The sequence below is a fragment of the Micromonospora sp. NPDC051196 genome (assembly GCF_040682415.1).
Taxonomy (GTDB): domain Bacteria; phylum Actinomycetota; class Actinomycetes; order Mycobacteriales; family Micromonosporaceae; genus Micromonospora.
The window spans coordinates 1-113,953 of the sequence record NZ_JBFBAY010000003.1 but is presented as its reverse complement, the minus strand read 5'-3'; the positions used below and the strand labels follow the sequence as shown (position 1 = coordinate 113,953).

The window sequence follows — 113,953 nt, the reverse complement described above, 5'->3', positions numbered from 1 at the left end:
CCGTCGACTTCGACGGCACCGAACTGCCGGTCTTCGCCAGCGTCGCCGACGCGATGAAGGAGACCGGCGCCGACGTCACCGTCATCTTCGTGCCGCCGCAGTTCACCAAGGGCGCGGTCATCGAGGCGATCGACGCCGAGATCCCGCTGGCCGTGGTGATCACCGAGGGCGTACCGGTGCACGACACCGCCGCGTTCTGGGCGTACAACGTCGCCAAGGGGGAGCGGACCCGGATCATCGGGCCGAACTGCCCCGGCATCGCCTCGCCGGGCGCCTCCAACGCCGGCATCATCCCGGCCGACATCACCGGCACCGGCCGGATCGGCCTGGTCAGCAAGAGCGGCACGCTGACCTACCAGATGATGTACGAGCTGCGTGACATCGGCTTCTCGACCTGTGTCGGCATCGGCGGTGACCCGATCATCGGGACCACGCACATCGACGCGCTGGCCGCGTTCGAGGCGGACCCCGACACCGACGCCATCGTGATGATCGGTGAGATCGGTGGTGACGCCGAGGAGCGGGCGGCCGAGTTCATCAAGGCCAACGTCACCAAGCCGGTGGTCGGCTACATCGCCGGCTTCACCGCACCGCCCGGCAAGACCATGGGGCACGCCGGTGCGATCATCTCCGGCTCGGCGGGCACCGCCGACGCGAAGAAGACCGCGCTGGAAGCGGTCGGCGTCAAGGTCGGCAAGACGCCGACCGAGACCGCCAAGCTGATGCGGGAGATCATGTCCGGCCGCTGACCGGACAGCTGACCCGCGCGCAGGGGCCGACCGGAAGGTCGGCCCCTCAGCGGTTCCAGTACGGGTAGTTCCCGGTCGCCTGCAGGATCAGGCTGAGCACGATGTTGAGCACACCGAGCACGATCGCCACATAGCCCAGCACCGGGGACTGGCGGTAGCGCCGCGCGTCGCGGATCGACAACCAGCCGAAGACGATGCCGAGAATGCCGCAGCAGAGCAGGCCCGTGACGATGCCCAGCACACCCCAGAGCGTGGTGCGGTCCCGGCCGGCCGGCGGCGAGGGCGGGGGTGGGGGCGGCGGATACGGAGTGGTCACAGCTTTCCTCCGGGCGCTAGCTGCCGCGACGTGGGTCACGGCTCCTTGCTGCCGAGGCTAGAGCAGGACCTGCGGCGTCACACGCAATCGGGGCAACTAGATACCCCTGCCGGTGTGGTGTCGGACAGCCGACCTCGGCGCGGCATGCCAGAGTAGAACCGATGTCATTTGTCACCCCTGACCAGCCCCGGCGGGCCACCGAAGCCCGAGAGGCCGGCGCCCGGCCGCCCGGTCGTGCCGGCCCGCCGCGCCGGGTACCGCCGCCCCGTGGCGAGCCCACCGGCCGCAACCACGCTCCGCTCGTGGTCGCGGCCCTGGTGGCAGCCGGTGGCGCTGCCCTCACCTCCTGGCTGCCGGTCGCGCTAGCGCTCTGGTTGTTCCAGGTCAGCGAGGGTGTCGCCAGCCTGCTCGGGGCCGTGCGCGCGGGGACGGCGGGCTGGCTGCTCGGGCACGGGGTTCCGCTGGACACCGCCAGCGGGCCGTTGGGTCTGGCACCGCTCGCGGTGACCGCCCTGGCGGTGTGGCGGTTGTCCCGGGCCGGGGTGCACGTCACCCGCGCGATCGGAGCCCGGGGCAGCCGCTCACCGAGCCGTACGCTCGTCGCCGCGGTGGCGGTGGGTATCGCGTACGCCCTGTTGGGGGTGCTTGCCGCGCTGCTGGTCGGGGCCGGCGGAGTCGGCGTGTCGGTGGTGCGGGCCGGGCTCACGCTCGGCGTGCTCGGCGTGCTCGCCGCCGGTGTCGGCGCGGCCCGCACCAGCCGGGTGTCCGAACTGCTCGCCGCCCGCACACCGAAACCGCTGCGTGACGGTGCGCAGGCCGGGCTGGTGGCCGGGCTGGTGCTGCTCGGCGCGGGTGCGGCCGTCGCAGGGCTGGCGGTGGCGACCGGCGGGGGTGACGCGGCCGACCTCATCGGCGCCTACCGCACCGGCGTGGCCGGTCAGGCCGGTATCACGCTGGTGAGCCTGGCCTACGCGCCCAACGCCACCGTCTGGTCGACCAGTTACCTGCTCGGGCCGGGCTTCGCCGTGGGGACCGACACGGCAGTTCGGACCAGCGAGGTCGCCGTCGGCGCGCTGCCGGCCCTGCCGTTGTTCGCCGGGCTGCCCGGTGGACCGGTGGACGGTTTCTGGTCGGTCACGATCCTGGCACTTCCGGCGCTGGTGGGAATGGCCGTCGGTGGGCTGCTCGCCCGCCGGTTGCTGCGCCCGGCCACCGCCGAACGGGCCCCGCTGAGCTGGGGGGCGCTGTTGTTCCCGGCCGTGCTGGCCGGGCCGGTGGCCGGTCTGCTGATGGGTGCGGTCGCGGAGGCGTCCGGTGGGCCGCTCGGCGCGGGCCGGCTGGCCGAACTCGGCCCGGTCGGATGGCAGGTAGCGCTCGCGTCGACCGTGGTCATCGGTGCGGGCGCACTGCTCGGCGCCGCCGCCACCCGCTGGCTCACCCGGTTCGGCGCCTGACGACCGCAGCACTGGACGACCGAGGGGCGTCCCGGTGATCCGGAACGCCCCTCGGTGCATGTGGCTCAGGGCTGCGGCAGGCTGACGTTCACCACCAGCAGCACGATCTGGAGCAGGCCGAACAGTGCGCCGACGCCACCGCAGATCAGGCCGGTGAGCGCCTGTCCCGAGTTGTTGGCCAGACCCTGGTCCGCCTTCTGCTTGCCCAGCCAGCCGGTGATCAGCGCGGCCGCGCCCAGCGGGATGCCGAGGTAACAGCAGGACAGCGGAATCGACGCGATGCCGAGGATCATCGACAGCAGGCCGAGGGTGTTCTGTTGGCCGCTGGGACCGGCGAAGCCGGCCTGCGGGTACATCGGTGCGCCACCGTACGGCTGCTGCGCTGCGTACGGGTCGGCGTAGGGCTGACCGTACGGCTGGCCCGACATCGGCGGCTGCCCGTAGGCCGGCTGCCCGTAGGCCGGCTGCCCGTAGGCCGGGGGCTGGCTGGCAGGCGGTGGCGCGTACGGGTCGTACGGTGCGGGGGAGACCGGCGGCGGGCCGTACGGATCCGCCGGCGGCATGCTCGTGTCGGCCGGCGGCGCGTACGGGTCCGACGGCGCAGAGTACGGGTTGGCCGGCGGCGGGGCGTACGGGTTGGCCGGCGGCGGCGCGTACGGGTTGGCGGGTGGTGACGAGGTCGGGTCCCCGTACGGCGGTTGCTGGCCGTACGGGTCCTGACCTGGGTTACCGGGCTGCATCCGAGATCAGTAGCTCATCGCGCTGTTGCCGCTGAGCGCGCCGAGCAAGCTACCGCCCACGCAGCACACCAGGACGATCGCGATCCAGGCGATGCCGACGATCAGGGCCCACTTGGACCACTTCTTCGACTCGGCCGCCGCAGCCTGTGCACCGGCGTAGTCACCCTGCTGGAGCAGCGGGTTGACCTTCGAAGCGTTGATGATCGCGGGGATGGCCAGCGGCCAGAAGAGGAAGATTGCGACGATCGACATCGTCATGTTGTTGTCGATCTGCTGGGGTGGCTGAGACGGGTATCCGGGCTGCATGTCGATGCGCTCCTCAGGTTTGGGTCGCTGATGGGTGCGGGCCGGACGTGCACCGGGCCCGAGCGACCGGCAGCGTACCTGGTCCGCGCGAATTCGGCAGTCGCCGAGCCGGTGCCGCCCAGCGTCCGGACGCCGGTCGGTGGCCGGATAGGGTGTGCCGGTGAACGAGCCCGCCCGCATCGTCGTCCTGATCTCCGGCTCCGGAAGCAACCTCCAGGCGCTGCTGGACGCGACCGCCGACCAGGCGTACGGGGCTCGGGTGGTCGCCGTGGGCGCGGACCGCGACGGCATCACCGGCTTGGACCGGGCGACCGCCGCAGGTGTACCGACCTTCGTGGAGCGGGTCAAGGACTACCCGACGCGAGAGCAGTGGGATGCCGCGCTCACCGCGCGGGTCGCCGAGCACCGCCCCGACCTGGTCATCTCGGCCGGGTTCCTGAAGCTGGTCGGCCCGGGTTTCCTCGCCGCGTTCGGCGACCGCTACCTCAACACGCACAACACGCTGCTGCCGGCGTTTCCCGGCATCCACGGCCCGCGTGACGCCCTCGCCTACGGGGTGAAGGTCACCGGGGCGACCCTCTTCTTCGTCGACGCCGGAATGGACACCGGCCCGATCGTCGCGCAGGTGGCGGTGCCGGTACGAGACGACGACGACGTCGACACGCTCACCGAGCGCATCAAGGAAGCCGAGCGGCAGCAACTCGTCGAGCAGGTGGGCCGACTGGTCCGCGAGGGCTGGACGATAACCGGAAGAAAGGTCACAGTTCCGTGAGTTCCACTGAGGATGGGCGTCGCCCGATCCGGCGGGCACTGGTCAGCGTCTACGACAAGTCCGGCCTGGTCGAGTTGGCCCAGGCGCTGCACGCCGCCGGTGTGGAGATCGTCTCCACCGGCAGCACCGCGTCGACGATCGCCGGTGCCGGCGTACCGGTGACTCCCGTGGAGCAGGTGACCGGCTTCCCGGAGATCCTCGACGGCCGGGTGAAGACCCTGCACCCGAAGATCCACGGCGGGCTCCTCGCCGACCTGCGCAAGGACGCCCACGCCGCCGCGCTCGACGAGCACGGCATCGCCGGGATCGACCTGCTGGTGTCGAACCTGTACCCGTTCCAGGCCACCGTCGCCTCCGGGGCGAGCCAGGACGAGTGCGTCGAACAGATCGACATCGGTGGCCCGGCGATGGTGCGGGCCGCCGCCAAGAACCACGCCTCGGTGGCGGTGGTGACGGACCCGGCCGCGTACCCACTGCTGCTGGCCGCGCTCGACGGCGGTGGCTTCACCCTGGCGCAGCGGCAGGCGCTCGCCGCCCGCGCCTTCGCCGACATCGCCGAGTACGACGTGGCCGTCGCCGACTGGTTCGCCACCACTCTCGCCCCGGCCGCCGACGGCTGGCCGCAGTTCGCCGGGCAGGCCCTGCGTCGGCAGGCGGTGCTGCGCTACGGCGAGAACCCGCACCAGGGGGCGGCCGTCTACGCCGACCCGGCGAGCCCGGCCGGGCTGGCCCAGGCCGAGCAGTTGCACGGCAAGGAGATGTCCTACAACAACTACGTCGACGCCGATGCCGCGTGGCGGGCCGCGAACGACTTCGCCGACCAGCCTGCGGTGGCCGTCATCAAGCACGCCAACCCGTGCGGGATCGCGGTCGGTGCGGACGTGGCCGATGCGCACCGCAAGGCACACGCCTGCGACCCGGTCTCCGCCTTCGGTGGTGTCATCGCGGTGAACCGGCCGGTCTCGGTCGAGTTGGCCGGGCAGATCGCCGAGATCTTCACCGAGGTCGTGGTGGCGCCCGGGTACGAGCCCGGCGCGGCCGAGGTGCTCCAGGCCAAGAAGAACATCCGGCTGCTGCGGGCGCCGGAGTTCCGGCCCCTGCCGGCCGAGTGGCGGCAGGTCACCGGCGGCGTACTGGTGCAGGCGCGCGACGCGATCGACGCGGCGGGCGACGACCCGGCGACCTGGCGGCTGGCCACCGGCGAGGCGGCCGACGAGGCGACCCTGGCCGATTTGGCCTTCGCCTGGCGGGCGGTGCGCGCGGTGAAGAGCAACGCGATCCTGCTGGCCCGCGACGGTGCGACCGTCGGCGTCGGCATGGGCCAGGTGAACCGGGTCGACTCGGCCCGCCTGGCGGTCAGCCGGGCCGGCGCCAACCGGGCCAGCGGTTCGGTCGCCGCCTCGGACGCCTTCTTCCCGTTCGCCGACGGCCCGCAGATTCTCATCGACGCCGGCATCCGGGCCATCGTGCAGCCCGGCGGCTCGATCCGTGACGAGGAGGTGATCGCTGCCTGCAAGCAGGCCGGCGTCACCATGTACCTCACCGGCACCCGGCACTTCTTCCACTGAGCGAGGCGTTGAGAGGGGCCCCTTCCTATACGCGAGGCGTTAAGAAGGGGCCCTTCCTTACGTCCGGAGTTCGGCGAAGTGGCAGGCGGACGGGTGCGGATCGGCAGCGCGCGGTACGGCCTGCGGATCTTCCAGGGCACAGATCTCCTGCGCCTTCCAGCAGCGGGTGCGGAAGTGGCAGCCGCTCGGCGGGTCGGCTGGGCTCGGCACGTCGCCGGTCAGCCGGATGACGTTGCGGCGGCCTCGGGCCTCCGGGTCGGGCAGTGGCGCGGCGGAGAGCAGGGCCTGGGTGTACGGGTGGGTGGCCCGCTCGTAGATCTGCTCCTCGGTGCCGATCTCCACGATCCGGCCGAGGTACATCACCGCGATCCGGTCCGAGATGTGCCGGACCACCGACAGGTCGTGGGCGATGAAGATGTACGACAGCCCGAACTCGTCCTGGAGTTCCTCCAGCAGGTTGATCACCTGAGCCTGGATGGAGACGTCCAGCGCGGAGACCGGTTCGTCGCAGACGATCACCTCGGGACGCAGTGCCAGGGCCCGGGCGATGCCGATGCGCTGCCGCTGACCGCCGGAGAACTGGTGCGGATACCGGTTGATGTGTTCCGGGTTCAGCCCGACCACGTCGAGTAGTTCCTGCACCCGCCGCTGACGGCTGCCCTTCGGCGCCGCCTCCGGATGGATCTCGAACGGTTCGCCGATGATGTCGCCGACGGTCATCCTCGGGTTCAGCGAGGTGTACGGGTCCTGCATGACCATCTGCATGTTGCGTCGGATCCGGCGCAATTCGTTCCCGGAGGCGGCGAAGAGGTCGCGTCCGGCCAGGGTGGCCTGCCCGGCGGTCGGGCGCTCCAGCCGCATCAACAACCGGGCCAGGGTGGACTTGCCGCAGCCGGACTCGCCGACGATGCCCAGCGTCTCGCCCCGGCGCAGTTCGAAGCTGACCCCGTCGACGGCCTTGACCGCGCCGACCTTCCGCTTGAACAGCACCCCCTCGGTGATGGGGAAGTGCTTGACCACGTTGTCGACGTCGAGGATCGTCTCGCCCCGGATCTTGGTGGGCCTAGCCGGTGCGGTCATCGTGTACCTCCTGCGCGAAGTGGCACGCGCTGGTCCGGCCGTCGCCGAGGACCAGGTCGTGCGGCACGACGTCCACACAGACCTGCTGCACGTACGGGCACCGGGGGTGGAAGGGGCAGCCGCTGGGGATGCGCATCAGGTTGGGCGGCAGGCCCCGGATGGTGGAGAGTTTGCCGCCGCGTTGGTCCAGGCGCGGGATCGATTCCAGCAACCCCTTGGTGTACGGGTGGGCGGGCGCCCGGTACAGCGGGCGGACGTCGGCGTGCTCGACGATCCGGCCCGCGTACATGACCGCGATCCGGTCCGCCACGTCGGCGACCACCCCGAGGTCATGGGTGATCAGGATCATCGCCATGTTCAGGTCACGCCGCAGGTCGGCGAGCAGGTCCATGATCTGGGCCTGCACGGTGACGTCGAGAGCGGTGGTCGGCTCGTCGGCGATGAGCACCTTCGGCTCCATGGCCAGCGCCATCGCGATCATCACGCGCTGGCGCATGCCGCCGGAGAACTGGTGGGGGTAGTCGCCGAGGCGGCTGGCCGCCCCCGGGATCTGCACCAGATCCATCAGCTGCACCGCGCGGCGGCGGGCGTCGGCCCGGGACATCCCGAGTCGCTGGCGCAGCGTCTCACCGACCTGCCAGCCCACCGGAAACACCGGGTTCAACGCGGACAGGGCGTCCTGGAAGATCATCGCGATCTCCTTGCCGCGTACCTGCCGGCGCTGCTCCTCGGGTAGGCCCAGCAGGTCCCGGCCCTGGTAGCGGATCTGACCGGAGCGGATGTGCGCGGGCGGGCTGTCCAGAATGCCCATGATCGCCTGGGCGGTGACGGACTTGCCGGAGCCGGATTCGCCCAGCACGGCGAGCGTCTCGCCAGCATCCAGGTGATAGCTGACCCCGTTGATCACCTTGGCCACCCCCTCGCCGGTGCGGAACTCGATGTGCAGGTCCTGCACCTCCAGCAGGTGCCCACCCGGCGGGGTGGGCGAGGCCGGCGTCGGTTCGACGACGTGCTGACTCATGCGCCTACCTTTCGCTCGCGACTGCGGGGCTCGCTGCGCTCACTCCTCGCGCTCGCATGGGCACGGTCACCGCAGTTTCGGGTCGAAGGCGTCGCGGATCGCGTCGCCGAGCATGATGAACGCCAGCACGGTGAGGGCGAGGAAGGTCGACGGGACCACCAGCGGGGTGGCCGACTCCCGCATGTGCACCCGGCCGTTGTTGATGTCGATGCCCCAGGAGATGGTGGGTTCCTTCAGCCCGATGCCGAGGAACGACAGGGTCGCCTCGGCGGCGATGAACGAGCCGAGGGCGATGGTCAGCACCACGATCGCCGGGGCGAGCGCGTTCGGCAGGATGTGCCGCCACATGATCCGACCGTTGCCGGCGCCGAGCATCCGGGCCGCGGCCACGTAGTCCTGCTGCCGGGCGGTGATCACCGAGGACCGGACGACCCGGGCGGCGGTGGTCCAGCCGAGCACCGCCAGCACGAAGATGACCGAGCCGAGCCGTACCGTGGCGCTGTCACTGGCCACCCGCTTGAGCAGGACGATCGCGGCCAGCAGCAGCGGGATGCCGAGCACGATGTCGATGACCCGGGAGAGCACCGCGTCGACCCAACCGCCGAAGTAGCCGGCGAGCATCCCCACGACCAGCGCGATCACCCCGGTGAGCAGCGCCGAGAGGGCGCCGACCAGCAGCGAGGCCCGGGCCCCGTAGACCGCCCGGGCGTACGTGTCGCAGCCCTGGAAGTCGTACCCGAAGATGGCCCCGCCGGACGGGGCGGCATGCTGCCGGGACAGCACACAGGTCGCCGGATCGTTGCGGGTGAACAGCCCCGGCGCGAGGGCCATCGCGGTCACCAGCAGCACCAGCACCAGGCTGATCCAGAAGATCGGCTTGCGGCGCAGGTCGCGCCAGGCGTCGCCGGCCAGGCTGCGGGGCTTGCTCGGTCGGCCGACCCGCCCCGGCGTACCGGGCTCGCCCGACACTCCCCGCCGCGCGGCCTGGTTCTCCGAGGACGCCACCGTCTCGAAGTCACTCATAGCGGATCCTCGGGTCGAGTACGGCGTACAGGACGTCCACCACCAGGTTGGAGACGAGGTAGACCACGACGAGCACGCTGACGATGCCCACCACCAGCGGACCGTCCTCGGTGCGGATGCCACGGAAGAGGTTGAAGCCGACGCCCGGGATGTTGAACACCCCCTCGGTGATGATCGCGCCGCTCATCAGGTTGCCCAGTTCGACGCCGAGGAAGGTGATCACCGGGATCAGCGAGTTGCGCAGCACGTGCACGGTGACCACCCGCCGTTTCGGCAGGCCCTTCGACCGGGCGGTACGCACGTAGTCGGCGCGCAGGTTCTCCGCCACCGAGGTACGGGTCAGCCGTAGCGCGGTGGCCAGGGAGAGCGAGCCGAGCACGATGCCGGGCAGCAGCAGCGCGTAGAAGTCCGGGTCGGCACCGGAGGTGGCCGGAAAGAGTTGCCACTTGACGCCCAGGAAGTACTGCGCGAGCGGGGCGAGCACGATGGACGGGATGCCGAGGACCAGCAGCGTCAGCAGCAGGGTGGCGTTGTCGAAGATGCTGCCGCGCCGGATGCCGGCCAGCACCCCTGCGGTGACCCCGAAAATGACGGCGACCGCGATGGCGATCAGCGCCAACTTGATGGTGACCGGCCAGGCGTTGGCCAGGATCTCTCCGATGGACCGGCCGGTGAGCGACTCGCCCAGATCGCCCCGGACCAGGTTCTTCAGATAGTCGAAGTAGCGGTAGAAGAAGCCGCCGAAGCCGGTCGCGTCGAGGTGGTACTTCTCGGTCAGGTATGCCCGCTGTGCGGCGGTGACCGGACGCTCGCCGGCCAGCGCCTGGATCGGATCGCCCTGGCCGGCGAACATCAGGGCGTAGACGATCAGCGTGGTGCCGAAGAAGGCCACGACCATCTGGAGCAGCCGCCGCACGATGAAGCGGAACATACTTGGCAGTCTCCCTGAAAAAGGGCGAATGACGTGGCGGGTCGGGCCATCGCGAGATGACCCGACCCGCCTACCGTGCGTGTGTTACTTGACTGCCTCGATCTTGAGCAGGTTGACCCGGTCGAAGAGGTCCACCTCGACGTTCTTCACCTTGGTCGAGTGCCCGAAGTTGTTCTGGCCGAACCGCAGCGGCACGACCGGCAGGTCCTGAGCCAGCAGGTCCTCGGCGGCTTGGTACTTCTTGATCGCCTCCTCCTCGCTCGACGCGCTGACGCCCTCGGCGAGCAGCTTGTCGAACTCGGGGTTGCTGTAGCCGTAGTAGTTCGACGAGCCGTTGGTGCTGAACAGCGGGCCCAGGTAGTTCTCCATGGACGGGTAGTCCATGACCCAGCCCATCCGGAACAGGCCCACGGGCTGCTTGGCCTTGACCTTGGTCAGCAGGTCGGCGAACTTCGGCTCGGCGTTGCCGACGCAGTCCACACCCAGGTTGGCCTTGAGCTGGTTGCAGGTGGCGTCGATCCAGTCCTTGTGACCACCGTCGCCGTTGTACGACAGGGTGATCTTCGACGGGCCACCGGCGGCCTGGTACAGCTCCTTGGCCTTGGCCGGGTCGAACTCGGCCGCGGCGCCGACGGTGTTGTCGCGGTAGCCGGCGACCACCGGCGAGACGAACGAACGGGCCGGCTGCTGCGAGTCCTTGAAGATCGACTTGGTGATCTCGTCCCGGTCGATCGCCATCGAGATGGCCTTGCGCACGTCCGGGTTGCTGAACTCCTCCTGGAAGGTGGGGAAGGCCAGGAAGTGCAGCGACGAGGCCGGGCTCTGCTGGAACCGGTCACCCAGGTCGACGGCGGCCGTGGACAGGTTCTCGGTCGGGATGGTCTTGATCACGTCGAGGTTGTCCGACAGCACGTCCGCGTACGCGGCGGTCAGCTGCTGGTAGATCCGGAACTCGACGCCGGCCACCTTGGGCTGCTCGCCGGGGAAGGCGTCGTAGCGCTCCACCTCGACCTTGGCGTCGTGTTGCCAGGTGCCCTTCATCTTGAACGGGCCCTGACCGATCGGGGCCTGCTCGTACCCCTCGGCCAGCACGCCGGGCGCGGAGAAGGCGGCCTTGGGCAGCGGGTAGAAGGCGGTGTAGCCGAGGATCGACTTGAATTCGCTGTACGGCTGGGACAGCGTGACGGTGAAGGTGTCGTCGTCGACCTTCTTCAGCCCGCTGAGCGTCTTGGCCTTCGGGTTCTCGCCCTGGAGGTCGTCGTAGCCGGCGATCTTCTCAAAGAAGTAGCTGGAGTTCTGGCCGTTGGGGGCGTACGCGCCGTAGTTCCAGGCGTCGATGTAGTTGTCGGCGGTGACGTCCTCGCCGTTGTGGAACGTGTAGCCGTCCTTCAGGTCCACCGTCCAGGTGGTGTTGTCCTCGGACGTGATCGACTCGGCCGCCACCTCGTACGGCTTGTTCGCCTCGTCGTAGTCGACCAACGGGCTGAACAGGGCCGAAAGCACCTGCGAGCCGCTCGTCTCGTTGGTGTTGGTCGGCACCAGGTGCTGCGGCTCGGCGATCTCGATCCGCACCGCCGCATTGGGGTCGCTCTCGCCGGATCCACCGTCGCCGCCCGAGCCGCAGGCCACCAGGCCCAGGGTCACCGCGAGCGGGAGGGCGGTCCAGGCCGCGAGCCTACGAACACGCATCAGGCCTCCTCATCTCCTTACGCAGCGCAGTCAGGCCCGGCGTGGGGTGACTCTGCGCAACGAGGGGCAACGGTAGGTCACGCGCTGTGCATCGACAACGTGTTGGTTGCGGACGGATAACGAAACCCGGCTCGGGGTGTGGCTGCGCGCCAATATCCGTGCTAGCGGAATCCCGGCTTTCACGGTATATCAGGCAAAGTTCTGCGAGGTTTGTCGGAACTGGGCGGTCCTGGTGTCGTGCTGCGCTGACTCGCCGTACTCGTCGGGCTGTGGGCGATCCGGCTTCCTCGTCCGGCTTCGCCGTGGCAACCTCCACTGATCGATCACACAAAGTGACTATGCGCACGTCACGGAAAGTGATCTCCTGGTTGGGTGTCAGGCGGCTGAAGTGGTCCACGCGAGCCGGCCGCACCGGTCGTGAGACGATCTGAGACGTGACGGCGACGCTTCTGGACGGCAAGGCGACCGCAGCCGAGATCAAGGACGAGCTGCGGGCACGGGTCAAGGCGCTGGCGGAGCGGGGCATCGTGCCGGGGCTCGGCACGGTACTGGTCGGCAGCGACCCCGGCTCCCAGGCGTACGTCAACGGCAAGCACCGGGACTGCGCCGAGGTCGGCATCGCCTCGATCCGGCGGGAGCTGCCCGCCGACGCCCCCCAGGCCCAGGTCGACGAGACGCTCGCCGAGCTGAACGCCGACCCGGCCTGCCACGGCTACATCGTCCAGCTGCCGCTGCCCGGGCACCTCGACACCCAGCGCGTGCTGGAGCTGATCGACCCGGACAAGGACGCCGACGGCCTGCACCCGGTCAACCTGGGTCGGCTGGTGCTCGGCTACGACGCACCGCTGCCGTGCACCCCGCGCGGCATCGTGGAACTGCTGCGCCGCCACGAGGTGCCGCTGCGCGGCGCCAACGTCGCGGTGGTGGGTCGGGGCAACACCGTCGGGCGCCCGCTGGGGCTGCTGCTCACCCGGCGCAGCGAGAACGCCACGGTGACCCTGTGCCACACCGGCACCCTCGACCTCGCCGCGCACACCCGCGCCGCCGACATCGTCATCGTCGCGGCCGGCGTACCCGGGCTGCTCACCACCGACATGATCACTCCGGGAGCGGTCGTGGTCGACGTGGGCATCACCCGGGTGATCGGCCCGGACGGCAAGGGCCGCTACACCGGCGACGTGGACCCGGAGGTCGCCGAGGTGGCGGGCAAGCTCGTGCCGATGCCCGGCGGCGTCGGCCCGATGACCCGCGCCATGCTGCTCAGCAACGTCGTGGAACGCGCCGAACGCGGCTGAGGTGTAAGGAAGGGCCCCTTCTTAACGCCTCCGGTAGAGCAGGGGTCCCCTATTAACACCGAAGACAGCGGAACGAAACCCCCGAGCTGCTCATAACCGTCCGCCCCTGGCCTGATCGGTGCCACGATGGCTGATACGGTCCGGAAAACCGACTGGTATCAGGGAGTGGGACGACCATGGGTAAGAAAGTCACTGTCGTCGGCGCCGGCTTCTACGGCTCCACCACCGCGCAGCGCCTGGCCGAGTACGACGTCTTCGACACCGTCGTGATCACCGACATCGTGGAGGGCAAGCCCGCGGGTCTCGCCCTGGACCTCAACCAGTCGCGGGCCATCGAGGGCTTCGAGACCAAGGTCGTCGGGGTCACCACCGGTCCGAACGGTGAGGGCTACGAGGCCATCGAGGGTTCCGACGTGGTGGTCATCACCGCCGGTCTGCCCCGCAAGCCGGGCATGAGCCGGATGGACCTGCTGGAGACCAACGCGAAGATCGTCCGGCAGGTCGCCGAGAATGTCGCCAAGTACGCCCCGAGCGCCGTGGTGATCGTGGTCTCCAACCCGCTGGACGAGATGACCGCGCTGGCCCAGCTCGCCACCCAGTTCCCGCACCAGCGGGTGCTCGGCCAGGCCGGCATGCTGGACACCGCCCGGTTCACCAACTTCGTGGCCGAGGCACTGGACGTACCGGTGAAGACCGTCAAGACGCTGACGCTCGGCTCGCACGGCGACACCATGGTGCCGGTGCCGTCCAAGAGCACCGTCGACGGCAAGCCGCTGCGCGAGGCGATGCCTGCCGAGCAGATCGAGGAGCTGGTCGTCAAGACCCGTAACGGTGGCGCCGAGGTGGTGGCGCTGCTCAAGACCGGCTCGGCGTACTACGCCCCGTCGGCCGCCGCAGCTCGGATGGCCAAGGCCGTCGCGGAGGACTCCGGCGAGGTCATGCCGGTCTGTGCCTGGGTCGACGGCGAGTACGGCATCTCCGGCGTCTACCTCGGTGTCGAGGCCGAGATCGGCGCCCAGGGCATCAAGCGGGTCGTCGAGACCGACCTGGACGCCGACGAACTGGCCGCGCTGAACGAGGCCGCCGAGGCCGTCCGCGCCAAGCAGGCCGACGTCGCCAACATGTGACCCACCCTGCCCCACCCCGAACTGAATTGATCAAGAGGTTTGCGTCTCGGAGAAGTCGATCCGAGACGCAAACCTCTTGATCGTCATGGCGGGGAAGGGGTGGGGGTGATCAGGGCGGTCAGTGCGTCCAGGACTCGGGCCAGGCCGAATGCGTACGCCTGGTCGGGGTGGTAGGCGGCGTTCTGGGCGGCGCCCGCTGCGGCGCCCACCCGGACGGCGGTCGGGTACCGCTGCTCGTCGAGCACTTCGGCCAGCAGAGGGGCGTTCGCCGCCCACCATTGTTCGTCGGTCCAGGCGCTGGCCTGCCGGATGGACCGCGCCTCGGTTGCGGAGCGGGCCGCGGCCCGGACGAAGTCGAGGACGTAGGTCAGCGCGGCGTCCCGGGTCACGTCGTCCAGGCCGGTGTCGTCGAACGCGCGTAGCTCGTACTCGTACTTGGCCATCAGGCCCGGCCCGAGCGGTGGCCGGCCGGTGGCGACCTCGGCGGCCCACGGATGGGCCGCGAAGAGTTCCCGGTTGTCCTGGGCGAGCGCCGCCACCCGGGTACGCCACGGCTCGCCGGACCGGTCCGGCCGTGGCATGTCCGCGTAGAGCGCGTCCAGCATCAGGTCGAGCAGTTCGGCCTTGCCCGGCACGTACGTGTAAAGGGTCATCGGTGCCACGCGGACGGCCTGGGCCAGCGCTCGCATGGTCACCGCGTCCAACCCTTCACCGTCGGCCAACTCGATCGCCGCACGGACGATGTCGTCCAGCGAGCGACCCTGGCGCGGGCCACGACGTGGGCCCTCCTCGACTCGACGCCAGAGCAGTCGCAGGGTGTGGGCGGGATCTCCGCCTCCGGTGCGGTGGTTGGACACTCTCCGATCTTCGCAGCTCCAATCTTCGTACGCAGTACGTTGTACAATGTACGAAGATAAAGTTTCCCGCGCTCAGGGAGGGCATGTGCAGATCACCGGATCGGCCATCTCGCTCAACGTTCAGGACGTGTCGGCCTCGGCCGAGTTCGTCAAGCAGCACTTCGGGTTCCGGGAGGAGATGGCGGCCGACGGGTTCGTCTCGCTGGCCCGCGACGGGGTCGGCTTCAACCTGGTCTTCCTGCGCACCGGGCTGGCCAGCCTCCAACCGCCGAGCCTGAAGAATCAGCGGGCCGAGGGCGTGCTCGTCGCCTTCGTGGTGGACGACATCGACGCCGAGTACGCGGGCATCCAGGCCGCCGGTGTGCCGATCACCACACCGATCCAGACCGAGCCCTGGGGGGAGCGGTTCTTCCAGGTGACCGATCCCAACGGGGTGATCCTCCAGTTGGTGCAGTGGGTGCACAGCCCGGAGCAGGCAGGTTAGCTGCGCTGGTGGCATGTTCCGGGCCCGGTGGGGTATTTCCGCGCCGGGCCCGGCGGCCGCTCGGCAGTGATCCGCGAGCCGCCAGGCGGTGAGTCGGCGGGCCGGTCAGCTGTGGGTGGTCGGCCAATCGGTGGCCGCGACGTTCCTGGTTCCAGCGGGTCCAGTACGCTCGTACTGCTTGAGCACGTGTCCCCCGAGAGGAGCGCCGGCCGATGGCGAAGATCAAGGTAAACAACCCGGTCGTGGAGCTCGACGGCGACGAGATGACCCGGATCATCTGGAAGCAGATCCGGGAGCAGCTGATCCTGCCCTACCTCGACGTCGACCTGCACTACTACGACCTGTCGATCCAGCACCGCGACGCTACCGACGACCAGGTGACCGTCGACGCCGCCAACGCCATCAAGGAGCACGGCGTCGGCGTCAAGTGCGCCACCATCACCCCGGACGAGGCCCGGGTGGAGGAGTTCGGCCTGAAGAAGATGTGGCGGTCGCCGAACGGCACCATCCGCAACATCCTCGGCGGTGTCGTCTTCCGCGAGCCGATCATCATGTCCAACGTGCCGCGGCTCGTCCCCGGCTGGACCAAGCCGATCATCATCGGCCGGCACGCCCACGGTGACCAGTACCGGGCCACCGACTTCGTCGTGCCCGGCCCGGGTAAGGTGACCATCACCTACACCCCGGCCGACGGCGCGCAGCCGATCGAGATGGAGATCGCCAACTTCCCCGGCAGCGGCATCGCGATGGGCATGTACAACTACGACGACTCGATCCGGGACTTCGCCCGGGCGTCGTTCCGGTACGGACTGGACCGCGGCTACCCGGTCTACATGTCCACCAAGAACACCATCCTCAAGGCGTACGACGGCCGGTTCAAGGACATCTTCGCCGAGGTGTTCGAGAACGAGTTCAAGGCGGAGTTCGACGCCGCCGGCCTCACCTACGAGCACCGGCTCATCGACGACATGGTCGCCGCCGCCCTCAAGTGGGAGGGTGGCTACGTCTGGGCCTGCAAGAACTACGACGGTGACGTGCAGTCCGACACCGTCGCGCAGGGCTTCGGCTCGCTCGGCCTGATGACCTCGGTCCTGCTCTCGCCCGACGGCCGTACCGTCGAGGCCGAGGCCGCCCACGGCACCGTCACCCGGCACTACCGGCAGTGGCAGAAGGGCGAGAAGACCTCGACCAACCCGATCGCCTCGATCTACGCCTGGACCCGGGGCCTGGCCCACCGGGGCAAGCTGGACGGCACCCCGGCGGTCACCGAGTTCGCCAACACGCTGGAGCAGGTCATCGTCGACACCGTCGAGGGTGGCCAGATGACCAAGGACCTCGCGCTGCTCATCTCGCGGGACGCCCCGTGGCTGACCACCGACGAGTTCATGAACGCGCTCGACGAGAACCTGGCGCGCCGTCTCGCCGCCTGATCCGTCGTACTCAGCCCGCCGGCCTCAGCGCCGGCGGGCTCGTTCATTTCACGGCCGGCCACCGACAGCCGACGTGCCCGGACAAGACGCGCCAATCGGCGTCACCTGCCTCGGCGCGCCTCGTTGACCTGGGTGGACGAGATGCCAGTCGCGTCCTGGAAGGTTGATCGTGGCCGCCGTGCGGCACGAGTGCCCAGCCAGCCTTCCCGGCTGTCGAAGCACAGCCAGCCGTCCCTTCCCTGCGGGGGGCCCTGTCCCGGGCCCCCCGCGCCCTGTCTCCGGGCCTTGTCGCTCGCCGGCTTCGCAGGACGCGACCAGCAGCCGCCCGACCGCTACGAGGTCAGGCGGCGCGAAGCAGGTCGGCGGCCCGCTCCGGGGCGATGTCGTTGATGAAGACGCCCATCGCTGACTCCGACCCGGCCAGGTATTTCAGTTTGTCCGCCGCCCGCCGGATGCTGAACAGCTGCAGGTGCAGGTGACCCAGCTCGCGGTCGACGCGTACCGGTGCCTGGTGCCAGGCGGCGATGTACGGCATCGGGGTGTCGAACAGCCCGTCGAATCGTCGCAGCAGGTCCAGGTAGAGCGGGCCGAAGGCGTCCCGTTCAGCATCGGTCAACGCTGGGATGTCCGGCACCGGCCGGTGCGGCGCGACATGTACCTCGAACGGCCACCTCGCCGCCGCCGGCACGTACGCCGTCCAATGCTCGTTGGCCGTCACCACCCGCTCGCCGGACGAGCGTTCGGCGGCGAGTACGTCGGCGTAGAGGTTGCCCCCGCCGGTGCGCTCGGCGTGCCGGCGGGCTGCGGCCAGCAGTGACCGGGTACGCGGCGGAAGGAACGGGTAGGCGTAGATCTGCCCGTGCGGGTGGTGCAGGGTCACCCCGATCTCCACACCCCGGTTCTCGAAGCAGAAGACCTGCTCGACCTCGGGCAGCTCACCGAGCACCGCCGTACGGTCGGCGAGCGCGTCGAGCACGGTGCGCACCCGGCGCGGCGACAGGCTGGCGAAACAGGCGTGGTGGTCGGCGGTGAAGCAGACCACCTCGCAGCGGCCCCGACCGGGCCGGACCGCGGTGAGCGGGGTGATCTCGGCCGGTTCGGCGACCACCCGCTCGCTGAACGCCGGGAACCGGTTCTCGAACACCGCGACGGCGTAGTCGGGTGCCGGGATCTCGCTGAGCCGCTGCGCGGTGGACGGGCAGAGCGGGCACTGGTCGGCCGGCGGGAGGAAGGTGCGCGTCTGCCGGTGTACGGCGAGCGCCACCCACTCGTCGGTGAGGGGGTCGTGCCGCAGCTGGGAGGCGGGCGGGGGTGGGGGCAGCTCGCGCCGGTCCGGCTGGTCCCGGACGACGTCGTCCCGCTCGTCGAAGTAGATCAGCTCGCGGCCGTCGGCAAGTCGGATCGGGGTACGCCTCATCGCGGTGACCCGCGACTGATCAGCAGGCGCCGCCGGACGCCGGGCTCCCTCATCAGAACGACTGGAGGCGCGGCTCGATCCAGCCGGTCTCGGTCAGGTGATGCAGGACGTGCTGGACCGCCTCGTCCACGTCGAGGTCACTGGTGTCGATCACCAGATCGGCGTCGGTGGGTTCCTCGTAGGGATCGTCGATGCCGGTCATCCCGGTCAGCAGGCCGGCCCGCGCCCGCGCGTAGAGCCCCTTGCGGTCGCGGCGCTCGCAGACCTCCAGCGGCGTGGCGACGTGCACCAGCACGAACCCGGCGCCCGCCGTCACCGCCATCTCCCGGGCGGTCGCCCGAGCCTGGGCGTACGGCGCGATCGGGCAGCAGATGCCGATGCCCCGGTGGCGGGCGATCTCGGCGGCGACCCAGCCGATCCGCCGTACGTTGGTGTCCCGGTCGGCCTTGCTGAAGCCCAGCCCTGCGGTCAGTTCGCGGCGCACCACGTCACCGTCGAGCAGGGTGATGGTCCGTTCGCCCTGCTCCCGCAGTGCGTCGGCGAGACCACGGGCGATGGTCGACTTGCCCGAACCGGACAGCCCGGTGAGGAACACCACCAGGCCCCGATGCCGCCGGGGTGGCCGGGCCCGGCTCAGCTCCTTCGCCACCGCCGGGGGAGTGTGCCACTCCGGCAGCGGGAAGCCCCGATCCAGCAGATCCTCGATCTCGTCGTGGGTGAGCGCGAGACGCCGGTTGCGCGGCGGGATGTCCTCACGCCAGCGCCACTGGCCGTCCCGGTTGTCGTAGGCCAGCTCGCGCGGCACCAGCACGCGCAGCCCGCCCCCGGAGAGCATCTCGCTGGTGGAGAGCAGATGGGTGACGCCGTACGCGGCGGAGACCCGGGCCCGCAGCAGGGCGTCGCCGATCTCGTCGCGGCGACGGGCCAGCGGCACCGCGACCACGGTCGCCGGCGGCATCCGGTCACGGGCGGCGAAGACGCTGCGCACCAGCGCCTCCGGCGGCAGCCCGCCGGTGCCGTCCTCGCCGACCGGAATCATGACCAGCAGGTGCGCGCTGAGCGTACGCACGGCGTGCGCGATCTGGGCCAGTTGCGGCCGGTGCAACGGCCGGTCGGCGACGACGCCGAGGACCCGTCCCGGTGGCAGCAGCGCGCGGATCTCCTCGGGTGTGCGCCGTAACCGCTGGAACGGCCCGTGCCCGCCGTCGCCGAGCCGGCGTACGCTGCCGCCCACCCCGGCCACGCCGTCGCGTACCTGCCAGGTGTCGGCGACCTCCAGGGCCGCCACCGGCGCGCCCTCGCCGTCGGTGAGCACCAGGGTGCGTCGGTTCGCGTCGGCCAGGTCGAACTCGCGCAGCAGGGCGGCGGGCACCTGGAGGGTCACCGCGACCGGCCACGGCGTGCCGTCGACGAGTCGGCCCCGGCGGCTGACCGAGACCAGGTCGGCCCGGGTCAGGAAGCCGGTCAACGGTGCGTACGCACCGGTCAGCAGCAACTCCAGATCCGCGAGCTCGCCGGGACGCGGCGTGTACGCCGGTGCATCGCGCAGCACCTCGTCGGGCAGCACCCACCCGTTGCTCATCAGACCCCCAACTCCGGCGACCGGCACACAGTTTCGCAGCCGGCCGCCAATCGGTCGAGAGCACCACTGCCACCGGCCCGATCGGGGCCACTGCTGCTGGCCGGATGCCCGCCTGAGCCGGTCTCGGCCGATGCTACGAGAGCCGTAGCGCCTACTGCCGGGCCAGGCCCAGCCGCCGCCGAACGGAACCCGCAAATCGCCGCGGCAGACCGGGTCGAGGCTCCGGCGGCTTGGCGGGGGCCTTCTTCCGCTTGTCGACCACCACCGGCCGGGCACCGTCCGCAGCGCAGGTGATCTCCAGCGGCAGCTTGGTGTCGAGGGTCCACCCGTAGCCGGCGACCCGGGCCTTGAGGATCCACTCGCCCTGGGTACGACCGCCGTTGAGGGTGCCGAAGTCGACCGTGACCGCGCCCCGGTAGCGCACCTGGACCTCGCCGGCACCGACGATCCGATCCACCTCGTAGTGCACCGGAAGGAAGAACTCCTCGTGCTCGGTGGCGTGCTGCGCGATGACGTCGAGGCGGGCCCCACTCAGGTCGTCGGTGCAGTCGAGCCATTCGTCGGGCACGTCGTCGATCGGCACCACCAGCCGATCCCGGCCGTCGGTGTGGGCGAACGAGACAGCTTCGTCGTCCCTGCGGAACTGGCTGTTGAGCAGGAGCGTCAGGGTCAGTCCGGTCAGCTCGTACGCCTTCAGGCGGGTGCGGGCGCGGACGCCCGCGTCCCACTCGGCCAACCGGAGCAGGTCCTCGACCCGGCCCTGCACGGTGAGGCCGGCGACGGTGCGCTCGACGGCCGGCAGCTTGCCCGCCACCGCCGGTGCGAACCGCTCCTGAATGGTCTTCTGCACCTCCGCGGCGACCTGGTCGACCCAGTCCCGGGGAGCCTTGCGGAGTCGGGCACCGCGCAGCCGGCGGATCATCTCGGTGCGTAGCCACCGTCGGTGCAGCTTGTCGCGCAACGGCCCCGGCTCGGTGTGCGCGTCGACGATGTCCAGCACCTCACGCAGGCTGCTGTAGTACCCCGCCGGCTCCATCCGGGTGCCGGTGAGGTTGCCGCCGTCCGGTCGCCGAGCATGGTGGTAGCAGGTGTAGTCGGACAGCACACTGGTGCGGCGGGAGAGCAGGTAGGCGCGGATGACCAGGTGATGGTCCTCCAGCCGCTTGCGGTGCTCCTCGGGAAAGCGCAGGTCGTGCTCCAGCAGGAACCCGCGGCGGAACATCTTGTGGCAGGTGAGGCTCCCGATCAGCGGCGAGTTGTCCAGCCTGGCGTCGGGGCGGTTGACCCGGAACAGTTCGCGGGGCACCGACCGGCGGTGCCCGGTCATCTTGCCGATGGCGATGTCGGCACCGTTGGCCACCGCGTAGCCGTACAACCGCTCCAGGGCCTCGTCGGCGAGCCAGTCGTCGTCGTCGACGAACTGGACGTACTCGCCGCGGGCCCGGGCCAGACCCAGATTGCGCGGGCGCGACGGCCAGCCGGAGTGCTCGCAGTGCAGCACCTCGACATTCGGATGGGCGGCGGTCAACTCCGTCAAACGAGCAGGTGTGTCATCGGTCGAGCCGTCGTCGACGAAGATCATCTCGAAGTCCGCCGCCGGCATCGACTGGCGCAGCAGCGAGTCGATCAGCTGATGGAGGTGCTCCCCCGAGTTGTACGTCGGGACCACCACACTTACCTTGAGCTCGCCAGTCGTCATGGCTTCCCACTACTCATCGTGCTGTCGAGAGAACGGATGGTGGGCTCCAGTGTGTACCAGACGTTCGATCTTCGTCGGCGGGGGGTACGTCCGCCCCGATCTATGGATCCGCAGGTCGTCGGCGGCCACCGCCGTTCCCTAGGGGGCCGCCGGAAGCAGGATCAGGGAAAACCGGGGCGCGTGCCGGACAGACCGCGTCGGCGTCCGTCTCTAGGCTGTCGACGTGACACTGATCGAAACCGAGTCGTTGACCAAGGTCTACGGCGGTGGGGTCACCGCGCTGTCCGAGCTGACGGTCACGGTCGAGCCGGGAATCGTCGGCCTGGTCGGGGCCAACGGCGCCGGCAAATCGACCCTGATCAAGCTCCTGCTCGGCCTGCTCACCCCGACCCGTGGCCGGGTCAGGGTGCTGGGCCTGGACCCGACCGCCGACCCCGCAGCCGTACGCGCCCGGGTCGGCTACATGCCGGAGCACGACTGCCTGCCACCCGACCTGTCCGCCGCCGAACTGGTCACCCATCTCGGGCAGATCAGCGGCCTGCCGCGTACCGCCGCCCGGGAACGGGCCTCCGAGGCGTTGCGGCACGTGGGGCTGCACGAGGAACGCCATCGTCCGGTGGGCGGCTACTCCACCGGCATGAAGCAGCGGGTCAAACTCGCCCAGGCCCTGGTGCACGATCCCGACCTGCTGCTGCTCGACGAACCCACCAACGGCCTCGACCCGGCCGGCCGGGACGCCATGCTGGCCCTGGTGCACCGGATCGGCACCGAGTTCGGCATCTCCGTACTGGTCTGCTCCCACCTGCTCGGCGAGGTCGAGCGGATCTGCGACACCCTGGTCGCCATCGACGGTGGGCGGCTGCTGCGCGCCGATCACATCGCCGCGATGACCTCGACCACCGACGTGCTCGCCGTCGAGGTCAGCGAGGGCACCGAGACGCTGGCCGCCCGGCTGGCCGCGCTCGACCTGCCGGTGAGCCGGGAGGGGCGGCTGCTGCTCGTCCCGCTCGCCGACCAGCAGACGTACGACCTCATCATCGGCGCGGTCGCCGACCTGGACCTGCCGCTGCACCGGCTGGACCAGCGTCGGCACCGGGTGGCCGAACTCTTCGCCCGCAGGGAGGGCAGTCATGTCTGAACCGACGGGTGTCATCCACGACATCGGCTACCAGCGCTACACCGGCCTGCGCCTGGGCCGCCGGCACGTCTTCGGCGCGCTGTACCTGCACGGCGTGCGAACCGCCTTCGGGCTGGGCCGCAGCGCCAAGGCCAAGATCTTCCCCTGGCTGGTGGTCGGCATCGTGCTGATGGTGGCCGGCGCGGTGACCGCGATCAGCAGCCAGTTCGGCGAATCACTCATGACGTACGCCCAGTTCGCCGACTCGATGAGCTGGCTGGTCATCTTCTTCGTCGCGGTGGCCGCGCCCGAACTGGTCTCCCGGGACCTACGTAGCGGCGTGCTTCCGCTGTACTTCTCCCGGCCGTTGCCCACCGCCGACTATCCGCTGGCCAAGCTGCTCGCGCTGGTCACCGCGCTCTGGATGCTGCTCGGCGCGCCGCAGTTGGTGATGTTCCTCGGTGCCGCGTTCACCGCCGACAACATGCGTGCGGTCTGGGACGAGTTGCTGGACCTGCTGCCCGGCCTGCTCTACGCCGGGTTGTGGGCAGTGGTCTTCGCCTCGGTCGGTCTGCTGATCGCCTCGCTGACCGGCAAGCGGGCCTTCGCCGCCGGCGGCATCGTCGCCGTCTTCCTGATGACCACGCCGATCGTCGGCGTCCTGTCGATTCTGCCCTCGCAGGCCGCCAACCAGCTGGCCGGTGTCGCCTCGCCGTCCACCCTGGTGCAGGGCGTCGGCGTCTGGACGATGCGCGACCAGTTGATCACCGAACCGGACGGCGGCGGTCTCGACCTCGGTGCCTTCGGCCCGGTGTACGCGCTGGTCGCCGTCGCACTGATCGCCGCCGGTGTCGCCCTGCTGCTGGCCCGCTACCGGAAGGTGGCCGCCCGATGACCACGACCAGTAATTCCGCCCCGACGATCACCACCAGCACCCTCGACCTCGCCGGGGTCTCCCGCTGGTACGGCAACGTGGTGGCGGTCAACGACGTGAGCATGAGCCTCGGACCGGGCGTCACCGGGCTCCTCGGCCCCAACGGCGCCGGCAAGACCACGCTGCTGCACATGATGGCCGGCTTCCTCGCCCCCTCGCGCGGGCAGGTCACCCTCGACGGTCGGCCCACCTGGCGTAACCCGGCCGTCTACCGCCGCTTGGGGCTGGTCAGCGAACGGGAGGCGGTACACAGCTTCCTCACCGCGCACGAGTACGTGCTGGCCACCGCGAAGCTGCACAAGCTGCCCGACCCGCAGGCGGCGGCCCGTCGGGCGATCGCCATGGTCGAGTTGGAGGGCGCGCAGGACCGGCGGATCGGCACCTACTCCAAGGGCATGCGGCAGCGGGCCCGGGTGGCGGCGTCGCTGGTGCACGACCCGCAGGTGCTGCTGCTGGACGAGCCGTTCAACGGCATGGACCCGCGCCAGCGCCTGCACATGATGGAGTTGCTGCACTCGCTCGGCGACGCCGGGCGCACCATCCTGTTCAGCTCGCACATCCTGGAGGAGGTCGAGCAGGTCTCCGGCACCGTACAGGTGATGGTCGCCGGTCGGCTCGCCGCCTCCGGCGACTTCCGGACCATCCGCCGGCTGATGACCAACCGGCCGCACGTGTTCGCCATCCGTTCCACCGACGATCGGGCGCTGGCCGTCGCGCTGATGGCCGAGCCTTCGGTGACCGGGGTCGAGTTGGGCCGCGAGGGGCTGACCGTACGGGCCGGTGACTACGGCGCCTTCACCCGGGTGCTGCCGAAGGTCGCCCTGGCTCGGGGCGTACGGGTGCGGCAACTGCTGCCCGAGGACGAATCCCTGGAGAGCGTCTTCTCCTACCTGGTGGAGGCCTGATGTCCACTGTTTCCTGGATCACCGCGCGTGGGCTGTTCGGGCGTCGCCGGTTCCTGTTGCTACTGCCCCTGCCCGTGCTGTTGGTGGTGCTGGCCGTGCTCTCCCGAGGGCTGGGAGTGGCACCCAGTTCGTGGGGACCGCCGGTGCTGGTCGGCCTCGGGCTGGCCGTGGTACTGCCGGTGGTCGCGTTGATCGTCGGCACCGGTGTGCTCGGTGCCGAGATCGACGACGGCACGGTGGTGCACGTACTCACCACGCCGTTGCCACGCTGGCAGATCGTGCTGCCGAAGCTGGCCGTGGCGGTCGCGGTCACCGCGGCCACCGTGGCGGTGCCGCTGTTCGCCGCGGGCCTGCTGGCCGACTCCGTACGCCTCGGGCTGGCGTTGGCCGTCGCCGCCTCGGTCGGTGCGTTGGCGTACTCGGCGCTGTTCGTGGCGGCCAGCCTGCTCACCCGGCGGCCGGTACTGCTCGGCCTGGTCTACGTGCTGATCTGGGAAGGGCTGCTCGGCAACGTGGTCACCGGCACCCGGGTGCTGTCCATCCAGCACTACGTGATCGCGTTGGCTGACCGTCTCGCCCCGACAGACCTGCTCAGCACGACGGTCTCCGTACCGGTCGCGGCGGTGATGATCGTACTGGTGAGCATCGGTTTCACGCTGCTGTCCATCAACCGCCTTCGCGTCTTCTCCGTCGCCGGCGAAACCAGCTGAGGTGTGCGGAAGGGCCCCCTTGCCAAAGCGGGCCCTTCCGCACCGCAGCACCTAGAAGGCGCAGGCGATGACGAGTTCGGGGGTGCGGTCGGCAAGAAGGTCGAGTTTGTCGATGTGCCCGGCCGCCCGCAGGTCGTCGATGATCAGGGTGAGCTGGCCGAGCAGGGCGGCCGGGCCGAGCGCCTCGGCCAGCGGCACCTCCGCCTTCATCGACAGCTTCCGCTCGGACTTGGCCCGGCGGACCTGCCCCAGCGCGTCGGAGGCCAGCCGCAGCAACGCCGGATCACCCTCGCCCTGGACCGTCCGGCCGATCTCGTACGTGGTGGGCCACGGCGCCCGGTGCACCGAGCCGTACCGCCACCAGGACCACACCTCCTCGGTCGCGTACGGCAGCACCGGGGCGAACAGCCGCAACTGCACCGACAGCGCGGTGGCCAACGCGGCGCGGGCCGAGTCCGCCCCGACGCCGATGCTGTAGGCGCGTTCCTTCACCAACTCGATGTAGTCGTCGCAGAACCGCCAGAAGAACGACTCGGTGGCCTGCAACGCCGCCGTGTGGTCGTACGCCTCGAATGCCGTCGTCGCGGTCGCCACCACCTCGGACAGCGCGGCGAGCATGGCCCGGTCGAGCGGCTCGGTCACCGGGGCGCGCAGCGCGTCGGCGGCACCCGGCCCGAGCGCGAACCTCGACGCGTTGAGCAGCTTCGTGGCCAACCGCCGCCCGATCTTGATCTGGGCCGGGTCGAAGGCCAGGTCGACACCGGGACGCCCGGTGGACGCCCAGTAGCGCACCGCGTCGGAGCCGTGCTGCTCCAGCAACGCCATCGGGGTGACCACGTTGCCCTTGGACTTGGACATCTTCTTGCGGTCCGGATCGAGGATCCAGCCGGACAGTTCGGCGGTCCGCCACGGCAGCGTGCCGTGCTCCAGGTGGGCCCGGACGACCGTGGCGAACAACCAGGTCCGGATGATCTCCTGCCCCTGCGGACGTAGGTCCATCGGGAAGACCCGGCGGAACAGATCCGGGTCGGTCTCCCAACCGCCGGCGATCTGCGGGGTCAGCGACGAGGTGGCCCAGGTGTCCAGCACGTCCGGGTCGCCGACGAACCCGCCCGGCACACCGCGCTGGGACTCGTCGTAGCCGGCCGGCGCCTCCTCGGACGGATCGATCGGCAGCGAGGCCTCGTCCGGCGTGAGCGGGTGCGCCCAGTCCGGTTCGCAGGTGTCGTCGAGCCTGTACCACACCGGCACCGGCACGCCGAAGAAGCGTTGCCGGCTGACCAGCCAGTCGCCGGTCAGGCCACCCACCCAGTGCTCGTAGCGATGCCGCATGTGCTCCGGCACCCAGCGCAGCTCCCGCCCCCGAGCCAGCAGCGCCTCCCGCAGGTCGGTGTCGCGGCCCCCGTTGCGCAGGTACCACTGCCGGGTCGAGACGATCTCCAACGGCCGGTCGCCCCGCTCGTAGAACTTGACCGGATGGGTGATCGGGCGGGGCTCACCGATCAGGTCACCCACATCGGTCAGCAGTTGCACCACGGCCCGCCGAGCGCCGTTGACGCTCTGCCCGGCCAACGTCGCGTACGGTCGCGCCGGCACCCCGGCCGGCGGCTCCGGCAGCAGTCGGCCGTCCCGACCGATCACCACCCGGGTCTCCAGGTCCAACTCCCGCCACCAGGTCACGTCGGTCAGGTCACCGAACGTGCAGACCATCGCGATGCCGGTGCCCTTGGCCGGGTCCGCCAGCGGGTGCGCGCGCACCGGCACCTCGACGTCGAAGACGGGGGTACGCACAACCGTGCCCACCAGGTCGGCGTACCGCTCGTCGTCGGGGTGGCAGACCAGCGCCACGCAGGCCGGCAGCAGCTCGGGGCGGGTGGTGTCGATCAGCACCTCCCGTCCGCCGGGGGCGTGGAACCGCAACCGGTGGTACGCGCCGGGCCGCTCCCGATCCTCCAGCTCGGCCTGGGCGACGGCGGTGGCGAAGCCGACGTCCCACAGCGTCGGTGCCTCCGCCTGGTACGCCTCACCCCGGGCCAGGTTGCGCAGGAACGCCCGCTGCGAGGCGGCCCGGGCCACCGGACCGATGGTGGTGTACATCAGCGACCAGTCCACGGACAGGCCGAGCCGGCGCCACAGCGCCTCGAAGATCTGCTCGTCGGCGAGGGTCAGCCGCTCGCACAGCTCGATGAAGTTGCGTCGGGAGATCGGGGTCGGGTCCTTGCGGGCGGCGTCGTCCACCGGGGCGTCCGGCGCCCGCCAGTCCGGGTCGTACGGCAGCGACGGGTCGCAGCGCACGCCGTAGACGTTCTGCACCCGGCGTTCGGTGGGCAGGCCGTTGTCGTCCCAGCCGATCGGGTAGAAGACCGTCCGCCCGCGCATCCGCTGGAACCGGGCGACCAGGTCGGTGTGGGTGTACGAGAAGACGTGCCCCATGTGCAGCTCGCCCGATACGGTCGGCGGCGGGGTGTCGATCGCGTATACGTCCGAGCGCTCCTTCGAGCGGTTGAACGCGTACGTGCCCTCCTCCTGCCAGCGGCGCGACCAGGTCTCCTCGAGCCCGTCCAAACTCGGACGCTCGGGGACGCCGGTGCGGGCCGTCCTCGCCGTATCAGTCATCCGTCGATGGTAGGCAGCCCTGCGCCGCCAGGGCATGCCATTAGTTCGACGGACATCGTGCGAAGTGCTGTGGTGGACCCGGCATGCCACGATCTCCACAATCGACGGGGGTGGCTGGCATGGAGACTTCGACGGTGGGGCGGGGCCGGTTCGTGGCCGACGCGGTCGCGGCGGCGGCGGTCGGTTCGTTCTTCGGTTTCGGGACGTTGCCGATCATGGTGCTGTCGGGGTTCGCCGCCCCGGCCTCGTCGGGGCGGGTGGCGACGATGACGCCCACCGTCGCCGTGCTGACCGTGCTGGTGGTGGCGTTGGTGGCGCCACTGACGGTGTTCCGGCCACGCCGACTGTCCGGCTGGTGGGTAGCCGCCGGTGGCCTGTTGCTCACCTTCCTCGTCGAGCTGACCGTCGACGCGGGACAGAATGTTCTGGTGCCTCGGCCGGATCACGTCGGGCAACTGCTGGTTGCGCTACTCGGCGCAGCCGGTGTCGGCCTGGCGCTGGGCGGTGCGCTGCTCGCTCTCGCCCAACTGCCCGGTCCGGGTCGACCGCAGGTCGCCGCCGCCCTCGCCTTCGGGCTCGGGTTCTCCGCGATAGGCGTACTCCTGCCGGGCCGGCTCCTGCCTGAGCCGGGCGGACCGTCCGGGCCGGCGGCGGACGACGTCCTGATCTGGTTCGCCCTGTTGGCGGCCGTGCTCGCCGGGGCGCTGGCCCGACGGCGGGTAGGCCGCCCGGGGGCGCCGACCGGCGAAGCCCGCCCGGGGGCGATCACAGTGGTGGTCGGCGCTGCTGTGCTGACCATCGTCGGGATCATGCTGCGCGAGCAGGCGCTGCCGCAGCCCTCGGTCCTCGACCGGCCGGACCTGGGCGCGGCGCCCTCGGCCGAGTTCGTCGCCGCCGGGGCGGCGACCCTCGTCGGCCTGCTGCTGGTCGGCTACGCCTGGCGGGCCGCCGGGGTGACCGGCGCGCGCTGGGTGGTGCTCGGTGCCGCCGCCGGACCGATGTCGCTGCTCTGCGCCGGCTACTACCAGAGCGTCGACTCCACGGCACAGATGCTGCTGATGCCGGCGGTCGGACTCGCCGCGAGCGGCGCCGGGGTGGCGCTGGCCCGTCATGCTCCCCGGCAGGTGCCCTGGGATGCGCTGGGGCTCGCGGTGGCGGCCGTGATGACCCCGATGCTCTCTCCCGCCACGCGGGCGGAACGCCAGGAGATCTTCCTGCTCGCGTCGCTGCTGGTCGCGTTCGGTATCGGACTGGCCCTCGGCGCCGGACTCACCATGACCGTCACAGGACCGGCCGGCGCAGGCGGGGGAGTCCTCGCCGCGCTGGCGCTCGGCCCGGTGGCTCTGGTCGTCACCACGAGCACGCTGGCCGAGGCCACCACCCGGATGAGGCTCGCCGGGACAGCGCAGGGCACGTCGTACGCCATTGTCACGTTCACGCTGCTGTCCGCTCTGCTGCTGGCCGCGCTGCACGCCCTCGCCCGGCGGCCCGCCGCCGCAACAGACGTCGACGGGGAACCGGCTGCCGTTCGGCAGCTCACCTAGAGCAGCGAGTCGATCCACTGGCGGTGCAGGGCGGCGTACCGGCCACCGTCGGCGATCAGGTCGGCCGGTGGACCGTCCTCGACGATCCGGCCGTCGTCGAGGACCAACACCCGGTCGGCGATCTCCACCGTGGAGAGCCGGTGCGCGATCACCACCGCGGTCCGGTCCCGCAGGATGGTGCCGAGCGCCCGCTGCACCAGCCGCTCGGTCGGGATGTCCAGCGACGAGGTGGCCTCGTCGAGGATCAGCACCGCCGGGTCGGCCAGGAACGCGCGGGCGAAGGCGACAAGTTGCCGCTGCCCGGCGGAGAGCCGCCCGCCACGCCGGTGCACCTCGGTGGCGTACCCGTCGGGTAGCGCCGCGATGAAGTCGTGCGCGCCGATCGCCCGCGCGGCGGCCTCGACCGCGGCATCGTCGGCGTCCGGGCGGCCGAACCGGATGTTCTCGGCCACGCTGCCGCCGAACAGGTGCGTTTCCTGGGTCACCAGCACCACCGCTCGGCGCAGCTCCGCGTCGGCCACCTGGCGCAGGTCCACCCCGTCCAGGCTGACCGTACCGGCCACCGGGTCGTAGAACCGGGCGAGCAGTTTGGCGAGGGTGGACTTCCCGGCGCCGGTCGGCCCGATCAGTGCCACGGTCTGCCCCGCGGTGATGGTCAGGTCCAGCCCGGTCAGGATGGGTGCTTCCGGGCGGTACCCGAACGAGACCGTACGGAAGGTGACCGCACCTCGGGCGGGTCCCCGGGGCAGCGGCACCGGACGAGCCGGCTCGGCCACGTCGGGCTGCTCGTCGAGCACCCCGGCGAGCTTCTCCAGCGCGGCGGTGGCCGACTGGAGCGAGTTGTAGAACTGGCTCAGCTCCTGCATCGGCTCGAAGAACCGGCGCAGGTAGAGCAGGAAGGCCGCGAGCACACCCACACCGGTCTCGCCGCCGAGCACGCGGGCGCCGCCGTAACAGAGCACCGCCGCCACGGTGACGTTGCCGATCAGCTTGATCCCCGGCGAGTACGTCGCGATCAGGCGGAACGCGTACCGGCTGGACCGGCGGTACTCGTCGTTGACCGAGGCGAAGATGTCCTGGTTACGTCCCTCACGGCGGTACGCCTGCACGGCCCGGATGCCCCGCATCGACTCCACGAAGTGGACGATGACCAGGGCCATCGCCTCCCGGGTGCGCCGATAGGCGGTGGCCGAGGCCCGCGCGAACCAGCGGGACAACCAGAACAGCAGCGGAAAGGCGAGCAGGGTGACCGCCGCCAGCGGCAGATCCAACCAGAGCAGGATGCCGGCCACCGACACGATCGTCAGGGCCGCCATCACCAGGCTCTCCACCCCGCCGTCGACAAGCTCGGCGATGGATTCGACGTCGCTGGTCAGCCGCGAGATCATCCGGCCCGAGGTGTATCGCTCGTGGAAGGCCACCGGCAGGCGCAGGAAGTGCCCGTACACCCGCTGACGGAGATCGAGCAGGACGGCCTGGCCGATCCGGGCGGAGAGGGTGAGGAAGGCACGTCGGGCGGCGTACTCGATCCCGGTCGCGGCGGCGAACGCCACCGCGACGGCCACCAGCGGGCCCGCGTCGCCGTCGCGCAGCGGGTCGATGGCCCGGTCGATGCCGAGCATGACCAGGTACGGCCCGGACATCGCCGCCGCGTTCTGGGTCAGCAGCAACGCGATCGCGCCGCCCAACCGAGCACGATGCGGGCGCAGCACGTCGGCCAGCAGCGCCCGACTGCGTACCCGCAGCCGGGCCACGGCCTGGGGGTCGGTGTCCTCGGCGAGGCTACGGTCGGCGTGCGGATCGGCGGCCAGCCCCCGCCAGTGCGCCGGGTCGGCGTCGCTGCGACCCGAGCGCTGGCTCGGTACCCGGCCGGCCGCCTGGCCCAGGTCCGGCCCGGTCGGTTTCCCGGCGGTCACGAGCGCACCAGCGGGGAGCCACCCGGCGCCGGGCCGACCGGCGAGCGGGGCGTCGGCGGTACGGCTGGCTCGGCGGAGAGCAGCGCACGGTACGCCGGCACGTCGGCCAGCAGTTCGGCGTGCCGCCCGACGGCGGTGATCCGACCGTGCTCCAACAGGGCGACCCGGTCGGCGAGGGCGATGGTGGACGGCCGGTGCACCACCAGCAGCGCGGTCATGTCCCGCAGCACCCGCTTGAGCGCCGACTCCACCAGCGCCTCGGTGTGTACGTCGAGCGCGGACAGCGGATCGTCGAGGACCAGCACCGAGGGGCGTACCAGCACCGCGCGGGCCAGCGCCAGGCGCTGCCGCTGCCCGCCGGACAGCGACAGGCCCTGTTCGCCGAGCCGGGTGTCCAGCCCCCACGGCAGGTCGTACGCGAACTCGGCCTGTGCCAGCGTCAGGGCCGCCCGGACCTCGTCCGCACCGGCGTCGGGCCGCCCCAGGGTGAGGTTCTCCCACACCGACATGGAGAACAGCGTGGGTTCCTCGAAGGCCACCGCGACCAGCCGGCGCAGCGAGGCCGTCCGCAGGTCGCGCAGGTCGTGCCCGTCTAGGGTGATCCGGCCCGCCTCGACCTCGTGCAGCCGGGGCACCAGGGACAGCAGGGTGCTCTTGCCGCTGCCGGTGGCGCCGACCAGGGCTAGCGTCTCACCGGGCTCGACGGTCAGGTCGATGCCGCGCAGCACCGGCGTGGCGGTGCCCGGATAGCGGAAGGTGACCGCCTCGAAGCGGAGCCGACCGCTCACCGCCGGCCTGGGCAGGGCGATGGCGTCGGGCGCGTCGACGATGGCCGGTGCGGTGTCCAGCACCTCCTGGATCCGGTCGGCGGCGGTGGCCGCCTCCTGACCGTTGGCGATGATCCAACCCAGCGACTGCACCGGCCAGATCAACATCAGCTGGAGGCTGGCGAAGGCGACGAGTTGGCCGATGGTGAGCCGGCCGCTGGCCACTGCGGCGGCACCGGCCACCAGCACGATGCCGAGGGTCAGGTTCGGCACCAGGTCGAGCAGGGCGGCGGTACGGCCGAGCAGTCTGCCCTTACCGACCCCGGTGTCGTGCAACGCCCGGCTGCTGGCGACGAACCGGGCGGCCAGTTGCGGCCCCCGCCCGTACGCCTTCATGGTGCGTAGGCCCTGCGCGGTCTCCTCGACCTGGGTGGCGACGTCGCCCTGCTGGTCCTGCATGCGACGGGACGCGGTGTGGTAGTGCCGCCCGAAGCGGCGGGCGATCAGGAACAGCGGCACCGCGCTGGCCGCCACCAGCAGACCGAGCACCGGGTGCAGCCGGACCAGCAGCGCCACCACGATCAGGTAGGTGGCCAGGTTCAGGATGAGGAAGAGCAGTCCGAAGGCGAGGAAGCGACGCAGTACCGACAGGTCGCTGGTGATCCGGGAGAGCAACTGACCGGAGGGCCACCGGTCATGGAAGCTGGCCGGTAACCGTTGCAGATGGGCGTAGATGTCGTCGCGGATGGTGGTCTCCATCGCTACCGAGGACGACGACTGCACCCACCGGCGTATGAAGATCAGCAGGGCCTCGACCAGGCCGAGCGCCAGCGCGAGCCCGGCCAACTGGAACAGCCCGACCATGTTCCGGTCGGCCACCGGCCCGTCGACCACCCGCTGGGCCACCAGTGGCACGGCGATGCCCGCCCCGGTCGAGGCGAGGCCCGCCAGCAGCAGAACGCTGAACTCCACGGCGTGCGGCCGCAGGTAGCGCCGCAGCCGCCACAGGTTACCCAGCGGATGTTGCCTGACCTCGGCCCGTCCGGCCGGGCCGCCGCCGCTCCCCGCAGCCACTACCCGACGGTAGCGGTAAATGCAGGCGGCAATGCTGTCGGCTTGTTGTCAGCGGTGTTGTCCTCTCGCCGACCGATCTCGACGGCTACGGTCGCCGCCCTGACAGTGGCGGCCGTCGATGTCAGAATGGGTCATCGCCATCCTGGACAACTACCGCCAGATGGTCGGCCGGTCGGCGGTCCGCCAGCCCATCGCGGCGGCGTTCGTGGCCCGGCTGCGAGACGGCGGTACGCCGCTGGCCATGGTGCTCACCGTGGAACACGGCACCGGTTCGTACGCCGTGGCCGGCTTCGCGGCCGGTGCGTTCGGTCTCGCCGCCGCGCTGTCCCGGCCGGTGCACGGCTGGTTGCTCGACCGGCTCGGCCAACGCGTGCTGCTTCTCACCGCCGGCGTGCTGATCGAACGAACCGGAACCAGCGGCACATTCCTGTTCACCGCGGGCGTGGCACTGGCCGGCGCCGTCGTCCTGTGGGCTCGGCCAGCGCCACCGGGTTCGTGAGCCAACGGTGGCGTCAAACCCTTCGCTCGTGCGCGAGCAGCCATTCCTTGACCGGCAGCCCCCAGCGGTAGCCGCCCAACGTTCCGTCGGTACGCAGCACCCGGTGGCAGGGGACGAAGAGGGCGGCGGCATTGCGGGCGCAGGCCGTGGCGGCGGCGCGTACCGCGGCGGGGCGACCAGCCAGCGCGGCGTACCCGGTGTAGGTGATCGGCTGACCCGGCTTCACCTCGCGTAGCACCTGCCAGGCGTGCGACATGAAGGCGCCGCCGCTGTGCTGCTGGATCGGAACGTCATCGATCGCGGTCAGGTCACCACCGAGGTACGCCACGACAGCCGCGGTGACCGGCCCGAGTTCGCGCCGCTGGCGCGGCTCGCCGCGCAGGCCGGGATGCATCACCGCCAGAAGATCCGCCGGGTCGGCGGTGAACCCGGCGGCCCGGACCGCCCCGTCCGGACCGGCGAGGATCGTGAACGGGCCGGCGGGCGTGTCGATGGTGGCGCTGTCGAGGATCGTGTTGCGCACACCGCTCTGCAAGGTCGAATTCACACTGCTCTCCCAGGTCGAATCTATGCGGCTCGGTCATGTAGCTCGGTTATGTGGCGTCGTTCATGTGGCTCGTGCATGCGGCGCGCCAGAGCCGGACCACCGCGTACGAGCGCCACGGCCGCCAGCGGGCGGCGTACCGGTCGAGGGTTGACGGATCGTCGGACAGCCCGAGGGCTGCGGCGCCCCGGCGTACCGCGAGATCGGTGGGCAGGAACGCGTCCGGGTCGCCGAGCGCACGCATCGCGACGTAACCGGCTGTCCACGGCCCGATCCCCGGAAGCTGCGCCAACCGCCGCGCCACCTCGCCCCGCTCCCCACCCGCCTCCAGATCGAGTTCGCCCTCCACCACCGCCCGCGCCACGGCCCGAATCGCCTCCCGCCGCGAGACCGGCATCCGAAACCCCGCATCCGGCGCCCCCAGCACCTCCTCCGCCGTCGGGAAACACCCCGTCGAGTTGATCAAGAGGTTTGCGTCATCCTGGCCCACCTCCCCGACGCAAACCTCTTGATCAACGCCGCCGGGTTGTCCGGGGTGGTCAAGGCCGGCGGGTCGTTCGGGGTGGGGGGTGAGGATGGTGGAGATGAGGTGGGTGAGGGTGGTGCGGGCGGAGAGCAGTGAAACCTGTTGGGTGGCGATGGCGCGTACGGCCATCTCGAAGCCGTCGACGGCGCGGGGAACGCGTACCCCGGGTTCGGCGGCCACGGCCGGGGCCAGCGCGGGGTCGGTGCCGAGCGTCTGGTCGACGGCGACCGGATCCGCGTCGAGGTCGAACAGGTGCCGGCAACGGGCCACGGCCGGGGCCAGGTCACGCAGGTCGGTCAGGCGCAGGGTGGCCGCGATGTGCCCGTCCGCCGGGGTCAGCGCCGCCTCACCGGTGCCGTGCGGCAGCCGCAACCCCCGGCGGTACGTCCCGTCACGGACCTCGTCCATCCCCGGCAAGGTACGCAGCGCGAGGAAGTCGAGCAGTGCGCGAGCGTGCAGCGGTGGGCGGTACGCCAACCGCAGGGTCAACGCGCCCGACCCGCCGATCGCCGCCCGTCGGCCGACCCGAAGCTGCGACGGAGGTACCCCGTACACCTCCCGGATCGTGTCGTTGAACTGCCGGACGCTGCCGAAGCCGGCGGCGAAGGCGATCTCGGCCAGACCCAGTTCGGTGCTCTCGATCAGGGTGCGGGCGGTCTGGGCACGCTGGGCACGGGCCAGCGCCAGCGGCCCGGCGCCGAGTTCGGCCCGGAGCATCCGGTGCAGGTGCCGTTCCGTGTACCCGAGCCGGGTGGCCAGCCCGGGCACCCCGTCACGGTCCACCACTCCGTCGGCGATCAACCGCATCGCCCGGCCCACCACGTCGGCGCGGACATCCCACTCGGGCGAGCCGGGGGAGACGTCCGGCCGACATCGCCGGCAGGCCCGCAACCCGGCGCCCTGAGCAGCCGCCGCGGAGGGGAAGAACCGGACGTTGTGCCGTTTCGGCGTCACCGCCGGACAGGACGGCCGGCAGTAGATCCCGGTAGACGTCACGCCCGTGTAGAACCACCCGTCGAACCGCTGGTCACGGCTGTCCACCGCCCGATAACACCGCTCAAAGTCCAGCTCCACACCCCCGATCATGCGCCCCACCCCCACCCCCCGACTGGCGCCTTTCAGACCCCACCCCTCCACCCCACCCCGCCCTGCCCTCCGCCCTCCCGCCCCGCCCCCCGCCCCGCCCCTCCCGTCCCGCCCCTCCCGTCCCGTCGATCATGGAGTTCTGGTCGCGGCAAAGGGTGCATAAGGGGCGAACCGGCGACCGTAACTGCATGATCGGCGAGGCAGTGGGCCGGGTGGTGGGGGAAGTGTCGGTTGTGGTGGGTAGCGTGCGCGCCAGCAACTCAAGAAGGGGCCGGCGATGGCGAGCGTGGTGGGTCGGGCGGTGGGATCGAGACAGGGGCACCCGCCGCTGGACGAGATCGTGGTCCAACGCTTCTACGACCGGATGCGCGCGGTCGCGCCGGCAGCGGTCGGCGCCATCGAGCGGGACCGTGCCGACGACCCGGCCCGATCCTTCGCCGACACGGCCTGCGGTCGGCTGCTGCGCTCGCTCGACGACGACGGCGTACGGGCCCTCGGCATGTGGGTGCACCACTGGTGCATGCGCTTCTACGACGACGACACTCGGGCCGCGCTGCGGCTGCTCCGGGAGATCGCCGGTCGCCCGACGCTGGGTTGGACGGCCGACGAGGTCCATTGGATGCTCGGCGAATCGCACCAGGCCAATCCCGGGGCTGCCGCGCGGTTCACCCTTCCGCTGGCCGTTGCCGCCGAGTTGGCCCCGGGTGCGTTGCGGGTCGACACGCTGGTGCCCCGTCAGGCCGGCCCGACCCACCGCAGCTGAGCCACCAGGATGTCGGTGGCAGCTCGACTCACCGCGCCTGATCCACCACGGATGTCGGTGTCGGTGTCGGCGCGCGGTAGCTGACCCACCGCCGCCCGACGGCGTCGGGCCGCGGCGTAAGCTGGCTCGTCGTGAGTCTCACCATCGGCATCGTCGGCCTGCCCAACGTCGGCAAGAGCACCCTGTTCAACGCGCTGACCAAGAACGACGTGCTCGCGGCGAACTACCCGTTCGCCACGATCGAGCCCAACGTCGGCGTGGTCGGGCTGCCGGACGAGCGGCTGCACAAGCTCGCCGAGATCTTCGGCTCGCAGAAGGTGATCCCCGCCCCGGTGTCGTTCGTCGACATCGCCGGGCTGGTCCGCGGTGCCTCCAAGGGGCAGGGGCGCGGTAACGCCTTCCTGGCGAACATCCGTGACGCCTCGGCCATCTGCCAGGTGGTGCGGGCCTTCTCCGATCCGAACGTGGTGCACGTCGACGGCAAGGTCTCCCCGGCCGACGACATCGAGACGATCAACACCGAGCTGATCCTCGCCGACCTGCAGACCCTGGAGAAGGCGCTGCCCCGGCTGGAGAAGGAAGCCAAGCTCCGCAAGGACCGGGCCGCCGCGGTCGAGGCCGCCCGCAAGGCCGTCAGCGTCCTGGACGGCGGCACCACCCTGTACGCGGGTGCGACGGCGGCCGGCATCGAGCTGGAACACCTGCGTGAGCTGCATCTGCTCACCACCAAGCCATTCCTGTACGTCTTCAACGTCGACGAGGCCGAGCTGAACAACGCCGAGTTCCTCGACGAGTTGCGGGCGTTGGTCGCCCCGGCCGAGGCGGTCTTCATGGACGCCAAGATCGAGTCGGAGCTGGTGGACCTGCCCGAGGAGGAGGCCCGCGAACTGCTGGAGTCGATCGGCCAGTCCGAGCCGGGCCTGAACCAGTTGGTCCGGGTCGGCTTCCGCACGCTCGGCCTCCAGACGTACCTCACCGCCGGGCCCAAGGAGGCGCGGGCCTGGACCGTCCCGATCGGCGCGACCGCGCCGGAGGCCGCCGGGGTGATCCACTCCGACTTCCAGCGCGGCTTCATCAAGGCCGAGGTCGTCTCCTATCGCGACCTGGTCGAGGCCGGTTCGATGGCGGCGGCGAAGGCGGCGGGCAAGGTCCGCATCGAAGGCAAGGAGTACGTGATGCAGGACGGCGACGTCGTGGAGTTCCGCTTCAACGTCTGACCAGGGCTGCTGTATCGACGGGAGTCGCGGTCGAGCCGCAAACTGGGCGGATGTCGTCAATCACCCCGCAGGGGCCGTGGAAGACTAATCCCGGCCTGGCGCTGCTGCACCTGTTCGTGTGGTACGCGGCCGTGGTGTGCGTCTTCTTCGCGTTGGCGTACACCTTGCCGAACACCAGTGACCCAGACTGCCAGGACACCTTCTGCTTCTCGCTACGAGAAGGTGTGCTCTTCGTGGGAATCTTCTACGGTGGTCCGGCGCTCCTGGTGGCGTTGCTCGTCAGCCTGGTCACGCTCGGGCTGGTCACCGCCCGGAGACCGCAGAGCCCGGCCCGCTGGGTCGGGTTCGTCAGCGCCATCCCTGCCTTCCTTGTGCTCGCTGCTGGCATCTGCGTCGTGGTCCGGTAGCCCCTGCGGGCGTGGCCGCCGCCGGTCAGCCGGTGCGGAGGGCGTCGTCGACGCCGGTCTCGCGGCGGCCGAGGTGCACCGGATCGCGGCCGGAGAGGACGTCCAGCGCAGCCTTGACGCTGGCGCCGTACTCGCGGGTGGAGCTGATCCGCCAGGTGCGGGCGTACTCCCGGGCGGTTTCGTCGCCGACACCGATGGCGTCCACGCCGAGGTGGCGGCAGACCGTGACGGCGCGGGCCAGGTGAAACTGCTGGGTCACCACCGTGGCCCGCTCCACCCCGAAGATCCGCTTGGCACGGGCGCAGGAGTCGTACGTGTCGAAGCCGGCGTGGTCGAGGACCACCTTGTCGGCCGGTACCCCGTGCTCGACCAGCCAGCGCTGCATCGCCTCGGGCTCGTTGTAGTCGGCGTTCATGTTGTCGCCGGAGACCAGGATCGCCTGGACCTTGCCGGTGGCGTACAACTCGCGGGCGATCTCCAGGCGGGCGGTGAGGAACGGTGCCGGAGTGCCGTCCGGTTGGACCCGGGTGCCCAGCACCAGGGCGACCGGGGTGTCGGGGACGGTCTGCGCGGTGTGCATCCGCCCTTCGGCGCCGGACCGGATCCAGCTCACACTGGCCCAGCTCGCGACGACCAGCAGCAACGCACCGACCGCACCCGCGAGCACCGCCCGGCGCAGCCAGCGACCGCGACCGTTCTCCCGGATCCGACGCAGCCAGGCCAGCACAACGGTACGGATCGCCATGTGGATCATTATCCCAGGCGGTGCCAGGAGGGGCGGCGCGCCGCGGTGACCCCTGGTAATTTGGCCGCAGCGTCGCGTGTCGGTGGCAGACCGTGTCAGGCATGGAGGCGCCGGACCGAAGGATGTCGATGATGCTTATCGTCGGGCCTTCGTCTCTCACCTGTGGGTGAGGGCGAGAAGACCAGGCTGGTGGCCTGGAGCAACGAGCTGCGCCGCGTGCATGACCGGCTGCGTGAGGCACTGAGGCTGACCCAGGATGCCCTGGCCGATGGTGTGTCTGCGGAGCCGGCGACCCGCGATCTGCTGCTGTTCTGTCACGGGTTCTGCGCCGCCCTCACCGCTCATCACGAGGGCGAGGACCGTGACCTGTTTCCCGCGATCGCCGCCCAGCACCCCGAGTTGCGGGACACCCTGTACTACCTGCGGCAGGACCACTCGATGATCGCGCATCTGCTGGCCGGGCTCCAGGCCGCCGTGGCGCGGGCCGCCCCGCCCGCCGAGCTGGATCGGCACCTGGAGGGGCTGGCGGCCATCATGGAGTCCCACTTCCGCTATGAGGAACGCCAACTCCTCACCGTGCTGGACACCCTGGCACTGACCGCCGACCCCGAAGCCGTCCTGGGCCCGTTGTGAGCTGGCATATCTTGGTACGAAAGGGCCCCCGGGAGGGCGCTTTCGTACCAAGATCTCACTCAGGTGGTGCGGCGATCGCGGCACTTCGACGACGCCCTGCGGGCCGCCGTGCCGGCAGACTCTGGCCGCGCCACCCGACCCTGTCCCCGGCATCCTCGCGCTGGCCAGGCGGCACGGCTGGCGGCTGCTGGCCCGCGCGGCGCCCGTGCCCGTCGCGCCGCGTCAGCTGATGTAGTGCAGGATCACGTTGTGTACGTGGTGGCTCTTCTGGTCGCCCCGGAACTCCACCTCGTAGGTGTGCGTGCCGACGTGGATAGCGATCGCGCCGGTGGAGAAGAACGAACCACCCCAGGACTTGTTGCTGACCACGCTCACGCTGGTGATCTTCGAGTACGGGATGCTGGTGATCGCGTACCGCTTGCCGATGAACGAGCGGTCCTGGATGATCACGCGTCGGTCGGTCAGCCCGATGAATCCGGTGCCGGTGCCGACGGCGTCGTAGACAGCGATGATCTGTTCACCGTCGAGCAGGCCGCTCTGGATTTGCTGGAGCTGCTCTTTACGGTCGTACGCGGGGTTGGCCATGCGCACCACGGTAGGCGGCTCTCGCCAGTCCACTTCAGGTCAGCTGGGCAGGCCCTCGCCCGGTTCGGCCACGGCCCGGTACGCGTCCTCGATGCGGGCGGCCAACAGAACCTCACCCTCGGTGAGGGGGCAGTTGCCGTGCCCGACCCGGATCTGCGTGGTGTGGTCGGCGCGGCGGCTGATTTCCGGCCGCAGATGCAGCGCGTCGGCGACCACCTTGACCCGCTCGGTCAATGCGGCATGCTGGGTGTCGTCGATGACCAACGTGCGCCGGATCTGTTCGCCCTCACGCGTCCACCCGTTCAGTAGGGTGAGAGCGTCGCTGAGGTAGTCGTGCTTCGTGCGACCGCCGAACAGCGCACGCATCACCGCGCCTCCCAGGCTTCGTTGCCGGCTTGTGGCCAAATCGTCGCCGCCCCGTGTCATTGTCGGTGCCCTCTAGTCTTACGTCGCACGGATAGTGTGTCCACGCCCACACTTCTGGGTATTCCTGGCCTGACGGACGACCAAGCTACCCAAACCGCCGATTGATCTGGCACGCTGGACCGCCGTGCAGACCGAACGGGCGAACAGCGTCGGGCAGTCCGCCCGACGGGACCCAAAGGTGATCGTTGGGGCGGCAATCATCGAGGGCGGTCGGGTTCTCGCCTGTGCGCGCTCCGCGCCACCGGAGGTGGCGGGCATGTGGGAGTTCCCCGGCGGCAAGGTCGAGCCGGGGGAGAGCGAGACGGTGGCGCTCGTCCGTGAGTGCGCCGAGGAACTCGGCGTACGTGTGGAGGTCGGCGAGCGGGTCGGCCGCAACGTCCGGATGGCGCATGGCCGCAGCGTGCTCAAGGTGTACGCGGCCCGCCTGCTCCACGGTGACCGCCCGCAGGCGCTTGAGCACTCCGAGCTGCGCTGGCTCTCCGCCACCGAACTGGACACCGTAACCTGGCTCCCCGCCGACGCCCCCATAGTCGCCGCCCTCCGCCCCCTCCTCCACACTCCCTAGCCCCCGATACCCTTTGTTGATCATGAGGTTGGCGGCAGCATTCGATCTCCACGGTGCCGTCAACCTCATGATCAACGAAACTGGGTGGGGTGGGGTGGGGGTTAGGGGGTGGATAGGGCTTGGCGGACGACCCAGGGGATGTAGGCCGGGTCGAGGGTGTCCTGCCAGGTGAAGCGGAGGACGGACCAGCCGGCGTTGACCAGGCGGTTCTGGCGGCGGCGGTCGGTGAAGATGGCTTCCGGAATGTCGTGCGCGCCTCGGCCGTCCGCCTCCGCGATCACTTTCCGGGTACGCCAGCCCAGATCCCCGATGCCGAGCAGGTATCCGTCGTCATCGCGTACCTCCAACTGCAACACGTCGGGTGGCACCCGGCCGTCTACGCAGCGCAGCCTGGTGCGGGTTTCCAGCGGGGACTGTGCCCGCCCATCCGCCTCTGCCAGGTAGCCGCGAGCCGCCACCGCGCCTCGCCGACGCCTGATCCGGCGTGCGATCGACGTGAGATCCTCTCTGCCCAGCAACCCGCGGTTCAGCGCCGAGTCGAGCACCGAGACGGCCGGGTACCGCCCGACACGGAGGATGACGTCGCTGACTGTGGAGACGGGGTCGGTGGCCAGCAAGCCATTCAGACTGACCAGCGATTCCACCGGGTGTTCCAGTTGGTGCAGCACGACGTGAGGTTGTCTGATCCGGGCCTGCTTCGCGACCGCCGACGGCAGGCCGATGTGAATCTCGTTGGACGTTGGTAGGCCGGCGATGCGGTGGAGTTCGGCGGCGGTTCCGAGAACCGCGAACGCGGCTGGCCCCAGCGACAGCAGCGCTGCCCGGACCTGCTGGCGCCGGGACGACTGCACTGCCCAGACCGGGCGCGGAAGATAAACCGCCCGGGCGAGCGACTGCCACCGCCCGAAGGTCACAAGGTTGTCGACCTCGTGCCGGGTGAAACCGGCCTCCAGCGCCTGCCCCCGACACACGAGCCCATCCTGCCGGGCCGCGATCCCCCGAATCCGTCCCTCCCGATCCACCCCGCTACCCTCACCCGCCCCCACCCCCCACCGCAGCCCCTGTGGATAACCCCTCCCTCGGCACGTTGATCATGAGGTTGGCGGCACCGTGGAGATCGAATACTGCCGCCAACCTCATGATCAACGCGTCGAGGGGGGAGGAGGGGAGGGGGAATGGGGAGGGGGCTGCGGCGGATGCCGCAGCCCCCTCCCCATTTGGGTGGTTAGTGCTTTTCGTCTTGCTCCGGGTGGGCGAAGTTGAGGTGCTCGGGGGGCAGCGGGAAGGTGACGTCGTCGCCGAACGGGCTCGGGGCGGCGGCGCGGTCGAAGGTGAGCTCCGTCAGGGGGAGCTTGCCGTTCGCGTCGACTGCGGGAGCGGTCGGGTGCGGCACCTCGCGGTGCCAGTTGACGCCCTGCTGGGCCTGCACCTCGGCGGCCGGGTTGTGCGAGCCGCCCGCGTGCGAGTGCACACCGTGCCCGGTGGCGCTGGAGCGCACCGCGCCCGGGGAGTGTTCACTGGTCACGCTGGTCTGAGGCACTTGACCCCTCCGGAAGATCTTGCTGCCGAGCCACACAAGAGGATCGTACCTGCGGTCGACGACCCGTTCCTTCATGGGGATGATCCCATTGTCAGTGATCTTGATGTGCTCGGGGCAGACCTCGGTGCAGCACTTGGTGATGTTGCAGAAACCCAGGCCCTGTTCCGACTGGGCGTACTCCTTGCGGTCGGTCCTGGTGTCCAGGGGGTGCATGTCCAGTTCGGCGGCCCGGATGAAGTACCGCGGCCCGGAGAACGCCGTCTTGTTCTCGTCGTGGTCGCGGATCACGTGGCAGACCGTCTGGCACAGGAAGCACTCGATGCACTTGCGGAACTCCTGCGAGCGTTCCACGTCGACCTGCTGCATCCGGTAGTCGCCGGGGGCCAGGTCGGCCGGGGGAGCGAAGGCGGGGGTCTCCCGCGCCTTCTCGTAGTTGAACGACACATCGGTGACCAGGTCCCGGATGACCGGGAAGGTGCGCAGCGGGGTCACCGTGACCGTCTCGTCCTCCTCGAACGTCGACATCCGGGTCATGCAGCCGAGCTTGGGCATCCCGTTGATCTCCATGGAGCAGGAGCCACACTTGCCCGCCTTGCAGTTCCACCGGCAGGCCAGGTCCGGCGCGTCGGTGGCCTGCAACCGGTGGATCACGTCGAGGACCACCTCGCCCTCGTTCACCTCGACGGTGTAGTCCTGCAGTTCACCACCGTCGGCGTCGCCTCGCCAGATCCGGAACTGACGCTTCGTACCCATCTTCAGCTCTCCTTCCCGGCGGCGTCGGTATCCTCGGCCTCGGCAGCGGCGAGGGCGTCGAACTCGGCGAGTTCTTCGTCGGTGAGGTACTTGGCCAGCTCCGCGCGGTCGAACAGGGCGATCAACTCGGCGCGCATCTTCGGCAGCGGCTTGCGGTCCAGCCGGACGGTGTCGCCCTCCAGCGAGCAGACCAGGTTGACCCGCCGCCATTGCGGATCCATGGTGGGGTAGTCCTCGCGGGTGTGGCCGCCACGCGACTCGCGGCGCTCCAGCGCCGCCTTGGCGGTGCACTCCGAGACGACAAGCATGTTGCGCAGGTCCAGCGCGAGGTGCCAGCCCGGGTTGTAGCGCCGGCCACCGGCCGCACTGACCTTCGCCACCCGCTCGCGCAGCTCCGCCAGGCGGGCCAGCGCGTCCTCTAGCTCGGCCTCCCGCCGGATGATGCCGACCAGGTCGCCCATCACCGCCTGGAGATCCTGCTGGAGGGTGTACGGGTTCTCGCCGGTGTCCCGTTGCAGCGGAGCCAGCGCGGTCTCCACCGCCGTCTCCACCAAGGCCACCTCCACCCGAGGGCGGGCGGGGAGTTGGTCGACGTAGCCGGCCGCGTGGCCACCCGCCCGCTTGCCGAAGACCAGCAGGTCGGACAGGGAGTTGCCACCGAGGCGGTTGGAGCCGTGCATGCCCCCGGAAACCTCGCCGGCGGCGAACAGGCCACGCACCGAGCCGTACGCGGCGCCGGTGTCCGGGTCGACCTCGACGCCACCCATCACGTAGTGGCAGGTGGGGCCGACCTCCATCGGCTCCTTGGTGATGTCGACGTCGGCCAGCCCCTTGAACTGGTGGTGCATCGACGGCAGGCGGCGACGGATCTCCTCGGCCGGCAACCGGGACGCGATGTCCAGGTAGACACCGCCGGCCGGCGTACCCCGGCCTGCCTTGACCTCGCTGTTGATCGCGCGGGCGACCTCGTCGCGGGGCAGCAGCTCCGGCGGGCGCCGGTTGTTGTCCGGGTCGGTGTACCAGCGGTCCGCCTCCTCGGGCGTCTCCGCGTACTGCTTGCGGAAGACGTCGGGGACGTAGTCGAACATGAACCGCTTGCCCTCGGAGTTCTTGAGGATCCCGCCGTCACCCCGGACCGACTCGGTGACCAGGATGCCCTTCACCGAAACCGGCCAGACCATGCCGGTGGGGTGGAACTGGAGGAACTCCATGTTGATCAGGGTCGCCCCGGCGCGTAGCGCCAGCGCGTGACCGTCCCCGGTGTACTCCCAGGAGTTCGAGGTGACCTTGTAGGAGCGGCCGACGCCGCCGGTGGCCAGCACCACGGCCGGTGCCTCGAAGAGGACGAACTCGCCGGACTCGCGGTAGTAGCCGAACGCCCCGGCGACCCGGTCGCCGTCGAGCAGCAGCTCGGTGATGGTGGTCTCGGAGAAGACCTTGATCCGGGCGTCGTACGACCCGAACTCGCGCTTGTCCTCCTGTTGCAGCGAGACGATCTTCTGCTGAAGGGTGCGGATCAGCTCCAGGCCGGTCCGGTCGCCGACGTGGGCCAGTCGGGGGTACTCGTGGCCGCCGAAGTTGCGCTGCGAGATCTTGCCGTCCTTCGTACGGTCGAACAACGCGCCGTACGTCTCCAGCTCCCAGATCCGCTGCGGCGCCTCTTTCGCGTGCAGCTCGGCCATCCGGAAGTTGTTGAGGAACTTGCCGCCGCGCATGGTGTCGCGGAAGTGCACCTGCCAGTTGTCCCGGCTGTTCACGTTCCCCATGGCTGCGGCGGCGCCACCCTCGGCCATCACCGTGTGCGCCTTGCCGAACAGTGACTTGGAGATGATGGCGGTCTTCTTGCCGGCCAGCCGCGCCTCGATCGCCGCGCGCAGGCCGGCGCCGCCGGCCCCGATCACGACGACGTCGTAGTGGTGTCGCTCGATGCGAGTCGTAGTGCTAGTCATGTCAGCGGGGCCCTTAGTTGATGAACCGCAGGTCGGAGATCCACCCGGCGGCGACCGACATGACGTAGAAGTCGGTGAGCGCCAACGTGCCGAGGGTGATCCAGGCGAGCTGCATGTGCCGGACGTTCAGCCAGGAGACGTAGCCCCAGGCCCGGTACCGGACCGGATGCTTGGAGAAGTGCTTCAGCCGGCCTCCGATGATGTGCCGGCAGGAGTGGCAGGAGATGGTGTACGCCCAGAGCATCACCACGTTGCCGACCAGGATCAGGTTGCCCAGACCGAACCCGAAGCCCTCGGGGCTGCGGAAGGCCGTGATGGCGTCCCAGGTGTTGATCAGCGAGATGATCGCGGCGAAGTAGAAGAAGTACCGGTGCGAGTTCTGCACGATCAGCGGGAACCGGGTCTCACCGCCGTAGGAGGCGTGGCCGTCGGGCACCGCGCAGGCCGGTGGCGAGAGCCAGAACGACCGGTAGTACGCCTTGCGGTAGTAGTAGCAGGTCAGCCGGAACAGCAGCAGGAACGGCAGCGTGAACGCGGCGTCCGGGATGATCCACCAGCCGGGCAGGTACTGCCCGAAGTGGGAGGCCTCCGGAATGCACCGGTCGGTCACGCACGGGGAGTAGAACGGGGTCAGGTAGTGGAACTCCTCGACCCAGTACCACTTGTGCATGAAGACCCGGACCGTCGCATACGCTATCCACGCGCTGAGCCCGATGACCGTGATCAGCGGGGCGATCCACCAACGGTCCGTACGCAACGTCTTTGCCGCGATGGCGGCGCGTGCCCGCGCCCCCCGCGGTTTCGTTGCCGATGATGTCATTCGTGTCGTCTCCCTGACGGGGCCCTCTCACGGGCGGCGGAACACTTTCCGGTCGGCATGCGGACCGGCGAGGCCACTCCGCATGCCACGTCATGCGCACACCAACGACCGCACCGGGCGTACCGGAGCAGCTAAGTGACACACGTTACGCCGATCTAGGGCGGGCCGTCCGCGCAAGGCAGTGTCCCGTGTGTCCCGCTCTTTGGAAAGCCCCTCCGCCATGATCAATATGCGAGCGTCCGAAAAAGATCGACCAGCGGCGGATCGCTGGTCAGCCGGATGCTCCGCCGGTGAAGTTCCAGGATGCCAGCCGTAGCGCGGGTGCCTCCCACCAGACACCGTCCCAGCGGTTCGGCTGGCGGACCGTACGCCGACCCAGCTCCAACACCGCACCCGGCCCGAGCGCCCGCGGGTACGACTCGGTGAAACGCAGGTCGCGGACCGCGCGGGTGATCTGGCCGTCCTCGACCAACCACACCCCGTTGCGGGTCAGGCCGGTGATCACCAGACTTTTCGGGTCGAGTACCCGGGTGTACCACAGGTCGCTGACCAGCAGGCCGCGCTGCATCCGGGACACCAGGGCGGCGGTGTCCGCATCGACCACCGCCCCGGCGAGCCCACCGACTGTCGCAACGTTCCACGCTGCCGTCACGCCGCCCGCGGTCGTCGGGTCTGCCGCGCCCGATGTGGTCGTCGCCCGGGCCGGAGCGAGGCGCAGGTTGCGCGGGATCGGACCGAACGTGCTGCCGCCGGTCCAGGCGTGTCCGGTGGACTCGTCGCCCACCTCGGCGGCGCTGCGCCGGTCGTGTGCCACGGCGCGGGTGGTGCCCGCGTCCACCAGGGGCAGTGTGCCGGTCGGCGTGCCCTCCAGGTCGAACGGCAGCCCGGCGGCGCCGAGTGGGTCGTCGACCAGGGTCACCGCCGGGTCGAACTGGGCCACGCCGGGCTCGGCGAAGGACTGCCCCTCGGCGTACCGCTTGCCGTTGAAGCCGTACCAGGCGAGGTTCTCCAACAGGTCGGCCACGGCGGCCGGTTCCAGCACCACCGGGTACCGCCCGGGCGGCAGTTCCACCGGGTCGGTCGCGGCCCGTGCCTTCGCGGCGGCCCGCCGCCCCAACTCGACGGCGTCGAGGTCGGCCAGCCGCTCCGCGCAGTCGCGGGCCGTGCCGTCGGCGCCGCCGGTCCGGGCTATCCCGTCCATCGCCGCCTCGATCGCACGGCCCTGCACCGCGTGTCCGGCCGAGTTCGCGAACGCCACCGCGCGGGTGGTCGTACGGCAGTAACCGGCGGTCTCCAGGCCGTCGGCCGCGTCGACGAAGGCCCGGACCAGCGCCGCCCGGTCGTCCGGGCCGGCCTGTGCCGTGGCCGCGTCCCACGGCGGCGAGGGCGGCACCGGCACCGGCGGGGTGAGCCCCGGCCAGCTCGGATCCCGTGGTGCGAACCGCGCCGCCGCCAGCACCCGCTCGACCAGGCCGCGCAGGCCGTCCGGCGTGGTCGTGGTGCCGCTACCGGCGGCGGTACGCCCGTCCAGGTGGATCCGCAGCCGCACCTCCACGGCGGACTCGGCGACGTTCTGGTGGATCGCGGAGTTGGCGAACCGGGTCAACGCCAACTCCGCCCGGCTCACCGTCACCTCGGCCTGTCCACCCGCGCCGCCGAGCCGGGTGACCAGCTCCATCACCTGACCGGCAAGGTCCAATTCGCTCCTCGCGCTCACGCTCGTACTCCCACTCGGACGTTGCGGAAGCGGGCCGGGGCGGCCGGGTGGCCGGTGTGGCCGACCTGGCCGGGTTGGCCCTTCCCGCAGTTGGGCGTGCCCCACGAGACGGTCTCGGAGGAGAGCATGTCCATCGAACGCCAGAACAGCGGCCCGATGCCGGTGTACGTCGGGTTGCGCAGCATCCGCCCGCGCCGGCCGTTGCGGATCTCCCAGCCGATCTCGCAACCGAACTGGAAGTTCAGCCGTTTGTCGTCGATGGACCAGGACCGGTTGATGTCCATCAACACCCCCTCGTCCGTGGCGGCGATGATCTCCTCCAGCGTGTGCGGGCCCGGCTCCAGGCCGACGTTGGTCATCCGGACCATCGGCAGCCGCGCCCAGCCGTCGGCGCGTACGCTGCCGCCGTAGTCGAGGCCGGCCATCGCCGCCGAGTCCCGCCCGGCCAGCACCCCCACCCACCGCCCGGCGCGTACCGCGTCGCGCCTGACCGCCGGTGAGCCCTCGTCGTCGAAGCCGAAGCTGCCCAGCGCACCCGGGATGGTCGGGTCGATGGTGATGTTCATCAGCTCCGAGCCGTAGCGCAGCGAGCCGAGCTGGGCGAGATCCAGCCAGGAGGTGCCGGCGAAGGCGGCCTCCCAGCCGAGGATGCGGTCCAGTTCGATGGCGTGCCCGACCGACTCGTGGATCTGCAAGGCCAACTGCTCACCGCCGAGGATCAGGTCCGTCTCGCCGGCCGGACAGAGCGGCGCGGTCAACAGTTCCCGCGACTCCTCGGCGATGCGTGCCGCATGGGCGGCCAGTTCGAGCGAGTCGACCAGCTCCCAGCCGGTGGTGCCGTACTGGCCGCGGTAGCTCGGCCAGGACCGACGTTGCGTCTCGCCGTCGCCGATCGAGGTGGCCGAGATGCCGCCGCCGCATTCGCGGATGTGCTGGTCGATCCGGTGGCCTTCGCTGGAGACGAACCACTTCGTGGTGTCCCAGATCTGGTAGAGCCCTTCGGCGAGGTCGGCGCCGTGCTCGGCCATCGTCCGGGTGGCGGCCACCAGCAGGTCACCCTTGGTGGCCAGGGAGACGCCGAGCGGGTCCACCTCGCAGGGCGACGACCAACTCGCGGTGGCCGGCGCGACCGGAACCAGGTCGACCTGCGGGCCCGGCACCAGGCCGCTGGCGGTGGCGGTCCGCGCGGCCCGGTGGCCGGCGTCGCGGGCGGCCCGGTCCGACAGCTCCGGTACGGCGTGGAAGCCCCAACTCGCACCGACCAGTGCGCGTACGCCCAAACCGAGGCTCTCGTCCTGGGTCAACGCCTCGACGTCACCGTTGCGGGCTGACATCGACTCGTAGCGCCGGTCCATCACCCGGGCGTCGGCGTATCGGGCGCCCGCGTCCAGGGCTGCCTGCACGGCGGCAGCGGCCACGTCGAACTCGCTCATGCGACGACCCTAGGTGAGTGCACCGACACCCGTCAGGTGACGAGAGCTAGGTGCCCTTCCTCACATCAGGTGGGTGCGGAGGAAGTTGAGTTCGAGGCGGAGAAGGCGCTCGGAAAGGCCACCGGCGGCCATGTGCGTCGCGCCGGTCAGTGGCAGCACCGAGTGCGGTCGGCCGGTGGCCAGCAGCGCCGCCGACAGGCGCAGCGTGTGCGCGGCCACCACGTTGTCGTCGACCAGGCCGTGCACCAGCAGCAGCGGCCGGGCCTCGGACGGGTCGGTGACCGGCTCGGCGGCCAGTTCGATCAGCGAGTGGTGGGCGTACACGTCCAGACCGTCGTCGGGCATGCCCAGGTAGCGCTCGGTGTACGCGGTGTCGTAGAGGGCCCAGTCGGTGACCGGTGCACCGGCGATCCCGCACTTGAACAGCTCCGGGTGGCGCAGCACCGCCAGCCCGGCCAGCCAGCCGCCGAACGACCAGCCGCGTACCGCCACCCGATCCAGGTCCAGGTCCGGATGCTTGTCGGCCAGCGCGTGCAGCGCCTCCACCTGGTCGGTGAGGATCACGTCCGCGACCCGCCGGTGGATGGCCTTCTCGTAGGAGGGTGCGACGCCCGGCGTACCCCGGTTGTCGACCACCACCACCGCGAAGCCGGCATCGGCCCACCACTGCCGCTCCAGCCACGCCGCCCGCGCGGCCACCACCTCCTGATGGCCCGGCCCACCGTAGATGTCCAGCAGCACCGGCAGGCGTCGACCGGTGACGTGGTTGTCCGGGTAGAGCACCGCCGAGGGCAGTCGCCGGTCGGTCACCCGTTCCAGCAGGGGCAGCGGGGAGTATCCCGGGGTGGCGGCCAGCGACCGCAGGGTGGCCACCTCCCGATCGCCCTGGTGCACCGTCCACCGGATCCCGGCGTGGTCGAGCGAGGCGGTGCCGACGACCAGCACGTCGCCGCCGACCGCGGCGGTGTGCCAACCCGAGTCGGTGGTCAGCCGGCGGGCGTCCACCCCGCCGCCGATGCTGGTCCGGACCCGGAACAGGTGCTGCTCGCTCGGCTCGCCGTCGCTGGCCTCCACCAGCAGGTCCGCCGGGCCGCTCACGGCGGCCAGTCGGCCGACCACCCGCCGTACGTACAGCGACGGTGGGGTGAGCAGGGTGCCGTCGGCGAAGAGGCAGCGGGCGTCGTACCCGTCGTGGGCGAGTTCGCCGCCGACCAGCACCCGCCCGTCGGGCAGGTGCGCCGGGGTGCCCGCGATCGGCTCCACCCAGCGCGGGTCGGCCAACTCGGCGTGCACCTGGGTTTCGCCGGTACGCGGGTCGATGGCGAGCACCAACCCGTGCTGCTGCGAGCGGCGCAACACGGTGATCAGCGGAGCACCTTCGGCCCAGTGCACCGCGGTCAGGTACGGATAGGTCTCCCGGTCCCAGTGCACGTCGACCCAGCCGCCGTCGAGGTCGAGCAGGTGCAGGCTGACCTCCGCGTTCGGGCCACCCGCCACCGGGTACGCGATGCTGTCCGGTGGGCTGGTCGGCTGGGCCGGGTCGTGCAGGTGCCAGCGGGGCAGCCGGGACTCGTCGACCCGGGCGGCCAGCACCGAACGACCGTCCGGTGCCCACCAGTAGCCCCGGTGCCGCCGGAACTCCTCGGCCGCGATGTGCTCGGCCAGTCCCCAGACCACTCCGGAGTCCTCACCGGCCAGGATGCCGTCGGTGCCGTCGGTGTCGACCACGCGCAGTTGACCCCGGCGTACGCCCTCGGCCTCGTCGGTCACGTACGCCAGCCGGTGGCCGGTCGGGTCGGGCCGGGGGTCGAGGACCGGTCCGACGGCGGGTATCTCGATCACGTCGCCGTGCACCAGGTCGGCCCGGAACAGCCGCCCGGCCAGCGCGAACACCGCCACCCGTCCGGCGGCGTCGAGGGCGTACGAGCCGATGCCGGAGGCGGTCAGCCGGAGCCGTTCGCGGCGGGCCCGCTCCCCGGGGCTCAGCGCGGCCGGGTCGGCGTCCGCACCGAGCAGGGTGACCGGGCAGGCGACCAGCCACTCCTCGCCGGTGGCGACGTCCAGTTGCCAGAGTGCGTCGGCCGGGTCCTCGGGCCCGCTGGAACGCAGGAAGACCACCCGGGCCCCGTCGTCGGCCACGGTGACGGCGCGCGGCGCTCCGTGGCTGAACCGGCGGGTGCGGGCGGCCAGCTCGGGAAAGTCCACAGGCCAGATCGTAGGCCCGCGCGCAGCGTGATGTGACCGACCTGCGCGGACGCGTCGGGGCTGGTGCGGACAAACCGCCGGTTAGAGTGACCGTCGTGACGACGCTGCCCGACCGCCGCCTGCTGCTGGTCCACGCGCACCCCGACGACGAGTCCATCGGCACCGGTTCGACCATGGCCCACTACGCGGCCGCAGGTGCTCACGTCACCCTGGTCACCTGCACCTTGGGTGAGGAGGGTGAGATCCACGTTCCGGAGCTGGCCGGGCTGGCCGCAGCCGAGGCGGACCAGCTCGGCGGGTACCGGATCGCCGAGCTGGCCGCCGCGTGCGCCGAACTCGGCGTCACCGACCACCGCTTTCTCGGCGGCGCGGGCCGCTACCGGGACTCGGGCATGATGGGCCTGCCCACCAACCAGCACCTCCGCGCGTTCTGGCAGGCCGACCTCGACGAGGCCGCCGGCTATCTGTTGGAGGTCATCCGGGAGGTACGCCCCCAGGTGGTCATCACGTACGACGAGAATGGGTTCTACGGTCATCCGGACCACATTCAGGCGAACCGGGTGACGATGCGGGCGATCGAGCTGGCGGCGCGGGAGGGCCTCGCCCCGGCGAAGGTCTACTGGACGGCGATGCCGCAGAGCGTCCTGGAGGCGGGCATGACGCACTTCGAGGAGGCGTCGGACAATCCGTTCGCCGGCATCACAGCCGCGACGGAGCTGCCGTTCTGCACTCCGGACGAGCGGATCGCGGCACGGATCGACGCGACCGAGCAGCACGCGGCGAAGGAGGCCGCGATGCGGGCGCACGCCACCCAGATCCCCGCCACCTCCTGGCTCTACACGATCGCCGGCAACTTCGGTGCCGAGTTCATGGGGGTGGAGTACTTCACCCTCGCGGTGGGCACGAAAGGGCCGGGCAGCGGCCCGTACGGCTGGGAGTCGGACCTGTTCGCCGGGCTGGATGTCGATGAGGGCAGGCATCCGGCGGCCGTCATCTCGGCCGGTCAACGGTGACCTCGTCCGCCGCGATGTCGGTCGCCCCGCAGGAGCAACTGCCGCAGCCGCCTCGGCCGGTACGGGCGCGGCGGTTCGTCGACGTCGGGCTGCGGGTGGCCGGCGGGATGATCGTCGTCGCTGCCGGGGCGGTCACCGCGGTGCTGGAGTTGCTGCTCGCGCCGTTGCGGATCGGGGGCTATCTGGTCGGCGTCGCGGCGCTCGTGGCCGTGGTGGTGAACATCGCGCTGAGCTGGTTCGCCATCGAGACGGTGGGCCGTCGCTGGGCGGTGGCCCTGCCGGCGCTGCCCTGGGTGGTGATCATGGTGGCCGCTGCCGACCGGACCGACGAGGGTGATGTGTTGCTGGTCGGCAACTGGGTCGGGCTCACCCTGGTGGTGGCCGGCGCGATGGCCTTCGCGGTGATGGCGTTCCGGTCGATAGTCGCGGGGCCACCGGCACCGATCCGGTACTGACGTCGACGCGGCACGGGTGGTAGATATTCCTGCCAGGAGTCCCGCCATGAGGGCGGGCGATACGGCGGGAGGCGTGCGATGAGTCAGCGGTGGCGCGCGGTCGGAGCACTCACGATTGCGCTGTTCGCGGTCAACGTGGTCGCCCGGTTGATCATCCGGTTCGGCTTCGACGGTGACGAGGCGGCGGCCGATCGGGTGACCCTCGGCATGTTCGTGGTGATCGGGTTGATCCTGGCCGGGACCGCCTTCACCTGGGGGCAGTCGCGCCCACCGGCCCAGTGGGGCGCCGAGGTTGCCGGCGCGATCGGTATGGCGCTCGCGTTGACCATGCTGGTGGGGCCGCTGCTGGTCGGCCAGAACCCGTTCGGCGACGGCAGCGCGACGTTCTTCTGGCAGGTCGTGCTCTACCTGGTGGCCACGAGCATCGGCGCAATCCTGGGCCACCTGCTGCTCACCACGCTGGGCCGGGACTACCGCTCGCGGCGCCTGCAACGGTACGCCGAGTCCGGCGTCGCGAAGCCCCGCCGCATCGTGCGCCGCTGACGACGCCCGGTACCGAACGATCGGCCGGTGGTGCCGGTCAGCCTGGGACGACCCAGGTGCGGTAGGTGTGGTGGGTGACGAAGCCCAGCTTGCGGTAGAGCGAAACAGCGGGGCCGTTGCGCTGCTCGACCTGAAGGAAGGCGTCGGTCGCGCCTGCCGTCGCCGCCCACCGTCCCAGCGCGCGACTCACGGCGGTGGCGTGGCCCTGGCCACGGGCGGCGGGCAACACTTCGATCAACATCAGCCCCAGCCAGCGGCCTCGCCCGGTCACCGTGCCTCGGCCGACCGCCACCAGCGCCCCGTCGACGTACGCGTGCGCGAAGCGGACCTGGTCCACGGCGGTGAGCACGTGCCGGGCGGCCTCCGGTAGATCGCCCTTGCGGCCGGCCGCCACTGCGAGCCACTCGGCGGAGGGCCCGCTGTCGAGTTCGACCACGACCCCCGACGACGCCGCCGCAAGGTTCGCCTCGGGCGGTGTCGCGGGACCGGCTGCCTCGGGCGGCGCCGTGAGGACGGTCAGCGGGACGGTCTGCACCAGGACGGTGGGGCGGCTGGTCCAGCCGCGCAGGTCGAGTTCGGCGCCGACCGGCGCGGCCAACGGCAGGGGAGTGTTGACCAGTGCCGGCTGCCCCCGGTCGGCGTACCAGCGTTCGACCGCGTCCAGCGCGGCCGTCAGCGGTCGGTCCGGGTCGCCGACCGGCAGGGCGGAGTTGGCTCGGCCGGTCCAGCCGTCGGCGGCGCGCAGCAGCCAGTCACCGAGCCGGTCGCGGGTGGGTGCGGGCCACGCCTCGTCGGCGGCGAGTTCCAACTCGACCACGGCGTCGGCGGCCGGGCGTCGGGTTGCGGGTACCCGCTTCGCCCGGTGGACCTCCGTGATCGGGACCCGCAGCCGCCCGGTACGGGTGGTCAGGGTGAGGTGTGAATCGGTCAATTCGACCAATTCGCCGAGCGAGTCGGAGTAGACCGGACGGCCGGCGCGGATTCCCACTACCCGGCGGACCACGATCCGGTGTCCTAAATCCTGCTCTCCGAGCACGATCGACCTCCTCCCCAGCGAGATACTAGGCTCTTAGCGTCGCGGGTGATCGCGGCGTGTCTTGCGGAGGAGAAGACCGGTGACCTACATCATCGCCGAGCCGTGCGTGGATGTGCTCGACAAGGCATGCATCGAGGAATGCCCGGTCGACTGCATTTACGAGGGCAACCGGATGCTCTACATCCACCCCGACGAGTGCGTCGACTGTGGTGCCTGTGAGCCTGTCTGCCCGGTAGAGGCGATCTTCTACGAGGACGACGTCCCGGAGCAGTGGAAGGACTACACCGGCGCCAACTACGAGTTCTTCGAGGATCTGGGCTCGCCCGGGGGAGCCTCGAAGATCGGCAAGGTGGAGAAGGACGCGACCTTCGTCGCCGCGCAGCCGCCGCGCGGCGAGGGGCACTGAACCGGCTCGCGCCGGTTTCGTCACGGCTACCCGATTTCACCTGGGACACCCTGGACGCCGCGGCCGTACTGGCCGCGGCGCACCCGGACGGTTTGATCAACCTGTCCATGGGAACGCCGGTCGACCCGGTTCCGGAGGTGATCCAGCGGGCGCTGGCCGACGCGGCCAACGCCCCGGGGTACCCGTTGACGGCCGGCACAGCCGCCCTGCGCGAGGCGATCGCGGCCTGGGTCGCCCGGTCCTGCGGTGCCGGGGTGGACGGGCTCGGGGTGCTGCCGACGGTCGGCTCGAAAGAGCTGGTGGCCTGGTTGCCCACCCTGCTCGGGGTGGGGCCGGGCGATGTGGTGGTGGTGCCCTCGATCGCCTACCCGACCTACGAGGACGGGGTTCGGCTGGCGGGCGCCACCACGGTACGCGCCGACTCGTTGACCGCCGTCGGGCCGACCTCCCGGGTACGCCTCGTCTGGGTGAACTCACCGGGTAACCCGACCGGCCGGGTGTTGCCCGCCAGCCACTTGCGCAAGGTGGTGGACTGGGCCCGGGAGCGTGGCGCGGTGGTCGCCAGCGACGAGTGCTACCTGCCGTTGGGCTGGTCGGCGGAACCGGTGTCGGTGCTGGCGCCCGAGGTCTGTGGCGGCTCGTACGACTCGGTCCTGGCGGTGCATTCGCTGTCCAAGCGTTCCAACCTCGCCGGCTACCGGGCGGGGTTCGTGGCGGGTGATCCGGCCCTCGTGGCGGAACTGCTCAAGGTCCGCAAACACGCGGGGATGATCGTGCCGGCGCCGGTGCAGGCGGCGATGGTGGCTGCCCTGCGTGACGAACAGCACGCCGACGAGCAGCGGGAGCGCTACCGCGTGCGGCGCGAGACGTTGCGGGCGGCTTTCACGAGCGCCGGTTTCCGGGTCGAACACTCCGAGGCGGGGCTCTACCTCTGGTTGACCCGGGACGAGGACTGCTGGGACACCGTCGACTGGCTGGCCCGACGGGGCATCCTGGTCGCCGCCGGTGTCTTCTACGGCCCCGGTGCCCGCCAGTACGTGCGGGTGGCGTTGACCGAGTCCGACGAGCGGATCGCGTCGGTGGCGACCCGTCTCGCCCAACCCTGACCCGACACGGGACGCCGAGGTACGCGATGGCGGGCAGCACCGACGCACGGCGGCGAGTGGCCGTGCTCGGCACCGGTCTGATCGGCGGCTCGGTGCTGCTCCGGCTGCACGCCGCCGGGCTGGACGTGGTCGGCTGGGACCCGGACGAGGCGACCCGGCAGCAGGCTCGGATGCTCGGCGTACCAACCGCCGACCTGCTGGCCGAGGCGGTGGCCGACCGGGAGTTGGTCTTCCTGGGCGGGCCACTGCCCACCCTGCCGGCGACCCTGGTCGAGGTCGCCGCAATGACCGGCGAGGACTGCCTGCTCACCGACGTCGGCAGCACCAAGGCGCAGTTGGCGGCGTTCGCCGCGACGCAGGGTCTCACCCACCGGTTCGTGCCCGGTCATCCGATGGCCGGCACCGACCGGGCCGGGCTGACCGCAGCGGTGCCGGACCTGTTCGACGACGCTGCCTGGGTGCTCTGCCCGGCCCGGGACGGGCTTGCCGCGTTCCGTCGGCTCGTGGCCCTGATCACCGAGGTCTTCGCCGCCCGGGTGGTACCGATGGCGGCGGACCGGCACGACGCGGTGGTCGCGCTCGCCTCGCACGTGCCGCATCTGCTCGCCGGGGCGTTGGCCGGTGCGGCCGAGCGGTCGGCGCTGCGCGACGCGGTGCTCACCCTGGCCGCCGGGAGCTTCCGCGACGGCACCCGGGTCGCCGGCACCCCGCCGCAGCGTACGACGAACATGTTGCGCGGCAACCGGGACGAGGTGCTGGCCGCGTTGACCGAGGTGACCGGGTATCTCGACGAGCTGTCCAGTGCGCTGCGCGCCGACGAGCCCGACCTGCTCACCGCCCGGTACGCCGAGGCCGCCACCGCTCGGCTCGCGTTGACCGGTCGGCCCTACGCCGAGCAGCACCGGTCGTTTCCCCTCGACGGCGAGCCCGCCGACGAGGTGGTCTGGTTGTGTGAGCTGGGTGCGGCCGGTGGGCACTTGAGCGGCTGCCAGGTGGACGGTGCGGTCGTCTCCTACCTGGCGCACCGTCCACGGTCCTGACGCCCGTGCGATCGGTCGGTCGTACGGCCGCATCGGTGGGCGTGGCGCGGACCCCGCCGCTAGGGTGAGGGCATGGTGGACGGACCGGTGGTGACGGTACGCGGCGAGGCCTACCGCGAGGTCGATCCGGAGGTCGCCCGGTTCGCGGTCACCGCACTGGCTCGGGACCGCGAGCGGGAGACCGTCCTGACCCGGCTGGCCGAGCGGGCCGCCGCGATCCGGGTGCTGCTGGATGCGGCCGAGTCGTCGATCGACCGCCGGGAGACCGGCGACCTGCGGGTACGGCCCGAGACCCGGCGCTCCGGCGAGCGGGTGATCGCCTGGCACGGTTCGGTGGTGACCACGGTGACCGTCACCGACTTCACCGCCCTCGGCGAGCTGATGCTGCGCCTGGCCGATCAGGATCAGGTCGAGGTGGCCGGTCCGTGGTGGTCGCTGCGCCCGGACAGCCCGACCTACCGGGAGGCCCGGCATGACGCGCTCACCGATGCGCTGCAACGGGCCCGTGAGTACGCGGAGGCGCTCGGTGCCCAGGTGACCGAGCTGATCGAGTTGGCCGACGAGGGTGGCAGCCCGCAGCCGCAGATGATGCGAATGGCGTTCGAGGCCGGAGGTGCCCCCGAGGGTCGGCCGGAGTTGGAGTTCGACCCGCAGCCGCAGGGGGTGCACGCCGCCGTGCGCGCCCAGTTCGCGATCACTCGGCCGGTCCTGTCCTGATGCCCACGGCTCAGGTGTTGCCCGTCGAGGAGTTGCTGGCGCGGGCCCGCACGCTGGCCGAGGCCGGCCCCCGTCAGCTGCTCGGCATCACCGGTGCGCCCGGTGCCGGCAAGTCCACCCTGGCCGAGCAGGTGGTGGCGGCGGTCGGCCCGGCCGCCCGACTGATCCCGATGGACGGCTTCCACCTCGCCCAGGCCGAGCTGCACCGGCTCGACCGGGCCGCGCGCAAGGGCGCCATCGACACCTTCGACGCCAACGGTTACGTCTCACTCCTGCGTCGCCTGAAACGCAAGGAGCCGACCTCGGTCTGGGCGCCCGAGTTTCGCCGGGAGCTGGAGGAGCCGGTCGCCGGGGCGATCGAGGTGCCACCGGAGGTCCGGCTGGTGGTGACCGAGGGCAATTACCTGCTCGTCCCGCAGTGGCCCTGGGACGAGGTGCGCTCGTTGCTGCACGAGGCGTGGTTCCTGGATCTGGACGCGCAGTTGCGGCACCGCCGGCTCATCGCCCGGCATGTCGCGTACGGACGCTCCACCGGGGAGGCCCAGGCCTGGGCGCTGGGCAGCGACGAGGTCAACGCCGCGCTGGTGACCGGCACCGCCGACCGGGCCGATCTGGTGGTACGCCTGGCCGAGCCTCCGCCCGGGTGACGACACGGCACGGCGCATCGACGTGGGTTCCGGGGCCGATGTGAGGGTCAGCCGATCTCGCGTACCGGCCGAGCGGGATTACCCACCGCCACGACGTTGGCCGGCAGATCCCGGGTCACCACGGCACCCGCACCGACGACCGTATTGTCACCCACCGCTACTCCAGCGAGGATGATCGCGCCACCGCCCAGCCAGACGTTGTCGCCGATGCTGATCGGCTGGGCCGCCTCCCACTTGGCGCGGCGGGGCTCCGGCTCGACCGGATGCGTCGGGGTGAGTAGTTGCACGTTCGGGCCCACCTGCACGTCGGCGCCGATGCTGATCGGTGCGACGTCCAGGAAGACCGCCTGGAAGTTGACGAAGCTCCGCGGTCCGATCCGGATGTTGTAGCCGTAGTCGCAGTGAAACGGTGGGCGGATCCAGGTCTCCTCACCGAGGTCGCCGAGCAGCTCACGCAGTACGGCCAGGCGGGCTTCGCGCTGGTCGGCCGGGCCGGAGTTGAACTGTTCCAGCAGTCGTAGGGCGCGGAGATGGTCGGCGATGAGTTCCGGGTCGTCGGCGAGGTACGGCTCACCGGCCAGCATGCGCTCCTTCATGGATCTCATCTGCTGATCATGCCGCTCGCGGACGAACCGCGTACTCAACTTCGTCGAATTCTTGACTCCCTTTTGCATACTCGGTATGCAAGGCTAGATGTCATCGATGTATCCCACATCGGTAGACGCTTCCAAGAGGAGGATCAGTTGCAACAAAGGAGCAAACTGACCGCCATCGGACTGGGGATGGTCCTGGTGCTCGGCGTGCCGGGCGCCGCCTCGGCCACCCCGTCCAAACCAGCCGCACCGCAGTCCACGCAGCTCACCGCGCGGCCGGCGGCGTCAGGCCAGTCCACCGTCACCCTGATCACCGGTGACCGGGTCACCGTCAACGCGTCCGGGGCGGCGAGCGTACGCCCGGCCGAGGGGCGGTCCGGCATCCGCTTCCTCACCCAGCGGCAGCAGGATCACCTCTGGGTGGTGCCGCAGGACGCCCTGCCGCTGATCCGCGACGGCCGGGTCGACCGGCGGCTGTTCGACGTGACCGGCCTGATCGCCGCTGGTTACGACGATGCCCGCCGGGATCACCTGCCGCTGCTGATGACCTACCAGACGGGCGCGGCGCGGCGCGCCGCCGCACCCGGCGGGGTGACCGTTACCCGGGACCTGGCCGCCATCGGTGGCGTCGCGGCCACCGCCGACAAGCGGGAGACCAGCGACTTCTGGGCGACCCTCGCCGGCGGCGCGGCCGCTCGGCTCGACGGTGCGGGGGGTGTCGAGCGGATCTGGCTCGACGGCAGGCGACAGCTGACGCTGGAGCACAGCGTGCCGCAGATCGGCGCGCCCGCCGCCCACCAGGCCGGTTACACCGGCCAGGGGGTACGCGTGGCGGTGCTGGACACCGGCGTCGACGCTGCGCACCCGGATCTGGTCGGGCGGGTCGCCGAGGCGCACAACTTCACCGAGGAGGCGGACGCGGGCGACCTCGTGGGGCACGGCACCCACGTCGCCGCGACCATCGCCGGCAGCGGCGCCGCCTCCGATGGCCGCAACCGTGGCGTGGCCCCGGACGCGACCCTGCTGAACGGCAAGGTCTGTGAGGAGTACGGCTGCACCGAGTCGGCCATCCTGGCCGGCATGCACTGGGCCGCCGTCGACCAGCAGGCCGACGTGATCAACCTGAGCCTGGGCGGGACGGACACCCCGCAGGTCGACCCGCTGGAGGAGGCGGTCAACACGCTGACCGAGCAGACCGGCGCCCTCTTCGTGATCTCGGCCGGCAACAGTGGTCGGGCCGGCAGCGTAGGATCGCCGGCCAGCGCCGACGCCGCGCTCGCCGTCGGTGCGGTGGACCGCGACGACGAACTCGCCTACTTCTCCAGCCAGGGCCCGCGCGTCGGTGACGACGGGCTGAAGCCGGAGATCACCGCACCCGGGGTGGACATCATCGCGGCCCGGGGAGCGGGCACCGAGCTCGGCGACCCGGTCGGGGAGCACTACGTCTCGCTCTCCGGCACCTCGATGTCCGCGCCGCATGTCGCCGGTGCGGCGGCGCTGCTCGCCCAGCAGCGCGGCGACGCGACCGCGGAACAACTCAAGGCCCTCCTCATGGCCTCGGCCCAGCCGCACCCGGACCTGACCGCGTACCAGCAGGGGGCTGGTCGGGTCGACGTGGCGCGGGCGATCAACCAGCAGGTGGTCAGCGAGCCGACCAGCGTCTCGCTCGGTCGTACGCTCTGGCCGCACGACGACGACCAACCGGTAACCCGGGAGCTGAGCTGGCGCAACACCGGCGGTACGGCGATCACCCTGGACCTCACCGTGCAGGCCGTCGGCCCCGGCGGGCAGCCGGCCCCGGGCGGCATGTTCGTGTTGAGCGCCCAGCAGGTCGTGGTCCCTGCCGGCGGTACGGCGTCGGTCACCGTCACGGCCGACACCAGCATCGACAGCCCGGACGGGCACTACACCGGCCGAGTGCTCGCCCGCTCCGGCGACACGGTGGTGACCACCCCGCTGGCGATCAACAAGGAGGTGGAGAGCTACGACGTGACCCTGCGGCACCTGGGTCGCGACGGCGCTGCGGCCGGCGATCACGTCACCTTCCTGCTCGGGCTGACGGCCTACGACGAGTTCGTCGTGTACGACCCGTCGGGTACCGCCGAGGTCCGGGTGCCCAAGGGCCGGTACGGACTCGTCAGTTACCTGTTCGACGAGGCGACCGAGCAGTTGACGATGATGGCCGGTCCGGAGTTGGAGGTGAAGCGGGACTCCTCGGTGACCATCGACGCGCGTAAGGCGGGCACGGTACGGCTCACGGTGCCGGACCGCTCGGCGAAGTCGGCGCTGGCCATGGCCGACGCGACCTTCCTGCTCGGCGACCTCGGTGCCGCGAGCTTCGGTACGTTCGGTCTCGACTTCGACGGTCTGACGATCGGGCAGCTCGGCCGACCGGTGCCGGCGGACCGCTTCTTCAGTTCGTTGACGACTCAGTTCGCCGACGTGGAGGCGGAGAACAGCACATACTTCTACGGGCTGGGCGAGCAGTTCCCGGGCCGGTTGCCCAACGGCCTGACCAAGCACTACCGCAACAGCGACCTGGCCAAGGTCACTCAACGGTTCAACGGGGGCTATCCCGGCGCGCTCGCCGAACGGCTCGCCTTCCCGGTCTTCGAACCCGACCTGGGCGGCTGGGCCGCCGTACTGAACGTCGCGGTGCCGGGTCAGCGGGTCGAGTACTACAGCACCAAGCAGGTGCGCTGGAGCACCGAGCTGGCGTTCGGTACGCCGGTCGAGGACCAGCCGTGGCTGGACACGGTGGCCGTCTTCTGGTCCGAACCGACGGCGTACCGGGCCGGCCGGCACTACCAGGACACCTGGAACGGCGCACCCTACGGGCCGTCGTTCCCGACGCCACGGTGGCCGGAAGAGGGCCTGACCCGTCAGGGTGACGTGATCGGGTTGGCGCTGCCGCTGCACGGCGATGCGGCGGGACACCCGGGTGGCTCGGTGGCGGACACCTCGCGTACTGCGTTGTACCGCAACGGCAAGCTGGTCGGGGAGAGCCCCGAGCATGGTTGGGGACAGTTCGAGGTGCCGGCCGGTGTGGCGACGTACCGCTTGGAGACGTCGGCCAAGCGCAGCTTCACCGACCTGAGCACAGAGGTTGCTGCGACCTGGACCTTCCGGTCCGGCCATGTCCGGGGCGACAAGTACCTGCGACTGCCGGCCAGCGTGATCAGGTTCGCGCCCCGGTTGGACGCGCGCAACTCCGCACCGGCCAACCGGTCCTTCGTCATCCCGATTCAGGTGGAGCGCCAGCCCGGTGCTCCGGCTGGACGGACCAGGTCGCTGACCGTCGAGGTCTCCTACAACGGCGGGAAGACCTGGCAGCGGGCGAAGGTGAACAAGGCCGGCAGCGGCTGGCAGGCCGTCGTGAAGCACCCTCGGGGCACCGGCTACGTGTCGCTGCGCGCCAGCGCTGAGGACAGCGCCGGCAACACCGTGACGCAGCGGATCATCCAGGCGTACCGCCTGCGGTGAACCGCGCGGTGGGCCCGGCGCCGCGGCGCCGGGCCCACCGGGCAGACGATTGTTAAGAGGGGCCCCTTCCTATACGCGAGGCGTTAAGAAGGGGCCCCTCCTTACACCTCAGTCGTTGGCGTGCAGGGCGGCGTTGAGTTCGATGCCCCGGCCGGTACGCGGGCGCGCCTCCAGCGCGCCGGTGACCGAGTTGCGCCAGAACAGCAGCCCGTCGACGCCGGAGAGTTCACGGGCCTTGACCACCCGGCCGTCCGGCAAGGTGATCTTCGACGCGGCGGTGATGTAGCAGCCGGCCTCGACCACGCAGTCGTCGCCGAGGGAGATGCCGATCCCGGCGTTCGCCCCGATCAGGCTGCGCTCGCCGATGCTCACCCGATCCGTGCCACCACCGGAGAGGGTGCCCATGATGGAGGCGCCGCCGCCGATGTCCGAGCCGTCGCCGACCACCACGCCCTGGACGATCCGGCCCTCGACCATGGAGGTGCCGAGCGTACCGGCGTTGAAGTTGACGAAGCCCTCGTGCATGACGGTGGTGCCGGCGGCCAGATGCGCGCCGAGGCGGACCCGGTCGGCGTCGGCGATGCGTACCCCGGAGGGCACCACGTAGTCGGTCATCCGGGGGAATTTGTCCACCCCGTACACGGCCAGATGGCGGCCGGCGGCGCGCTCGATCACGCGCAACTCGTCCACCCGCTCCGGCGGGCACGGCCCGGCGGAGGTCCAGGCCACGTTGGCCAGCTTGCCGAAGATGCCGTCGAGGTTGAGCTGGTTGGGCCGCACCAGGCGGTGGGAGAGCAGGTGCAGCCGCAGGTACGCGTCGGCTGCGTCCTTGATCGGGTCGTCCAGCGAGCCGATCACGGTGACCACCTGAACGGTACGCAGACCGGGCAGTGCGCGGTCACCGAGCGCGCCCGGCGGAAGGTCCAGTACGTCGGCCTCGTCCTCGCCGGGCACCAGCGGCAACTCGCCCAGGCCGAGCTTGCCGGTCGGGTACCAGGTGTCGAGCACCTGGTCGTCGGCGGTGACGGTGGCCAGGCCGATACCCCACGCGGAATCTGTCGACGTCACGTACTCACCTCTCGTTGCCTGCTGCGCTTGCTGCTGCTCGCGACTGCGTGGCTGGCAAGCTCACTTCCCGTGCTTCGCCGAAGGGCTCGCGGGCTCGCGTCTCACGGTCGCCAGTTGTGACGGTACCGTGCGGACCATGGAGAACCCGCTCACCCCCGAGGTCCTCGCCGATCCGGTGGCGTTGACCCGTGCCCTGGTCGACATCGAGTCCGTGTCCCTCAACGAGAAGGCCATCGCCGACTGCGTCGAGCAGGTGCTGCGGGCGGTGCCCCACCTGACCACGTACCGGCACGGCAACACGGTGATGGCCCGTACCGATCTGGGTCGGGGCTCCCGGGTGGTGCTGGCCGGGCATCTGGACACGGTCCCGCTGAACAACAACTTCCCGTCGACCATGCGCGGCGACCTGATGTACGGCTGCGGCACCTCGGACATGAAGTCCGGGGTGGCCTTCGCGCTGCACCTGGCCACGACGCTGCCCGATCCGCGTTACGACGTGACGTACTTCTTCTACGAGGCGGAGGAGATCGAGTCCAGGTACAACGGCCTCAGCCTGGTGGCCGAGGCGCACCCGCAGTGGCTGGAGGCCGACTTCGCGGTGCTGCTGGAGCCGACGTACGGCGTGGTGGAGGCCGGCTGTCAGGGCACCATGCGGGCGACGGTGGTGACCACCGGGATCCGGGCCCACTCGGCCCGCTCCTGGCACGGGGTGAACGCCGTGCACGCCGCCACCGAGGTGCTCCGCCGTCTCTCCGAGTACCAGGCCCGACGGGTGACCATCGACGGTTGCGAGTACCGCGAGGGGATGAACGCGGTGCGGATCCACGGTGGGGTCGCCGGCAACGTGGTGCCGGACCGGTGCGAGATCGAGGTGAACTACCGCTTCGCGCCGGACCGTACGCCGGCCGAGGCCGAGGCGCACCTGCGCGAGGTCCTTGCGGGGTACGAACTGCTGGTGACCGACTGCGCGCCCGGCGCCCTGCCGGGGCTGGAGGCCCCGGCGGCGCGGGAGTTCCTGGCGGCGGTGGGCGCCGCCCCGATCGGCAAGTTGGGCTGGACGGACGTGGCCCGTTTCGCGGCGCTGGGTATCCCGGCACTCAACTTCGGCCCCGGTGACCCGAATCTGGCTCACCACCCGGACGAGCACGTCGAGATCGGCAAGATCCGCGACGGCGCCGCCACCCTGCACCGCTGGCTCGCCGCCGCCTGAGCGACGCCGCGCGGTCGCTGCTGCCGGCACGTCGGACCCGGCCGCCGCCTCAGCTGCGCTGCCGCCTCGCCGCCGCACGCCGCCTCCTGCCTCGCCGCCCAGCGGGCCTGACCGGAAAGCGGGTGCCTTCCGGTCAGGCGGCGGTGAGCTGGGAGTCGGTGGCGGGTTCGGCGGGAGGCTCAGGGGCGGGTTCGAGCAGTCGTGCCCGGCGGCGCTCGGCCACCACGTCGCGGATGCGCCGCTGCATCTGGCGCCGGATCCGGATCCGTTCGTTGTTGGTGATCACGCGTTGTCTCCTTCCCCCGAAGCCGCGTGCCGGGGCATACCCGGTATGTGAATTGTAAGACGCGTGGGGAAGCGATTTGGTTGCACAAGATCACGAAGTGTTTGCCATGTTCTGCGCTGGCACTCCACTACGGTTGCTCCCATGGAGCAGATCAACCACCGCGGACCAGGACGGGAGCGGCATCGCGGCGCCGTGACGATGCGCCGGCAGGCGATTCCCGCCAGCACCGCCGACCAGGGGCTGTTGGATTCGCGCGCGCGGGCCGACTGGCGTACCAAGGACTCCTGGCGCGCGCTGCGCATCCTCTCCGAGTTCGTCGAGGGCTTCGACACGCTCGCCGACCTGCCGCCGGCGGTCAGCGTCTTCGGCTCGGCCCGGAGCAAACCGGACAGCCCGGAGTGTCAGCTCGCCGAGGAGGTGGGCGCGGCGCTCGCCCGGGCCGGCTACGCGGTGATCACCGGTGGCGGCCCCGGCGTGATGGAAGCGGCCAACCGGGGTGCGAGCGAGGCCGGCGGACGCTCCGTCGGTCTCGGTATCGAGCTCCCCTTCGAGCAGGGCATCAACGAGTGGGTCGACCTGGCGATCGACTTCCGCTACTTCTTCGCCCGCAAGACCATGTTCGTCAAGTACGCCCAGGCGTTCGTCGTGCTGCCCGGTGGCTTCGGCACCCTGGACGAGCTGTTCGAGGCGCTCACCCTGGTACAGACCGGCAAGGTCACCCGGTTCCCGGTGGTGCTGATGGGCATCGACTACTGGCAGGGCCTGCTCGACTGGCTGCGCGACACCATGGCCGCGGAGGGCAAGATCGGGCCGGTCGACCTCGACCTGATCTGCGTCACCGACGACGTGGCCGCGGCGGTGCGGCACATCGTGGAGGCCGAGGCCGCGCTCAGCACGGAGCAGGAGGCGGTACGCGAGGACGCCGTGGCCCGTACCGCCGCCGACCAGCAGGCGGCCGCCAGCGAGTCGGAACACTGAACGAATGGCTGCGATCTGCGTTTTCTGTGCCTCCTCCCGTACCCTCGACCAGCGTTGGCTGGACCTCGCGACCGCCACCGGCGCGGAGATCGCCCGGCGCGGACACACCCTGGTCAGCGGTGGCGGCTGCGTCGGGATGATGGGCGCGCTGGTCGACGGTGCCCGATCGGTGGGTGGTCGGACGATCGGCGTGATCCCGCAGGCGCTGGTCGACCTGGAGGTCGCCGACCTGGCCTCCGACGAGTTGGTCGTCACCGACTCGATGGCCAACCGGAAGATCATCATGATCGAAAAGTCGGACGCCTTCCTCACGCTGCCCGGCGGGTTGGGCACGCTCGACGAGCTCTTCGAGGTCTGGACCACCGCCACGCTGGCTCTGCACCAGAAACCGATGGTGCTGGTGGACACCGACGGCTTCTACGGTCCGTTGCTGGACTGGCTGCGCAACCTGACCGCCCAGAGCTTCCTCAAGCCCGGGGGCTTCGACCTCCTCCAGTCCGCCGACACTCTCCCCGCCGCCCTGGACCTCCTCGAATCGCGCCTCACCTGACCTCCCTCGCGCCTCACCTTGGCCTCCCCCGCGCCTCACCTGACCTACCTCGCGCCTCACCTTGGCCTCCCCCGCGCCTCACCTGACCTACCTCGCGCCTCATCTTGGCCTCGCGGCCGCACCTTGCCTCGCCCCTGAACTGGGCCCCCTCGCGCCTGACCTGACGTTCCATTCCGCCTCACCCTGATCCGGGCCGATCGCCCAGCGAACCGACCCGCAGCGCCTGGTCGCGCCGCGCGCGTCGAGGCAGCCTGCCTCCTTCGCCTGGCGCTTCTTGCAGCGGTCGTGCGCCAGCCAAGATCGTGCTGGATCTGGGATCGAGTGGCCTCGGTGGCATCACCAAGGCACTCGATCCCAGATCGAGCGTGATCATGCTGGATCGGTCAGGTTGTCGAGCGTGATCATGGGCGTGGTCACGCTGGGTGGAGCGGGTGGTGATGGTGCGTCGAGGTTGCGGTGTGCGTCGGGACTCCGCAGGGTGTGGCGCGGCAGGGGGTGTCGCAGGCCCGTGATGGGATGTCGGGATGCAGGCGTACCGCTTGGTGCGTCGGCCCGTGGGGCCGACCGAGGGAGACGGCCCGACCGACGGGCGCTCCTCGGCGCAGGGTCTTCCGGTCGCCGACCCGCCGTCGACTGCGCCAGCACCCGCTTCGCCGCCCGCCGGTGAAGGTTCTCCCGGCGAGCAGACCGACCCGGCGCAGGTTGCTGGTCCGCAGACCAGCCTGGCGCGGACCACCGGTCCACAGGACGGCACGGCGCAGGTCACTGGCCCGCAGGGCGACCCAGCGGTCACTGGTCTGCAGGGCGGTCCGGGGCGGACGGTGGATGCCGGGCAGGCGGAGGTGGTGGCACACACCGACGGACCGATGCTGGTGCTCGGTGGACCGGGCACGGGGAAGACCCGCACCCTGGTCGAGGCGGTCGCCGGCAGGGTCGCCGAGGGCGTGGATCCGGAGCGGATCCTGGTCCTCACCTTCAGCCGACGGGGCGCCAACGACCTGCGGCACCGCATCGAGGCCCGGATCGCCGCCGATGGGCAGCGGGTGCTGCGCGAGCCGCTGGTGCGGACCTTTCCCGCGTACGCCTTCGGGTTGTTGCGCCGCGCGGCGGCCGAGCGGGGTGAGCCGTCGCCTCGACTGCTCACCGGCCCGGAACAGGATCTGATCATCCGTGAGCTGTTGGACGTGGTCGGCGAGGAGCCCGACGACGACCCGGTCGGCTGGCCGGAGGACCTGCGCCCCGCCCTGCGTACCCGCGCCTTCGCGGCCCAGCTACGCGACCTGCTGATGCGCGCGGCCGAGCGTGGGGTGGGTCCGGTCGAGCTGGCCCGGCTCGGTGAGAAGTTGGGGCGGGCCGACTGGCCGGCCGCCGCCCGGTTCCTGCGCGAGTACGTGGCCGTGCTGGCGCTGCGGGACGTGGCGAACCGGGGCTCGGTCGCGTACGACCCGGCGGAACTGGTCCGGGCGGCCACCGGGATGCTGCGGGACGATCCGGAGTTGCTGGCCGTCGAGCGGCGTCGGCTGGCGTACGTCTACGTCGACGAGTTGGCCGACACCGATCCCGCCCAGCTCGATCTGCTGGAGACGGTGGCCGGGGGCGGCCTGCCCCTGGTCGCGTTCGCCGACCCCGACTCGTCCACGTACGCCTTCCGAGGCGCCGACCCGACCGGCGTGACCACGTTCGGGCACCGGTTCCGGACAGCCTCCGGTGCGCCGGCCGCGCAGGTGCTGCTGACCACCAGTTACCGCTGCGGGCCGCGGCTGCTGGCCGCCTCCGCCCGACTGGCGCGGCGGCTACGGGGTCCGGCGGCGCACCGCCGGCTGCGGCCCGTGCCGGACGCACCGCCGGGCACGGTGGAGATCCGTACCTTCCGTTCGGCCACCAGCGAGGCGGCCTGGCTGGCGCACGCGTTGCGCGAGGCGCACCTGCTCGGCGGGCTGCCCTGGGCACGGATGGCGGTGCTGGTGCGGTCCACCGGCCGGCAGTTGCCCGCATTGCGCCGGGCCCTGCACGCGGCCGGTGTGCCGACCGTGGTGCACGGCGAGGACCTGCCACTGCACCTGCAACCGGCGGTCGCGCCGCTGCTGCTCCTGCTGCGTTGCGCACTGGAGCCGGATCGGCTCGACGAGGAGGCTGCGGTCGCGTTGCTGCACTCGCCGTTGGGTGGTGCCGATCCGCTGGCGGAGCGGCGGCTGCGGCAGGGGCTGCGGGCCCTGGCCCTGGCGACCGGCGACCGCCGTCCCTCCGGCGAGCTGATCGTCGAGGCGCTGCGTGACCCGGCCGAGTTGGCCGGTGTCGAGCGGCGCTGGGCCGAGCCGGCGCAGACGGTGGCGGGGCTGTTGGCCGTGGCCCGGGAGACGGCCGCTCGGCCGGGCGCCACCGTCGAGGACGTGCTCTGGGCGGTGTGGCGGGCCAGTGGCCTCGCCGAGCTGTGGTCGGCGGCGTTGACCCGAGGGCCGGCGGTGGCCGGCGAAGGTGATCTCGCCCGGCGCCGTCGGGCCGAGGCGGCCGACCGTGACCTGGACGCGGTGATGGTCCTCTTCGACGCCGCCGCCCGGTTCACCGACCGGCTGCCCGGCGCGCGTACCGAGGTCTTCCTCGATCATGTGCTCGGGCAGGAGTTACCCGCCGACACCCTCGCGCCGACCGCCGACCGGGGCGACGCGGTCCGGCTGCTCACCGCGCACGCCGCGAAGGGGCTGGAGTGGGACCTGGTGGCCGTCGCCGGGGTGCAGGAAGGCGTCTGGCCCGACCTGCGGCTGCGCGGCAGCCTGCTCGGTTCGGAACGGCTGGTGGACGTGCTGGCCGGCCGGGCGGACGCCGCAGGCGGGGTGGCCACCCTGGTCGGACAGACTTCCGCCCTGCTCGACGAGGAGCGGCGGCTGTTCCACGTCGCGGTGACCCGAGCCCGGCGCCGGTTGCTGGTCAGCGCGGTCGCCTCGGCGTCCGTCGGCGGCGACGACCACGACGAACAGCCCAGCCGCTTCCTCTACGAACTCGGGCCCGGCGACACCCTCACCGACGCTACGCCGACGCCCAGCGGGGATCCCGAACCGTCGACCCGGGAGGCAGCACCGGATCAGCCGGCGGCTCGGTCGCCGAGCCCGGGGGCGGTCGGACGACCGGGTGGGCCCGCCGGATCAGCTGGCGCCGAGGCGTCGGACAGCGAGGCGTCGGACAGCGAGCCGGTCGGGCCGCGTACCTTGCCGGTGAGCCGGCCGCCCCGGGCGCTCACCCTGCCCGCGCTGGTGGCGGAGCTGCGTACCGCGTTGGTCGACCCGGCCGCGCCGGCGGCCCGCCGGCGGGCCGCGGCGGCCGAGTTGGCCCGGCTGGGCGCCGCCGGGGTGTTCGGGGCACATCCCGACGACTGGTGGGGGCTGCGACCGTTGTCGGACGACCGGCCGCTGGTCGACGAGGGGGAACCGGTCCGGGTCACTCCGTCGGGGATGGAGAGCGCGTTGCGGTGTAGCCTGCGTTGGCTGCTGGAACGGCACGGCGGCAGTGCGCCGGCCAGTACCGCGCAGGGAGTCGGCAACCTGGTGCACGCGGCGGCGATGCTCGCCGAGGACGCCCGCGCCGACCGGACTGCCCTGCTGGACTACGTCGCCGCCCGGTTCGACGCGATCGAGTTGGCCGCCCGCTGGATGGTAGGACCCGAGCGGGCCCGTGCCGAGGCGATGGTCGACAAGCTGCTGCGCTGGCTGGCCGCCAACCCGCGGCGGCTGCTCGCCATCGAGCACGAGTTCGCGGTACGCCTCGACGATCCGCACCGACCCGTCGACCTGGTCGGCCGGGTGGATCGGCTGGAGGTGGACGACGCCGGGCGGCTGGTGGTGATCGACCTCAAGACCGGCAAGTCCACCACCGTCACCGAACGCGAGGTGGCCGATCATCCGCAGCTCGGCGCGTACCAGGCGGCGGTGGAGGCGGGAGGGTTCGCCGAGTTCGGCGACGAGCCGGGCGGGGCGGCCCTGGTGCAGCTCGGCACCGGTACGCGCGATGCGCGGGAACAGGCCCAGCCGCCGGCCACCGACGGGCCCGAGGCGGGCTGGGCCACCGCCCTGGTACGCCGTACCGCCGATACGATGGCCGCGGCCACCTTCGCGGCGGTCGCCAACTCGAAGTGTCGGGTCTGCCCGGTGCGCACCAGCTGTCCGGTGTCCGGGCAGGGGCGACAGGTGGTCGAGCCGCCAACCGTGCGTCGTCCGGAGCGCGAGGAGTGAGCGTGCCAGCCCGGAAGCCGGCAGCATGACCCAGCCTGCCCTGTTCAGTCCCGGTGCCCCGGCCCCCCGGGCGGCCGACTCCGGCCCGCGGTACACGCCGGTGGAACTGGCGAAGCTGCTCCGCCTGCCGGCCCCGACCCGGGAGCAGGCGGCGATCATCGCCGCTCCGGTGGAGCCGCTGCTGGTGGTCGCGGGCGCCGGGTCGGGCAAGACCGAGACGATGGCCGCCCGGGTGGTGTGGCTGGTGGCCAACTCGTACGTGCGGCCGGAGCAGGTGCTCGGGCTCACCTTCACCCGCAAGGCCGCCGGTGAGTTGGCGCACCGGGTGCGTACCCGGCTCGACCAACTGGTCCGCCGGCTCGGCCGGCGCGGACGGGACCCGCTCGACGACCCGCTGGCCGGGGAGCCGACGGTGGCCACCTACCACTCGTACGCCGGCCGGATCGTCACCGAGCACGGCCTGCGTGCCGGCTACGAGCCGTCCACCCGGCTGCTCACCGAGGCGTCTCGTTGGCAACTGGTGGATCTCATCGTGCGCAACTACGACGGCGACATGTCCGAGGTGGATCGGATGCCGAGCACGGTGACCGACGCCGTACTGGCCCTCGCCGGTGAACTGGACGAGCATCTGGTCGAGCCGGACGACCTGGCCGCGTGGACGGGCCGGTTCTTCGCCGACGTGCAGTCGCGCCCCGGCCGGGTCTACGCCGACGTGCGCAAGGCCCTCGGGTTGCAGCAGACCCGGCTGAAGCTGTTGCCGCTGGTACGCGCCTATGCCCGGCGCAAGGACGACTTCGAGGCGATGGACTTCGCCGACCAGTTGGCCCGCGCCGCTCGGGTGGCCCGCGATCACCCGGGCGTCGGCGAGATCGAACGGGACCGGTACCGCGTGGTGCTGCTCGACGAGTACCAGGACACCAGCCACGCCCAGGTGGTGCTGCTGCGTGCGCTGTTCGGCGACGGGCATCCGGTGACCGCCGTGGGAGACCCCTGCCAGTCCATCTACGGCTGGCGGGGTGCCAGCGCCGGCACCCTGGACCGCTTCCCGACCGAGTTCGCCCGCAGCGACGGCAGCCCGGCGCGAGTACTCGGGTTGACCACCAGTTGGCGGAACCGTCCGGAGATCCTCGCGGTGGCGAACGCGCTGGCCAGCCCGTTGCGCGCCGCCGGTGCCCGGGTGCCGGAACTGCACGCCGCGCTCAGCGTCGACGATCCCATCGCGCACCGCAGCCCGCGTGGGGCCGCCGCCGGCACCGTGCACTGTGCGCTCCTGCCGACGTACGCCGACGAGGCCGACTGGATCGCCGACAGCCTGCTGGCGGCGTGGCAGGGCGCGGCCCGGATGCCCGCAAGTCTGCCCGAGCAGATCCCGGTCACCGCCCGCCCGACCACGGCGGTGCTGGTCCGGCTGCGCAGCCAGATTCCGGCGATCGCCGCCGCGCTGCGCGAGCGTGGCCTACCGGTCGAGGTGGTCGGGCTCGGCGGCCTGCTGGACACCCCGGAGGTCCGCGACGTGGTCTGTACGCTGCGCGTGCTGGCCGACCCGACCGATGGTGCCGCCCTGCTGCGCCTGTTGACCGGCGCGCGATGGCGGATCGGGCCACGGGATCTGGTCGCGCTGCACCGCCGGGCCAAGGCCATCGCCGCAGCTCGACGTCAGCTCGCCGACGACGGCGACCCGGAGATCGTCCCGGATCGTCTCGACGAGGCGACGCTGGTCGAGGCGCTGGCCGACCTCGGCCCGGCGCAGGCGTACTCGGCCGAGGGGTATGCGCGGTTGCGCGCGTACGCCCGGGAGTTGGGTCTGCTCCGTTACCGGCTTGACCAGTCTCTGCCGGAGCTGATCGCGGACATCGAGCGGACCACCGGCCTGGACGTGGAGGTGGCGGTACGGGCCGGTGGGGAGGGCGCTGGTGACGCCGGCCTGGCCCGGGCCCACCTGGACGCCCTCGGCGATGTGGCCGCCCGGTTCAGCGGGGAGACGCCGGGGGCCACCCTCGCCGGTTTCCTGGCCTATCTCGCCGCCGCCGAGGACGAGGAGCGCGGGCTCGCCCCGGGCGAGGTGGAGGTGGTCGACGGCGCGGTGCAGATCCTTACCGCGCACGCGGCCAAGGGGCTGGAGTGGGACGTCGTCGCGGTGGCGGGGCTGAGCAGCGGAGTGTGGCCGGGGCCGGTACGCAATTCCGATCACTGGCTCGGTGGCCTGGGCGTCCTGCCGTTTCCGTTGCGCGGCGACGCCGACGGGCTGCCCGAGCTGGCCCTGGCCGAGGCCGCCGACCAGCGTGCGGTGGCCCGCGCGATGGCGGACTTCACCGACGCCTGGCGGGCCCACGACGAGCGGGAGGAGCGGCGGTTGGCGTACGTGGCGGTCACCCGGCCGCGCCGGCTGTTGCTCTGCTCCGGTCACTGGTGGGGGGAGGGCACCAAACGCCCGCGTGGACCGTCGGCGCTGTTGCGCGAGATACAGGGTGCCTGCCTGGATGCCGGGGCCGGTCACCTGGTCGACGAGTGGGCGCCTGAACCGGCACCGGACGCGGTGAACCCGACCACCGAGGTGGTGCTGCGCGCCGAGTGGCCGGCGGATCCGCTGGGTGTGCGCCGGCCGGCGTTGGCCGAGGCGGCGGCCTTGGTGCGCCGTTTCCTGACCGACGGTGGCGACACGGCCGGGCCGGACGACCCGGCGGCGTCGGATCCGGAGGTGGCCCGGTGGCGACGCGAGACCGACCTGCTGCTGGCCGAGCGGGCGGAGCTGAGCCGGCTGTCCGGCCCGATCGACGTGGCGTTGCCCGAACACCTGTCGGTGACGCAGCTGGTCATGTTGCGCCGGGACCCGGTGGCGCTGGCCCGTACGCTGCGCCGCCCCCTGCCCAGCGAGCCCAACCCGTACGCCCGCCGGGGCACCGCCTTCCACGCCTGGCTGGAGCAGCGATTCGGGGCGGATCGGCTGCTCGACACCGACGAGCTGCCCGGCGCGGCCGACGACGACGCCGCGCCGGACGAGGCGTTGGCCGAGCTTCAGCGACGCTTCCTGGCCAGCGAGTGGGCCGACCGGACACCGATCGAGGTCGAGGTGCCGTTCGCCACGGTGATCGGCGGCGTGGTGGTGCGGGGCCGGATGGATGCGGTGTTCCGCCGGCCGGGGGATCGCTTCGACGTGGTGGACTGGAAGACCGGCGCCCGACCGACCGGCGTGCCGGCCGAGGTGGCTGCCGTGCAGCTGGCGGTCTACCGACTGGCCTGGGCTGAGCTGGCCGGGGTGCCGGTCGACCGGGTCGGTGCGGCCTTCCACTACGTACGGGACGGGGTCACCGTCCGTCCGGCGGATCTGCTGGACCTCGACGGGCTCACCGCGTTGATCGCCTCGGTTCCTGAGCTGTGAAGCTTGTCGCTGACCTCTACCCCTGGTAATGTGCCTCGCGTTGCGAGTTTTGGTTACCAGCTCTGTGTGCGCCTGGCGGAATCGTGGCCCCAGGCGCACTTTGTTGTGTCCGGAGTTCTCCGGGCGGGGCGACCAGAAGCGACAGGTGTTCCGGGCAGGTCCGCCCGGCGCATTCCTCTCTCCGATCCCGCAACAGGTGCGGGATCGACGTTCCGTCAAGGAGACGTAACAAGTATGGCTATTGGCACCGTCAAGTGGTTCAACGCTGACAAGGGCTTCGGTTTCATCACCCCGGACGGCGGCGGCGCTGACGTCTTCGCCCACTTCTCGGCGATCCAGTCCTCCGGCTACCGGAGCCTGGACGAGAACCAGCGGGTCGAGTTCGAGGTCGTCCAGGGCCAGAAGGGCCCGCAGGCGGAGAACATCCGCCCGGTCTGATCCAGGGCGACACACTGCCTGATCGCAAACGGTCGGGTCGCTTCCGGTGCACGTCTGGCCGGTGGTGACCCGACCGTTCGCATATTCGGCGCACTCCGCCGCATCCTGAGTCGGGAATCAGTCGTTGAAGCGTCGGGTGGGTGACTGCCAGCTCCGTTCCGGCCGGGTGACGCTGAGCCCGGGGGACGCGCAGCGGCAGCTTGGTACGGGGGAGGTACGACCATGGTGGGCTCGGCGACGGCACGCGAGCTGCTGCTGGTGGTGGCGATGGCGGTCGTCGGACTGCTGCTCGCCACGGCGGCGGCGTTCACGCCCTGGCCGGTCACGCCGGGCGGGTCCGCGCCCTCCAGCCTGGTGGACCTGCAGGGCCCGCCGGCTCCCCCCGAGCCGGTCGGCAGCACGGCCGGCTGACCGACCGCTCGTCTCGTATCCGCCGCCGGCACCAGCGCCGGACGGTTCCTCACGCGCGTAGGCGTCGAGGGGAGCGTCGAGAGACGTTAGGGTCGGATCCGTGCCGACGCGCAAAGCAAAAATCCCAGCGACCAGGTATCCGGTCGAGCGGTTCACCCTCGACAACGGCCTGCGGGTGGTTCTCACCCCCGATCGCAGTGCCCCGGTCATCGGGGTGGCGGTCGTCTACGACGTGGGCATCCGTTCCGAACCCGAGGGCCGTACCGGCTTCGCCCACCTCTTTGAACACCTGATGTTCCAGGGCTCGGAGAATCTGGAGAAGCTGGCTCACTTCCGGCATGTGCAGGGCGCCGGTGGCACCTTCAACGGTTCCACCCACCTGGACTACACCGACTACTTCGAGACCCTGCCGAGCAGCGCGTTGGAGCGGGCGCTGTTCCTGGAGGCCGACCGGATGCGCGGCCCTCGGCTGACCGAGGAGAACCTGCGCAACCAGGTCGACGTGGTCAAGGAGGAGATCCGGGTCAACGTGCTCAACCGCCCGTACGGCGGGTTTCCGTGGTTGACCCTGCCGCCGGTCATGTTCGACACCTTCCCCAACGCGCACGACGGCTACGGTTCCTTCGTCGACCTTGAGTCGGCCACCGTCGCCGACGCCGCCGACTTCTTCCGGCGCTACTACGCCAGCGGCAACGCGGTGCTCGCCGTCAGCGGCGACATCGACGTGGCCGAGGCCACCAAGCTGATCGAGCGTCACTTCGGTGACGTGCCGGCCCGTCCGGCACCGGAGCGGCCGGACTTCGCCGAGCCGGAACTGACCGCCGAGCGGCGCACCGCGTACACCGATCAGTTGGCTCCGCTGCCGGCGGTGGCGTCGGCGTGGCGGGTGCCCGACCCGATCGGTGACTTCGCCGCCTACCTGCCGTACGTGGTGCTGGCCGAGGTGCTCACCGACGGCGACGCCTCCCGGCTGGTCGAACGGCTGGTCCACCGCGACCGTACGGTGACCAGCGTCGGCGGCTACCTGGGCTTCATGGGAGACCCGTTCGACGTACGCGACCCCACCGCCCTGCTGCTCCAGGCGCACCTGCCACCCGGCGGCGACGTGGACAAGGTGCTGCGCACGTTCGACGAGGAGTTGGACCGGCTGGCCACCGACGGGCTGTCCGACGGCGAACTGGCCCGTACCCAGGCCAGGATGGCCACCCACCTGCTGCGCGACACCGACGCGGTGCTCGGCCGCGCGTTGCGGATGGCGGTGCTGGAACAGCAACGCGGTGAGCCGGGCCTGCTGAACGACCTGCCCCGGCTGGTCGGCGCGGTCACCGACGAGCAGGTCCGTGCCGCCGCCGCCACCCTGCGCCCGGAGCGTCGCGCATCCGTCGAGGTAATTCCCGGAGTTGGCCAGTCGCAAGCGAAGGAGTTGGCCCGTTGAGTGTGAGGGCATTGCCGCCGCTCGGCCCGACCCGTCGGCTCAAGCTGCCGAGCCAGGCCGAGCGGACGCTTGGCAACGGGCTCACCGTGATCGCCGTACGCCGGTCGGCGGTACCGCTGGTCGAACTGCGACTCTGGATGCCCTTCGGCCGCGCGCACCTGGCGCGGGGGCAGTTGCTCGCGCAGACCTTGCTCTCCGGCACGGAGACGATGAGCAGCGTGCAGATCGCGGCCGAGTTGCAGAAGATCGGCGGTGGACTTTCCGCCGGGCTCGACCCGGATCGGCTGATGCTCTCCGGCACCGGCCTGGCCAGCGGTCTGGATCGCCTGCTGGAGATCCTCGCCGAGGTGCTCACCGGCGCCAACTACCCGGCCGAGTGGGTGGCCACCGAGCGGGACCGTCTGGTCGACGGGATACAGGTCGCCCGCAGCCAGCCGGCCCATCTGGTCCGTACCGCGCTGCTCAAGCGGATCTACGGCAAGCACCCGTACGCGGTGCAGACGCCGGAGCCGGAGCAGGTTCGCGCGGTCCGGCCGGCGGCCCTGCGTACGCTGCACGCCCAGCGGGTGCATCCGGCCGGTGCGGTCCTCGTGCTGGTCGGCGACGTGCGGCCGGAGCGGGCGCTGGACGCGGCCGAGAAGGCGCTCGGCGGCTGGAAGGGTGACGGCCACGCCGCCGAGCCGCCGCCCGCCCCGCCGTTGGTGCCCGGTCCACTGCTGCTGATCGACCGGCCCGGCTCGGTGCAGTCGTCGCTGCGGATGGCGCTGCCGGCGGTGCCGCGCACCCATCCCGACCATGCCGCACTGCAACTGGCCAACCTGATCTTCGGTGGCTACTTCTCCTCCCGATGGGTGGAGAACATTCGTGAGGACAAGGGCTACACGTACGGGCCGCATTCGGTGGTGGAGCACTCGGTGGCCGGCTCGCTGCTGGTGGCCGCCGCGGAGGTGGCCACCGAGGTGACCGCGCCGGCACTGCTGGAGACCCGCTACGAGTTGGGTCGGCTCGCCACCGTGGCGCCTAAGCCGGACGAGTTGGAACAGGCCCGGCAGTACGCTCTCGGCACGCTCCAGCTGGGGGTGTCCACCCAGGCGGGGCTGGCGTCGCTGGTCAGCGCGTACGCCGGCAACGGGCTGCGACTGGACTTCCTGTCCGAGCACGCGGCCCGACTGGCCAAGGCGAGCGTCGACGACGTCGCAGCAGTGGCGGCCCGTTACCTCGCTCCGGCGCGGGCGGTCACCGTGGTGCTCGGCGATGCCGAGCGGATCGCCGACTCGCTGGGCACCCTGACCCCGGTTGAGACCGCGCCGGTGCCGGCATGATCCCGCGAGCGGCCGCCCGCGCGGATGGCGGTGCCGGTACGGGTGGCGGCGCCCGCTGGGGTGGCGCTGGGCATCGCGCCGACGTGCGCGGCGAGGCGGCCCCGCCGCTGGCCCGTTCCACGCTGGACCGGGCCGCGCATCGGCGTACCGATTCGGGGTGGTTGGCGCGGGCCTGGGCGGGGGCGCGGGTGCTGGTGTTGGACGTCGAGGACGGCGGGCGCGCCCTGGTGCGTACCGACACCGCCGTGCCGACGCTGGTCCTCGCCGAGGCCGACGACCTTCCGCCGGAACTCGCCGCCGCAGCGATGTTCCTGGGTGTGGAGCCGGACGGGGTCCCGGTGTTCTGCGTGCACGCCGAACTGCCTGCGGCGCCGAACACCCGGGCGGCCCATCTGCGGCAGATCGGCCACCTGCTCGGCGACCGGGATGCCGGCCTGTTCACCACGGCACTGGCGTTGACCAACTGGCATCTGCGACACCTGTATCACCCCGTCACCGGCGAGCCGACCCGGACGGATGAGGGCGGCTGGTCCCGGATCGACGCCCGGGGCGAGCGGATCTGGCCGCGCACCGATCCGGCGATGATCGTGCTGGTGCACGACGGCGTCGACGGTCTCGACGGGCGGTGCCTGCTCGGCAACAACGCCACCTGGCCGAGCACCGCTGGGCAGCGCCGCTTCTCCTGCCTGGCCGGCTATGTGGAGCCAGGTGAGTCGGCCGAGGCGACGGTGTTGCGGGAGGTCCACGAGGAGGTCGGTGTCCCGGTCACCGACGTCACGTACGTGACCAGTCAGGCGTGGCCGTTTCCCGGCTCGCTGATGCTCGGCTTCCTGGCGGCCGGGGACCCGGCACACCCGGTGCGGGTCGATTCCACCGAGATCGCCGAGGCTCGCTGGTTCACCCGGCGGGAGATCGGTGCGGCGTTGGCCGGTCGGCCGGTCGACGTGGGCGGTGCCGAGTTGCGCCTGCCGCCACCGTCGTCGATCGCGTTGTTCCTGATCCACCGCTGGCTCGACGGCCACTGCTGAGGCGGGAAGTGCGGCCCCGACCCGTGACCGTCGTTGCCGCGGCGGCCACGGGCCGGGGACACGGGCCGTCGTGGTCGGCTGGTGAGGAACGCGGCGGGGGAGCCGGTCGACCACGACGGACGTGGGTGTCAGGTGCCGAGGGCGTCCGGGCCGACCCGCCCCGGATCGTCCAGCGGCAGCACTTTGATTCGCTGTTTGCCGGCGCGTACGGCGCCGACCGTGGCGAGTGCGCGGGCCAGCACGAGCGCGGCGTCGCGGTCCTCGGCGTGTACGACCTGGCGGCGTGGCTCGGGCCGGGTGGTCTCGTCCCGCAGCCGGCGGCCACCGGCCCAGGCGGCCGTGATGTCGGCGTCGGCGGCGGCGCGGATGCTGGTGCGAACGATCAGGAACCGCATGTGGGTCTCCGGATGTGCCGCAACGGGTGGAATGGGTGGAACTTCCACGTCACTACATCCGCCATCGTACGCTCGGGGCGCATCTCAGCAAGTGAAACACTCGGATTGATGTGCAGCCCCGCCCGATCATCCGATCCCTGCTCATCGGGGTCGTCGGGACCGGACGACGACGGGACCGCCGGCAGCGGTGCCGGCGGTCCCGTGAGGCGTCCGCGAGGCTAGTTCAGGTCGAACTGCCCGTTCTTGGCGCCCGAGATGAAGCCCAGCCATCCGGCCCGGTTGAACAGCAGCACCGGGCCACCCCGGTCCTTGCTGTCGCGCAGTGCCACCGCAGCGGGGCCGTCTCGGAGCGGCGCGACCTCGACGCAGTTGGAAGTCTGGCTGCGCGTGCTGGTACGCCAGGGGGCATCGGCGAGTTGGGTGAGGACCGACGTGTTGCGGATTTCGTTCATCGTTGTGCTCCTGAGGTGAACCGACGGGACGAGTGGCATGGCACGTCCCGACGGTGTCCGGTGTCGTCTCACCGTTCCGTCAGGCGCCCGGTGGAGCCGCGGCGCTGGGTCGGCGCCGTTGCCGAACCACCCACCACGGTGGACGGGGTCACCGCCCCGGACAGCCGTCCCGCCGACTCCATCAGCCAGGAATGGGTGTCCGTCGCGGAGAGCGCCGCCGTGCATAGCCACTTGAAAACCACTTTATAGCGATTTAGGGCGATAACCTCTGTCGACATGACGTCGGTGAAGCCACCTTCGATGGCCAGCGTCTCCGGATCGAGCGGGTCGGCGAACCGGTAGAGGGAGAACGCCGTCGGGGGCAGATACCACTGACCGATCGGAGTGTCGCGCAGCAGCACGTGCAGGGTGACGTTCGGCAGCATGGCCAACTCGCACAGCTGCGCCAACTGCTCTTGGAGCACCTCGGGCGGACCGGCCCGGTGGCCCAGCGCCGCCTCCTCCAGTACCGCCGTGTAGCGGGGCGCGTCGGTCTCCCGGGTGAGGAGCGACTGCCGTGCCAGCCGGGCCTTGATCTCGGTCTCGATGTCCTCGCCGACCTCCGGATCGCCGGCCTCCTGGTCGACCTGCCAGGCCGAGGAGATCCGCATCCGGGTGTACCCGGTGGTTTGCAGCAGCCCCGGCACCAGTACCGGGTTGTACTCGGATATCTCGGCGCAGCCCGCCTCCAGTTCGGCGAAGCTACGCTGCTGCTGCGTCATCGCCGGAAAGTTCTTCAACCAGCCACGGATGTCGCCGGCTTCCTGCGTGATGCCGAGCAACTCCGCTCGTAGCGGCTCATCGGCCCGGTAGAGGTCGAGCAGGTCTCGGACATCCTGCGGGTCCGGCCGGCTGCGCCCGTTCTCCAGGCGGGACAACTTCGATGCGGAGGCCCATCCGATGTGGTCGATGACCTGGTCCCCGGTCAGGCCGGCAGCCTCGCGCAGGCGGCGTAGTTCAAGACCGAGCCGGCGGCGACGAAGGATCGGGCCGGGTGAGGCAGGAGGCACGGTGTCCTCTTTTCCGTCGACCGCCGCAGACGCGACGGTAACTGTATGAAATTCGCCCCTGACGGTCAGTATGGACGTCGCGACCGGCGCCGGAGGTTCCGGCGGAGGGCGTGTCTCCAGAAATGCGCAGACCCGACACCGGACGGGCCGCCGCGACCTGCGGGGCGGCGTCGGCGGTACGAGGAGTCTGCCCCGCCCGTCGCGCCACCCCCGGAGGGATAAATGCGCACCGTCCTGAGACGCCCGGACTTCCGCCTGCTCTTCGGCGGACTGCTGGCCAGCATGACCGCAGAGTCGATGCTGCTGCTGGCACTCGCCATCTGGGTGAAGGATCTGACCGGATCGGACGCCCTCGCCGGTGCCACCATCTTCGTGATCATCGCTCCACGGGTGCTCGCGCCGCTGGTCGGCTGGTTCGTCGACCGCTATCCCCGGCGTCGCGTCTTCGTGGTCACCAACCTCGCCATGGCGCTGCTGCTCACCCCGCTCCTGGCGGTGCGGGACGCGGACGACATGTGGATCATCTACGGGGTGGCCGCCCTCTACGGCCTGTCGAACCTCACGGTCGGCGCGGTGCTCAGCCGGCTGATCCGGGAACTGGTCCCCGCCGACCTGATCGGTGAGGCCAACGGGGCGCTCCAGACGGTTCGCCAGGGTCTGCGGCTGATCGGCCCGCTGGCCGGTGCCGGGCTCTACGCACTGCTCGGTGGCGGCATGCTGGCCGCCGTCGGGATGGCCGGCTTCCTGATCGCCGCCGCCGTGGTGGGCGGGCTGCGCATCGCCGAGTCATCCGACCCGCCGACCGACACGTGCACCACCGCGCGGCGCTGGCCGAATCGGCTCGTCGCCGGTCTGCGCCACCTCGTCGAAGAGCCGGCGATCCGGCGGGCCCTGGTCGGCTACGGGCTCGGCTCGCTGGTGATGGGCTTCACCGAGTCGCTCATCTTCGCGTACGTCGATCAGGGGCTCGGCCGGGACGCGGCGTTCGTCGGCGTGCTGGTCACCGTGCAGGGCGTCGGTGGCCTGGTCGGCGGTCTGTTCTCGGCCGCCGTGCTGCGTCGGGTCGGCGAGCTGGGCACCCTCGCTGCCGGTGTCGCGTTCTTCGGGCCGGCGGCACTGGCACTGGCGTACCCGAACGTGTGGCTCGGCTGCGCCGCCGTGCTGATGGCCGGTGTGTCGCTGCCGCTGACTCTGGTCGGCCTGAACACGCTGGTCCAACGACGCACCCCGCCCGAAGTGCTCGGCCGGGTCGCCGCTGCCTCCGAGGCCGTGGTCAGGGCCCCGCAGGCGCTCTCGATCGGTGCCGGCGCCCTGGTCGTCGGTGTGCTCGACTACCGGCTGGTGTTCGCGTTGGTGGGCGTGGCCACCCTGCTCGCCGCCGGCTACCTCTGGCGCGGGCGCCACCTCAGCCCACCGGCCGGGCAGCCGGCGCGCCCCCGGATCCCGGCACCACGCCCCGCCCTCGACGGTCGCGCGCACCCCACCCCTGACGACCGGAAAGACGGGAACGCGCCCGTTTCGGCGGTACGGCGGTGACTACTGCCCTCGGGCACCGCTATTGCGGCGCAACTGGACTCAACCTGGTCATCTGATCATTTCTCCGCCTTGCAGCGGGTCTACGGGGAAGCCTGTCCGCCAGTCGCCGAACTTCCGAGGAGTGCTCCCCGTCACAACCTGCACATTCGACGGAACTTGACATCGGCTCTTGACCTGCGAAAACGCCCCCCGTTCAATGATCACACCCGCACCGCCTTCCGGTGAGGAAGGCCGCAGCCAGGCCAGCACGCAGCGCGTACGGCGCACGGGGGCCGCAACGATGTCTGGCTGGCGCTGCCGCGACACATCTCAGAAGGGACGTCACAACCGTGACAAGACCACGCCGCCGCCATGTGGCCCTGATCGCCGCGCTTCTCCTCGCCCCGATGGTGGCGCCCGGGGTGGCCAACGCGAACGGGCCGTTCGTCCCGCCGGGTCAGGAGACCCTCAACCGCTCCTCGATCCTCAGCGCCGCCGAGGTCTCCGCCGAAATGCACGCGATGGCGGCCCGCAGCAAGGGCGCCCTCCGGATCGAGGAGATCGGCCGTAGCGGCCGGGACCGTCCGCTGGAGATCGCCTTCATCGGCACCGGTGAGACCCGGGTCTGGATCCAGGGCCGGATCCACGGCAACGAGCCCTACGGCGCCGAAGCCTCGCTGGACTTCCTGAAGACCCTGGTGTCCGGCGGGAAGCACGCGCAGGAGGTCCTGAAGAACATCAGCTTCGCGATCATCCCGATCTACAACCCGGATGGTTTCGAGGAGTACCGCCGCCAGGACAGCGTCCACCGCATCGACCTCAACCGCGACTGGGGCGTCGACCGGCAGATCTTCGACCAGATCAACAGCGTCCGGGCCAGCCGTGGCGAGGCCCCGCTGACCGAGCGGAACTTCACCAACTACACCCAGTACCGCGCCGTCGAGTCGCAGCAGTTCTGGTACGCCTGGGCCGACTTCAAGCCGCACCACATGATCGACCTGCACCACCAGGGCACGTACTACGTCGGCGACGACACCGACAAGATGACCACCTTCTCGGTGGGCATCTCGCTCGACCCCGGCATGCTCACCCAGAGCCAGTGGGACACCGTCCGCCGGATGGGCGTCGCGGCCGCGGACGCCGCCAACAAGAGCGGCGTGGTCGAGACGACCCTCTACCCGTACATCAACATCCCCGAGGGCGTCGTCTCGGCCGCCATGCTCAACGGCCCCGGCCCGCGTGGCGAGTACGCCAACTGGCGCAGCAACGCGATGTTCTTCGAGTCGCGCGGCGGCATCGGCCAGAAGAGCGGTGGCTACCTCGTCAAGCAGAACGTCAACGGCCTCTGGGGCATCATCAACGCGATGAGCGACGGTTCGCTGGCGAACGTGGACGCCGACCGGTACAACGAGCTCCCCGCGCGGGGTGCCACGATCACCACCTGCATCGCGTTCCCGAACCAGTGTGACTTCTGATCCTTCGCGCTGACAGCAGTGGCGGTCCACCTCTCCTCAAGGTGGACCGCCACTGGCGTCGTCAGGCGGCGATGCCGGCCAGGTGCTGCTTGACCTGGACGATCGACGGGTTGGTCAGCGCGCTGCCGTCGGCGAAACGCAGCGTCGGGACGGTCTGGTTACCGCCGTTGACGCTCATCACGAAATCCGCGGCGGCCGGATCCTGCTCGATGTCGACCACCTGATAGGCGATCCCCTCCCGGTCGAGCTGCGACTTCAGCCGATGGCAGTAGCCGCACCAGGGCGTCGAGTACATCGTCAGCATGGTCAGATCCTCCCACGTCGGGCCCGGTTGCTCGCTGACCAGGCTCGGCCTATCCGCTGCAACGTCCGGGGCAGCTGAGACAATTCCCCGTTGTGCTGGTCAACACCGCGTCCGAACGCGTGCTCGCCGGGCTCGACCCGGAGCAACGCTCGGCGGTCACCGCCCCCGCCGGGCCGGTCTGCGTGCTGGCCGGCGCCGGCACCGGCAAGACCCGGGCGGTCACGTCGCGGATCGCGTACCGGACGTTGACCGGTGAGATCTCGGCCCGGCACGTGCTCGCGGTCACCTTCACCGCCCGGGCCGCCGCAGAGTTGCGTCACCGGCTCGCTCAGCTGGGTGTGGCGGGAGTGCAGGCGCGCACCTTCCACGCGGCGGCGCTGCGTCAGGTGCGCTACTTCGCGCCCCGGCTGCTCGACGGGCGGGCCATGCCCGAACTGCTGGACAGCAAGGTCCGCCTGGTCACCCTCGCCGCTGCCCGGGCCGGCCTGCGGGCCGACCGCACGGCCGCCCGCGACCTCGCCGGTGAGATCGAGTGGGCCAAGTCCTGTCTGGTCGAGCCGGGGGAGTACGTGGTGGCCGCGGCCAAGGCGCTGCGCGAGACCCCGTACGAGCCGGTCAAGGTGGCCGAGGTCTTCGCCGCGTACGAGAAACTCAAGCGCACCAATGGGGTAATCGACTTCGAGGACGTGCTGCGTGCCGCGGTCTGGGGCATCGAGGAGCACGCGGACGTCGCCGAGCAGGTCCGCAACCAGTACCGGCATTTCGTCGTCGACGAGTACCAGGACGTCAACCCGTTGCAGCAGCGGCTGCTGGACGCCTGGCTGGGCGGTCGGGACGACGTGACCGTGGTCGGTGACGCCAGCCAGACGATCTACTCGTTCACCGGAGCGACGTCGTCGTACCTGGTCGACTTCCCGCGCCGGCACCGCGGCGCCACCGTGGTCCGGCTGGTTCGCGACTACCGTTCCACCCCGCAGGTGGTCGGCCTGGCCAACGCGGTCATCTCACAGGCACGGGGCACCGAGGCACGGTTACGCCTGGAACTGGTCGGCCAGCGTCCCGCCGGCCCCGCACCGGAGGTGCGGATCTTCACCGATGAGGCGGCGGAGGCCAACGCGGTGGCGGCGCGCTGCCGGGTCCTGGTCGACGCCGGCACACCGGCCCGCGAGATCGCCGTGCTGTTCCGCACCAACGCGCAGTCCGAGGCGTACGAGAAGGCGCTCGCCGAGGCGGGCGTGCCGTACGTGGTGCAGGGGGCCGAGCGGTTCTTCGAGCGGCCCGAGGTACGCCAGGCGATGGTGGCGTTGCGCGCGGCCACCCGGTCCATCCCCGGTGAGACGCCGCTGGCGGTGGCGGTGGTCGAGGCGCTGGCGGCCGTCGGCTGGGCGCCCGACTCGCCGCCGCCCGGTGGGGCCGCCCGGGAGCGGTGGGAGGCGCTCGCCGCGCTGGTCCAACTCGCCGAGGAGTACGCGGCCACCCCGCAGCTGTTGCCGCTCGGTGTGGCGGCCACCGTCGAGCGCCCGGTCACCCTGGCCGACTTCACCGACGAACTGGCCCGGCGGGCGGCACAGCAGCACGCGCCGACCGTGGAGGGGGTCACCCTGGCCTCGCTGCACTCGGCGAAGGGCCTGGAATGGGACGCGGTGTTCCTGGTCGGCCTGGCCGAGGGCACCCTGCCCACCACGTACGCACGCACCGTCGAGCAGGTCGAGGAGGAGCGGCGGCTGCTCTACGTCGGCATCACCCGGGCCCGCCAGTGGCTCTGGCTGTCGTACGCCTCGGCGCGCTCGCCGGGTGGCCGGGCCCGGCGGCCCTGTCGTTTCCTGCCCCAGCTGTCCCCGTCCGGTACGGCGGAGCGGGCCGGTGGTACCCGCCCGGCACCCGGTACGCAGCGGCGCGCCAACCGGATCGTCTCCTGTCGGATCTGCGGCACGACCCTGCTCGCCGGGCCGGACCGCAAGCTCGGCCGCTGTGCGACCTGTCCCTCGGACATCGACGACGAGCTGCACGAGCGGCTGCGCGAGTGGCGGTCCCGGGTGGCCGACACGCAGAAGGTGCCTGCCTACGTCGTCTTCACCGATGCCACCTTGGTCGCGCTCGCCGAACGACGCCCGGGCCGGGTCGAGGAACTCGTCGCCATCGCCGGCATCGGCCCCCGGAAGCTGGGCCTGTACGGCGAGGCCGTGCTGGCGCTGGTGAAGGGCGCCGCGGTCGACGAAATCTGCCCGCAGAAAACTTTTTGAATCCGGCCGTTAATTCGTTTGCCCTCGCCCGGTCGGCAGGCATAGCCTCAGGACACACCTCGGAGGGGGCCCTGTTCGGGCTGCTCAATCGGGGAATGTCCGAGTCGACTACGAGCGAACGTCAAGGAGGTGGCATCGATGGAGAGCTACATCAATAAGCGTCCGACGGCGCTGCCCGTTGCCGTCGCTCCGCTGTCTGCTGCCCTGACCATCGCCGTGGCTCCACTGTCGGTCGGTCGGGCTACCGTCGCCGCCGCGCGACCGTGGGCTCCGCAGGTGCACCGGGTCGAGGTTCAGGCCGAGCTGATCCTCGCACCGACGCAGCGTGGACTCCAGGGGACCAGTGGCTTCACGGGCAAGGGCGTCGATGGCGCCGTCAAGCGGATGGACGTCCGCGGTGTTCCACCTCGAGGTAGACCGGTCTGATCAACAGACCACCGGCTCACCTCGAGGCCGCGGAACCCGCATACCGGGATCCGCGGCCTCAGTTTTTTTGCACCGCCGAAGCACATCGGACCAGCGATCCACGAGATCGAGATGAGAGAGAGGTGACCGGGAGATGAGTCTGGCGTTAGCCCCGCTCGACCTGAACGTCGAGATCGAGGCGAACCTGCCCTGCCGGAAGTTCGACCCCGACCTGTGGTTCTCCGACTCACCCAACGACCTGGACGTGGCCAAGACGCTCTGCGGGGACTGCCCGCTGCGCGTCGAGTGCCTCGCCGGTGCGGTCGAGCGGGCCGAGCCCTGGGGCGTCTGGGGTGGCGAGATCTTCGAGCGTGGCGCGGTCGTCCCGCGCAAGCGGCCCCGTGGTCGCCCGCGCAAGGAGGACCTCGCCCGCGACGCCGCACTGCGGGTCGAGGCCGAGGCGCGGTTGGCGGCCAACGGCCTCGCCACCTCGCGCAGCGCCGTCCGGCTGGCTGCCTGACATGTTCCCGAACCGAACCAGTCCCGCCGGTGTCGCACCGGCCGAGAGAAAGCCGAATCCCATGCTGCCCCTGCTGAGCGGAGTCGCCGAGATGCAACTACTTCACGAAGCGTTGTCGAGGGCTCGAATGCTCCGGCCTCAGGCCGGTCGTACCACCACGAGCACTGAGGCAACCCGATCCGCCCGTACCGTCGCCATGGCCAGCCGTACCCGATCGGCCCGCGAACTGGGCGTTCTGTAACACCAGACATCGAATCGGCGGGCGAGGACTTCAGGTCCTCGCCCGCCGACGTGTGTCGCGGCGGTCAGTTGACCGCTGCGAAGCCGGGCAGCCAGCGTTCCAGGATGCCGCGGTACGGCGCCTTGGCCTCCAGTTGGCACAGCACGCCGATCGACCCGAGCGTCACCCGGTGGATGAGCAGGTACGACGGCGGCAGGTTGAGCTGCCGACTGAACTGGTACGCCGGTGAGCGCGGATTCGCCAGCCGGGCGGCCTCGGCTCGCAGCCAGGCCCGGGTGAACCGGAATTCGTCGACGGCAATCGGTTCCAGCATCGGACGCAGGAAATCCAGCAGCGCCTGACCGTCGATCGGCGCGTCGGAGCTGACGAAGCCCTCGGCCCGCAGGCCGGCCACCACCTCGTCGGCGTCGCCCCGCAGGGCGAGCCCCGCGATGCGGCCGATCGGTTCCGGTGTCCCCTCCGGCATCCGGGCCACCGCACCGAAGTCGATCACCGCGAGTCGACCGTCGGGGAGCAGCCGGAAGTTGCCGGGATGCGGGTCGGCGTGCAGCAGCCCGGCCCGCATCGGGGCCGACAGGTGCAGGGTGGCCATCAGCCGGCCCGCCTCGTCGCGCTGCTGCTCGCTGCCCTCCCGGATGATGTCGGCCAGCGGCGTGCCCTCGACCCATTCGGTGACCAGCACCCGGGGCGAGGCGGAGAACACCATCGGTACGTAGATCTCGGAGTCGTCCGCGTACGCGGTGGCGAAGGCGCGTTGCGACTCCGCCTCCAACTCGTAGTCCAGTTCCTCGGTGATCCGCTCCCGCAACTCGACCAGGAGGGGCTTGATGTCCAGCCCCGGCTGGATGGCCCGGAACATGCCGCCCAGTCGGGAGAGTTGTTTGAGGTCGGCGAGCAGGGCGTCACCGGCACCCGGATACTGGATCTTGACGGCGGCGGCGCGGTCCGTGCCGTCCGGCATCCGCCACACCGCGCGGTGCACCTGACCGATGCTGGCTGCGGCGGCCGGCGAGTCGTCGAAGCTCACGAACCGGTCTCGCCAGCCGGGGCCGAGCTGCTCGGCCAGCACCCGGTGCACACTGGCGGCCGGCAACGGTGGCGCGGCCTCCTGAAGCTTGGTCAGGGCCTGCCGGTAGGGCGCGGCGATCTCTTCCGGTAGGGCGGCTTCGAAGACCGACAGCGCCTGGCCGAACTTCATCGCCCCACCCTTGAGCTGGCCGAGGACGCTGAACAACTGCTCGGCGGTACGCTGCTGGATCTCCGCCGAGATCACGTCGGAGGCGAGCCCGGTGACGCGTTTTCCCATGCCGAGGACGGTCCGACCGGCGAAGCCGAGCGGCAGAGCGGCGAGCTTGGCGGTCCGGGAGACGGCCCGGCGCGGGATGTCGGTCACCTGGCCATTGTTACTGACTCCGTACCCCCGCTGCTGCTGTGCGGCCGGGCTGGCCACCAGCCGTCGGTGTACGCGAGCATCCGCAGCGGGGGTGTGGCGGCCAGTGACGGCGCCGGAGGTTGCCCGGTGACGCGATCTCGACGGCGGCGCCGAGGGTTTCCGGCGTGCCTCCGTCCAGCTGGTGCAGGGCCTCGCCGACCGCGAACGCGGTAGCCGCCAACAGGATGCTCGCGGCGCAGCTCGGTGTGGCCGGGCGGCTGGCGAGCTGGGCGGCCAGCGCGGGCCAGTCGGGATCGCGGTCGGTGCGGTGCAGGTCGAGGCAGCCCAGGCAGGGCCCTTCGGGCGGCCGGACCAGCGGCCCGATCACCGGAACACCCTCCCGGAGGTCGACCAGCAGGTGCGGTTGTCGCCGTTGCGCGTGGCCGGCGGCCAGGAGCGCGGCGGGCCGGTCGGCGCCCAGTTGGATCACCAGATCGGGTCGTGGCCGGCGCAGCGGACTGGTGCCCGTACCGGGCGCGGATCGCGCCACGGCGACCTGGACCGTCCGGCCGAGCGGTCGGCCGATCTCACTCGCCGCGATGCCGGTGCCGACCAGGTCGATCGACCGGACACAGCCGGGCAGATCGGGATGGACGTGGCCGACGCCGGCCTGAGCCAGGGCGATGGCGATGGCGGCACCGAGTGGGCCGGCGCCGGTGACGGTGACCCGGCTGGCCAGTCGGCGACGTAGTACCTGGGCGGGGGTTCCCGGGAGCTGGGCGGTGGCGAGGGCAAGCGCGGCGGCCTCGGTGGCCAGCCGGGCTCGGCGCGCTCCGGTCAGCTCGCGGGGCACGAGGGTGTGCATCGGGACCACCAGGCCGGCGGCACGCAGGGCGTCGAGCAGAGTGCGGGCGTGCTCCGCACGAGCACCCGACCCGGTCAGCACCTGCCGTTCGCTGTGGGTGCCGTCGAGCAGGTCGAGTAGGCCCGCGGCCCGCGGGTCCGCGATCTCCACGAGGACGGCACGCTCCTGGTCGAGCCCGAGTTGAAGGGTGTGCCGGTCGCGCCAGAGGCGGCTGAGCCCGGGGAGCAGGGTGGGACGGGGCGAGGGCGGGGACGGCTGCATGGGCACGAATGGTGACCGAGTCCATGCGTTGCGTCGATCGTTGTCCACAGGTGGCCAGCTTCAGATCCAGGGCTGTCCACAGGATTTGGCGAGATATCCACAACTGGCAGGTAACTGGAGTCCGCAGTCCGACAGTGAGCGAGACGGGCGGGGGCGGCCATCGGCCACCCCCGCCCGTCGGGCGCGTACGTCAGACCTTGGCCTTGCCCAGGATGCGGTTCACTGTTGTGCCGCACACCGGACACTTGCCCTTGGCCATGTTCATGCCGGTCTTCGAGACCTCGACGCGGCCTTCGAAATCCCGCTTCTCCTTGCACTTGACGCAGTAACCGTTGTAGGTCTGGGCCTGGTCGGCCACGTTGCCCTCCTCGTCTCGTCCGCCGGTCGATACCGGTCCGGCGGGTTTCCGGCGGCGGTCGCGTACGGCGTCCGGCGCTGGTTTTTCCGCGGCCACCCACGTGACCGCTGGTTGGCGGACCCTACCCAGGTGTGGGCGGTTCCATGTCAGCTGCGCTTTGCCACTGTGAGCAAGGCGACGTCGAGAGTGTGCACGCCGAATCGGGCCAGATCAGTCAGTTTCGCGGGGACACGCCGACCGGGGGCCCGCAAATGCGCTGGTGGTGCCGGTACGGCGGGGCCGGGTTCGTTGGCTCGGCGGCCTGCTGCGATGATCACCTAGCGTGGTGCGGGCGCCAGCGTTACAGCTCACCGGCCACCACGAAGGGTGATCGTGATGCCCGTCGTCGACTTGGCCAGATTTTTTTCAGGACTCCTGGCGACCAATCGGCATTTTTCGGACGCGTGTCGGGGGTTGACCCTTGCGGACCCCTGGTCACAACGCATTAGCTTGCCATCGTGACAGCAAACCGAGGCTGCGCGGTCCACTGATGGCTGGGCCGCGGAAGCCGGTCGTCGAGGTACGGCGCAGCCAGCGCCGGCGACGCACGGTGTCCGCCTACCGCGACGGTGAGCGCGTCGTCGTCCTCATCCCGGACCAGTTCTCCCGGGCCGAGGAGAGCGAGTGGGTCGACCGGATGCTCGCCCGGCTCGCCGCTCGGGAGGGCCGCCTGGCCCGCTCCGACGCGGAACTGCTGGCCCGAGCCGAGCGACTGATCAATCTGTACCTGGCCGAGTACGGCACGCAGGCCCTTCCGGCCAGCGTCCGGTGGGTGAGCAACCAGAACGGCCGGTGGGGCTCCTGCACCCCGGCGGACCGGTCCATCCGGTTGTCGCACCGGATCCAGGACATGCCGGACTGGGTCATCGACTACGTGCTGCTGCACGAACTCGTGCACCTCATAGTGCCCAGTCACAACGCGCACTTCTGGGCCCTGGTCGGCAGATACTCGAAGACCGAACGCGCCCGGGGCTATCTGGAGGGCGTGGCGGCCGTCTCCGGCACCCCCTGACGCCGGCGAGCACGCCGATGCGCCGTCGGCGTAGGGTCGGGGGATGCCCCGACGTGTGGTGGTGGCTCTGCTCGCGCCGGTCACCTGGGCGCCGCCCGGCGTGGACCCGGTCCACTGGCGTACGGCGCTCGCCGAGGACGTGGTGGACCTGCTCGCCACGCTCAACGAGGTGGACACCGCAGTGGCGGTCACCCCGGACGACCGCTGGCTGGCCGACGCGGTGATCTGGCCGGGTACCAGCGTCTACGAAGTGCCCGAACCCACCCCGAACGCCGTGTTCGCCGCTCTGACCGGTCTGGTCGGCGAGGCCGAGCCGGTCGGCGGTGTCGGGCTGGCCGGCGGGGCCGGATCGGCGTCGGGTGACGACCGTCCGGCGGGCCGGTACGAGCAGGCGGCAGTGATCGCCGCAGACGCTCCCGACCTGCCGGGGCTCACCATCGGAAAACTGTTGCGTCCGCTTACCAGCCGTCCGGTCGCGGTCGCTCCTGTCGAGGGAGGCTCCGGACTGCTGGGTGCGGCGGCCCGGCTGCCCGTACCGCCCTGGCTGCCGGCACTGGACCTGGACGCCGTGGTGCCCGCCGCCGTGCGCGCGGCGGCGCCACGCCCGGGTGACCTGGCGGTCACGCCGTCCTGGCACCGGCTGCGCGGCCCGGCGGACCTGGCCCGGCTCGACCCGGCTCTGAGCGGGTGGGAGAACACCCGCGCCCTGCTGTCCGGCGTCAGCCGGCCCAACATGTCCTGATCCCGGCCAGCCCGGCGCGGCGCTCAACCCGGCCGGACCTGCGCGGACAGGGCCGGCTGCGTGATCCCGCCCAGCGGTGCCGGTGGTCAGGAGGTGGCGTCGCCGCCGTTCGGGTCGTCCCGGCGGTCCTGCTCGCCCGGGGCCTTCTCCTCCGGGCCGCCGGGGGCGGTGAAATCGAAGTTCTCCAGCTCGGCCATCAGGTCGACATCGGCCATGGCGAAGGCCACCGGGTCGGCGAAGTCGTCGTCGGAGGGCAGCAGATCGGGGTGTCCCCACAGCGCGTCCCGGCCGCCGATGCCCCGGTGCTCGGTGAGCGCCGCCCAGAGCGCCGCGGCTTCCCGCAGCCGGCGGGGCCGCAGCTCCAGCCCGACCAGTGCGGCGAAGGTCTGCTCGGCCGGCCCACCGGCGGCCCGACGCCGACGGAACGCCTCGCCCAGCGCCACCACGTTCGGCAGGCGACCGGCCGCCGCGCCGTCGACCACGTGGCAGACCCAGCCCTCCACCAGGGCCAGCGCGGTCTCCAATCGGGCCAATGACGCCTTCTGCGTCGGGCTGTCCTCCGGGGTGAAGATGCCCTCCAGGGCGATGGCCTGCATCGACTCGGGGTCGGTCGGGTCGACCCGGCCCATCGCCTCCTCGATCGCCTCCCGGTTCACCCGGATGCCGGCGGCGTACGTCTCCACGGCGTTGAGCACGTGCCCGCGCAGCCACGGCACATGCTCGAACAGCCGCTGGTGCGCCGCCTCACGCAGCGCCACGTAGAGGCGTACCTCGTCCTCGGGCAGCTCAAGGCCCTCGCCGTAGCCGCGGATGTTGGCCGGGATCAGCGCGGCCGTGCCGGCCGGGCCGAGCGGCAGGCCGATGTCACCGGCGGAGAGCACCTCTGCGGCCAGCGAACCGAGCGCCTGGCCGAGCTGACCGCCGAAGAGCGCGCCGCCCAGCGTCGCGACCATCGACTGCATCGGGCCGAGCTGGGCGCGGGCCTCCGGCGGCACCAGGTCACCCATCGCGCCGACCATCCGGCTGGCCACCGGGTCGCACAGCTTGCGCCAGACGTCGAGAGTCTTGAAGATCCATTCGTTGCGGTTCCAGGCCACCACGGTCCGGATGCCCGAGGGCAGCGCGGATGCCGGCTCCAGCCAGAGGTCGGCGATGCGCAGCGCCTCCTCGACGGCGTTGCGTTCGTACGGCGAGACCGCCGGGTCGCCCGCCGCGGCGAGCTGGCTGGCCGCGACCTGGCGGGCCAGGTCCCAGTTGACCGGCCCGCTTCCCGGCGCGGAGAGCAGGTGCTGCAACTGCGACATGAACTGCTGCATCTGCGCGGGGTCGTTGGGGTCGGGCGGCTGCCCACCCGGTAGCGCGAAACCGAACGGAATATCAGGCACGACGTCTACGGTACGCGTGCCGCACCCCAGGTGGCCCGCGCCGCTGTTGCGCTGAGGGCGAAGTCGCGGTCGTGCCGCCCGGGCGCCGTGGCCCGGCTCGGTACGCTCTGCCGCATGAGACGTCGAGGCGTGACCGTCCTGCTCGGTGCTCTGCTCACCGCTCTGCTCAGCATCGGGGTGCTCGGCGCGCCCGTCCCGTACGTGGTGCTCGGTCCCGGCCCGACCGTCGACACCCTCGGGCAGGAGGACGGCAAGGAGGTGATCCAGGTTACCGGCCGGGACACCTCCACCTCCGCCGGTCAGCTCCGGTTGACCACGGTCGGCGTGCAGCCCAGCGTCAAGCTCCGGGCGGCCATCCAGGGCTGGCTCTCCGACGATCAGGCGGTGGTGCCGCGCGAGCTGGTCTACCCGCCGGGGGAGAGCCGGGAGCAGGTCGAGCAGCGCAACGCCGAGGATTTTCAGGTCTCGCAGACCAGCGCGGAGACCGCCGCGCTGCGCAAGCTCGGGTACGAGGTCCAGGTCGTGGTCCGGGGGGTCTCCGCCGACGGGCCGGCGGTCGGGGCACTCCAGGAGGGTGACGTGATCACCTCGGTCGACGGCGAGGCGGTGCCGCTGGCCTCCCGACTGACCGAACTGATCAGGGCGAGGCCGGCCGGTACGCCGCTGCGCATCGGCTTCACCCGCGACGGGGTGGCCGACACCGCCACGATCACCAGCCGGGAGATCGACGGTCGCCCCCGCATCGGTGTCGACATCGGGCAGCAGCAACCGCACCCGTTCACCCTCTCCTTCGACCTCAAGGACATCGGCGGTCCCAGCGCGGGCCTGATGTTCGCCCTGGGCATCATCGACAAGTTGACTCCGGAGGATCTGACCGGTGGCCGGATCATCGCCGGCACCGGCACCATCGACGACTCCGGCAAGGTCGGCCCGATCGGTGGCATCCCGCAGAAGCTGGTCGGGGCGAAGCAGGCCGGTGCGACGGCCTTCCTGGTGCCGGCGGCCAACTGTGCCGAGGCGGTGCGCAACCGACAGCCGGATCTGCCGTTGGTGAAGGTGGGCTCGCTCGACGAGGCGTTGGCCGCGCTGGAGACGATGCGTTCCGGCGGCGAGCCGACCCACTGCTGAACCGTCCGGTCACCGCCCGAATCCGATCGGTGATCAAGCTTCTGACCAGGGAAGACGCGCGGCCCGCTCGGACGTTCGGCGGTTCGGCGCGGTAGCTGCCACGCGACCTGCGCGGACGCTTCCAGGAACACCCCGTACTCTGGGTGCCTGGTCGGTGCCGATCATATCGAGCGTGCGGAGCCAACAGTGGTCATGCGTAGCAGCAGCCCCCTGCCGAGGATGAGCCGACGTGGACGCGTCACGGTCGGCGTCCTGATCGGGGTGTTCGTCTTGTTCACCCTGCTGGGTTGGGGGGTGCAGGCATGGACGGACTGGCTGTGGTTCTCCGAGGTCGACTACACACAGGTCTTCACCGGGGTGCTCGTCACCCGGCTGGTGCTCTTCCTGGCCGCCGCCGCGGCGATGGCGGCGGTCGTCGGGGGTAACCTCTGGCTGGCGCAACGGCTGCGGCCCCGCAACCGGCCGCACTCGCCGGAGCAGGCCACGCTTGAGCGCTACCGGATGTTGCTCGGCCCCCGCCTCGGGCTGTGGATCGTACTGTCCGCAGCGATCGTGGGGCTGTTCGCCGGACTGTCCGCCCAGAGCCGCTGGAACCAGTGGCTGCTCTTCCGCAACGGGGGCGACTTCGGCGTCAAGGACCCGGAGTTCGGTGCCGACATCGGCTTCTACATCTTCCAGCTGCCGTTCTGGCGGTTCCTGCTCGGCCTCGGCTTCACCGCCGTGGTGTTGGCCCTGATCGGCTCGCTGGCCGTGCACTACCTGTTCGGTGGGGTGCGCCTGCAGGGCGTCGGCGACCGGATGACCAACGCCGCGCGCGCTCACCTGAGTTCGCTGGTCGCGGTCTTCGTCCTGCTCAAGGCGGTCGCGTACGTGCTGGACCGGCGCTCCATGCTGCTGGAGTACAACGACGGCGTGGGGGTCTACGGTGCCGGTTACGCCGACATCAACGCCCTGCTGCCGGCCAAGGAGATCCTCGCCTACATCTCCGTGGTGGTGGCGATCGCGATCATCGTGTTCTCCAACGCCTGGATGCGCAACCTGGTCTGGCCGGGCATCTCCCTGGCGCTGCTCGGTGTCTCCGCCGTGGCGATCGGCGGCATCTACCCCTGGGCGGTGCAGACCTTCGAGGTCAAGCCCAGTGCCCGGGACAAGGAAGCGCCGTACATCGAGCGCAGCATCCAGGCCACCCGGGCCTCGTTCGGGCTGGACATCGCGCAGCACACGCCGTACGCGGCCAGCAACCTGACTCCACCGGAGAGCCTGGCCACCGACACCTCGGTGGTGTCGAACGTCCGGTTGCTCGACCCGCAGCTGGTCAGCGAGACCTACACCCAGTTGCAGCAGGTGCGTGGCTTCTACGACTTCGGCCCGAAGCTGGATATCGACCGGTACACCGTCGACAGCCAGACCCAGGACTACGTGGTCGGCGTACGTGAGATCAACTACAGCGAGCTGACCGCCCAGCAGAGCAACTGGATCAACCGGCACACCGTCTACACCCACGGGTACGGGGTGGTGGCGGCCCCCGCCAACCGGGTGGTCTGCGGTGGTCAACCGTACTTCGTCTCCGGCTTCCTCGGTGATCGGGCGCAGGAGTCCTGCTCCTCGCCCAGCGACCTGATCCCGGCCAGCCAGCCCCGGATCTACTACGGCGAGCGGATGCAGGACGGCGACTACGCCATCGTCGGCAAGCCCAGCGCGGACGCCAACCCGGCCGAGTTCGACCGGCCGGCCGGCGAGACCGGTGAGGGCCGCGAGTCCTACTACACCTACAGCGGTTCCGGCGGCGTCGAGATCGGTTCGTTCACTCGGCGACTGCTCTACGCGATCAAGGAGCAGGAGGCCAACTTCCTGCTCTCCGAGGCGGTCAACGAGAACTCCAAGCTGCTCTACGTGCGTAACGCGCGGGAACGGGTGGAGAAGGTCGCGCCGTTCCTGACCCTGGACGGCGACCCGTACCCGGCGGTCGTCGACGGCCGGGTGCAGTGGATCGTGGACGGCTACACCACCGCCGCCACCTACCCGTACGCGGAGCGGGTCAACCTCCAGCAGGAGACCACCGACGAGCTGACCGGCCGCGGCACCATCCAGCTGGCCCGGGAGAACGTCAACTACATCCGCAACTCGGTGAAGGCGACCGTCGACGCGTACGACGGCACGGTCACCCTCTACGAGTTCGACGAGAACGACCCGGTGCTCAAGGCGTGGAACAAGGCCTTCGGCGGTGACCTGATCAAGCCGCGCGCGGAGATCCCGGAGGCGCTGGCGGCGCACTTCCGCTACCCCGCCGACCTGTTCAAGGTGCAGCGCAACCTGCTGACCCGGTTCCACGTCACCACCCCCGGCGACTTCTACTCCGGGCAGGACTTCTGGCAGGTCCCGAACGTGCCGGACGCGCCGGACAGCGAGGTCAAGCAGCCGCCGTACTACCTCTACACGCAGTTCCCCGAGCAGGACGCGCCGACCTTCCAGCTGACCAGCGCGGTCACCCCGAACGGCCGGCAGAACCTGGCGGCGTTGATCTCCGGGTCGTACCAGGACGGGAAGCCCAGGTTGCAGGTGCTGGAGTTGCCCGACCAGACCCGGGTCTCCGGCCCGGTGCAGGTGCACCAGCAGATGACCAACAACGCCAACATCCGGCAGCAGCTGAACCTGCTCTCCTCCAACCAGGCTCAGGTGCAGTACGGCAACCTGCTCTCCCTGCCGTTCGGCAACGGGATGCTCTACGTCGAGCCCGTCTACGTCAAGAGCAACCAGACCGACGCGTACCCGCTGCTGCAGAAGGTGCTGATGTCCTACGGTGACGGCGGTTCCTTCGTGGTCCTGGCCGACAACCCGAGCGACGGCATCAAGCAGTTGGTCGAGCAGGGCAAGCGAGCCAACGCCGGCAACCCGCCGCCGGCCACCGAGGAGCCGCCGGCCGGCGATGACGAGCCGACGGCCACCCCTTCGGCCACTCCGCCGGCTGGTGACGCACCGCCGCTCACCGGCGATCTGGCGGCGGCCGCCGACCGGGTGCAGGCCGCGATCAACGAGGTGCGGGCCGCGCAGACGTCCGGCGACTTCGAGCGGTACGGCCGCGCGTTGAAGGAGTTGGACGACGCACTGACCGCCTTCCAGCAGGCCCAGCAGGCGGCCAGTGGAGGCGGCGCCCAAGGTGCGGCGCCCACGAGTACCCCGTCACCGAACGGCTGACGGTCGACCGTAAGGGCCTGCGGTGGCGATCCTCGATTGCCGCCGCAGGCCCTTACGGCTGTCTGTAGCCGGCGGCCTTCGAGCGGTCGGCACCAACGACCCCGGAACGGCCGAAGCGCGGCCGTTCCGGGGTCGTTTTGCGGTGGCCCGGGGTGGTGCGCTACGGTGGATCTACCGACGCGGGGTGGAGCAGCTCGGTAGCTCGCTGGGCTCATAACCCAGAGGTCGCAGGTTCAAATCCTGTCCCCGCTACTGCTGGAAAGCGGCCCCGGACTTTGGTCCGGGGCCGCTTTCATTCCGGCAGAACGGTGTTCGTACCGAGTGTCGTACCGATGGTGGGGGTGGGTGATCGGTGCGGCAGTGGGTGCGGTAGGCTAAATCTACCGACGCGGGGTGGAGCAGCTCGGTAGCTCGCTGGGCTCATAACCCAGAGGTCGCAGGTTCAAATCCTGTCCCCGCTACTGTTGGAAAGCGGCCCCGGACTTTGGTCCGGGGCCGCTTTCGTTTCCATCACCGTCGACACGAATCCCATTCGTCGACCCAGGTTGCGCTCGTCGGCGAGGATGAGCGCATGTCTTCGTTCAGCAAGTGGTGGGGGCGGCTCGGTACGCTCCTGGGCGCGGTGGTGCTGTCGGTGTTCGTTCCGGTCGCCGCCTGGGCCTCGACCGGGACCGGGGAGCTGGTCGTCGAGGCCGCCCGACGGCGCCGTGGTGGTGGTTTCTTCGGCTTCCTGAGCCTGCTCTGCTGCCTGGCGGTGGTGGCCGTGATCGTGTTGTTGGTGATTCGGATGACCCGCCGTCGGCGTTAGCGGGGCTGCACCGCAGCCGCCGCACGGGCCCCTTGCCGTTCGGAGGCGTACGCGGCGCGTGGTCTACTTGTCGCCGTGGAACTTCTGCATTCGGGCAAGGTGAGGGACGTCTACGCCGACGGCGACGACCTGATTCTGGTCGCCTCGGACCGCATCTCCGTTTACGACGTGGTGCTGCCGACCCCGGTGCCGGACAAGGGCAAGCTGCTCACCGCGCTGTCGCTGTGGTGGTTCGAGCAACTGGCCGATCTGGTGCCCAACCACGTCATCTCGGCGACCGATGTGCCGGCGGAGTTCGCCGGCCGGGCGATCCGCTGTCGTCGGCTGGAGATGGTGCCCGTCGAATGTGTCGCCCGGGGCTTCCTGACCGGTGGTGGTCTGAAGGAGTACGAACGCACCGGCGCGGTGTCCGGTGTCGAGTTGCCGCGCGGGCTGGTCGAGGCGTCCATCCTGCCGGAGCCGATCTTCACCCCGTCGACCAAGGCGCCGGTGGGCGAGCACGACCAGCCGATGACCTTCGCCGAGGTCGTCGACAAGGTCGGCGCGGAAACCGCCGAACGGCTGCGCCAACTGACGATCGACGTGTACTGCCGAGGCACCGAGTTGGCCGCGGAGCGGGGCATCCTGGTCGCCGACACCAAGATCGAGCTGGGTTGGGCGGCGGACGGCACGTTGGTCCTCGGCGACGAGGTGCTCACCCCGGACTCCTCGCGGTTCTGGCCGGCCGAGTCGTACCAGCCCGGTCGGGCGCAGTTCTCCTACGACAAGCAGTACGTGCGGGACTGGGCGGCCGGCAGCGGCTGGAACAAGCAGGCTCCGGCGCCCGAGGTGCCGTCCGAGGTGGTGGAGGCCACCCGGGCCCGCTATGTGGACGTCTACGAGAAGCTCACCGGCAACCGCTGGGAGTGATCAATCCAGCCGGTGCCGGCCGGTGTGCTGCTCGGTGACGACGGTCGCGGTGATGATGCGTACCGTGGTGCCGGCCGGGCCGGTCGCGACGTCCATCGCGTCGGTCAGTTCGCGGGCCAGCCAGAGTCCCCAGCCGCCAGCCGTGTCGGGAGCAGGCCGGTTGCGGTCGTCGAGACGCCGGCTGCTGATGCCCTGGCCGTGGTCGGAGACCTCGCAGAGCAGTAGGCCGGGCTCCGCCCACAGTCGCAGCCAGCCCTGACCCCCACCGTGCCGCACGGCGTTGGTGATCAGCTCGTTGACGGCGAGCACGAAGTCGTCCAGGCGCTCGTCGCGCAGCCCGGCGGCGTGCGCACAGGAGGCGACCGAGTGTCGGAGCTCGGTCACCTGCGCCTGGTCGAAGGCATCGGCGATCAGGAGGGCATGTTCGATGGGCACCACCGTACGCGGTGTGGGGGGTTCTGCGTTTGTCATGACCCTGTCCGACAGGAGATCGCGAAGGTGTACGCGGCATTTACCACCGTACGTCAGGATTCATTGGGCCGCAGCGGTCGAGGTGTAGGCCGACCGCCTGTGGCATGGTGACGCACGTGCCCGCACCCGGTGGTTTCGAGGTCCCACTCTGGCGTGCCGTCGCGGTCTTCCGGGTGGCTTCCCTGGCGTACGTCTGCGTGATCGTGGCCCGCGACGCGGACCGGTACGCCCACCCGCTCGCCGCCGGTGCGCTGGTGCTCGCGATGGCGGGCTGGACCGTCGCCACCGCGGTCGGCTACGCGGCGCCGCAGCGGCGCGGCTGGCCGCTGCTCCTGGCCGATCTGGGTGTCGTCGTGGCCATCCTGCTGGTCACCCCGTGGGTGATGGGCCGGGAAGCGCTCGCGGCGGGCCTGCCGACACTGGCCGTTGCCTGGCTGAGCGGGCCGGTGCTGGCCTGGGCCGTCTCCGGCGGGCGGCGTCGTGGGGTGGTCGCCGCGCTGGTCCTCGGCGGGACCGACCTGATGACCCGGGGCATGGTCACCCCGACCGCGATCAACGGCACGATCCTGATGTTGCTGGCCGGTGTGGTGGTCGGGCATGTCGCGCGGCTGGCGGTCCGCGCGGAGCAGCGGTTGCAGCAGGCCGTCGAACTGGAGGCGGCCACCCGGGAGCGGGAACGGCTGGCCCGCGACATCCACGACTCGGTGTTGCAGGTGCTCGCCCTGGTGTCTCGCCGGGGCGCCCGGCTCGACGGCGAGGCCGGCGAGTTGGCCCGGTTGGCCGGTGAGCAGGAGGCGGCCCTACGCGCGCTGATCTCCGGCGTCGGCCCGCTGCCGAACGACGGGCCGGTGGATCTGCGCGAACTGCTGGGCCGGTACGCCTCGGCCAGCGTCTCGCTGTCCACTCCCGCCACCGCGGTGCCGTTACCCCCGTCGGTGGCCCGTGAACTGACCGCTGCGACGGGGGCGGCGCTGGACAACGTGGCCCGACACGGTGGCGGGCAAGCCTGGGTGCTGGTCGAGGACGAGGGTTCGACGGTGACCGTGTCGATCCGGGACGAGGGGCCCGGCTTCGCCCCGGACCGGCTCACCGTGGCCGCCGCCCAAGGGCGGCTCGGCGTGGCCCAGGCCATCCGGGGCCGGCTGACCGATCTCGGTGGTACGGCCACGATCAGTTCCACCCCGGGCACCGGCACCGAAGTCGAACTCACCGTGCCGAGGAGGAGATCGTGAGCGGCGTACGGATCATGGTGGTGGACGACCACCCGATGTGGCGGGAAGGGGTGGCCCGAGACCTCACCGAGGCTGGTCATCAGGTGGTGGCCAGCTGCGGCGAGGGACGCCAGGCGATTCGCGTGGTGGCCGCCGCCTGTCCCGACGTGGTGGTGCTCGACCTGCAACTGCCGGACATCTCCGGGGTGGAGGTGATCCAGGGGTTGCGCGCGGCCTGGCCGAAGGTGCGCGTCCTCATGCTTTCCGCCAGCGGCGAGCAGCAGGGCGTGTTGGACGCGGTGAAGGCCGGCGCCACCGGCTATCTGCTCAAGTCCGCCGCCCTCGCGGAGTTCCTGGACGCGGTACGACGCACGGCAGCGGGTGAGCCCGTGTTCACGCCCGGCCTGGCCGGGCTGGTGCTCGGCGAGTACCGCCGGCTGGCGGCGGCCGGTGCCGTTACCGGCGGGCCGGTGCCGGGTCACGACCCGGCCACCGCACCCCGGCTCACCGAACGGGAGACCGAGGTGCTGCGGCTGGTGGCCAAGGGGATGTCCTACAAGCAGATCGCCGAGCGGCTCGGCCTGTCACACCGTACGGTGCAGAACCACGTGCAGAACACGCTCGGCAAGCTACAGCTGCACAACCGGGTCGAACTGACCCGCTACGCGATCGAACGTGGCCTCGACGACTAGAGCGCGTCCTCACACCGAGTGCGGTGGGCGCGTCTCGTGGACGGCCAACTCCTCGGCGCTGGCCCCGCCGCCGGCGGCACCCGCGTCGTACGCGATCGAATCGGTCTCCTGGTCGGTGTGCGTACCCTCGTCCGGTTGGACCAGGCGGCCCACCGTCGCGTCCGCGGTGCCCAACTGCCCGTGGTCGTAGATGGAGACCGGCGAGTTCGGGTCGGAAGTCGGGCCCGGGTCCATGACGTCGGCGTCGAGCTGCGCCTGTGCCGCCTGTTCCCGGCTGTCCGCCTCGGCCGCGATGTCCGGGTCCACCGGGGCGGCCAGCGGATCGTCGACCGGCAGCTCGAACTGTTCACGGCTCAACTTGTAGTCCAGCGACTCACCGTCGAGTTGCTCGTCGGCGGTGGTGCCGAACTCGTCGACGGCCACCGGTACGCGGTCGCCGGGCAACTGGGCGGGGGCCGGGCCGTCCGCCTCGCGTCCGGTCAGTACGTCGTCCCCGGCCGTCGAGTCGTCGTCGGCGGTGTCGGGCAGACCGTCGGCCTCAGGGTCGGACAGCGGGGCCGGGAACTCGTCTTCGCGCATACCTGCTCCACTACCCGCTGCCGGCGGTGCCGTAACCGGGACAACCGGTGCCGATCGGCGGCGTCGAGGCCGTCAACGAGCGTCACGGCGCTGGCGGGCGATCGCCGTGACGGTACCGACCGCGGAACGGGCGGCGGCCAGGCCGAGGGCGGCGGTCATCCGGATCAGCTGACGCCGACGGCCGTGCCAGCCACCCTCCGGTACGGCCTCGCCAGCTGGCCGGAAGACGTTCCCCGGGCTGTCCAGGCGGGCAGCGGGGCCGAACTGGGTGCGGTGGGCGTACCAGGCGAGGGCCCGTTCGGCCAACGCCGGGGCGAGTCGCCACTGCAAGCCGATCAACCGGGCGGCGCCACCGGCGTACGCCTCGCGACGAGGCCGGCGCAGCAGCCGCACGATCGTCTCGGCGACCATCTCCGGTGGGTAGACGGGCGGCGGCGGTGCCAGCATTCGACCGCTGTGGTTGGCGGCGTGCCGGAAGAAGGGTGTGTCGATGGCGGCCGGCAGCACCGTGCAGATCGAGATGTTGCCGCGGCCGGTGAGCCGCAACTCCTGGCGGACCGTGTCGGCCAGGCCCCGGATGCCGTGTTTGGCGGCGTTGTAGGCGGACTGGTACGGCATCGCCACCTCGGCCAGCACCGAGGCGTTGTTGACCACGACACCGCCCCCGCCCGCGTCGAGGTGCGGCAGCGCGGCCCGCATGCCGTACGCGGTGCCGAGCAGGTCCACCTCCAGCACCCGGCGGAACTCCGTCACCGGGATCTCGTCGAACAGCCCGACCACGCCGACCGCCGCGTTGTTGATCCAGGCGTCGATCCGGCCGAACTGCGCGACGGCGCTCGCGGCGAGCCGCTCGACCGCCACCGGGTCGGTGATGTCGGTGGGTACCACCAGGGCCCGGCCGCCCAACTCGTCGCAGCCCCGGGCCACCGCGTGCAGCGCCGGCTCGGTGCGGGCGGCCAGCACGACCGTGCACCCACGTCGAGCGAGGGCGTACGCGGTCGCCGTGCCGATGCCGCTGGAGGCGCCGGTGATCACCACCGTACTGTCGCTGACCGGTCGGGCGAGAGGCATTCCGCACCGATACCCCACCGGGTCGCTGGTCATGCCGCCGGTCACATCCCGATCTGCCAGGTTTCGGCTCGTCGGACCCCGGTTAATGGGACGCTCTGACCGGAGGACCACCGCCCAATCCCGCATGGAGGTGACCCATGCGCGTCGGCCTTGTCTGCGCCCACGCCGCTGCGCCGACCTCCGGCGACGGAATCGTCGTCGGCACTCACGAGCACATCGCACGGGTGGCCGCCGAACTGGCCGGACGAGGTCATGATGTCCGGGTCTACACCCGTCGGGACGATCCGGAAGTGGCCGACAGCGACCTCGTCGACGGCTACCGGATCGAGCGGGCACCGATCGGACCGGTGGCCCCGATACCCACCGCCGAACTGGTGCCGTACGTGTCGGAGTTCGGCCAGTGGCTGGCCGACCGGTGGGCGGCCGACTGGACCCCCGAGGTGGTGCACGGCCACTACTGGGTCGGCGGTCTGGCCGCCGCGCACGCCGTACGGGAGACCGACATCCCCGTGGTGCAGACGTTCCACTCGATCGGCATGGAGCAACTGCGCCACCTCGGCCCGCAGTACGACGGCCCGGGTACCCGCATCCCGCTGGAGCGGGCGTTGACCAGGGCGGTGGACATCGCGGTCGCCCAGTGCAACGACGAGGTGGAGGAACTGACCCGGATGGGTCTGCAACGCATGTCGGTGGCGATGGTGCCGACCGGTGTGGACACCGAACAGTTCCATCCCGACGGCGAGGCCGCGCCGCGTGACCAGCGCCCCCGGATCCTCTCGGTGGGTGGACTGGCGCCCGGCCACGGCCAGGACGACCTGATCCGCGCGATGCGCCTGGTCGGCGAGGCGGAACTGGTGATCGCCGGTGGCCCGCCGGCCAGTCAGCTGGCCGGTCACGCCGAGGCCCGCCGGTTGCGCGAGCTGGCCGAGCGGGTGGGCGTGGCCGACCAGGTGCACCTGGTGGGTGCGGTGCCGCACGACCAGATGGCCACCTGGTACCGCTCGGCCGACGTGGTGGCCTGCACCCCGCGCTACTCATCCGCCGGCCGGGTCTCCCTGGAAGCGATGGCCTGCGGTGTCCCCGTGGTCGGTTACGCCATGGGTGGCATCGCCGACGCCGTGGTCGACGAGGTCACCGGCAAGCTGGTGCCGCCGGGCGACGTACGCACCCTCGGGATGACCCTGCGCCGGCTGATCACCGACAACGCGGGCCGGTTCGCGTACGGACACGCCGCCGTCGACCGGGTCCGGTGCAGCTACACCTGGGAACGGACCGCGAGCGCCCTGGAACGGCTCTACGAGCGGGTGATCGGGCGGCGTAAACCGGTCGAGGCGGCCTGAGCCGGGCCAGTCGACTCGGTGCCGAGCAGCGGGCTCTCCGACACCCGAGGCGTCGGCCGGGTGCTCTTGCCGCCGTCCAGCACGGCACGGGTGGTTTCCTGCGCGACCGCGTGATGATGTTGCGGCTCGGCGTACCGGGTGAGCCCGATGACCGCCGCGAGGGTGACCAGGAAACCGATGCCGGCGAGCCATTCCCGGCCCGGCCAGATCTTGTCGTTGAGCAGCAGCAGGCCGATGATCGCGGCGGGTACCGCACCGGCGGCGTCCATGGCGGCCACCGCCGCCGTGGTGGAACCACGCTGCATCGCCAGCCCCAGCAGCAGTTGGCCGACGATGGAGTGGCCGATGAGCAGGTAGAGCAGCGGATCTGTGAGGAACGCGTCCCAGGTCGGTGCCGAGGCCAGCGGCCTGGCGGCCACCGCGGCGGCGGAGAATCCCAGGCCGGCGAGGGAACCGAGCGCCACCGAGCCGGGCGCGCCCTGCAACCGGACCGCGAAGATGCCCAGCACCGCGATCGCCCCGAGGGCCACCAGCAGGGCGATCACCCCCGTCGTGCCCAGTGGTTTCGACGGTGCCGGCTGCGCGGAGAGCACCAGCGCGGTGATGCCGGCGAAGAGCAGCAGCAACAGGACGATCTCGGCCATCGGCAGTCGCCACTTCAACACGACCACGCCCAGCACGGCGGTGACCCCCAACCCGGCGGCCACACTCGCCTGCACCAGGAACAGTGGCAGGTCCCGGCGGGCCAGGAAGGCCAGCACGAACCCGCCCACCTGGCAGACCAGGCCGACCAGGTAGGTGCGGTGTCCGGCCAGGCGCAGCAGCAGCCCGGGATCGAAGGTGTGGTGCACCGTGGTGCGGGCGGCGGCGACCGATTGCAACAGGTTGGCGATGCCGTACGCGACGATCATCGCCGCCAGAAAACACCAACTCGCGGTAGCCACCTGGCGAGGATAGAGGCTACCGGGCGTCAGCGCGCGGCCGGCCGACCGAGCCTTTCGAGGATGTTGGTGTGCAGCATCGCGTTGCTGGCCACGGCACTTGTCTCGGCTCCGGCGGGGGCCGGAGCGCCGTCCAGATCGGTGAACGTGCCCCCGGCTTCGGTCACGATGGGTACCAGAGCGGCCACGTCCCACAGTGACAACTCGGGCTCGATCATGACGTCGAGTGCGCCCTCGGCCAACAGCATGTACCCGTAGAAATCGCCGTAGGCCCGGCTGCGCCAGGTGTCCCGCATCAGCTGGAGCACCGGCTCCAACCGGCCGGCGTCCTCCCAACCGCCCAACGACGAGTAGCACAGACTCGCGTCGGCCAACTCGCGTACGCCGGACACCCGGATCGCCTCACCCCGACCGGCGTCCGGGCCCGCGTACGCCCCGGCGCTCCGCGCCGCCCACCAGCGCCGGCCCAGCGCCGGAGCGGAGACCACGCCGACGACGGGACGGCCGTCCTGGAGCAACGCGATCAGGGTGGCCCAGATCGGTACGCCCCGAACGAAGTTCTTGGTGCCGTCGATCGGGTCCACCACCCACTGCCGGGCTCCGGCGGCGGGTGTCGCGCCGTACTCCTCGCCGAGCAGGCCGTCGTCGGGCCGCTGTTGCGCCAGCAGCGCGCGAATCTCGCGTTCCACCGCGGTGTCCGCGTCGGAGACCGGGGTGAGGTCCGGCTTGGACTCGACGCGCAGGTCGAGCGCGCGGAACCGGGCTGTGGAGATGGCGTCGGCGGCGTCGGCGAGGCGGTGGGCGAGGGCGAGGTCGTCGGCGTACCCGGTCATGCGTTGCACCGTAGCGACGCCGCCGACGACCCAGGGGAGTGGGGTCGACGCCGGCTCACTCCGCGCGCTCGCGCGGATCGTGCTCGGCCTCGTCCCGAGGGTTCGTCGCGCCGCGCGGGTCGGTCTCACCGGCTCGGGAGGCCAGCAACCGACGGTACGAGGCCAGCCGGCGCGGGTCGGCCCGACCCTCGGCGACCCAGGCGGCCAGGGCGCAGTCGGTCTCGTCGGCGGTGTGCAGGCAGTTCGGCGGGCAGTCGACAGTGGCCTCGACCAGATCCGAGAAGCCGTGCAGCAGGCTCTCGGCCGACACGTGCGCCAACCCGAAGCTGCGTACCCCGGGGGTGTCCACGATCCAGCCCGGATCGTCCGGCGTGCCGGTCACGGCGGGCAGCCGCAGCGCCACCGCGCTGGTCGAGGTGTGCCGGCCCCGGCCGATCGCGCTGACCGTGCCGACCGCCCGCTCGGCCTCCGGAACCAGGCGGTTCACCAGCGTCGACTTGCCCACCCCGGAGTGCCCGACGAGCACCGAGACCCGGCCGGCGAGCAGGCTGCGCAGCGCGTCCAGGGACGAGTCCGGCCGGATCAGCACGTACGGCAGTTCCAGTTCGGTGTAGTAGTCGAGCACCGTCTCCGGGCCGGCCAGGTCGGCCTTGGTCAGGCAGAGCAGCGGCTCGATATCCGCGTCGTACGCGGCCACCAGACACCGGTCGATGAAGCCGGTACGCGGTGGCGGGTCGGCCAACGCGCTGACGATCACGAGCTGGTCGGCGTTGGCGACCACCACCCGTTCCAGCCGCCCTTCGGCGGTGCTCGCGTCGTCCTCGGCGGTACGGCGCAGCACGGACCGGCGCGGCTCGATCCGCACGATGCGGGCCAGCGCCCCCGGGGTGCCCGAGGTGTCGCCGACCAGCCCGACCCGGTCGCCGACCACCACCGACTTGCGGCCCAGTTCACGGGCGCGCATCGCGGTTACGGTGGGCGCGTCCGGCGCGGCTGCGGCCAGCACACAGGTGTACCGCCCCCGGTCCACCGCGATTACGAAGCCGTTCTGTGCGTCGGTGTGTTGAGGTCGGGTGCGGGTACGCGGACGGGAGGACCTGCCGGGCCGGACCCGTACGTCGTCCTCGTCGTACTCTCGCCGCCTGGTCGCCAGGACCGCTCCTGTCTGTCCGTTCAGCTCTTGCCGGTCACCATCGCCGACCACAGTGCCGGAAATTCGGGCATGGTCTTGGAGGTGCACGCCACGTCATCCAGCTCGATGCCGGGCACGGCCAGGCCGGCCACTGCGGCGGCGTGCGCCATCCGATGGTCATCGTAGGTGCGGAACACCCCGCCGCGCAGCGGCCGGGGGCGGATCTCCAGCCCGTCGGCCGACTCGGTGATGTCCGCGCCCAGCGCGGTGAACTCGCGGGTCAACGCGGCCAGCCGGTCGGTCTCGTGACCGCGGATGTGGCCGACCCCGGTGAACACCGAGGGGGAGTCGGCGAGCATCGCCAACGCGGTCAACGCGGGGGTCAACTCGCTGACGTCGGACAGATCGGCGCGCAGGCCGCGTACCGACCCGGCGCCCCGCACGGTGAGCCCTTCGGTGGTCAACGCGACCTGCGCCCCCATCTGCTGCAACAGCGAGCGCAGCCGCTCCACCGGCTGGGCGCTGCCCCGCGGCCAACCCTGAAGGACCACCTCGCCGCCGGTGACCAGGGCGGCGGCGAAGAACGGCACCGCGCCCGACAGGTCCGGCTCGATCTCCCAGCCGCGGCCGGACAGCGGACCGGGCTCGACCACCCAGACGTCCGGCGTGCTGTCGTCGACCGCCGCGCCGGCGGCGCGCAGCATCTGCACGGTCATCCGCAGGTGGGGCGCGGAGGGCACGGGCGGGCCGACGTGCCGGATCACCAGCCCGCGGTCGAACCGCGGCGCGGCCAGCAGCAGCCCGGAGACCAGTTGGCTGGAGGCGGAGGCGTCGATCAGAACCTCGCCGCCGGTGACCCGGCCGGTGCCCTGCACGGCCAGCGGCAGACTGCCGGTCCCGGGGGTGTCGACGCGTACGCCGAGCGAGCGCAGCGCCTCGATCAGCGGCCCGAGGGGCCGGGTGCGGGCGGCCGGATCCCCGTCGAAGGTGACCCGGCCCTCGGCGAGCCCGGCCACCGGCGGCACGAAGCGCATGATCGTGCCGGCCAGCCCGACGTCGACGTGCGCCGGGCCGACCAGCCGGTGCGGCCGGACCAGCCAGCGCTCGTCGTCGGCGATCGAGACGTGGGCGCCCATCGCCCGCAGCCCGCCGGCCATCAGCTCGGTGTCCCGGGCGCGCAACGGCTTGGCCAGGGTCGAGGGGCCGGCGGCCAGTGCGCTGAGCACCAGGGCGCGGTTGGTCATCGATTTGGACCCGGGCAGCCGCAGCGACGCCGTCACCGGATCGGTGGCGGTCGGGGCGGTCCACGGCTGTAGCGGCCGGGTCGCGGTCAGGTTCCCCACAGCTACATTCTGCCGTGTCGCGGCCTGATGGTCCGCCGGCTGCCGCGGTCGCTCCCGGTGGACGGGACGTCGGAACGGCTGGCGGCGCGCTAGCGTGTGCGGCATGTGCGGGAGGTACGCCACGACCCGGAGCTCCGGCGACCTGAGCGGACTGTTCGACGCCACCGACGAGACCGAGGGCGGGCTGGTCGCCGACTACAACGTCGCGCCGACCGATCCGGTGCCGCTGGTCCGGCTCGACGCGCAGGGGCACCGGGCACTCTCGTTGGGTCGTTGGGGGCTGGTGCCGACCTGGTCCCGGTCGCCCGCCAACGCTGCCCGCATGATCAACGCGCGGGCCGAGACGGTGGCCACCAGCCGGGCGTACGCTCCCGCCTTCGCCCGCCGCCGCTGTCTGGTCCCGGCCGACGGCTGGTACGAGTGGGTCCGTCAGCCCGGTGGGTCGAAGCAGCCGTACTACATGACCTCGGTGGACGGCTCGGTGCTCGCCTTCGCCGGCATCTGGTCGGTGTGGGACGCCCCGAGCGGCCCGCTGCTGACCCTCAGCGTGGTGACCACAGCCGCGCTCGGCGAGCTGGCCGAGGTGCACGACCGGATGCCGCTGTTGGTGCCGCCGGAGAAGTGGGCGACCTGGCTGGGCCCGGCGGACGATCCGACGCGACTGCTCGCGCCGCCACCGCTGGACTGGCTCGCCACCGTCGAGATCCGGCCGGTGGGGCCGGCCGTGGGCAACGTCCGTAACGACGGTCCGGAGCTGATCGCCCGGGTGCCGCTGCCCCCTGCGGCACGGTCGGCCGACGTGCCGTTGTTCTGAACGTACGCCCCGCACATTGTCGGGAGTGATTTGCCGCAGTTGCGGGTGAAAGTCAGACGATCGTTTTGCCAACTTTCCGGCAGAGTCTTGTCCCGATGTCCACAAGTGCGATACAACACAGCGCCGGTGGTGGGTGTCACTTTCTTCAACGCGAGTGATCCTCATCGATATTACTGGTCCCACGGGGGAGGTGGGTGGATGACCCGGGCACGTATGCCCCGTCCACACGAGGTAGCCGCAGCGCGACGTGATCCGCGATTGTTGCGGGCACTGCGCGAGCGTCGAAAGGATGAAGCCTGGCGCACCAGGGGCACCTGCCAGAGCGTCGACCCGGAGACGTTCTTTCCGGCGCCGAATGAGCCGGCCGACGCCGCAGTGGCGTTGTGTCGTAGCTGCGACGTGCAGGGCTCGTGCCTGGCATGGGCGTTGGAGGTGGGCGACTGCCACGGCGTGTGGGGCGGCACCACCCCACGTGAGCGGCGGGCGATGCTGATCGCCTGGCGCGACGAGGTGCAGCCGGATCCCGACGTCGCCAGCGAGGCGGGGCCTCCCGTGCGCGACCAACTACTCACCCTGGTTCCGTCCCGCTGACGCGGCCACTGTTTCGATCCTGATTGCGGGCGGGCGCTTTCGCGCCGAGGTCCACCCCTGCCGGGTACGGCTGGCCGCAGAATGGTGCGGTGCCGCAGGACGACATCATCCAGACACCGCGTGGCCCGGCCCGGGTGGACATCGACACCCCCGACCGGGCGGCCCGGGCGCTGCTGGTGCTGGGACACGGTGCGGGCGGGGGCGTCGACGCCCCCGACCTGCTCGCGCTCCGCGATGCCGCGGTGCCCGCCGGGGTGATCGTCGCTCGGATGACCCAGCCGTACCGGGTCGCCGGTCGGCGTGCACCGGCGCCGGCCGGGCACCTCGACGAGGCTTGGTGCGTCGTGCTGGCCGCGCTGCGGGAGCGCTGTCCGGACGTACCGCTGCTGGTGGGTGGTCGATCCAGCGGAGCCCGGGTGGCCTGCCGCACGGCGACCGCCGTGGGCGCCGCCGGGGTGGTCGCGCTCGCCTTTCCGCTGCATCCGCCCGGACGGCCGGAGCGTAGCCGGGCCGGGGAGTTGGCGACCGGTCTGCCGACCCTGGTGGTCAACGGCGACCGGGACCCTTTCGGTGTGCCGGAACCCGGCCCGGGAGTGCGCGTGGTGGTCCGGCCGGGGGAGCGGCACGACCTGCGCGTAGACCCGGCCGGCGCGGCCACCGTGGTGCTCGACTGGCTGCGCGGACAGGGCTGGGCGGCGGGCTGACGTCACCCCGGCCGGGATGGTCGGCCCGGCCAGGGCGGTTGCTTCGGCGCTGGTCGTGCGGCGGATTGATCCGCAGGCGCGCCGCTCGGGCGGTCGGCGGGCACGTCGCGCGTGGGGCCGCAGTGGCGCCGTTTCCGCCTGCCGCGCCGGTTCGTTGCACCCGATGGCGTCGCCCGGTCCGGGCGGCACCGGGCTCCCAGGCCCTTCCTGGTCCCAGCCGTGGTGCACCCACCCACGGCCGGGACCAGGAATGGGAGGACGAGAGATGGAATGCCCGGACCTGCGGCGGATGTTGCACCCCACGGACGAACACTGTGCGAGGGGGTGACCGGTGTCGATCCAGTTCCGGAACCGGGAGGCGAAGCAGCTCAGGCAGCTGTTGGCCGGCCCGGAATGGCCTGCGGCGGCGCCGCCGGCCAAGGTGGCGACGGGCACACCCGTCGGAACCGAATCTCCCGGCAGGTCTGGACGCGTATCCTCGGCGGGGAAGCATCCGACCCGAGGGGATGTGCGGTTGACCACCGAGAAGACGGACGAGCGCAGGGCCCGGTTCGAACGGGACGCGATGCCATTCGTCGATCAGTTGTACGCGGCGGGGCTGCGGATGACGCGTAACCCGGCGGATGCCGAGGATCTGGTCCAGGAGACCTACCTGAAGGCTTACGCGGCCTTTCACCAGTTCGAGCAGGGTACGAACCTGAAGGCCTGGCTCTACCGGATCCTGACCAACACCTACATCAACACCTACCGCAAGCGGCAGCGGCAGCCGGTGCAGGCACCGACCGACGAGATCACCGACTGGCAGCTCGCCGAGGCGGAGTCGCACACCTCCAGTGGACTGCGGTCCGCGGAGACCGAGGCGCTGGACCGGCTGCCCGACAGCGACGTCAAGGAGGCCCTCCAGCAGTTGCCGGAGGAGTTCCGGCTCGCGGTCTACCTCACCGATGTCGAGGGCTTCTCCTACAAGGAGGTCGCCGACATCATGGGTACGCCGATCGGTACCGTGATGTCACGGTTGCACCGCGGTCGTCGTAATCTGCGCAAGCTGCTTGAGGGCTATGCCGCAGAGCGCGGCTTCTCCGCCGCGCCGTCGGCCCGGAGTTCGGCCGCTGCCAGTGGCCGGGAGGTGTGACGTGAGCTGTGGAGATCCGCACGAGACGGATTGCCGCGAGGTTCTCGCCGAGGTCTACCTCTACCTCGACCTGGAGTGCGCGCAGGAACGCCGGACGCTGATCCGGCACCACCTCGACGAGTGTGGCCCGTGCCTGCGGGAGTACGGCATCGAGCAGGAGGTCAAGGCGTTGGTGGCCCGCTGCTGCGGCAACGAGTCCGCGCCGGACGAACTGCGCGAGCGGCTGCGGGTACGAATCAGCGAGCTCGTCATCTTCGAGAGCACCGAGTCGCGCGAGTTGGCCGACTGAGCCCGCGCCGAGTCGCGGCGAGCCGGCCGGCCGGGCTTACGCCGAGTCGCGGCGAGCCGGTCCGGTGAGCTAGCGCCGAGTACGCCGACGCCGGTGGCCCGAATGGGCCACCGGCGTTCACCGTCCGGTCCGCGATGGGACCGTGGGCTCAGGAGTTGGGGCGCTTGCCGTGGTTGGCGGCGCTCTTCTTACGGGCCTTCTTCTTGCGGGCCTTCTTCGCCATGCTGACCTCCTCGTGATGGTCGGATCGCCTGCGCACGACCTCGGCGCCGGTGCACGCACCGGTCCTCCCGGCGCCAGGGTCCGACCTGTTGATGTTAGAGCCCGCTCCTGGCGAATGCGGGCGGGGCTGGTCCGGCCCATCGGCGGCCGACGCATGATTTGATACCTCCCAGGCAGTCGCGAGGGAAGGGACCGGAGATGGCCGAGGAGATCCGTGCCGAGATGGTGGCCAACGTCTGGAAGGTCGTCGCGTCGGCCGGGGACACCGTGGCCGAGGGCGACACCCTGGTGATCCTGGAGTCGATGAAGATGGAGATTCCGGTGGTCGCCGAGTCCGACGGCGTGGTGCAGCAACTCGCGGTGAACGAGGGCGACGTGGTGCAGGACGGTGACCTGATCGCGGTCATCGGTTGACCAGCCTGCTGGTTCGTCCGGCCGAGCCGGCGGATTTCCCGGCCGTGGCCCGACTCACCGTCGCGGCGTACGAGGCGGACGGCCAGCTCAAGGGCGAGAACGGGTATGCCGACGTGCTGGTCGACGTGGCCGGCCGGGCGGTGCACGGTGAGATCCTGGTCGCCACCGACCCGGCCACCGGTCAGGTGTGCGGCACGGTCACCTTCGTCCTGCCGGGCAGCCCGTACGCCGAACTGTGCGCCCCAGGGGAGGCCGAGTTCCGGATGTTGGCGGTGGATCCGGCGATGCAGGGCCGAGGCGTGGGTGCGGCACTGGTCGAGGCGTGCGTCGCCCGGGCCACCGTGCTGGGCTGCGCCGCCCTGGTCATCTGCGTACGCGACGGCCACGCCGACTCCGCCCATCACCTCTACCGTCGCCGTGGCTTCATCCGTACCCCCGACCAGGACTGGACCCCCCTCCCCAACGTCCACCTCCTAGCCCTACGCCTCCCCCTGACTCCCTGACTCCCCTAATGGGAGGTGTCGGGTCGGCTGGGAGGCAGACTCGATGTCCGGTAGCTGCGGGCGAGTGAGCACTCCCTCCCCTTGGACCGGTGAGT

The 113,953-nt window shown here is 71.1% G+C and carries 105 protein-coding genes and 2 tRNA genes (1 of these 107 cut by a window edge); 61 read left to right on the top strand and 46 right to left on the bottom strand.

Annotated features, from left to right (window positions below; genetic code table 11):
* On the top strand, positions 1-749 hold the 3' portion of the coding sequence (gene sucD / locus AB0M35_RS08845; RefSeq protein ID WP_363743265.1) for a succinate--CoA ligase subunit alpha. Its footprint begins 139 nt before the window's first position; the window shows 749 of its 888 coding nt (coding positions 140-888); its start codon lies off the left edge, out of view; the stop codon is at positions 747-749.
* Positions 750-795: 46 nt separating this feature from the next.
* Here the strand turns inward: sucD and AB0M35_RS08840 are convergent, their stop codons facing one another.
* Complete coding sequence (locus tag AB0M35_RS08840; protein ID WP_363743262.1) at positions 796-1,065, bottom strand: DUF4190 domain-containing protein; 270 nt, start codon at positions 1,063-1,065, stop codon at positions 796-798.
* A gap of 161 nt (positions 1,066-1,226) precedes the next feature.
* Between AB0M35_RS08840 and AB0M35_RS08835 the strand changes: the two genes are divergently transcribed.
* Positions 1,227-2,519, top strand: a complete 1,293-nt coding sequence (locus tag AB0M35_RS08835; protein ID WP_363743259.1) for a DUF6350 family protein — start codon at positions 1,227-1,229, stop codon at positions 2,517-2,519.
* A gap of 65 nt (positions 2,520-2,584) precedes the next feature.
* Here AB0M35_RS08835 and AB0M35_RS08830 read toward each other — a convergent pair whose 3' ends face one another.
* Both AB0M35_RS08830 and AB0M35_RS08825 read right to left on the bottom strand, forming a co-directional pair.
* The gene (locus tag AB0M35_RS08830; protein WP_363743256.1) at positions 2,585-3,259 is read right to left on the bottom strand and encodes a DUF4190 domain-containing protein; all 675 of its coding nucleotides are present in this window, start codon (positions 3,257-3,259) and stop codon (positions 2,585-2,587) included.
* A gap of 6 nt (positions 3,260-3,265) precedes the next feature.
* On the bottom strand, positions 3,266-3,565 hold the full coding sequence (locus AB0M35_RS08825) for a CD225/dispanin family protein (RefSeq protein ID WP_363743254.1): 300 nt from the start codon (positions 3,563-3,565) through the stop codon (positions 3,266-3,268).
* A 154-nt stretch (positions 3,566-3,719) separates the two neighbouring features.
* On the opposite strand from AB0M35_RS08825, the gene purN reads away from it, so the two are divergent.
* The gene (gene purN, locus AB0M35_RS08820) at positions 3,720-4,337 is read left to right on the top strand and encodes a phosphoribosylglycinamide formyltransferase (RefSeq protein WP_363743252.1); all 618 of its coding nucleotides are present in this window, start codon (positions 3,720-3,722) and stop codon (positions 4,335-4,337) included.
* Entirely contained in the window at positions 4,334-5,905 is a 1,572-nt protein-coding gene (gene purH, locus AB0M35_RS08815) for a bifunctional phosphoribosylaminoimidazolecarboxamide formyltransferase/IMP cyclohydrolase (protein WP_363743250.1), read from the top strand. The genes purN and purH overlap by 4 nt, the downstream gene beginning before the upstream one ends.
* Positions 5,906-5,962: 57 nt before the next feature.
* Here purH and AB0M35_RS08810 read toward each other — a convergent pair whose 3' ends face one another.
* From AB0M35_RS08810 to AB0M35_RS08790, 5 genes are all read right to left on the bottom strand, one after another.
* Positions 5,963-6,985: a dipeptide ABC transporter ATP-binding protein gene (locus tag AB0M35_RS08810; RefSeq protein WP_363743248.1), complete on the bottom strand. Its 1,023-nt coding sequence runs from the start codon at positions 6,983-6,985 to the stop codon at positions 5,963-5,965.
* Complete coding sequence (locus AB0M35_RS08805; protein WP_363743246.1) at positions 6,969-8,006, bottom strand: ABC transporter ATP-binding protein; 1,038 nt, start codon at positions 8,004-8,006, stop codon at positions 6,969-6,971. The genes AB0M35_RS08810 and AB0M35_RS08805 overlap by 17 nt, the downstream gene beginning before the upstream one ends.
* Positions 8,007-8,072: 66 nt before the next feature.
* The gene (locus tag AB0M35_RS08800) at positions 8,073-9,029 is read right to left on the bottom strand and encodes an ABC transporter permease (protein ID WP_363743244.1); all 957 of its coding nucleotides are present in this window, start codon (positions 9,027-9,029) and stop codon (positions 8,073-8,075) included.
* Positions 9,022-9,960, bottom strand: coding sequence for an ABC transporter permease (locus AB0M35_RS08795; RefSeq protein ID WP_363743242.1), 939 nt, complete (start codon positions 9,958-9,960; stop codon positions 9,022-9,024). The genes AB0M35_RS08800 and AB0M35_RS08795 overlap by 8 nt, the downstream gene beginning before the upstream one ends.
* An 84-nt stretch (positions 9,961-10,044) precedes the next feature.
* Complete coding sequence (locus tag AB0M35_RS08790) at positions 10,045-11,649, bottom strand: ABC transporter substrate-binding protein (protein ID WP_363743240.1); 1,605 nt, start codon at positions 11,647-11,649, stop codon at positions 10,045-10,047.
* Positions 11,650-12,083: 434 nt separating this feature from the next.
* Between AB0M35_RS08790 and AB0M35_RS08785 the strand changes: the two genes are divergently transcribed.
* Complete coding sequence (locus AB0M35_RS08785; RefSeq protein ID WP_363743238.1) at positions 12,084-12,944, top strand: bifunctional methylenetetrahydrofolate dehydrogenase/methenyltetrahydrofolate cyclohydrolase; 861 nt, start codon at positions 12,084-12,086, stop codon at positions 12,942-12,944.
* Positions 12,945-13,120: 176 nt separating this feature from the next.
* Positions 13,121-14,071, top strand: a complete 951-nt coding sequence (locus tag AB0M35_RS08780) for a malate dehydrogenase (protein WP_363743236.1) — start codon at positions 13,121-13,123, stop codon at positions 14,069-14,071.
* Between the two features lie 83 nt (positions 14,072-14,154).
* Here the strand turns inward: AB0M35_RS08780 and AB0M35_RS08775 are convergent, their stop codons facing one another.
* Positions 14,155-14,928, bottom strand: coding sequence for a TetR/AcrR family transcriptional regulator (locus AB0M35_RS08775; RefSeq protein ID WP_363743234.1), 774 nt, complete (start codon positions 14,926-14,928; stop codon positions 14,155-14,157).
* Between the two features lie 85 nt (positions 14,929-15,013).
* On the opposite strand from AB0M35_RS08775, the gene AB0M35_RS08770 reads away from it, so the two are divergent.
* A complete protein-coding gene (locus tag AB0M35_RS08770; protein WP_363743232.1) occupies positions 15,014-15,412 on the top strand; it encodes a VOC family protein in 399 nt (132 codons plus the stop codon).
* Positions 15,413-15,624: 212 nt separating this feature from the next.
* A complete protein-coding gene (locus AB0M35_RS08765; protein ID WP_363743230.1) occupies positions 15,625-16,842 on the top strand; it encodes an NADP-dependent isocitrate dehydrogenase in 1,218 nt (405 codons plus the stop codon).
* A gap of 340 nt (positions 16,843-17,182) precedes the next feature.
* Here the strand turns inward: AB0M35_RS08765 and galT are convergent, their stop codons facing one another.
* The 3 genes from galT to AB0M35_RS08750 form a co-directional block, all read right to left on the bottom strand.
* A complete protein-coding gene (gene galT / locus AB0M35_RS08760) occupies positions 17,183-18,259 on the bottom strand; it encodes a galactose-1-phosphate uridylyltransferase (protein WP_363743228.1) in 1,077 nt (358 codons plus the stop codon).
* 52 nt (positions 18,260-18,311) lie between these two features.
* A complete protein-coding gene (gene cysC / locus AB0M35_RS08755) occupies positions 18,312-19,841 on the bottom strand; it encodes an adenylyl-sulfate kinase (RefSeq protein ID WP_363743226.1) in 1,530 nt (509 codons plus the stop codon).
* 151 nt (positions 19,842-19,992) lie between these two features.
* Entirely contained in the window at positions 19,993-21,540 is a 1,548-nt protein-coding gene (locus tag AB0M35_RS08750) for a glycosyltransferase family 2 protein (protein ID WP_363743224.1), read from the bottom strand.
* Positions 21,541-21,763: 223 nt separating this feature from the next.
* On the opposite strand from AB0M35_RS08750, the gene AB0M35_RS08745 reads away from it, so the two are divergent.
* Genes AB0M35_RS08745 through AB0M35_RS08730 form a run of 4 tightly spaced genes read left to right on the top strand, consistent with a single transcriptional unit; the run spans position 21,764 to position 25,206 of the window.
* A complete protein-coding gene (locus tag AB0M35_RS08745; protein ID WP_363743222.1) occupies positions 21,764-22,678 on the top strand; it encodes an ABC transporter ATP-binding protein in 915 nt (304 codons plus the stop codon).
* Positions 22,671-23,552 (top strand): ABC transporter permease, encoded by an 882-nt coding sequence (locus AB0M35_RS08740; RefSeq protein ID WP_363743219.1) that lies wholly within the window; start codon positions 22,671-22,673, stop codon positions 23,550-23,552. Before AB0M35_RS08745 ends, AB0M35_RS08740 begins: the two co-directional genes overlap by 8 nt.
* The gene (locus tag AB0M35_RS08735; protein ID WP_363743217.1) at positions 23,549-24,496 is read left to right on the top strand and encodes an ABC transporter ATP-binding protein; all 948 of its coding nucleotides are present in this window, start codon (positions 23,549-23,551) and stop codon (positions 24,494-24,496) included. The genes AB0M35_RS08740 and AB0M35_RS08735 overlap by 4 nt, the downstream gene beginning before the upstream one ends.
* Positions 24,496-25,206: an ABC transporter permease subunit gene (locus AB0M35_RS08730; RefSeq protein WP_363743216.1), complete on the top strand. Its 711-nt coding sequence runs from the start codon at positions 24,496-24,498 to the stop codon at positions 25,204-25,206. The genes AB0M35_RS08735 and AB0M35_RS08730 overlap by 1 nt, the downstream gene beginning before the upstream one ends.
* A 51-nt stretch (positions 25,207-25,257) precedes the next feature.
* Here AB0M35_RS08730 and valS read toward each other — a convergent pair whose 3' ends face one another.
* Entirely contained in the window at positions 25,258-27,822 is a 2,565-nt protein-coding gene (valS, locus tag AB0M35_RS08725; RefSeq protein ID WP_363743214.1) for a valine--tRNA ligase, read from the bottom strand.
* A gap of 119 nt (positions 27,823-27,941) precedes the next feature.
* Between valS and AB0M35_RS08720 the strand changes: the two genes are divergently transcribed.
* Positions 27,942-29,366, top strand: coding sequence for a hypothetical protein (locus tag AB0M35_RS08720; protein WP_363743212.1), 1,425 nt, complete (start codon positions 27,942-27,944; stop codon positions 29,364-29,366).
* Here the strand turns inward: AB0M35_RS08720 and AB0M35_RS08715 are convergent.
* Positions 29,363-31,282: an ABC transporter ATP-binding protein gene (locus AB0M35_RS08715; RefSeq protein WP_363743210.1), complete on the bottom strand. Its 1,920-nt coding sequence runs from the start codon at positions 31,280-31,282 to the stop codon at positions 29,363-29,365. The genes AB0M35_RS08720 and AB0M35_RS08715 overlap by 4 nt on opposite strands.
* Positions 31,279-33,123, bottom strand: a complete 1,845-nt coding sequence (locus AB0M35_RS08710) for an ABC transporter ATP-binding protein (RefSeq protein ID WP_363743208.1) — start codon at positions 33,121-33,123, stop codon at positions 31,279-31,281. The genes AB0M35_RS08715 and AB0M35_RS08710 overlap by 4 nt, the downstream gene beginning before the upstream one ends.
* Before the next feature lie 118 nt (positions 33,124-33,241).
* On the opposite strand from AB0M35_RS08710, the gene AB0M35_RS08705 reads away from it, so the two are divergent.
* Positions 33,242-33,622 carry a hypothetical protein gene (locus AB0M35_RS08705; RefSeq protein ID WP_363743205.1) on the top strand — a complete coding sequence of 127 codons (381 nt, stop codon included), beginning with the start codon at positions 33,242-33,244 and terminating at the stop codon, positions 33,620-33,622.
* A gap of 13 nt (positions 33,623-33,635) precedes the next feature.
* Here the strand turns inward: AB0M35_RS08705 and AB0M35_RS08700 are convergent, their stop codons facing one another.
* Together AB0M35_RS08700 and AB0M35_RS08695 are read right to left on the bottom strand one after the other, a co-directional pair.
* Complete coding sequence (locus AB0M35_RS08700; protein ID WP_363743809.1) at positions 33,636-34,145, bottom strand: methylated-DNA--[protein]-cysteine S-methyltransferase; 510 nt, start codon at positions 34,143-34,145, stop codon at positions 33,636-33,638.
* Positions 34,146-34,215: 70 nt separating this feature from the next.
* Positions 34,216-35,766 carry an AlkA N-terminal domain-containing protein gene (locus tag AB0M35_RS08695; RefSeq protein ID WP_363743203.1) on the bottom strand — a complete coding sequence of 517 codons (1,551 nt, stop codon included), beginning with the start codon at positions 35,764-35,766 and terminating at the stop codon, positions 34,216-34,218.
* A gap of 289 nt (positions 35,767-36,055) precedes the next feature.
* Here AB0M35_RS08695 and AB0M35_RS08690 point away from each other — a divergent pair, with 289 nt between their 5' ends.
* From AB0M35_RS08690 to AB0M35_RS08680, 3 genes are all read left to right on the top strand, one after another.
* Complete coding sequence (locus tag AB0M35_RS08690) at positions 36,056-36,541, top strand: hypothetical protein (RefSeq protein ID WP_363743200.1); 486 nt, start codon at positions 36,056-36,058, stop codon at positions 36,539-36,541.
* A 131-nt stretch (positions 36,542-36,672) separates the two neighbouring features.
* A complete protein-coding gene (gene ychF, locus AB0M35_RS08685; protein WP_363743197.1) occupies positions 36,673-37,758 on the top strand; it encodes a redox-regulated ATPase YchF in 1,086 nt (361 codons plus the stop codon).
* 50 nt (positions 37,759-37,808) lie between these two features.
* Positions 37,809-38,165 carry a hypothetical protein gene (locus AB0M35_RS08680; protein ID WP_363743194.1) on the top strand — a complete coding sequence of 119 codons (357 nt, stop codon included), beginning with the start codon at positions 37,809-37,811 and terminating at the stop codon, positions 38,163-38,165.
* Positions 38,166-38,190: 25 nt separating this feature from the next.
* Here the strand turns inward: AB0M35_RS08680 and AB0M35_RS08675 are convergent, their stop codons facing one another.
* A complete protein-coding gene (locus tag AB0M35_RS08675; protein WP_363743191.1) occupies positions 38,191-38,919 on the bottom strand; it encodes an ElyC/SanA/YdcF family protein in 729 nt (242 codons plus the stop codon).
* A gap of 153 nt (positions 38,920-39,072) precedes the next feature.
* On the opposite strand from AB0M35_RS08675, the gene AB0M35_RS08670 reads away from it, so the two are divergent.
* Entirely contained in the window at positions 39,073-39,543 is a 471-nt protein-coding gene (locus tag AB0M35_RS08670; protein WP_363743188.1) for a hemerythrin domain-containing protein, read from the top strand.
* 222 nt (positions 39,544-39,765) lie between these two features.
* On the opposite strand, the gene AB0M35_RS08665 is transcribed toward AB0M35_RS08670, so the two are convergent.
* Positions 39,766-40,128, bottom strand: coding sequence for a PH domain-containing protein (locus AB0M35_RS08665; RefSeq protein WP_363743186.1), 363 nt, complete (start codon positions 40,126-40,128; stop codon positions 39,766-39,768).
* 39 nt (positions 40,129-40,167) lie between these two features.
* Complete coding sequence (locus tag AB0M35_RS08660; protein WP_363743183.1) at positions 40,168-40,494, bottom strand: pterin dehydratase; 327 nt, start codon at positions 40,492-40,494, stop codon at positions 40,168-40,170.
* A gap of 184 nt (positions 40,495-40,678) precedes the next feature.
* On the opposite strand from AB0M35_RS08660, the gene AB0M35_RS08655 reads away from it, so the two are divergent.
* On the top strand, positions 40,679-41,119 hold the full coding sequence (locus tag AB0M35_RS08655; protein WP_363743180.1) for a (deoxy)nucleoside triphosphate pyrophosphohydrolase: 441 nt from the start codon (positions 40,679-40,681) through the stop codon (positions 41,117-41,119).
* A gap of 101 nt (positions 41,120-41,220) precedes the next feature.
* On the opposite strand, the gene AB0M35_RS08650 is transcribed toward AB0M35_RS08655, so the two are convergent.
* The 7 genes from AB0M35_RS08650 to AB0M35_RS08620 all read right to left on the bottom strand — a co-directional run bounded on the left by AB0M35_RS08650 (position 41,221) and on the right by AB0M35_RS08620 (position 51,536).
* On the bottom strand, positions 41,221-42,090 hold the full coding sequence (locus tag AB0M35_RS08650) for a hypothetical protein (RefSeq protein ID WP_363743177.1): 870 nt from the start codon (positions 42,088-42,090) through the stop codon (positions 41,221-41,223).
* Between the two features lie 254 nt (positions 42,091-42,344).
* Positions 42,345-43,412, bottom strand: coding sequence for a succinate dehydrogenase/fumarate reductase iron-sulfur subunit (locus AB0M35_RS08645; protein ID WP_363743174.1), 1,068 nt, complete (start codon positions 43,410-43,412; stop codon positions 42,345-42,347).
* Positions 43,413-43,414: 2 nt separating this feature from the next.
* Complete coding sequence (locus tag AB0M35_RS08640; protein ID WP_363743171.1) at positions 43,415-45,361, bottom strand: fumarate reductase/succinate dehydrogenase flavoprotein subunit; 1,947 nt, start codon at positions 45,359-45,361, stop codon at positions 43,415-43,417.
* Between the two features lie 13 nt (positions 45,362-45,374).
* Positions 45,375-46,181: a hypothetical protein gene (locus AB0M35_RS08635; protein WP_363743168.1), complete on the bottom strand. Its 807-nt coding sequence runs from the start codon at positions 46,179-46,181 to the stop codon at positions 45,375-45,377.
* A gap of 271 nt (positions 46,182-46,452) precedes the next feature.
* The gene (locus AB0M35_RS08630) at positions 46,453-47,859 is read right to left on the bottom strand and encodes a metallopeptidase TldD-related protein (RefSeq protein ID WP_363743807.1); all 1,407 of its coding nucleotides are present in this window, start codon (positions 47,857-47,859) and stop codon (positions 46,453-46,455) included.
* A 35-nt stretch (positions 47,860-47,894) separates the two neighbouring features.
* A complete protein-coding gene (locus AB0M35_RS08625) occupies positions 47,895-49,331 on the bottom strand; it encodes a TldD/PmbA family protein (RefSeq protein ID WP_363743166.1) in 1,437 nt (478 codons plus the stop codon).
* A 60-nt stretch (positions 49,332-49,391) separates the two neighbouring features.
* A complete protein-coding gene (locus tag AB0M35_RS08620) occupies positions 49,392-51,536 on the bottom strand; it encodes a prolyl oligopeptidase family serine peptidase (RefSeq protein ID WP_363743163.1) in 2,145 nt (714 codons plus the stop codon).
* Between the two features lie 86 nt (positions 51,537-51,622).
* On the opposite strand from AB0M35_RS08620, the gene mshB reads away from it, so the two are divergent.
* The 3 genes from mshB (at position 51,623) to AB0M35_RS08605 (ending at position 53,547) form a co-directional block, all read left to right on the top strand.
* Entirely contained in the window at positions 51,623-52,549 is a 927-nt protein-coding gene (gene mshB / locus AB0M35_RS08615; RefSeq protein WP_363743161.1) for an N-acetyl-1-D-myo-inositol-2-amino-2-deoxy-alpha-D-glucopyranoside deacetylase, read from the top strand.
* 14 nt (positions 52,550-52,563) lie between these two features.
* On the top strand, positions 52,564-53,004 hold the full coding sequence (locus AB0M35_RS08610; protein WP_363743805.1) for a hypothetical protein: 441 nt from the start codon (positions 52,564-52,566) through the stop codon (positions 53,002-53,004).
* A gap of 78 nt (positions 53,005-53,082) precedes the next feature.
* On the top strand, positions 53,083-53,547 hold the full coding sequence (locus AB0M35_RS08605) for a hypothetical protein (RefSeq protein WP_363743158.1): 465 nt from the start codon (positions 53,083-53,085) through the stop codon (positions 53,545-53,547).
* 37 nt (positions 53,548-53,584) lie between these two features.
* Here AB0M35_RS08605 and AB0M35_RS08600 read toward each other — a convergent pair whose 3' ends face one another.
* Positions 53,585-54,583 (bottom strand): GNAT family N-acetyltransferase, encoded by a 999-nt coding sequence (locus AB0M35_RS08600; protein WP_363743156.1) that lies wholly within the window; start codon positions 54,581-54,583, stop codon positions 53,585-53,587.
* A gap of 79 nt (positions 54,584-54,662) precedes the next feature.
* Between AB0M35_RS08600 and fdxA the strand changes: the two genes are divergently transcribed.
* The 5 genes from fdxA to AB0M35_RS08575 all read left to right on the top strand — a co-directional run bounded on the left by fdxA (position 54,663) and on the right by AB0M35_RS08575 (position 58,499).
* A complete protein-coding gene (gene fdxA, locus AB0M35_RS08595) occupies positions 54,663-54,989 on the top strand; it encodes a ferredoxin (protein ID WP_007464872.1) in 327 nt (108 codons plus the stop codon).
* Positions 54,986-56,095, top strand: coding sequence for a succinyldiaminopimelate transaminase (dapC, locus tag AB0M35_RS08590; RefSeq protein ID WP_363743803.1), 1,110 nt, complete (start codon positions 54,986-54,988; stop codon positions 56,093-56,095). Before fdxA ends, dapC begins: the two co-directional genes overlap by 4 nt.
* Positions 56,096-56,121: 26 nt before the next feature.
* On the top strand, positions 56,122-57,135 hold the full coding sequence (locus AB0M35_RS08585) for a prephenate dehydrogenase/arogenate dehydrogenase family protein (protein WP_363743154.1): 1,014 nt from the start codon (positions 56,122-56,124) through the stop codon (positions 57,133-57,135).
* A 72-nt stretch (positions 57,136-57,207) separates the two neighbouring features.
* Complete coding sequence (locus AB0M35_RS08580; protein ID WP_363743152.1) at positions 57,208-57,852, top strand: SIMPL domain-containing protein; 645 nt, start codon at positions 57,208-57,210, stop codon at positions 57,850-57,852.
* Positions 57,852-58,499 carry a nucleoside/nucleotide kinase family protein gene (locus tag AB0M35_RS08575; RefSeq protein ID WP_363743150.1) on the top strand — a complete coding sequence of 216 codons (648 nt, stop codon included), beginning with the start codon at positions 57,852-57,854 and terminating at the stop codon, positions 58,497-58,499. The genes AB0M35_RS08580 and AB0M35_RS08575 overlap by 1 nt, the downstream gene beginning before the upstream one ends.
* A gap of 47 nt (positions 58,500-58,546) precedes the next feature.
* Here the strand turns inward: AB0M35_RS08575 and AB0M35_RS08570 are convergent, their stop codons facing one another.
* Positions 58,547-59,104 (bottom strand): sugar O-acetyltransferase, encoded by a 558-nt coding sequence (locus AB0M35_RS08570; RefSeq protein ID WP_363743148.1) that lies wholly within the window; start codon positions 59,102-59,104, stop codon positions 58,547-58,549.
* A gap of 138 nt (positions 59,105-59,242) precedes the next feature.
* On the opposite strand from AB0M35_RS08570, the gene AB0M35_RS08565 reads away from it, so the two are divergent.
* A complete protein-coding gene (locus AB0M35_RS08565; protein WP_363743146.1) occupies positions 59,243-62,575 on the top strand; it encodes a S8 family serine peptidase in 3,333 nt (1,110 codons plus the stop codon).
* Positions 62,576-62,683: 108 nt separating this feature from the next.
* Here the strand turns inward: AB0M35_RS08565 and dapD are convergent, their stop codons facing one another.
* Positions 62,684-63,643, bottom strand: a complete 960-nt coding sequence (dapD, locus tag AB0M35_RS08560) for a 2,3,4,5-tetrahydropyridine-2,6-dicarboxylate N-succinyltransferase (protein ID WP_363743144.1) — start codon at positions 63,641-63,643, stop codon at positions 62,684-62,686.
* A 136-nt stretch (positions 63,644-63,779) separates the two neighbouring features.
* Here dapD and dapE point away from each other — a divergent pair, with 136 nt between their 5' ends.
* Positions 63,780-64,853 (top strand): succinyl-diaminopimelate desuccinylase, encoded by a 1,074-nt coding sequence (gene dapE, locus AB0M35_RS08555; RefSeq protein WP_363743142.1) that lies wholly within the window; start codon positions 63,780-63,782, stop codon positions 64,851-64,853.
* A 133-nt stretch (positions 64,854-64,986) separates the two neighbouring features.
* Here dapE and AB0M35_RS08550 read toward each other — a convergent pair whose 3' ends face one another.
* The gene (locus AB0M35_RS08550) at positions 64,987-65,139 is read right to left on the bottom strand and encodes a hypothetical protein (protein ID WP_363743140.1); all 153 of its coding nucleotides are present in this window, start codon (positions 65,137-65,139) and stop codon (positions 64,987-64,989) included.
* 141 nt (positions 65,140-65,280) lie between these two features.
* On the opposite strand from AB0M35_RS08550, the gene AB0M35_RS08545 reads away from it, so the two are divergent.
* The 9 genes from AB0M35_RS08545 to nudC all read left to right on the top strand — a co-directional run bounded on the left by AB0M35_RS08545 (position 65,281) and on the right by nudC (position 78,903).
* Complete coding sequence (locus AB0M35_RS08545; protein WP_363743138.1) at positions 65,281-66,117, top strand: TIGR00730 family Rossman fold protein; 837 nt, start codon at positions 65,281-65,283, stop codon at positions 66,115-66,117.
* Positions 66,118-66,121: 4 nt separating this feature from the next.
* Positions 66,122-66,667, top strand: coding sequence for a TIGR00730 family Rossman fold protein (locus AB0M35_RS08540; RefSeq protein ID WP_363743137.1), 546 nt, complete (start codon positions 66,122-66,124; stop codon positions 66,665-66,667).
* Between the two features lie 524 nt (positions 66,668-67,191).
* Positions 67,192-70,890 (top strand): ATP-dependent DNA helicase, encoded by a 3,699-nt coding sequence (locus AB0M35_RS08535; RefSeq protein ID WP_363743135.1) that lies wholly within the window; start codon positions 67,192-67,194, stop codon positions 70,888-70,890.
* Positions 70,891-70,915: 25 nt separating this feature from the next.
* Positions 70,916-74,269, top strand: a complete 3,354-nt coding sequence (locus AB0M35_RS08530; RefSeq protein ID WP_363743134.1) for an ATP-dependent DNA helicase — start codon at positions 70,916-70,918, stop codon at positions 74,267-74,269.
* 234 nt (positions 74,270-74,503) lie between these two features.
* On the top strand, positions 74,504-74,707 hold the full coding sequence (locus AB0M35_RS08525) for a cold-shock protein (RefSeq protein ID WP_092378207.1): 204 nt from the start codon (positions 74,504-74,506) through the stop codon (positions 74,705-74,707).
* A 222-nt stretch (positions 74,708-74,929) separates the two neighbouring features.
* Positions 74,930-75,118 carry a hypothetical protein gene (locus AB0M35_RS08520; protein WP_363743132.1) on the top strand — a complete coding sequence of 63 codons (189 nt, stop codon included), beginning with the start codon at positions 74,930-74,932 and terminating at the stop codon, positions 75,116-75,118.
* 100 nt (positions 75,119-75,218) lie between these two features.
* Positions 75,219-76,553, top strand: a complete 1,335-nt coding sequence (locus AB0M35_RS08515) for a pitrilysin family protein (protein WP_363743130.1) — start codon at positions 75,219-75,221, stop codon at positions 76,551-76,553.
* Positions 76,550-77,875, top strand: a complete 1,326-nt coding sequence (locus AB0M35_RS08510; RefSeq protein WP_363743129.1) for a pitrilysin family protein — start codon at positions 76,550-76,552, stop codon at positions 77,873-77,875. Before AB0M35_RS08515 ends, AB0M35_RS08510 begins: the two co-directional genes overlap by 4 nt.
* An 83-nt stretch (positions 77,876-77,958) precedes the next feature.
* Positions 77,959-78,903 (top strand): NAD(+) diphosphatase, encoded by a 945-nt coding sequence (gene nudC, locus AB0M35_RS08505; RefSeq protein WP_363743801.1) that lies wholly within the window; start codon positions 77,959-77,961, stop codon positions 78,901-78,903.
* A gap of 128 nt (positions 78,904-79,031) precedes the next feature.
* Here nudC and AB0M35_RS08500 read toward each other — a convergent pair whose 3' ends face one another.
* From AB0M35_RS08500 to AB0M35_RS08490, 3 genes are all read right to left on the bottom strand, one after another.
* Positions 79,032-79,298 (bottom strand): hypothetical protein, encoded by a 267-nt coding sequence (locus AB0M35_RS08500; RefSeq protein ID WP_363743128.1) that lies wholly within the window; start codon positions 79,296-79,298, stop codon positions 79,032-79,034.
* 218 nt (positions 79,299-79,516) lie between these two features.
* A complete protein-coding gene (locus AB0M35_RS08495; protein ID WP_363743127.1) occupies positions 79,517-79,750 on the bottom strand; it encodes a DUF397 domain-containing protein in 234 nt (77 codons plus the stop codon).
* A 68-nt stretch (positions 79,751-79,818) separates the two neighbouring features.
* The gene (locus AB0M35_RS08490) at positions 79,819-80,799 is read right to left on the bottom strand and encodes a helix-turn-helix transcriptional regulator (RefSeq protein ID WP_363743126.1); all 981 of its coding nucleotides are present in this window, start codon (positions 80,797-80,799) and stop codon (positions 79,819-79,821) included.
* A 222-nt stretch (positions 80,800-81,021) separates the two neighbouring features.
* On the opposite strand from AB0M35_RS08490, the gene AB0M35_RS08485 reads away from it, so the two are divergent.
* Together AB0M35_RS08485 and AB0M35_RS08480 are read left to right on the top strand one after the other, a co-directional pair.
* The gene (locus tag AB0M35_RS08485) at positions 81,022-82,335 is read left to right on the top strand and encodes an MFS transporter (protein WP_363743124.1); all 1,314 of its coding nucleotides are present in this window, start codon (positions 81,022-81,024) and stop codon (positions 82,333-82,335) included.
* Between the two features lie 329 nt (positions 82,336-82,664).
* The gene (locus AB0M35_RS08480) at positions 82,665-83,789 is read left to right on the top strand and encodes a M14 family zinc carboxypeptidase (protein ID WP_363743122.1); all 1,125 of its coding nucleotides are present in this window, start codon (positions 82,665-82,667) and stop codon (positions 83,787-83,789) included.
* A 61-nt stretch (positions 83,790-83,850) separates the two neighbouring features.
* On the opposite strand, the gene AB0M35_RS08475 is transcribed toward AB0M35_RS08480, so the two are convergent.
* Positions 83,851-84,093 carry a mycoredoxin gene (locus tag AB0M35_RS08475; RefSeq protein WP_013735762.1) on the bottom strand — a complete coding sequence of 81 codons (243 nt, stop codon included), beginning with the start codon at positions 84,091-84,093 and terminating at the stop codon, positions 83,851-83,853.
* A gap of 92 nt (positions 84,094-84,185) precedes the next feature.
* On the opposite strand from AB0M35_RS08475, the gene AB0M35_RS08470 reads away from it, so the two are divergent.
* The 3 genes from AB0M35_RS08470 to AB0M35_RS08460 all read left to right on the top strand — a co-directional run bounded on the left by AB0M35_RS08470 (position 84,186) and on the right by AB0M35_RS08460 (position 87,261).
* Complete coding sequence (locus tag AB0M35_RS08470) at positions 84,186-86,336, top strand: ATP-dependent DNA helicase UvrD2 (RefSeq protein ID WP_363743120.1); 2,151 nt, start codon at positions 84,186-84,188, stop codon at positions 86,334-86,336.
* Between the two features lie 138 nt (positions 86,337-86,474).
* Entirely contained in the window at positions 86,475-86,762 is a 288-nt protein-coding gene (locus AB0M35_RS08465; RefSeq protein ID WP_363743118.1) for a hypothetical protein, read from the top strand.
* A gap of 133 nt (positions 86,763-86,895) precedes the next feature.
* Complete coding sequence (locus AB0M35_RS08460; RefSeq protein WP_363743116.1) at positions 86,896-87,261, top strand: WhiB family transcriptional regulator; 366 nt, start codon at positions 86,896-86,898, stop codon at positions 87,259-87,261.
* 305 nt (positions 87,262-87,566) lie between these two features.
* Here AB0M35_RS08460 and AB0M35_RS08455 read toward each other — a convergent pair whose 3' ends face one another.
* The 3 genes from AB0M35_RS08455 to AB0M35_RS08445 form a co-directional block, all read right to left on the bottom strand.
* Positions 87,567-88,895 carry an AarF/ABC1/UbiB kinase family protein gene (locus tag AB0M35_RS08455; RefSeq protein WP_363743113.1) on the bottom strand — a complete coding sequence of 443 codons (1,329 nt, stop codon included), beginning with the start codon at positions 88,893-88,895 and terminating at the stop codon, positions 87,567-87,569.
* A gap of 10 nt (positions 88,896-88,905) precedes the next feature.
* Positions 88,906-90,000, bottom strand: coding sequence for a TOMM precursor leader peptide-binding protein (locus AB0M35_RS08450; RefSeq protein ID WP_363743112.1), 1,095 nt, complete (start codon positions 89,998-90,000; stop codon positions 88,906-88,908).
* Between the two features lie 190 nt (positions 90,001-90,190).
* On the bottom strand, positions 90,191-90,358 hold the full coding sequence (locus AB0M35_RS08445; RefSeq protein WP_012014940.1) for a DUF5679 domain-containing protein: 168 nt from the start codon (positions 90,356-90,358) through the stop codon (positions 90,191-90,193).
* 529 nt (positions 90,359-90,887) lie between these two features.
* Here AB0M35_RS08445 and AB0M35_RS08440 point away from each other — a divergent pair.
* Both AB0M35_RS08440 and AB0M35_RS08435 read left to right on the top strand, forming a co-directional pair.
* Entirely contained in the window at positions 90,888-91,409 is a 522-nt protein-coding gene (locus AB0M35_RS08440) for a M48 family metallopeptidase (protein WP_363743111.1), read from the top strand.
* Positions 91,410-91,452: 43 nt separating this feature from the next.
* Complete coding sequence (locus tag AB0M35_RS08435; protein WP_363743109.1) at positions 91,453-92,151, top strand: hypothetical protein; 699 nt, start codon at positions 91,453-91,455, stop codon at positions 92,149-92,151.
* Positions 92,152-92,237: 86 nt separating this feature from the next.
* Here AB0M35_RS08435 and AB0M35_RS08430 read toward each other — a convergent pair whose 3' ends face one another.
* Complete coding sequence (locus AB0M35_RS08430; protein ID WP_363743107.1) at positions 92,238-93,536, bottom strand: zinc-dependent metalloprotease; 1,299 nt, start codon at positions 93,534-93,536, stop codon at positions 92,238-92,240.
* Between the two features lie 114 nt (positions 93,537-93,650).
* On the opposite strand from AB0M35_RS08430, the gene AB0M35_RS08425 reads away from it, so the two are divergent.
* The 6 genes from AB0M35_RS08425 (at position 93,651) to AB0M35_RS08400 (ending at position 99,576) form a co-directional block, all read left to right on the top strand.
* Positions 93,651-94,664 (top strand): PDZ domain-containing protein, encoded by a 1,014-nt coding sequence (locus AB0M35_RS08425; protein WP_363743105.1) that lies wholly within the window; start codon positions 93,651-93,653, stop codon positions 94,662-94,664.
* Positions 94,665-94,856: 192 nt separating this feature from the next.
* The gene (locus AB0M35_RS08420; protein ID WP_363743102.1) at positions 94,857-97,859 is read left to right on the top strand and encodes a UPF0182 family protein; all 3,003 of its coding nucleotides are present in this window, start codon (positions 94,857-94,859) and stop codon (positions 97,857-97,859) included.
* Positions 97,860-98,037: 178 nt separating this feature from the next.
* Positions 98,038-98,111: transfer RNA gene (locus AB0M35_RS08415), tRNA-Met, on the top strand.
* Positions 98,112-98,246: 135 nt separating this feature from the next.
* Positions 98,247-98,320 (top strand) — tRNA-Met (locus AB0M35_RS08410).
* A gap of 110 nt (positions 98,321-98,430) precedes the next feature.
* On the top strand, positions 98,431-98,667 hold the full coding sequence (locus AB0M35_RS08405) for a hypothetical protein (RefSeq protein ID WP_363743100.1): 237 nt from the start codon (positions 98,431-98,433) through the stop codon (positions 98,665-98,667).
* Positions 98,668-98,742: 75 nt separating this feature from the next.
* A complete protein-coding gene (locus AB0M35_RS08400; protein WP_363743097.1) occupies positions 98,743-99,576 on the top strand; it encodes a phosphoribosylaminoimidazolesuccinocarboxamide synthase in 834 nt (277 codons plus the stop codon).
* Here the strand turns inward: AB0M35_RS08400 and AB0M35_RS08395 are convergent, their stop codons facing one another.
* A complete protein-coding gene (locus tag AB0M35_RS08395) occupies positions 99,577-100,047 on the bottom strand; it encodes an ATP-binding protein (RefSeq protein WP_363743095.1) in 471 nt (156 codons plus the stop codon). It abuts the gene before it with no gap.
* Between the two features lie 104 nt (positions 100,048-100,151).
* Here AB0M35_RS08395 and AB0M35_RS08390 point away from each other — a divergent pair, with 104 nt between their 5' ends.
* Both AB0M35_RS08390 and AB0M35_RS08385 read left to right on the top strand, forming a co-directional pair.
* Positions 100,152-101,279, top strand: a complete 1,128-nt coding sequence (locus tag AB0M35_RS08390) for a DUF5931 domain-containing protein (protein WP_363743093.1) — start codon at positions 100,152-100,154, stop codon at positions 101,277-101,279.
* Positions 101,280-101,293: 14 nt separating this feature from the next.
* The gene (locus tag AB0M35_RS08385) at positions 101,294-101,950 is read left to right on the top strand and encodes a response regulator transcription factor (RefSeq protein ID WP_363743799.1); all 657 of its coding nucleotides are present in this window, start codon (positions 101,294-101,296) and stop codon (positions 101,948-101,950) included.
* Positions 101,951-101,959: 9 nt separating this feature from the next.
* Here the strand turns inward: AB0M35_RS08385 and AB0M35_RS08380 are convergent, their stop codons facing one another.
* Positions 101,960-102,529 carry a DUF5709 domain-containing protein gene (locus AB0M35_RS08380; protein WP_363743091.1) on the bottom strand — a complete coding sequence of 190 codons (570 nt, stop codon included), beginning with the start codon at positions 102,527-102,529 and terminating at the stop codon, positions 101,960-101,962.
* A 72-nt stretch (positions 102,530-102,601) separates the two neighbouring features.
* Positions 102,602-103,600, bottom strand: a complete 999-nt coding sequence (locus AB0M35_RS08375; protein WP_363743089.1) for an SDR family oxidoreductase — start codon at positions 103,598-103,600, stop codon at positions 102,602-102,604.
* A 137-nt stretch (positions 103,601-103,737) separates the two neighbouring features.
* Between AB0M35_RS08375 and AB0M35_RS08370 the strand changes: the two genes are divergently transcribed.
* The gene (locus AB0M35_RS08370; RefSeq protein WP_363743087.1) at positions 103,738-104,940 is read left to right on the top strand and encodes a glycosyltransferase; all 1,203 of its coding nucleotides are present in this window, start codon (positions 103,738-103,740) and stop codon (positions 104,938-104,940) included.
* Here AB0M35_RS08370 and AB0M35_RS08365 read toward each other — a convergent pair.
* From AB0M35_RS08365 to aroA, 4 genes are read right to left on the bottom strand one after another with little or no spacing between them, the layout of a single operon-like run.
* Entirely contained in the window at positions 104,895-105,851 is a 957-nt protein-coding gene (locus tag AB0M35_RS08365; protein WP_363743797.1) for a hypothetical protein, read from the bottom strand. The genes AB0M35_RS08370 and AB0M35_RS08365 overlap by 46 nt on opposite strands.
* 59 nt (positions 105,852-105,910) lie before the next feature.
* Positions 105,911-106,714, bottom strand: a complete 804-nt coding sequence (gene hisN, locus AB0M35_RS08360; RefSeq protein ID WP_363743085.1) for a histidinol-phosphatase — start codon at positions 106,712-106,714, stop codon at positions 105,911-105,913.
* A 55-nt stretch (positions 106,715-106,769) separates the two neighbouring features.
* Positions 106,770-107,918 (bottom strand): ribosome small subunit-dependent GTPase A, encoded by a 1,149-nt coding sequence (rsgA, locus tag AB0M35_RS08355; RefSeq protein WP_363743083.1) that lies wholly within the window; start codon positions 107,916-107,918, stop codon positions 106,770-106,772.
* Positions 107,888-109,189: a 3-phosphoshikimate 1-carboxyvinyltransferase gene (gene aroA / locus AB0M35_RS08350; protein ID WP_363743081.1), complete on the bottom strand. Its 1,302-nt coding sequence runs from the start codon at positions 109,187-109,189 to the stop codon at positions 107,888-107,890. Before aroA ends, rsgA begins: the two co-directional genes overlap by 31 nt.
* Positions 109,190-109,292: 103 nt before the next feature.
* Here aroA and AB0M35_RS08345 point away from each other — a divergent pair, with 103 nt between their 5' ends.
* From AB0M35_RS08345 to AB0M35_RS08315, 7 genes are all read left to right on the top strand, one after another.
* Positions 109,293-110,003, top strand: a complete 711-nt coding sequence (locus AB0M35_RS08345) for an SOS response-associated peptidase (protein WP_363743079.1) — start codon at positions 109,293-109,295, stop codon at positions 110,001-110,003.
* Between the two features lie 198 nt (positions 110,004-110,201).
* Entirely contained in the window at positions 110,202-110,594 is a 393-nt protein-coding gene (locus AB0M35_RS08340; RefSeq protein ID WP_363743077.1) for a WhiB family transcriptional regulator, read from the top strand.
* An 89-nt stretch (positions 110,595-110,683) separates the two neighbouring features.
* Positions 110,684-111,298: an alpha/beta family hydrolase gene (locus tag AB0M35_RS08335; RefSeq protein WP_363743075.1), complete on the top strand. Its 615-nt coding sequence runs from the start codon at positions 110,684-110,686 to the stop codon at positions 111,296-111,298.
* 331 nt (positions 111,299-111,629) lie between these two features.
* Positions 111,630-112,430: a sigma-70 family RNA polymerase sigma factor gene (locus AB0M35_RS08330; protein ID WP_363743073.1), complete on the top strand. Its 801-nt coding sequence runs from the start codon at positions 111,630-111,632 to the stop codon at positions 112,428-112,430.
* A 1-nt stretch (position 112,431) separates the two neighbouring features.
* The gene (rsrA, locus tag AB0M35_RS08325) at positions 112,432-112,719 is read left to right on the top strand and encodes a mycothiol system anti-sigma-R factor (protein WP_013735734.1); all 288 of its coding nucleotides are present in this window, start codon (positions 112,432-112,434) and stop codon (positions 112,717-112,719) included.
* Positions 112,720-113,139: 420 nt separating this feature from the next.
* On the top strand, positions 113,140-113,355 hold the full coding sequence (locus tag AB0M35_RS08320) for a biotin/lipoyl-binding carrier protein (protein ID WP_363743071.1): 216 nt from the start codon (positions 113,140-113,142) through the stop codon (positions 113,353-113,355).
* Complete coding sequence (locus AB0M35_RS08315) at positions 113,352-113,858, top strand: N-acetyltransferase (protein WP_363743069.1); 507 nt, start codon at positions 113,352-113,354, stop codon at positions 113,856-113,858. Before AB0M35_RS08320 ends, AB0M35_RS08315 begins: the two co-directional genes overlap by 4 nt.
* The last annotated feature ends 95 nt before the right edge of the window (positions 113,859-113,953 follow it).

Bases quoted from the DNA above. Each gene is read 5' to 3' on its own strand.
- AB0M35_RS08835 (WP_363743259.1), top strand. From the start codon at position 1,227: ATGTCATTTGTCACCCCTGACCAGCCCCGGCGGGCCACCGAAGCCCGA.
- AB0M35_RS08830 (WP_363743256.1), bottom strand. From the start codon at position 3,259: ATGCAGCCCGGTAACCCAGGTCAGGACCCGTACGGCCAGCAACCGCCG.
- AB0M35_RS08825 (WP_363743254.1), bottom strand. From the start codon at position 3,565: ATGCAGCCCGGATACCCGTCTCAGCCACCCCAGCAGATCGACAACAAC.
- AB0M35_RS08810 (WP_363743248.1), bottom strand. From the start codon at position 6,985: ATGACCGCACCGGCTAGGCCCACCAAGATCCGGGGCGAGACGATCCTC.
- AB0M35_RS08805 (WP_363743246.1), bottom strand. From the start codon at position 8,006: ATGAGTCAGCACGTCGTCGAACCGACGCCGGCCTCGCCCACCCCGCCG.
- AB0M35_RS08800 (WP_363743244.1), bottom strand. From the start codon at position 9,029: ATGAGTGACTTCGAGACGGTGGCGTCCTCGGAGAACCAGGCCGCGCGG.
- AB0M35_RS08795 (WP_363743242.1), bottom strand. From the start codon at position 9,960: ATGTTCCGCTTCATCGTGCGGCGGCTGCTCCAGATGGTCGTGGCCTTC.
- AB0M35_RS08790 (WP_363743240.1), bottom strand. From the start codon at position 11,649: ATGCGTGTTCGTAGGCTCGCGGCCTGGACCGCCCTCCCGCTCGCGGTG.
- AB0M35_RS08780 (WP_363743236.1), top strand. From the start codon at position 13,121: ATGGGTAAGAAAGTCACTGTCGTCGGCGCCGGCTTCTACGGCTCCACC.
- AB0M35_RS08765 (WP_363743230.1), top strand. From the start codon at position 15,625: ATGGCGAAGATCAAGGTAAACAACCCGGTCGTGGAGCTCGACGGCGAC.
- galT (WP_363743228.1), bottom strand. From the start codon at position 18,259: ATGAGGCGTACCCCGATCCGACTTGCCGACGGCCGCGAGCTGATCTAC.
- cysC (WP_363743226.1), bottom strand. From the start codon at position 19,841: ATGAGCAACGGGTGGGTGCTGCCCGACGAGGTGCTGCGCGATGCACCG.
- AB0M35_RS08750 (WP_363743224.1), bottom strand. From the start codon at position 21,540: ATGACGACTGGCGAGCTCAAGGTAAGTGTGGTGGTCCCGACGTACAAC.
- AB0M35_RS08740 (WP_363743219.1), top strand. From the start codon at position 22,671: ATGTCTGAACCGACGGGTGTCATCCACGACATCGGCTACCAGCGCTAC.
- AB0M35_RS08735 (WP_363743217.1), top strand. From the start codon at position 23,549: ATGACCACGACCAGTAATTCCGCCCCGACGATCACCACCAGCACCCTC.
- AB0M35_RS08730 (WP_363743216.1), top strand. From the start codon at position 24,496: ATGTCCACTGTTTCCTGGATCACCGCGCGTGGGCTGTTCGGGCGTCGC.
- valS (WP_363743214.1), bottom strand. From the start codon at position 27,822: ATGACTGATACGGCGAGGACGGCCCGCACCGGCGTCCCCGAGCGTCCG.
- AB0M35_RS08720 (WP_363743212.1), top strand. From the start codon at position 27,942: ATGGAGACTTCGACGGTGGGGCGGGGCCGGTTCGTGGCCGACGCGGTC.
- AB0M35_RS08705 (WP_363743205.1), top strand. From the start codon at position 33,242: ATGTCAGAATGGGTCATCGCCATCCTGGACAACTACCGCCAGATGGTC.
- AB0M35_RS08690 (WP_363743200.1), top strand. From the start codon at position 36,056: ATGGCGAGCGTGGTGGGTCGGGCGGTGGGATCGAGACAGGGGCACCCG.
- AB0M35_RS08680 (WP_363743194.1), top strand. From the start codon at position 37,809: ATGTCGTCAATCACCCCGCAGGGGCCGTGGAAGACTAATCCCGGCCTG.
- AB0M35_RS08675 (WP_363743191.1), bottom strand. From the start codon at position 38,919: ATGATCCACATGGCGATCCGTACCGTTGTGCTGGCCTGGCTGCGTCGG.
- AB0M35_RS08665 (WP_363743186.1), bottom strand. From the start codon at position 40,128: ATGGCCAACCCCGCGTACGACCGTAAAGAGCAGCTCCAGCAAATCCAG.
- AB0M35_RS08660 (WP_363743183.1), bottom strand. From the start codon at position 40,494: ATGCGTGCGCTGTTCGGCGGTCGCACGAAGCACGACTACCTCAGCGAC.
- AB0M35_RS08645 (WP_363743174.1), bottom strand. From the start codon at position 43,412: ATGGGTACGAAGCGTCAGTTCCGGATCTGGCGAGGCGACGCCGACGGT.
- AB0M35_RS08640 (WP_363743171.1), bottom strand. From the start codon at position 45,361: ATGACTAGCACTACGACTCGCATCGAGCGACACCACTACGACGTCGTC.
- AB0M35_RS08635 (WP_363743168.1), bottom strand. From the start codon at position 46,181: ATGACATCATCGGCAACGAAACCGCGGGGGGCGCGGGCACGCGCCGCC.
- AB0M35_RS08630 (WP_363743807.1), bottom strand. From the start codon at position 47,859: ATGGAGCTGGTCACCCGGCTCGGCGGCGCGGGTGGACAGGCCGAGGTG.
- AB0M35_RS08625 (WP_363743166.1), bottom strand. From the start codon at position 49,331: ATGAGCGAGTTCGACGTGGCCGCTGCCGCCGTGCAGGCAGCCCTGGAC.
- AB0M35_RS08610 (WP_363743805.1), top strand. From the start codon at position 52,564: ATGTCGGTCGCCCCGCAGGAGCAACTGCCGCAGCCGCCTCGGCCGGTA.
- AB0M35_RS08605 (WP_363743158.1), top strand. From the start codon at position 53,083: ATGAGTCAGCGGTGGCGCGCGGTCGGAGCACTCACGATTGCGCTGTTC.
- AB0M35_RS08585 (WP_363743154.1), top strand. From the start codon at position 56,122: ATGGCGGGCAGCACCGACGCACGGCGGCGAGTGGCCGTGCTCGGCACC.
- AB0M35_RS08580 (WP_363743152.1), top strand. From the start codon at position 57,208: ATGGTGGACGGACCGGTGGTGACGGTACGCGGCGAGGCCTACCGCGAG.
- AB0M35_RS08575 (WP_363743150.1), top strand. From the start codon at position 57,852: ATGCCCACGGCTCAGGTGTTGCCCGTCGAGGAGTTGCTGGCGCGGGCC.
- AB0M35_RS08570 (WP_363743148.1), bottom strand. From the start codon at position 59,104: ATGAGATCCATGAAGGAGCGCATGCTGGCCGGTGAGCCGTACCTCGCC.
- dapE (WP_363743142.1), top strand. From the start codon at position 63,780: ATGGAGAACCCGCTCACCCCCGAGGTCCTCGCCGATCCGGTGGCGTTG.
- AB0M35_RS08545 (WP_363743138.1), top strand. From the start codon at position 65,281: ATGGAGCAGATCAACCACCGCGGACCAGGACGGGAGCGGCATCGCGGC.
- AB0M35_RS08540 (WP_363743137.1), top strand. From the start codon at position 66,122: ATGGCTGCGATCTGCGTTTTCTGTGCCTCCTCCCGTACCCTCGACCAG.
- AB0M35_RS08535 (WP_363743135.1), top strand. From the start codon at position 67,192: ATGCAGGCGTACCGCTTGGTGCGTCGGCCCGTGGGGCCGACCGAGGGA.
- AB0M35_RS08530 (WP_363743134.1), top strand. From the start codon at position 70,916: ATGACCCAGCCTGCCCTGTTCAGTCCCGGTGCCCCGGCCCCCCGGGCG.
- AB0M35_RS08525 (WP_092378207.1), top strand. From the start codon at position 74,504: ATGGCTATTGGCACCGTCAAGTGGTTCAACGCTGACAAGGGCTTCGGT.
- AB0M35_RS08520 (WP_363743132.1), top strand. From the start codon at position 74,930: ATGGTGGGCTCGGCGACGGCACGCGAGCTGCTGCTGGTGGTGGCGATG.
- AB0M35_RS08500 (WP_363743128.1), bottom strand. From the start codon at position 79,298: ATGCGGTTCCTGATCGTTCGCACCAGCATCCGCGCCGCCGCCGACGCC.
- AB0M35_RS08495 (WP_363743127.1), bottom strand. From the start codon at position 79,750: ATGAACGAAATCCGCAACACGTCGGTCCTCACCCAACTCGCCGATGCC.
- AB0M35_RS08485 (WP_363743124.1), top strand. From the start codon at position 81,022: ATGCGCACCGTCCTGAGACGCCCGGACTTCCGCCTGCTCTTCGGCGGA.
- AB0M35_RS08475 (WP_013735762.1), bottom strand. From the start codon at position 84,093: ATGCTGACGATGTACTCGACGCCCTGGTGCGGCTACTGCCATCGGCTG.
- AB0M35_RS08465 (WP_363743118.1), top strand. From the start codon at position 86,475: ATGGAGAGCTACATCAATAAGCGTCCGACGGCGCTGCCCGTTGCCGTC.
- AB0M35_RS08460 (WP_363743116.1), top strand. From the start codon at position 86,896: ATGAGTCTGGCGTTAGCCCCGCTCGACCTGAACGTCGAGATCGAGGCG.
- AB0M35_RS08450 (WP_363743112.1), bottom strand. From the start codon at position 90,000: ATGCAGCCGTCCCCGCCCTCGCCCCGTCCCACCCTGCTCCCCGGGCTC.
- AB0M35_RS08440 (WP_363743111.1), top strand. From the start codon at position 90,888: ATGGCTGGGCCGCGGAAGCCGGTCGTCGAGGTACGGCGCAGCCAGCGC.
- AB0M35_RS08435 (WP_363743109.1), top strand. From the start codon at position 91,453: ATGCCCCGACGTGTGGTGGTGGCTCTGCTCGCGCCGGTCACCTGGGCG.
- AB0M35_RS08425 (WP_363743105.1), top strand. From the start codon at position 93,651: ATGAGACGTCGAGGCGTGACCGTCCTGCTCGGTGCTCTGCTCACCGCT.
- AB0M35_RS08420 (WP_363743102.1), top strand. From the start codon at position 94,857: ATGCGTAGCAGCAGCCCCCTGCCGAGGATGAGCCGACGTGGACGCGTC.
- AB0M35_RS08405 (WP_363743100.1), top strand. From the start codon at position 98,431: ATGTCTTCGTTCAGCAAGTGGTGGGGGCGGCTCGGTACGCTCCTGGGC.
- AB0M35_RS08395 (WP_363743095.1), bottom strand. From the start codon at position 100,047: ATGACAAACGCAGAACCCCCCACACCGCGTACGGTGGTGCCCATCGAA.
- AB0M35_RS08390 (WP_363743093.1), top strand. From the start codon at position 100,152: ATGGTGACGCACGTGCCCGCACCCGGTGGTTTCGAGGTCCCACTCTGG.
- AB0M35_RS08385 (WP_363743799.1), top strand. From the start codon at position 101,294: ATGGTGGTGGACGACCACCCGATGTGGCGGGAAGGGGTGGCCCGAGAC.
- AB0M35_RS08380 (WP_363743091.1), bottom strand. From the start codon at position 102,529: ATGCGCGAAGACGAGTTCCCGGCCCCGCTGTCCGACCCTGAGGCCGAC.
- AB0M35_RS08375 (WP_363743089.1), bottom strand. From the start codon at position 103,600: ATGCCTCTCGCCCGACCGGTCAGCGACAGTACGGTGGTGATCACCGGC.
- AB0M35_RS08370 (WP_363743087.1), top strand. From the start codon at position 103,738: ATGCGCGTCGGCCTTGTCTGCGCCCACGCCGCTGCGCCGACCTCCGGC.
- AB0M35_RS08365 (WP_363743797.1), bottom strand. From the start codon at position 105,851: ATGATCGTCGCGTACGGCATCGCCAACCTGTTGCAATCGGTCGCCGCC.
- hisN (WP_363743085.1), bottom strand. From the start codon at position 106,714: ATGACCGGGTACGCCGACGACCTCGCCCTCGCCCACCGCCTCGCCGAC.
- AB0M35_RS08345 (WP_363743079.1), top strand. From the start codon at position 109,293: ATGTGCGGGAGGTACGCCACGACCCGGAGCTCCGGCGACCTGAGCGGA.
- AB0M35_RS08340 (WP_363743077.1), top strand. From the start codon at position 110,202: ATGACCCGGGCACGTATGCCCCGTCCACACGAGGTAGCCGCAGCGCGA.
- AB0M35_RS08320 (WP_363743071.1), top strand. From the start codon at position 113,140: ATGGCCGAGGAGATCCGTGCCGAGATGGTGGCCAACGTCTGGAAGGTC.